Source organism: Bacteroides luti, assembly GCF_900128905.1.
GTDB classification, from domain to species: domain Bacteria; phylum Bacteroidota; class Bacteroidia; order Bacteroidales; family Bacteroidaceae; genus Bacteroides; species Bacteroides luti.
Genome location: NZ_FQTV01000002.1, coordinates 1 through 115343 on the forward strand (window position 1 = coordinate 1; position 115343 = coordinate 115343).

Below are 115343 nucleotides of genomic sequence, written 5' to 3' on the forward strand. Positions count from 1 at the left end.
GTAAATGATATGAAATTCTTTCTTTACAGAGTGGCTAAAATTTACGCATAAACTGATGAAACTTTTAACATTCCCACAAAATTATTGACTGATCCCTTATATCCGTTTAATGGATGGTAGCGAAATATGCAGAACCTATTCTTTATCAAAATAGTAATTTGATTTTCGCTAAATGAAGAAAGCCGGCGGCATACGGCATAATACCCATGGTTCATGTTTTTTTGAATAATCCATTATGCCCTTTAATAATTTGTGTGCATAAGATTCTGTAAAGTCAGTAAGTAAAATGAGTCGGATACATTGCCGTTTTTATTTAATCTAAAGTTAAAAAACAGCTGCAATTTACAAAGAAGGAATTTTATATGCAAATAGTAAGATTAATATGTAGAAAGAGACTGTATCTTTTTTTGATACAGTCCCTTTTTGAATTTAAGAGAAACTATTTTCCGCTATAAATTAAAATTATTCATAGAATATATTATTTGTTTCATCTTTACTACATATAGTTTAAATCTGGTTTTGTAACAAACAAAAGCCTTATTTAGAAGTAATAATACTTATTCTGTTCCAGTTATTGTTATCTGGATAAGGCTGTTGTTTATCGCCATTGTTTTCTACAGTGAATCTGTTTTCGGCAATACCATATTTTTCTTTCAAGATTTTGGCTACTGCTTCCGAACGCTTTTCACTTAATTTTTGATTAAATTCAGCTGTACCGGTATTTTTATCTGCAAAACTTGAGATAACAACTTTTGCATCCGGATTCTGTTTCAGATATTGTGCTGCATTATATACGTAAACCTCTTGGCTAGGATCAATTGTAGCTTTGCCGATACGGAAAGAAACCACTGAATTTAGTGAAGCACTTTTTGTAGATGGAACTTCTTTAATAATTGTCTTTGGTTCTTCAGATTTCTTTTCACAACAAGCTTTATATTCTTCAATCTGACCTCTTTGTGAATTGATCTGGTCATTTAAAGATTGTATTAATGCCGGATCGGCAGCTTCTACTGTAGCAAAACCTCTTCTTCCGAAACGATAGGTTACGCCTGCTAAAACATTCAAAGTTCCGTCATATGAACATCCGAACTTTTCTTGTCCGTTAAAGTCATCACGCAATAAGTTTCCGTTTGCTTCAAGGTTTATGCTCCATGTATTACTTAAACGGAAATCAGCTTGTAAACCAATACGTGGAGCAACACTGTTTGTAGCATGTAAATTCTCATCAGAATTTCTAAATCCATGTACATAACCTGCACCCAAGATTCCAATCAGATTAAATACTCTATTTTCTTTATAAGAAAGGAAGATGTTTGTTAGGTTGAACAATGCGTCTATGTTACCATTCAAGTATTTAACATCATAAGTACTACCGTTCAGGTAATTACTTGAAGTCCATCCACCAAGTTGAATACGAGCACCTACTTCCGGAGAAAAGAATTTTCCAACACCTAAGGCTGCGGTTGGACTAAGTTTGTCACCGAAAGAAGAGGATTTGTTGCCTTCACTATAAGTACGTTGAGCACCAAATTGACCTTGAATAAACCAGTTATCCCAAAAAACATACTGTTTTAAAGCTTTTTCCTGCCCATGAGCAGTATTTTGTGCAAACAGTCCTAGCGGAGCTATTGCAAATAATAAAATTAAAACTTTCTTTTTCATAATTTAATGATAATTTAAATATAGAGAATTATTCCTTTATTAAAACCTGATGCAAAAGTATTTCCTTAGGGCTGATTTGCGTTTATATAATGTTGCCTAATTTTTATATATTATTATTTTACTAGCTCTTTTTCAAATAAAAGATGAATATCTGTTTTTAAATATGAATTTTAAATGTTTATTTTGTGCTTAGAAATTATTTTTATCTTACCTGCTGATTTATTAATCAGGAAATAGGAAGACATATAATATAACTATACGAACTAAAAATGGCACGAATAAACATACTGTATTTTCTGTTATGCATATTAATGTTTGGTATATCTTTCCATTCTGAAGCTCAGAGTCGCAGTTGCGTTTCAAAGAATGAAAAAACGCTGACAGAAGTTCTTCAAATGATAAGCAAAAAAAAAGCAGTATATATTAATTTTAATCCGAAGGTAACTAACCGTATATATATAAAAGATGTATCATCTGATAAGAATGAAATAAAATCTCTTAATAATTTACTTGTTGACTATGATTTGGAAATAAAAAGTGCTGGCCTAAATTTTCTATATATTTCTCCGATCCAAAAGATCCTTATAAAAGGATGTTTGAAGGAAAAAGGCTTGAATAAAAGACTTTCTGATATTGTTGTAACTTTAGATGGAAAATATACCGCTCGTACAGATATGAATGGAAATTTTAGTTTTTCAATACTCAAAGGTAATCACAAACTCACAATAAGAGATAAAGCTTATTATCCTGTAACAATGAGCCTATCTAAAATAAATCCAAAAAATATCTTAATAAAACTAGATAAGAAAAAAGTCAAAGTATTGCCCCCGGTTATCTCTGATGTTCAAACAGAGAAAGAAAAAATGCAAATTCCTCTCATAAATAATGTTGTATCAGATTCTTCATTAGTTCAGAAACCTGATATACCGGATGCTTTGCCTAATTATTATAAAAGTAACTCAACATATATTCTTCCATTGCCTGCTATTTCACCTATGTATGTATTGAAAAGTAATTTAGTTATGTGGGAACAGATAAATCCCAATATTGCATTTGAATATAAACTTAGTGAAAATGTAACAGCTGAAATTTCTGTGGGATTAAAGATCGGAAATAACAAAAATAACGGTAAATCTATATCATATCTCATACAACCGGAAATTCGTTATTGGCTTTCCAACAGTTTTAATGGCTTCTTTATTGGATTTCATATGTATTATGCTCAATTTAGCAAAAATAATATGGTTTATCTATTTCAAAGAAGAGGTACTTCTAATTACGATAGAGAAGGATATTTGTACGGAATGGGTGCTTCATGTGGCTATCAATTTTCTATAAATAAGCATTGGCGTATTGAAGCTACAGCCGGGGCTGGCAATATACACCTTGCTTATGATAAAATGACTTGGAATAATTCATTTAATAACAAAAAAAGTTTAGATTATAATTATTTTGGTCTTACAAAAGCTGCAATTAATTTAGTTTATGCTTTTTGACTATCAATCAGTAAATAAGTGACTTATAAATGTTTTTAAAGTACTCGTATAAAGCTATTAACTAATTATTTTATTAAAAATATATTTTTTTTCTTTTCAGAACCAGTATAAATGAAGGTCTGTCTTGTCTAGAAATAAAAAGAAGAAGATTAATATTAAAAATGAATAATATGAATTTAGCTTTAAATGCTGCTTGTTTTTCACCGATTGATATATGCAAGCATAATTATAAAGAGATAAAAACAGGCGATAGTAGTACTATTTTATTTGTTTTATCAGGAAAAGTTTTAGTTTCATGTGTTGAATGCAACCATAAAATGCATCTTTCAGATGTTATGTTATTTTTGCCTCCGGGAACTAAATTCAAATTATTAGCAATAGAAACTTCTGTTATTGTAAAATGTGAGATGACAAAGAATTCTATTAGTCAAATTAATCAATGGTTAATTACGTTATTGGAGAATTATGCTGAATGTGAAGAGAAATGTTTAACATTACCTATTAAGTATAATTTAAAATGTTTTATCAAACTTTTTTACCAGCATTATTCTTTTTCTGGCTTTAATAATCAGGATTTTAATGAATGGAAGCATGATGGATTGTTTTTAGCTTTAAAAAATTCTTATTCTAAGAAAGAATTGGCGGCTTTTTTCTCTCCAATTCTGGGTAAGAATATTGATTTTAAAGAGTTTGTATATGCAAATTATAACTCAGTCAAAAATTTGCAGGAATTTGCAGATCTGGCAAAATGTAGTTTGAGTGTTTTTTGCAGGGAATTTAAAAAAAACTTTGGAGAGTCTGTTTATCAATGGATACTTAAACGGAAATCTCAGTATGTGTTGCAAGATATACTTTCCAGCTCTATTCCTTTTCAGGAGTTGGCTGATAAATACCAGTTTTCTTCTCAGGCACATTTTACGAAGTTCTGTAAACAGCGATACAATCTGACTCCAAATGATTTACGTAGTAGCAGTAAAACCTGTACGAGTCGTTTATTACACTAATAAATAATTATATTAATAGCATTTTATGCGAATATCTTGGGATAAATTAAAAAATAGTGATGAACAGGAATGGAAAAGTCTGTTTCGGCAACATGCTGAATTCCTTTATGCTTATGGAATGAAGTTTGCCCATAATGAAGATTTGGTAAAAGATCTTATTCAAGAACTCTTTATAACAATTTATGAGAAACGAAATTCTTTGAGCGAGCCAACTTCTATGAGAGCTTATCTTTGTATGTCGCTTAGAAACAGATTAATAAATGAATTCAAAAAAGAGGTGACAGTACCTCTGGAAGAGGGCGATTGTTCGTTTTCATTATATATTGATGATGAGAGTGCGGATGAAGAAGAAAAGCAGTATAAAAAAATACAGAATTTGCTGAATAAGTTGACTAACAGGCAGCGTGAGGTTGTTTACCTGAAGTATTTTAAAGGGCTTTCCAATGAAGAAATAGCTTTAACACTTGATATAAACAAACAATCTGTAGCCAATCTTCTATCGGAAGCTATCCGACAAATGAAAAAGGATGCTTCTTTTATATTATTTCTGTTACTTATTTTACGGAGAATTTTAGGGCTATGAAAGAAGTAGAACTTATAAATATATTAGAAAAAATCTCATCTGATGAAAGGTATACTTTGTCTTTTGAGGAAGAAATGCATCTGAAAGAAGCTTTCTCTCATATTCCATTGTTGGATGAAAAGCCAGGAGAAAATGTTCTGGATGAAATGGAAGAAAGGTTGTTTAGCAAGAGCATAATCTTCGAAAAATCAGAGAAAAGAATAATTCATTGGAGACGATACCTTTCTGTTGCTGCATTAATAGCTGTACTATTTGGATGTGGTTTATGGATAAAGAGTATGGATATGAAGTTTGTAACAGGAAACAATGAACAATTGGCTTTTGTTTTACCTGATAAATCCGAAGTGAAACTTAACGAAAACAGTTCGGTTGAATATAACAAATTCCTTTTCTACTTTAACAGGAATATTGAGATGAAGGGGGAAGCCTATTATGTTGTAACTAAAGGACGAAAGTTTACAGTTGAAACTCCAACGCATCTGATATCGGTGTTAGGAACCCGCTTTATGGTTTCTGAAACAGACAGGTTTGATGTTTTTTGCTATGAAGGTAAGGTTTTAGTGGAAAGCCTGGATAAAAGAGAAAAGAAAATTCTAACAAAGGGAAGAAGCTTCGGCTCAGATAAGGTAATGCAAGAAAATCAGCCTAACTGGGTGAGTCATAAATATGTCTTTAATAGTGCGCCTCTTGTAGATGTGCTTGAAGCTCTTGAAGAAGAATATAAAGTATCAATAGAAAATAAAAATTATTATAAGGAGTTTGTTTTTACAGGAACATTTCCAACTAATGATATAAGTTTAGCTTTAAATATAATTTTGGCTCCTTATAATATGAGTTGGGAGCAAGTGCAGTCTAATAAATATAGGATAAAAAATAATTGAATAATATAAAGGTTTGTTAAAAGTCAACCTCACGCTTGATAATTCAAAAAACTTTTTCAAGCTAGACAATTAGTCTTATTGCAAACTTTTGTAAAATTTTACAAGATATGCTTTAACGTATAGTAACGAAGATAAAATAAACTTGTTTATATTATGTGCCTTTTTAAAAAATAGGACACATTCTTATTTATTTATATCGTTGAGGATTCTGTGAAGTTAAACTATTTTGATATAAAAAAATGAGTTGTTTAAGTTGATTTTTTTTTAATGCAATCAGATCGTTTTTGTTATATTGTTGTATATGCAGAATATGGGTGTATTGTTTTAACTATCTGAATAATAATTGTATAAGCTTTAGTTTATTTTGAATTTTTAATTTGGTTGATAAGATTATGATACTTAATTATAGTTAGTTAGTGTAATAAAATAATAATGATTTTATTTGTCTATTATTGTATGTTTTATAATTTCCGGAGATAAATATAAATTAATTCTATCTTTTTTTATTTAAACAATATAAAATAAAAAAGATATTTCATTGAAATTTAAAGAATGTCCTTTATCGTATAAAAAATGTCTTTTTTTTGTAATAATGTTCTAAAAAAGCTAAGTACATTTGCACTATATTAATTCTTATTAGTAGACTTTAAAGTATTTATATAACTAAACTTAGAAGAGCGTGATAAAGTATATATGTTGAATATTTTATATTTCTACTCTTTAGAAAATAGAATTACGATTGGTGCAAACGATTTTAAAGAAAGAGATTTTACTTTTTAATAATTTTACAGCTAAACTCGAGTATGAATTTTAGTAATAAGTTAAAAAAGTCCAGTATCACTTTGCTGGTTTTTATATGCTTTTATCCAGATGTAAATAGTCAGGAGGTTGCAGTAAAAACCAACTTGGCTTATTGGGCTACCACAACTCCTAATATAGGAATGGAACTTGCTGTAAGCAAGAAAAGTACACTGGACATTGGGGGTGGGCTCAATGTTTTTGAATTCTCAGATAATGTGCGGTTTAAACACTGGCTTGTTCAACCTGAATACCGTTGGTGGTTTTGTGAAGCCTATAATGGTCATTTTCTTGGAGTACATGCACATGGTGCACAATTCAATGCAGGTGGACTAGATATCCCTATTGGTCGGCTAGATGCATTGAAAGACAAACGTTATGAAGGTTACCTCTACGGAGGTGGCGTTAGTTATGGTTATCAATGGGTGTTAAACAACCGTTGGAACTTGGAATTTAATATAGGAGGTGGGTATGCTCGTATTCATTACAATCAATATCCATGCAAAAATTGTGGTACCAAACAGAGCGAGGGTAATTATAATTACTGGGGTCTAACAAGACTCGGAATTTCATTTGTTTACTTTTTAAAATAGAATATGATGAACAGTAATGTATTAAAAACAGTATTGATAGTACTACTTCTTGGTTTAATAATACCAATCCGTTCGCAAACGCAAATTAGTAATTATAAAGTTACTTCAAAACATGTTGTGAAAAGAAGTAACAATATTTATGTTTCAATTGATTTCAATTTAGATGAAATGAACTTAAAAAAAAATGATATGGTCATTTTAACACCAGTTTTGAAATCAAATGATCTTAATGGAGAATCACTGTCTCTTCCACCTGTAGCTATAACCGGTGGGGTGCGTAACAAAATAGTTAATCGCAATGAGAAACTTGGAAATCAGGGATTGCTTCCTTTTAAAATGAAGCCGCAGACTATATTGAAAAGAAAAAATAAAACTTCTCAATCTTTAGCATACAATTCTTCTGTTTCATACAGACCATGGATGGACGATGCTTCTCTTTCAATCGAGGAATCTATGTCGGGATGTGCCAACTGTTACGACAAAACCGGGGATCAATTAATTGTGCAGAATATTCTGCCAAAGCAGACTCCAGCGTCTTATAAACTGACATATATTAAGCCGAATGTGGAACCTGTAAAAGCACGTAGTGACCGCCACACAGCAAGCTTTAACTATATTGTTGACAGGGATGAACTATTGAGAGATTATAAAAATAATAAGCCTCAATTTGACGAAGTGGACAGGATTATCGGGGAAATAAGAGACAATAAGGATCTGGAAATAACCGAATTTACCATTGTGGGATATGCTTCTCCTGAAAGTGGGTTTGAACATAATAGAATACTAGCTGAAAATAGGGCTAATTCCTTTGCCCATTATCTGATTACTAAATTTGGTATATCACGCAATAAATTTACTGTTGAAGGAAAGGGCGAAGATTGGGCTGGTTTACGTAAAGCTGTTTCGGAATCGAATCTGGATGACAAACGGAGCATTCTTTCTATTATTAATAAGGTTCAAAATCCCGATGCACGTGATGCTGAACTAATGAAACTTTCAAATGGAAAAACTTACAAAACGCTTTTAAATAGTTTTTATCCGCGACTGCGCCGCACCGAGTATGCTGTAGCTTATGTTGTACGTGCATTTAATGTGGAAGAAGCAATACTGATTATAAAGAAAAATCCAAAGCTACTCAGTTTAAATGAAATGTATCTGGTAGCTGAAAGCTACCCTTCAAACAGCAAAGAATTCCGTGAAGTTTTTGATATTGCGGTGAGGCTGTATCCAGATAGTGAAATAGCGATTATTAATTCGGCAGCGGCAGATATTGAAAATAATAATTATACTGCGGCTATTGAACGCTTAAAAAAAATAGAGAATAAACCGTCTGCTTGGAATAATCTAGGTGTGGCTTATATACTTAAAGGTGATATAGAGAAGGCTACAGAATATTTCAAGAAATCAGCAGAAAATGGTGATGCAGATGCAAAGGTAAATTGGGAAATTATACAAGAGAGTGGTAAATTGAATTAATCACAATCAAAAGAATTTTAATTGTAAAAAAAGAATAAATCAATAGCTATTTAATTTTTAAATGTAAATTAATGAAAACAAACAAATTTTTTTTGAGTGCTGCAATAGTCTTAGGTTTAGGGCTGACAGCATGTAGTAGTGATGATGATATATCATCCGGGAGAATAGAAAAGGCTAACACGAATGTGACTGTAACATTGAAGTTGTCAGCTAGTTCATTAACCAAAGCTCTACCTGATGATTATAACAAAATCGGGGAATGGGCAGGAAAAGACCTGATAAATAAGGTTGCTGTTTACATTATCGACGGATCGTCTGTTACATCAAAATCTCTTGAAGTGGGATCAGGTAAAGATTACGAGATTACAACAAGCGGAAATGATATTACTTTAGTTCCTAAAACATCAAATGCAGCAATCAAGACTACTGCCGGAGATAAAAAAGTATATGTTCTTGTAAATGGAACTACTGAAGTTGTGGCTGATTTGGCTAAAACACCAGTAGCTGAATTTGAGAATGCGTATACTCAAGCAGCATTGTATCTGTCTAACTCAGGAGCAGGCACATTTACCAATACTTCTGCTGATAAACTTGCTGTGAAGAATGGAGTAACAAGCGAAACAATCGTAATGACAAATGTTGAGCCTAAAACAATAACTGTAGCAGCTAATGTTACAGAAGCTCAAACACTGGCTGCTACTCCTCAAAATCGTGTAAGGTTGCAAGTCGAAAGAGCTGTAGCACGTGTAATGGTTACAACAGAAAAAGATACCTATACAGTTCCTTCCACAATAAGTGGAGTTTCTGCATTAGGTACTATATCCGATATTAACTGGGTATTAGCACAAGGTGAAAGCTCGTTATTTATTCAACGTAAAGCAGATTGGTCTACTCCTAATTACGGATGGGTACCAACAACAGATGCTGCTTATTGGGGAACTGAGATAACTGGATCTACTTCTAAATACGATTACTCTGGTTTGTTTGAAAACTATAACACAGCTACACAGTTCGGAGGAACTCCTGTTGCTACAATGGCCGACTATGCTACTGGTACAGTAGGTAAAGTAACAGATGAGTTGAATACAAAACTATCGGGTAAATTCATATTGCCGAATACGCATGCTTCTGGCACTGGTGCTGCCTCTAGCTACAAAAAAGGAAATACAGCTTATGTGCTTATCCGTGCAAAATTCACACCGTCTGCAGCTGCTTTTGCTGATGGAGCAACATATACTGCAGGAAATGATTTTTATGTAGGTGCTAACGGTAAGTTCTACACTTCAGCGGAAAATGCTGTAGATGCAACTAAAGGTGGTGTAGTTGGACAATCCGTTGCTAAATATGTAAATGGTAAGGTGTTGTATTATGCATGGGTAAATCCTGATAATGTACCTACATGGTATAATTCTCCGGTATTGAGAAACAATATTTATCATATTCACATTACAGGATTTAAGAACCTTGGAACAAACTGGAATAGATTATTCCCAGAAGATCCTGCTCATCCAAAAGGACCAGAAGATTCTGCTCATCCTGGTACTAAATTACCATTGAATCCAGATCCAAAACCAATTGTGCCTGGATTTACTGAACCGGTAAATCCAATTGACCCTTCTGATCCGTTGACTACTCCTGAAACATGGATGAGTGTGGATGTGAAAGTTCTTCCATGGACGCTTCATTCTTACGCGGTAGATCTAGGAATTTAATTCTTAATATATATAAAGTAGTACAGCCGGAGGAAGATAAAAATTCCTCTGGTTATTCAATTAAATAGCAATTAATAAAAATAGTAACCGATGAAGTATTTGCGAATCAGGATTATAACGGTATTGTGTGTGATAGGGACTCTTTTGTGGAGTTGTGATTCCCTTATATACAGTGACCTGAAAAATTGCCCACAAGGTGTATATGTAAAATTCTATTCCAAAACTCCATGTGCTGACGATTCCTTATTTATCGGAAGTACTCCATCACTATCAGTGTTTGCGTTTAATCAGGAAGGTAAACTTGAAACTTCAGTAAATCAGCAGAACGTAAATTTAAGCAGAGATTATGAAGTACTAGTTCCGGTATCCAACGGAAATTATTCGTTCATTGCGTGGGCTGGGATTAACGATAAATTTATAAAAAAAACATTAACTCCGGGGGTAACTACCAAACAGGATTTGATGATGGTTATTAATTCAAATAACAATATAGCAGCTAAGCTGGATTCTACAGATAAAATATGGAATGGAGAGAGCCCTATAGTTTATCTTCCAGATCCAAAAGAATATGGCTCGCTGTATGAACACACTGCTGTGAATTTAAAAGAGTTGACTAATAGGGTCAAAATTATTGTAGAATTTGATAAGACAACTATGAAGGAATATGATCCTTCAAAACTAAATGTGGCAGTTTATTCGGCAAATGGTTCGGTAAGGATAGATGGAACTATGCCATTGAATAATTCTGTATTGACTTATCCTGCGCTCGAAACAAAATTAGAAGATAATATTGGTAGCTGGTACTATTCAATGCCTGCATTGAAAACTGGTTACAGTAATATATTAAAAATTACATATACAGGAAAGGATAAGGAAGAAACCGTATTTAATGGGGACTTGATTGCCAGTATTCTTTTAAGGGCTATTGATAAAGGTGTTAATATGGATTGTGAAAATGACTTTACGGTCAGATTTCTTATCAAGGATTATTGTGCTGAGTGTTGGACTCATTTCAGTTGTGCAGTCTATGTAAACAACTGGCTTGTACATAGTTACAGTTCTGATTTTGAAATTTAAGCTTACGGGCTTGGATAACCCCAGATGATTATGAAATTAAAAATACTATATATCCTATTACTTTGTATACCAGTCACTTTTTTGGCTTGTGACTCCTTGATCTATGATGATAATGGAGAAAAAAATGAATTAACAAAAGAGCCGGTTGTGTACTTGTTAATCACTAAGACACAACCTGCAGGGACGGAATCACTAAATGAAGATGCTACGGATTATGAAGATCGCGTACATGATTTGGCTATGTTAGTATTTGATTCGTCGACAGGAGAAAAAGTTGGCGAATACTTTGATGAAAATATTTCCTTCACTGAAAAGGAAAACGCTTTTACAATTAAAATGACGCCAGGGCAGCGCGATTTTTATTTTGTAGCTAATATGCCGATGGCAGATCTAAAAGCCATTACTACCAAGTCTGCTATGGATGTTTATATGAATACTTTTAGAGATCTTGATACAGATTTATATCTGGCAGCCTCTGAATCCAAGGGATTTCCTATGTCCAGAATATACCTAAACCAAAATATTACAGAGGGAGGAAATATCTACTCTCCTAAACAATTTTACCCAGATGGTGAAACTGGAGTAAAACTCATAAGGGCGGTAGCTAAGCTTGAGGTAACAATAAATGGAAATTCTCTAAAATCAGGAATTAAAAATGTCTATTATAAAAATGCCTATCGTAAGTTTGCACTTACTTCTGGAATTGTACCCCCAAGTGTGAGCTACTATGATGATAAACCACTAAAAAAAGTAGGGTATTCCTATATCTATTATATGCCGGAAGCAATGATGACTGCACCAAGCTGGTTGGCTTCTGTTGATCACAAGCCTATTAATTATTTTTTAATTGAGACACTGGAAGGTACATTCTATGAAATACCGATAGTTACAGATGATCGGACAATAACAGATGCAGATTATTTAAATTTCGCAACTGGGAAAAAAAATAACGATTTACCGAATTATAATATTTTGCGAAACAGGCATTATTATTACGTCGTTAAAAATTTGCAGACAATTGAAATTAATTATACTATTAATCCATGGGCAGTGGATAAAAATGAGATTTTTATGGGTTATGGATATAATGTAAGTGTTGGAGATGATGGTAAAGTAAGGGTGAGCAATACGGTAAACGTCTGTGCTCCACATTCTGTCAAATTAAAGACAGTTTTGCCATTTACATTCACGGATGGTACTACGGAAAAAGAGTTTAGTGATCTTGCAGTAGATGCTTTTGTTGAGTATACACTGAATACTATTCCCCAAACGGGAGCAGGAGAATATCTTAAAGTATATTATAACGACAGTGGCTCTGATTTGCCAGTGAAAACATTCAGCAAATAAGTGAAAAAGATGAAAAAGAATTTGTTTATAATATGGCTTTTAAGTCAGATTTTGATTGCTTGTTCAGGTAATGAAAATTCAGCTGATAATAATTATGTAAATAATAACAAAATAGAGCTCTCTTTCCAAATAGACAATTTGGTTAAGGGATCTGTGAAATCGGTTTCTGACGATGGATCAACAGCCGAACGAACTATTGATAACCTTTATGTATTTCTTTTTCCTACAACGAGTTCGCAAACAATAAAGAAGTACTATATATCGTCACCATCTTTCACGGGCGGATCGTGGAGTAGTTCAGATAACAAAATTTTATTAAATATTACACAAACAGAAGTTGGCAGCAGGGATGTATATATTGTGGCTAACTGCACTTCAGAAATGAAAACATCTCTTGACGGAGTTACCACTATTGCTAATTTGCAATCAGTCTTGCAAACAAGTAGTACTCCGTGGTCTGCAACGCTCACAGCACCGATATTGATGTCTGGCAGTAAAACTCATGACTTTAATTCAGATTATCAGCTAAATAGCATATCATTGGTACGGGCTATAGCCAAGGTGCAAATCAATGCAACCCTGTCTGCATCGCATCAGGCAACACCTCTGTCGGCAGAGAATGTTGCTCAATATAAGTACAAGTTTATTGATTTTGACAAGAATACTTACCTCTTGCAGCAAACGTCCAAAATAGATAATTTGGTTAGTTCTGCATCATGGAACAATTGGGAGGCTGCGGGTACGGTTTCGGGGTATACAACCAATAGTGAAGGAAAAGTTATTAGTCTTTCCCTTACCACTTATTTGAACGAAAGGGATAATAGCGGTACACTAATTGAGTTTAGTTTACCTTATAGTGGTGGATTTCTGCCGCCGCCTGAGTTCGGGGACGAAATATACAAACTTCAACTGCCGGCTAGGATAGAGCGCAACCATTGGTATGTGATTGATGTGGAAATATAAAAATAATTTCAGGGCAATGACTTAAATCTTGATATAACAAGTTTTATTCAGGTATGTTTCAATTATAAAAAATATCAATAACATGAATTATATAAGCAATCGCATTTTATACTTTATTCTTCCTCTTGTAAGCCTTTTGCCATTAACTAGAGTGCATGCTGACGGATCTAAGGATCTTTATCCAAATGGGGTAAATGGTTTTAGGGCATATCTTCTTTCTAATAATAATACCGTTCCTAAAGCAATACCCTTTGCTAGCCGCGGTGCACATTATGTCTATGCAAAGGTAGGAGAAACTATCACCCTTGCATCTAGTGAATGGAGTGGCAGTGCTGCCATTAAGTTGTTTGACCCGGATAATAATGATATTACACCCACTAGAGGAACTGTCGGACGTATAGTGGATCGGAATCAAGAATTAGCCGGACCTAAATTAACAACAACCGACGCTACTACAAATAGGTATACTCCCGTTTATTATTCGGTACTGAAAGAAGGTATTTACAAAGTAGAGTTTTGGCCTAGTACCGATGTTCATACATCATTCGTAAATGCAGATAGACTTGGTCCTGCAAATGGAAAGTGGACCGATTGGAGTGGTAAAAATGCATCGAGTAGCTATATTGCAGCTTGGGATATATCCGTTATCAATAATAACAAAACAGCATTTATCGCGGGACGTGTATATGCGAATATATTAAATATGGGCATTCTTGCAAGTTCAAATACTAGTGGTGGGTATTATGGAAAAATGTATGTATTAACAAAGGATGGATATACTTATCTGGTAGACAATAATGGAAACAATGGCATCGTATTCTCATTTTTCGTAAACAATAATGGATTCGTAAAAGGAAACAATGGAGTCACTGCTGGGCCAGTCGATTATACGCCTATTTACAAAAGTTTAAATACGATTGATGCAGCTGTAACAAATAAGCAGATATGGAATCCTAATGATGCTGAAAACAACCAAAACATAACTCATAAGATGTTTTACAGACTGCCGAGTGAAGATTTACCAAAGGATGTTTTAGTAAAAGGAGATGTTCCTGGTGGAGAAACTTGGTTAAAAAATAGTATTGTTGTTCCAAGTGTTGAAAATCCTAATATTATAGGTTCAGATGGTACAGTTGGACAGATTAGTAGAAAAGGAGGATACGTTCAGTTCAATACTAAATCTCAAGGTTCTTATATTGTAGAAATATCGAGTTCTGAAACACCTGCGACCTTCCCAACCAGATTTCTGAAAGGAATAGCTGTTACAGGTATAAATCGAGTATTATGGGACGGAAAGGATGGGGCGGGAAATCCCCTACCCATAGGCCTTTTTCCTGCGAAAGTCACCGTCGAGCTGCAAGGAGCAGAGGTACATTTTCCTTACTTCGATATGGAGAACAATATTAATGGAATTAAACTACAATTATTAGACAATGAAAAATTACCGGGTCAAATAGTAGTCAAATCGGATATTGTCTATTGGAATGATGCAGATCTGACTAGTACAGGGATTGGTTCTGACTCTAATCCTAAAAACAATAGTCATTTACCTCCATCTTTAGGAGGAAAAAGTAGTACAGGTCAAAGAAGTGATGGAGATGGAGCCAATGGACATAAATGGGGCGGTAATGATATCACTGGTACATTTGGAGATCTGAGGTCTATGGATACATGGACATTTATTAAGGGAGAGAAGAAAACTGTTGACGGTACATTTACTACAAATGTAGCTGATCTTAAAGTAACATCAGTAACAACGGATAAAGAGAATAACCTACATATAAAGGATGTTGTAACTTATACTGTTAAAGTGAAAAACGGCGAGCTGGGAGATAATGGATCCGATGTTACAAATGCCCCATTCACTTTTACCTTACCTCCGGGCTTCGAAGAAGCTGCTACTCCTGTGTTCTCTGGAAATAGTTGTGGAACTCAGTCGGTTGCAATATATTATGATGCGACAACGCATAAATATTCGTCTTCACTCAATTTACCTAACGGATGCGAAGTTACATACGTTTTTAAAGCAAGCATTACTGCGGCATCGACACCAAATGATACCGAAGCGGTTGCAACTATTCTGCGTCCAAATGATGTTACAGATCCTGATGCGACCAATACCAGCAATCCTGATAAAATCTTAGTTCCTGATCCTAGTAAACCTTTTGATTATGAAGCGAACTTCGGAGACTACTACTTTCCTCCGACAAATCCGTTCTTTGAACGTAAATATAACGGATTGAACGGAGTATGTAATAATATAAATACTAAAGTAGTTTCTCTGATTCGCCAGAGTGATTTGGCAATCGATAAATCTGTAGACGATTCCAGTCCTGAAGTTGGGAACGAAGTTACCTTTAACTTAAAAATAACGAACCATGGTCCTCATGATGCAGCGAATATTATCATCACTGATGTTGTTCCTGATGGATATACTATAAAAACAATAAATAATGGAGGTACACTAGTAAATAATACAATTACTTGGATAATTAATAGTCTAACTAAGGAAACTGATGTTTCGGTAAGTTTTACAGCAATAGTTTTAAATGAAGGGAATTATCTAAATACATCAACTGTAACAGGTGATGGTGAAGATTCTGATTTGACTAACAATACGGATACAGAAATAGTAAGTCCTTGTAAAGAGGAAAACATATTTACAGAAGATTTTGGAATAAGTTCGTCTCCAAACAGCTCTAATAATTTCGGAAGATCCACCTCTATCTACATGCCATCGAGTAGTTTTAAGTTTGGAACATCTTATCCTAATTCAACAGATTATAATGAATACGCAATCGATAACAACCATTATGCAGTAGTAGCTCCCGGATATATAAAACTAGGGCATAAACAGTACGATTATTATTTCTGGACACCTTCTTTTAATGAGTCAAATACGGTACAGGATCGTTCCGGAACAGAAAATGGAGCTGTTATGGTAGTGAATGCAGGGCAAACCTTAAATTCGTTCTATCAAAGACAGGAACTTTTGCAGGTTGGAGCCTCGTATAGGGCATCATTTTGGCTATATTTGGTTAATGGACCCTCGCAGGTAGCTATTGATGTAAAACATCCTAAAACCGGAGAAGTCTTGGCAACTATAACTTCTCCAATATTATGGGATTGGGATAGTAAAGTAAAGAACAAATGGACATATTTTGATCTCTATTTTTCAGTTCCAGTCCCTGATGATGAAAAAAATTGTACAGTAGATAACGTCGTTCTATCTTTTCGTAATAATTACGCAGAGAATCAAGGTAATGACTATTACATAGATGATATACGTTTAGATAGAGTATGTTCTGTTCCGGCAGGAACACCTATACTAAACTGTCCAGACCCAAATTACAAGAAAAATTACTGGTACGGAACAGTAAGTAATGATTGGGCCAATACAGATAACTGGACAGCCTCATTCGTTCCTACCCTTGGTGAAGACATAGAGTTTGCTACAGAAGTTAATAATGGAACTTTAGGTAACGGCAATGGTAAAGGAGCTGCAGTTCGAGATTTGTATCTCGATACAGACCGTACTATTGGCAGCCTTATAAACAATTCTGATGTGAACATGGTGGTTACAACTGGGAACCAATTAACTATTAATGGTAACATACAAGATAGCAATCCGGATAGCGGCACTATAGTTGTAAAATCAGCTATGGATAAAGCTACAGGTACCTTATTGTTCGCAGATCCGTCTGCCAATACTTCTGTAAATGCCACTGTGGAATTCTATAATAAAGCTTATGAATGTGATAACTGTGGATTTTATCGGAAACAATGGCAATATTTTGGCATTCCGGTTCAGAGTTCAGGTTTCCCATATCAGACTCCTTCTATTGAAACTGTAAATCAATGGATAGAACCTTATAATGGAGATAAATGGCGTCCGGCACCGTATGCTCCCGATGAGATGCTTAAGGCATTCAAGGGATATGAAATTACAAACAGTTCAAATGCATTGCCAACAAATATTTATAGCTTCCCAGGGGTGCTGAATGTTGGAAATGCTAGTGTTCCCGTTACTAAAACTCTTAATATAAATTATTCGGGAATGAACCTGGTTGCTAATTCGTTTGCAGCTGCAATACCAATAACTTCCGAGGCTATAGGTCTTGGCAGTGTAGAGTTGGAGTCTAATACAGCCTATTTGTTTAATATGGGTAGTCGGGATCAATGGCGTAAGCTTAATGGTGGAGGTATTACCGGAGTTGCAGCAGGGCAATATCAGGCTGTTCCGTTCAACCTGTCTGGACAAGCAGGTATACCTGACAGGATTTTATCAATGCATACGTTTATGCTGGATGTGAAAACACCAGGTAATATTACATTGCAGTATGATAAATTGACGAAAAATGAATTAAATCAATCGACAACAGTTGCCTGGAAATCAGTGACGCCTGAAAGTAGCGTAACTGAGTTACCTCATATTGTGATGGATGTTATAGGAAATGAATCAGCCGACCGTGTATGGCTCTTTGAACATGCCGGTGCTACCATCGGATTTGACAATGGTTGGGACGGTTACAAAATTAAAGAAGGAGATCTTATTCAGACATATGTTTCGGGAAGTGATCAATCTGACTATCAGATAGCTACTCTGTCTGATATAAATGGAGCAATCATTGGTGTTAAATCAGAGCCTGATGAAAATTTTGAAATTAATCTATCGGTAACATCTGATTTGGAAAGACGTAACCTGTATTTGCATGATTTGGTTACAGGAAATAACTATCCAATTATCAATAATGCCGAATATGTAATTGCCGGAACTAACACTTCTAATACTAATAGGTTCAAAGTTGTGGCATCATCATCCGGTTTAATCTTAGAAGATACGGAGTCTTCTTTGATAAATGTCGATGTAAGGGATAATACTATTTTTGTGGAAAATCAGACTAAAGAAGATTGTGTGGCTAATATCTATGATATAACAGGAAGACTGGTAATAAATAAACAAGTTCCCAAGAATCAGATAGTTAAATTCACAGAGCTTTCTCAAGGTAGAGCCGCAATTTATATTGTGAGGGTTATCTCAGGAAATAAATCGATCAATAAAACAGATAGAGTTCTATTGAAATAGAAAATCAAAATTGAACCGATTGGATGTCTGTAATTGTGTCGTTTTTTAAATTTTTAAAGAGGGTGTCCCAAAAGGATGCCTTCTTCTTTTAGGTGGTGTGCCGTGCATGATTAATAGCTTGTTGATGAAAACCTGTTAATCAATAAATAAAATGTTCAGCGAAAAGGAACTCAATAAAATAAATTATTGATTGAAAATTAATAACTTTGTATCAACTGAAAAAACATAAAAATACAGAATAAATGAAATCTAATATTCTTTTATTTTATTTAGTTTGCTTTGTTTTAATAATCGGATGCAAAAAGAGTAATAAAGAACAATTACCAAAAAATCAAAATAAACTAGTATTTCGCTTGCCTGAAATACCAGTTATGATTGATTCTCCTAAAGAACGTGAGGAATATTTTGTGAAGCATTATTGGGATAATTTTGAATTTACTGACTCTTCTTTGATTTATAAACAAAATAAAATCGAGCCTATTTTTATGGACTTTGCTGGTGCATTATCTCATACCACTTATTCAAATGCGTGTATAGCTATAAAGACTTTGATGAAAAAAGCAGAAACAAATATTAAAGTATATACTTTTATTTCAGAATTGTCTAAGAAATATTTTTATGATTCTAACTCGCCTATACGTAATGAAGAGTATTATATTCCTTTTCTGGAGTCGATTACAGAATCCGATGTTCTTGATAATACACATAAAATCCGCTTTAAACATCAATTGAGTTTGGCTCTTAAAAACAGACAAGGAAGTACAGCCACAAATTTTACATATACTTTAGCTTCCGGAATAAGTGGTCAACTTAAGGATATTGAAAGTGAATATATATTGCTTTATTTTAATAATCCAGATTGTGAAGAGTGCATGGAAGTGAAGAATCAAATTGTAGCATCGCCTTTGTTTACAACACTTCAGAACCAAAAAGAAAATAATAAAAGAAAGCTAACAATACTTTCTATTTATGCAGATGAAGAACTGGAAAACTGGATGAAATATTTATCAGAGTACCCATCTAACTGGATCTGTGGATATGATAAGCAACAAAAAATACGCAAAAATGAGTTATATGATCTGAAGGCTATGCCCTCTATATACCTTCTTGATAGTAAGAAGAAAATTTTACTCAAAGATACTTCAATAGAAATTATTGATATGTATTTACGGAATAAATAAGAATCTGTATTAATATTTAATATAGATTTTTTTTACAATATCTTATTAAACTTGTTGTTGAAGCAAAGCCAAACTCGTCAGCAATTTCTTGTATTGGCACACCTTGAGCTAAGCTAGTCTTAATGAATCTGTTTTTTTGTTCCATTAGCCACTGGTAAGGTGTAGTATTGAATTGTTCTTTAAATCTGCGTGTAAATGTTTTGGTTGTCATGTTGCACATAGATGCCAGTTGCTCTACATTACAGGTCTTCGTGTATCGGGAAAAAACTGTTTTTCTAAATTCCCCCATATTATTTATTATTGGTGAGAAAAAACGAATAGTCTCTTTTTTCTCATAATATGCTTGAATAAGATATAGAAATTCATATTTTTTTAACTGATACATTTGTTTGTCGTGAACATTATATTTAAAATATATAATTATTCCTTCCAGAAAACAAAGAATTGGTTGACGTATCTCAAGAGCCTCAAATTTAATAATATTTTCCAGGCAATAAGATTTAATTTCTTTTGATGAATAGTCTTTATAAAATGTTATAGAGTTGCCAATATTTAAGATTACAATTACTGTTCTTTCCAACACAGTACCTTTAATTGTAGAATCTGTGTTTGAAATAAGGAACATAGTTTCTTTTTCAAGGACTTTATCTTCTGAATTTGTTGTAGATAATTTTACTTTTCCGTTTAAAATGAATAATACATGATTTGTTTTTTCTTTTTCAATGAAAAAATCAGTATAATTATCAAGTGTGAAAAAACTGAATATATCATTGCAATTAGATATATTATATGCGCAGTTTTTATTTTGATGTAATGATGATTTATGTTCTCTATTTTTACTCATTGTCCTTTTTTTTATTAATTAATAGATTTAAATCTTATATGCCGCTTCTTAATTATAATAAAAACGCTTAGACATAATTAATTTATTAAAAGATTACAATCATAAATCAATTAATAATTTAACTGTTAATTATTGCTCTGTGAAAAAACATCTATATTAGTAAAAGGCTTGTGTGTTAAATAAGATATCACCAATAAACAGTTGTTTTAAATATATTAATTTAATACTTGTTTTACTGTAAAATGTATTTTATTTTTTTTAATTCTTAATTTGATATAGAGAGATTAATTTTATGATTTGTTTTTTATCTTTTGAACAAATATTATATAATTAATTTTAATTCCACAAATTTAATCATATAAACTTAAATGAATTTATATATAATAGGCAAATATTTATATATTACATACAACAATCGTTTGTTATAAAGTTGGTTAACTTTAAAAATGCATTATGCTGCAATAGTTTTAAACTCAATTAGTTATTTGATAATATTGACATTTAAGCTCTTGCTTTTTTTCTTTTGCCAGACAGTGCTAAAAATTTTTGAAGCAAGAAAGCATTTTGTCTTAAAGTAAAGCAAAATGAGAGTAAACTACCTGTGGCTTTAAATTAAATTATTGACTTTCTCCAGAAACTCTAACTTTATGCTGAGTTTGAAATTGATTAGCAAACAGACGAATATTTATACATTACGTATTAAAAACATTATAATTTATAGATGTAATGTGTGTTTTGAGTTTATTTATTTATCTTTGTTGTAAGGTGTTGGGATTGTAAAACTAAACTAAGAATTTATAAGCCCTCGATTAAATGCCGATAAGTCTTTGGCTGAGAACCTATAAGCACTCAACCGAGGGCTTATGGGTTCTCAGCCGAGGGCTTACCTGATTTATTTGTGAAAAGTATATATTTATTCAAATATTTTGCTTTATTTTGTTGCGAGTGAGGTTTGTGTCTATAATATTTTTTAGTAGCAGATGACAGTTATTAGTAGCAGATGAAATAGTACGTATTTTTTATCTGCCACCACCTCAAAGGACTATATACAGGCACTTTTGCTTAATTTAAGTGGCAGGTGGCAGTAACTTTTTGTTTTTTATCAATAATGTTTGTGGGTGAAAGATTCTTTAACAGCATGAATCCTAATTAATGAGGATTGATTTTACTCTTTTAAAGTTGTACTTTTGCAGAAAATTAATTGTAGAGTCAAATATGTATAAATCAGCGCTTTTATTCTCTCTTCTTTTTCTTTGCCAGAATGCAAAATCAAATCCTATTGAGAATGATACACTAAGAAAACCTCATGTGGTATTAAATGAAGTAGTGGTTACTTCTTACAAAGAGAAAAAAAATATTCATGAAGTTCCGGCCTCTGTCTCTTTTGTCCCTTTGACTGAAATAAAGAATAAGAATATTGTGAGCATGAAAGATATTAGTTCGTATATTCCAAATCTTTTTATTCCGGATTATGGCTCAAAGCTGACTTCACCTGTTTATATCCGTGGTATTGGCTCTAAAATTAATGCTCCTTCCGTGGGATTATATGTGGATGGAGTTCCATTCTTTGAGAAATCTGTTTTTGATATTGATATTAATGAAGTAGAACGCATTGAAGTACTTCGCGGGCCACAAGGAACTCTTTACGGACGTAATACGATGGGGGGAACTATCAACGTTTATACAAAAAATCCATTGTCATACGAGGGAGGAACATTGAGCGCTACTGCTGCCAATTATGGTCAGGAACAAGTTTCGGGATCATATTATGGAAAATTAAATGATGACTTTGGATATTCTTTCTCCGGAAACTACAAACATGCTGATGGATTCTTCACTAATGAATATAACGGAAAAAAGGCTGATAACTTGAATGCTGCTTCCGGGAAAATGAAATTATACTGGGAAAAAAGTAATCGCTTTAATGCCGGATTGCTTGTAAACTATGAATATTCAGATCAGGGTGGTTATCCTTATGCTCCGATGGATGTTACAACCGGAAAGATTGGAAATGTGAACTACAATGAATACAGTTCTTATCGTCGGGGTGTATTGACAAGTGGTTTGACACTGAATTACTCTTTTGATAAATTCCTGCTGAAATCGGTAACCGGTTATCAGTATTCAGATGATAGACAAGCAATTGATCAGGACTTTACTCCTGCAAGCAAATATTTTGTAACTCAGTCAATGCGTCAGCACATGCTTTCCGAAGAATTGGAAATGAGATCGTCCAAAGATCAACGCTATACCTGGCTTAATGGTTTCTTTGCATTTTATCAGGCATCCAAAAGTACTGTGAAGAATCTGCCTGTAGTGAAAGATTATGATGCGCCGACCAATGGCTTTGCATTTTATCATCAGTCAACATTGAAGGATTTGTTTTTTGAGAAACTTTCAGCAACTGTTGGATTAAGATTCGATTATGAAAATGCGAGTCAGGATTATGATTACGGAAAGATTGTTTCGGGCGTTAGACAACAAGTGCAGTTACTTAATACAGATCTTAGCTTTACCCAGCTTACTCCGAAGTTCTCATTGCAGTATCAGTTTAATCCTCTTAATATGACTTATGCAACTGTGACCAGAGGTTATAAAACCGGAGGATTCAATACTAGCTTTGATACAGATACCGACCAGACTTTCAAACCCGAATATAGCTGGAATTACGAAGTGGGGAATAAGTTCTCTTTCTTTGGTAACAAGTTGAAAGGCGATCTCTCTTTGTTCTATATAGATTGGAGAAATCAGCAAATCTCACAGCCCTTGCTCAGCGGCAAAGGTTCTTTACTGAAGAATGCAGGTAAGTCTTATAGCAAAGGTGTGGAATTGTCAATGCAGGGAGAAGTTACAAAAGCTTTAAACTTGCAAATGAGTTATGGCTTTACGGAAGCAAAGTTCCGCGAATATGTTGGTGAAGCTAATAGTTATAATGCAGGCTTTGATTATTCAGGTAATTATATTCCTTATATTCCCCGTCAGACAGTGATGGTAGGAGGTGACTATACCTGGAATCTCCGTTCAGGATTTATTAACCGACTTATATTTTCAGCACAATATGTTGGTACCGGCAAACTTTACTGGAACGATAAAAATTCAGTCAATCAGCATTATTACGGACTTGTCAATGGTAAAGTGTCTGCTCGTATGAAGAGTCTGACAGTTGATCTCTGGATTAAGAATGCCACATCTAAGGATTATACTGCATTCTATCTGGAATCACTCGGAAATTCTTTCGGACAAAAGGGTAAACCAATGACATTTGGTGCTACAGTTTCTTATTCTTTTAATTAAAAGTAGAATGAACTCAAAACGAACAAATAAGCTACTTACATTTTTCTCATTATACATAGCTCAGTCCGTGCCGATGAGCTTGTTTAGTACTCTACTCCCTGTACTTATGCGACAGGGAAATTTTTCGTTAAGTACTATTGGTTTGCTTCAGCTAATTAAACTTCCCTGGATTCTGAAAGTATTCTGGGCACCTTTTGTCGATAAACGTACTTCCGATCTAGGTTCATATAAAAGATGGATCTTTTCATCTGAGATGGTTTACGCCGTATTAATCTTTTGGGTTGCCTTTTTAGATCTGAGCACAAACTTTACCAATATATTTATCCTTATTATACTGTCGTTTATAGCCTCTGCCACACAAGATATTGCTACCGATGCGCTTACGGCTCTTTCATTTAACCACAGAGAGAAAAGTTTGGGAAACAGTATGCAAAGTATGGGCAGCTTTACCGGTTCATTGGTTGGCGGTGGTTTATTGCTATTGCACTATAAACTGATAGGATGGAATGCTTTATTGATTAGTGTTTCTTTGTTTGTTGTGCTGGCATTAATTCCTCTTTTTATATATAAAGACAACAAATTTACTCCAAAACAAGGTAAAACACCTATATGTATGAAAGACCTTTATCTGTTCTTTCATCAGAAAGGAGTGGCTAAACAATTAATTTTCCTGGTTCTTTGTTATTCCGGTATAATTGGAATTTTAGCAATGGTTAAGCCTTTTATGGTAGATTTAGGATATAAAACCGGAGAAATTGGATTTATGTTTGGTATCTTTGGATCGTTATGTGGCTGCCTCTTCTCCTATATTGGTGGATACGTTATCCGTTCAATAGGAAGATTTTACTCTCGTATCATTTTTGCCTGTGCAGTATTTGCGACTACGATCTTTTTCTATTTTATGTCTCTCACCACTCCGGGTACTATAGCTCTATATGTAGCAATATTCTGTTTGTGGGCAAGTTATGGACTATCTGCGGTGCTGGTTAATACTGTAGCCATGGATTTTTTGAGAGACGGTAGGGAAGGTACAGATTTTACCTTGCAAACGGTGATCACTCATTTAAGCAGCATGCTTATTGCTGTATGCAGTGGCAAAGTTGCTGATGTTTTGGGTTACAGCGGACTATTTCTGGTAGAAACCGGACTTGCCGTAATATCGCTAGTTTATATACTTGTATTCTTTAAAAAGCCTGTTCGTCATGAATGAAGATTTAATAGCAAAATATAATGTACCAACGCCCCGGTATACAAGTTATCCGCCGGCAAATTATTTCCATGATAAATTTACCAATGAGGATTATGAAAAAGTGGTAATTGCCTCTAACGAGACCACACCTCAGAATATTTCTTTCTATATCCACATTCCTTTCTGTCGCCATCTTTGTCATTACTGCGGATGCAACTCATATCCCATGGCAAAGCCCGAAATTATTGAAGCTTATGTGGAAGCGCTAAAGAAAGAGATCAGGAAAGTGATTCCGTTGATAAGCAAAGACCGGAAAATATCTCAGATACATTATGGTGGTGGAAGCCCGAGTAGCATTCCACTTCATTATATTCAGGAAATTAATGAATTACTTCTTTCTCAGTTCGAATGTATAGATTCGCCTGAGATTGCAATAGAATGCCATCCCGGTTACTTGGATGAAAATGGTTGGATGCAGTTAATTAAAGCTGGTTTTAACCGTTGCAGTATTGGTGTTCAGGATTTTAATCCGAAGGTTCTGAAAGGTGTTAACAGAAGACCATCATTGCTTGAAATGGAAACCATTTTCGGATTGTTGAGAGCATTCAATGTTTCCATAAACATGGACTTTATTTACGGATTGCCTTATCAATCTGTTCAAAGCTTTGAAGAAACCCTTCAAAAAGCTACTGCGCTAAAACCTGACAGATTGGTTACTTTCTCTTATGCGCATGTGCCTTGGGTGAATAAAGCTATGATGATATTGGAGAAGAATGGTTTGCCTTCACCTCAGGAAAAGAGTGCAATGTATAATGCTGCAAAACGAATTATTTCATCGAAGGGGTATCAGCCAATCGGCCTCGACCATTTTGTTTTGCCGGATGATGATTTAAGTATTGCTCTTCAGTCGGGACAATTGCATCGTAACTTTCAGGGATATTGTACAAGGAAAACTACCGGTCAGGTATATGCTTTCGGTGTAACTGGCATTAGTCAGCTTTCCATGGCTTATAGTCAGAATACAAAGAGTATTCCTGAATATATTCAGAAAATGAACGATGGCGAATTTGCCATTATTAAAGGATATACCCTTAACAGAGAAGAACAGATTGCCAAAGAGGTTATAACAACACTGATGTGTAACGACAGACTTAACTGGAAAGAGCTTTCCGCTCATATTGGTGTGGGCGAAAGTGATATTAAAAATGCAATCTCGTATGATGAGAATAAACTGGCTGATTTCGAAAAAGATGGAATTATAACTTATTCTCCGGAAGAAATAAAAATAACGCAGGAAGGAGCTATCTTTGTGCGAAATGTTGCTGCAGCGTTTGATCCGCTGATGAAAGATAACACAAAAATGTATTCGAAACCGGTTTAAAAATATAGGTTACTTAATGGATAAGAACAAGGATGTAGATGTTGTAGTTATTGGTGCCGGAGTCACAGGACTTGTCACTGCTTTTTTATTGACTAGAAAAGGATTGAAGGTACTTCTTCTGGAGAAGAGCAACAGAGTGGGAGGACAGATGAGATCTATCCGTGAAGATGGATTTGTTTTTGAATCGGGCCCTAATACGGGAGTTGTTTCTAATCCTGAAGTTGTAGAGCTATTCCAAATGTTGCAAGGTTGTTGCTCTATTGAGAATGCTCGTAAAGAAGCGAAAGTTCGACTTATTTGGAAGAATGGAGCTTTTCATCCGCTTCCTTCAAGTTTGTCTACGGCTGTTTCTACTCCTTTGTTTACCTGGAACGATAAAATCCGGATTCTCTTTGAACCTTTCCGCAAGAAGGGTGACAATCCGTTCGAAAGTATTGGTGAGCTTACTCGCAGAAGACTTGGGCAGTCATTCCTTGACTATGCCGTCGATCCATTTATTTCAGGAATTTATGCAGGAGATCCAAGTAAACTTGTAACCCGCTTTGCGCTGCCTAAACTTTATAATCTGGAACAAAACTACGGTAGCTTTATTCGTGGTGCAATTAAAAAAGCCGGTGAACCTAAATCGGATCGGGATAAATTACCAACCAAAGAAGTATTCTCTGTACCGGGAGGATTCGAATCACTAGCTACTGCTCTTGCGAAAGAAATTAAGGAAGAGAATATTCGTCTGTCTCAGGAAGGCATTTCCGTTCAACCGGTTGCTGATGGGTGGGAAACTGTTTTGTCTGCCAGTGAAGAAAGAATCCACTCCCGTTATGTAGTTTCTACAGCTGCGGCTTACGATTTACCTTCTATATTACCTTTCATAGAGGATAAGGATATGAAACCAATTAGTTCTCTTCATTATGCTCCGGTTATTCAGGTTGGGGTAGGAGTGGTTAAAGCAGATGGGCATGTGCCAAATGCCTTTGGTGGTTTGGTCCCTTCTCGTGAAAAGCAGCAGATGCTTGGAATTTTGTTCCCTTCTTCATGTTTCTCTGATCGTTGCCCGGAAGGTGGAGGTAATCTTTCCTTCTTTATTGGAGGAAGCAAACATCCCGAATATCTTTCTTATACAGATGAGCAATTAGAGAGTCTGGTTAAAAAATCACTATCTAAAATGTTAGGATTCCCAGCTAATTATACTCCCGATAAAATAAAAATCTTCAGACACGAACGAGCTATTCCTCAATACGAAGCTGATACAGAAGCAAGATTAGCAAGTATTGCTGGTTTGGAAAAACAATATTCAGGTTTGTTCCTTGCAGGAGGTATTAGAGATGGTATTGGTATGGCTGATCGTATTAAGCAAGCAACCCGGATTGCTGAAGAAATAGCGAACTTAAACTGATGTTATTCTGTTTATATAAAAAGAAAAAGCAATAATTATGGACTATACAATTAAACACAATGAAAATGATTTCCGGTTTGAAACGGAGGTTGATGGTTACCTGGCCTATGTTGAATATACTCCTTTGGACAAGGAGCTGGATTTAATTCACACTTGGGTTCCAAAAGAAATTGGTGGTAAAGGAATTGCCGCGACATTAGTTAAGTTTGCAATGGACTATGCAATGGAAAATCATTTTAAAGTTGTCCCTACATGTCCGTATGTGAAAGCTTTTTTAATAAGACATGAGGAATATAAAGAGTGTCTCTACGATTAATAATTTTGCTGCAGATAGGATTGAATTTCGTGTTTTAGATTAAGTTAAACTTGTCTTGTACTGATTTTAAGAATGACCTTGATATTATAAGATCTTGTTTTTCCTCATAAGGAGGATATAAAACACATTTCTTTCCTTCTATCATTGCCAGATAGTCGATGTTTATAATTTGTTGCTGATTTATCTGAGCAAAAGATTTTGATAGTTTTATTATATCTTCTGCTTTAGTATTCCTTTTTAATTGAATGCTTTTTCCATTTTGCAAGGTTACATACCAATGCTTATTTTCTTTTGCATACTCAAAATATCCGATTTGTTCCTGACGAAGAGTTATATATCCGGTAATAGTAGCAATTAAGAATGTACGGTTTTCTGGTATTAGTTGAGATAGCGAATCAATAAAAGACGATAATTTATCTTCTTTGTCAACCGAATCAAAGAAGCGATTCATCACAGTTTGGAACTCATTCTCCTTGTATGGCTTTAATAAGTAGTCGAATGCAGATTCTCTTAATGCTTCAAGCATATACTTTTCGTATGCAGTATAAAAGACTACCTGCATTTGCCAGTTTATTAGATTCTTTATATCATGAAGCAATTCCAAGCCACTAGTTTCCGGCATCTCAACATCCAAAAAAAGAAGATCAGGTTTCTTCTCTAAGATCAGGTTTTTTCCTGTTTGTGCTGACTGTGTAGTTCCGGCTATTGATATTTCATTAAAGTTTGATAATGATTGACTTAAATTGGATATTCCAATCTCTTCATCATCTATTATTACAACATTATATTGTTTATTCATAATCATTCAAATTTGTACTTGTCAGGAATGAAAATGTGAACCTCTGCACCGCAGATATCTTCATTGTTCTTGCGAATATTCTGAATGTTAAGAGATATCTTATTTATATTTTTTGAATTCAAAAGTTGAATAGTCTGAAATAAAATTCTCAGTCCGTTTCCTGTTCCTTTTGTCTGACTCTCTTGTTGAGGGAAATATCCGGCTCCATTGTCTCTGATAAATACATTAAGACCTTCTTGTTCCTTTTCTAGACTAATACTAAGTATTTTGTCTCCTTCTTTAGGACGTAAAGCATGCTTTATTGCATTTTCGACAGGGATCTGTATAGACATTGGAAGAATAAACATTTCTTTTAAATCTATTTCGTTATCAAGATTCCACTCAATACGAAAATCTTCTCCCAAATTCCTTTTTTCTAATTCTATGTATAGTTTTACAAAGTCTAACTCTTCTTCCAGCGACACTTTTGTGTTTTCTGATATTTCCAGATTTTTTCGCATTAATGTTGCCAGGTTATATAAATTTTTGCGCTCGTTTTCGCCTGATGAACTAATTTCATTATTGATTATATTAAATATAAAATGAGGAGATACCCGGTTACGTATATTTTCCATCCTAAGCTTAATTAGCTTATCCATGTACTTTATCTGTTGCAGATCTTTCTTTTTTTTCAGGCAGATGAAAATATAGACAAATGTTGAAAGAATTATCAAGCAGATTAGTATCCAGATGAAAGAAATATATCTTAGGCTTTTCATCTGAGAAGCTTGCTTTTGAATAACAAGTTTATTGTTTACTAATGTTGTGTCTTGCTTATAACGCATATCAATTTCGGAAATTCTTTTTTCTGCTTTATCATTACGAATAGAATCATCGATAGCTATATTTTTTGCCTGGTAATAGTATGCCTGTTTAAAGTCTCCTATTTGGGCATAGTACTTTTGTAGATATTTGTTTCTTATTGATAGTATGTTGGCTTCTACTCCCGACGAATCTTTGGTTTCTTCTAATAATTTTCGAGCAAGTTGAGTGTTTTTTTGTTTTAGAGCCAGTCCTGCTCTTATAGTTGAGATGTAATATAAGGCTGTTTTGTTTTTTATAGTAGAAAAGTATGAATAACTCTTGTCCAGACAATCTGGGACAGAATCTAGTTTATTCAGATTTAGATAAATATCTCCAAGATTCAGTTCGCATAGATTGACGTAAAACTGATAATCTCCTTTGGATACTAATTTTTTTGCTTTTTGAAACCAGGGTAGTGCCTTGTCATATTCTTCTTTATAATAATAAAAATTCCCCCGATTATTGCAAAACGTAAATTTCTCAGCAAGTGTTCTATTGTCGTAGAATTTTTCTGCAAGACGATAATAAGTGTCCGAAAGCTCAAAATCGCGCACTTCCATATAAATTTGCCCTAAACCAAAATATATTGGGAATCCCATTTTATCTGTTATTTTTAAAGAATCACTTTTTGATAGAGCCTTTCTGTAATAATATGCACTCATGGCAAAATCGCCCTTTCTTGAGTACATATCAGCCAGATTGATGTACATATCAGGAATACGGTTTGTGTTATTTGCCAATTCGTATTGTTTTAATGCTTCTTTAAAATAATAAAGTGCAGAGTCCGGTACACTCATTTGTCCGTAGTAAACTCCAATATTGTTATTTGATGAGGCTAATAACTCATATATACGAGGTGATAATTCCTGGCGCTTGCAGAAGTTAATTACTTGATGAGACAAAAGAAGTGAAGAATCGTACTGATTTATAGCCGAATAAGTTAAAGCATAAGTGCTGTATGCTTTATAGTACATTACGCTATCGGGAGCTATTTTCATTGCTTTCTTTAGTAAATCCTTCGATAACGTAATGTTGTTGTATAATGAATCCTGAGCTTGTTGTATAAAAGAATCTATTAATTGATTATTACTAAACCTGACAGAACTTGTTTTTTTGCATGAATATATACTTGTAAAAATAAGAATAGCAAGTATGTTTGTAAGAATGCGTATGCTTGTATTATTTTTAATTATCATACTGATATTTAGATTATAATGGTTACTGCAAAAATATGAATAATTATTTATAATTAGTTTGCTGTATTGAATAAAAATATCAATATATTTATATTTTAAATATGTTGATATTTAAGCAGGTTTGTTTTTATTTGTATTTAATAATTATTGAATATTTAGCTATATAATTGCATGTATTTTCAGGTTGTTCATGAAATGTAATATTTTCATAAAGGCAGTTTTAGTAGACTTTAGTTTGTCGTTTTTAAATGTTGGGCTAATAATGTTTTGTACATCCGGATGTACAGATGCAGTACACCCGGGTGTATAGTTTGCTTAGATCCGGGTGTAAAACATATTTAGACCCGGGTCTAAATAAAAATATTACGATAATAATTTTAAAAAATAGGATATAATTGTGGAGGATATCTTTAATGATTCTAAATTGACCTCTGATTGATGCTTTCAGAGGAATAAAATCTGTAAAAGTTTAAAATAAATGTATCTTTGTTCTCTTATTATTGCAATATTATAAAAGTAATTATTCAATGAAGGAAGATTTAATCAAACAAAAAGTTCAGGGGTGGATTGTTTCTATGTCCTTGCTCATTCTAATTGGAAAGTTCATAGCTTTCTTTCTGACCAATTCTGTTGGAATATTGACCGATGCTATGGAAAGCATAGTGAATGTAATAGCTGGACTAATAAGTTTTCTTAGTTTGAGATATGCAGCCAAACCTAAAGATAAAGAGCATCCTTTTGGACATGGTAAGATTGAATTAATTTCAGCATCTATAGAAGGCTTGCTGATTATGATTGCAGGTGGTATGATTATCTATGAAGGAATCAGAAGACTTTTTGAACCTGCCACTATTGGTAAACTGGATATTGGTATTGCTGTGGTTGCAGTTGCTGGACTAATTAATTATGTAATGGGTTGGTATAGTATTAAAATGGGGAAAAAGTATGATTCAATAGCATTGGTTGCTGGAGGAAAACATTTGCAGTCGGATACATATTCTACTATTGGTCTTGTAACTGGTCTTTCCCTGCTTTATTTTACTGGTCTTGGATGGATTGATAGTGCATTGGCTCTGATTTTTGGTTCAATTATTGTAGTAACGGGTATTCTTATTCTTCGTAAAACAATAGCTAATTTAATGGATAAAGCTGATGGGGAAGTGCTTCGTAAAATGTTAGGAGTAATATCAGCTGTAAGAAAGCCGGAATGGATAGATGTTCATAATATGAAAGTCATTAAATATGGTAGCTATCTATTTGTGGATTGTGATTTAACTTTGCCCTGGTTTTATAATATAGAGGAAGGACATAATGCTTGCGAGGAATTAAGAAGTCTTTTATCTGCTAAATATTCTGATCGTTTATTGGTTACTATTCATTCTGACCCTTGTCTTGAAAAACATTGTGAGCATTGCCTGATGGCAGATTGCAAGTATAGGAAGACTCAATATATTGCAGCATTGAACCTTACTTTAGAAGAACTTACTGCCAGCGATGAAGAACATAACGAAAAACATAGTTGAATATAAATAATTTCTTTTCATATTTTGTTTTTATTGAAAAAAGTGTTATAATTATACCATCTTAACTATCGAACTGTTTATTATCTGTTATTGGTGATAAATACCTGGAGTTTTGAGCGCAAGCGGAAACAATTTTTTGTATATTGTTTTACTTAACTCAATGTTATGAAAAGAATATTTATACATATCATCTTCTTTTTATTAACGTCAAGCCAATTATGTGCTCAGCAAGCTGATTCTTTATTTGCTTTCAATGATTCTACCCGTATGATAAAACGTCCATGGCGTGCCGCTTTTCAAACTGCCGGACTGAATATTGGTGTATGGGCGTTTGATCGTTTTGTTATGAATGAAGATTATGCAAAGGTTACTCTCCATTCTATTGGCAAGAATATAACAAATGGTCTTGTTTGGGATAATGATAAGTTCTCTACCAATCTGTTTGCTCATCCTTATCATGGTAATCTATATTTTAATACAGCTCGAAGCAACGGACTGGGCTTCTGGAAATCGGTTCCTTATAGTTTTGCCGGAAGCTTGATGTGGGAAATGTGTGCTGAGGTAGAGCCACCGGCTATTAATGACTTTCTGGCTACTTCTATCGGTGGAGTTGCTTTAGGAGAAGTAACTTATCGGCTTTCTTCCTTAGTACTTGATGATTCTAAATCCGGTTCAAGCAGATTTTTCCGCGAGTTACTTGGTACGCTAATTTCGCCTTCCAGAGGATTAAACCGTTTGGTAACCGGAGATGCCTGGAGAGTGCGACATAAATTCTATAAATATCATGATTATGAGAAGCTACCGGTTAAGTTCTCTGCAACATTAGGAGAACGTTATTTGGCGGATAATGAACATTTCTTTAAAGGTAGCAACAGCCCTTATATAGAATTTAAGGTTTTGTATGGAGATCCGTTACAAGAAACAACAAAGCAACCGTTTGACTATTTTAATTTTAGATCAACCATTAACTTGATAGGTAATCAACCGCTGATTGGATCTGTTAATCTTATTGCTAAATTATACGGAAAGCATTTGGAACCCGTACCAGGACATAAAATATTAGTAGGACTCTTTCAGCACTTTGATTATTATGACTCTGAGCGTGTAATTACAGGATCTAAAAATATCCCTTATAAAATATCCGAAGCAGCTGCGTTTGGCGTTGGAATGGTTTATCAGTTTCCGGCAAGGAAAGCAAACATTCGCCAAAGTTCATTTATTAATGCAATTCTTCTGGGAGGAAGTCTGACAGATTACTATAATTCTATAGACCGCAATTATAATATGGGAAGCGGATTTAGCATTAAAAGTAATACCTCTATTGAGTTTAAAAAATACGGTAACTTTGAATTAAACCTGCAATATTACCGCATCTTTACGTGGAAAGGTTATGATGGCATAAATCTGGATGATCTAACTAACGAGGAAAAATTGTATCTGAATGCTCAAGGCGATAAAGGCAATGTGCAGCTTGCTGTAATTAATCCTATGATGGATATTGATTTAGGGTACAAAATAAAAATTAGTGCGGGTTTATATTATTACTTAAGGAATACTCACTATTCCAGTAAACCCGATTTTCTTTTTCATACAATCGAAACCCGTTTAGGACTGAAGTATACTTTCTAGCATATATCCGCCGGTGTTGTCAGAAAAACAATTATCGCTTTTGAAGCTGCTTTTATAGAGATTTAATATTAAAGTTGTGCATAAGCGATAATATAAATTAGTAGTTAGTTTTTATCAGAATTTATATATCTCACTATTGCACAACTTTTTTATATCAACTATAATTTTATAAATTATCAAACGGATTTTAATGATAAACTTTAGAAAAAAGCTCTCATTATCAGATTAATTATTTCTTTTTTTGTGTGATCTTCTTTATGGGTATCATTTCTCCAACTAAACTGTTCAGGTAAACCTCCAAAGCTGTATAACCACTTTTCATTTTTATATTCCTGTCTTCTCTATTAGTTGGATCAAATCCATTGGCTCTTTCCCAGGCATCATCCATACCATCGTGATCATTGTCTGTGATTTTATTTTTGGTAACGTATGAAGGATAACCTCCTACGGCAGATGGCTCATCAATAATACCCAATTTTAATCCGTAATATTGATTATATACCCAGGTTGTGTCCTTTCCGGATATAGAAGAAATGTATCTTTTTACAGTTCCCTTACCCGATGCTGTTCCGCTACTCACTTCATTAATAATTCGCAAATCAACAGCGTCACGAGGAAATGCTCCTGCACCAGCCAGCACACTCTTATATGCATTCTTAGCTGTTTCTGTTTTTACGGCATAAACAGGATCAATATGAAAAGGAGTATTAACAATCATTGTATCTCTGCTGGCAGCAGGATTCACACTAAGATCTATTCCTGAGTTATTGTTGGCTGTCATAGCGGCATCTCCTTCCATTACATTTCCAGATAAGTACCAGTTAGATACTTTATCAGTCTTACCATACGATGCCTGAACAAAATAGGATTTTTCGCCCGAAGGTCTTGCCGGACCGGGTTTATAGTAATTACCTACCATATTAATGTGGTTGTATGAATTATTATTTATATCACCACCATAGCAAGAGTTTATTCTTCCCCAGTTATAGTTTACATTGTTTACGTAGTCGGTTAGTATATTTATATCATTATGTCCTCTGGCACCATTAAATCGAGGGGTGCGGTTCTTGTTATTAGCTAACAGATTGTGATGGAAAGTAGAAAATTGGCCTCCCCATTGACTGCCATAGCTGCGTTCTCCTTTTCCATGACCTGAGGTATAAAGACCTTCATGAATTAAACACCACTGAACTGTTGTTCTTTGATTATCGTAAATAGTCATGTTTTCTTCTGCCGACCAACCAAATGTACTATGATCAATAATAAAATCAGAAGAGTTTTCAATACCTATTGACCCACCTGGAATAAAGACTTTCGAATCTGTCATACCTCCAATGCGAGAACGAATATGACGAATTATTAAATTCTTTGATCCTCCAAAATTCAGTTTGCCACCACGAAAACAAATACCATCTCCCGGAGCTGTTTGTCCGGCTATTGTCAGACCATTTCTTTTACAACGTACATCAGATTTTAATTGTATCACGCCCGAAATGCGAAACACAATAGTTACAGGAGTATTGGGATACTGTGACAAAGCCCATCTGAAAGAACCTTCTCCACTATCATTTAGATTAGTTACTTCAACAACTTCGCCACCACGTCCGCCGGTTGCAAATTTGCCAAATCCTTCGGCAGTTGGAAAAGCCAGAGTTTGAGCCGATAGTTGGTTCGGAGCAATTGTTGTAGCCAACAAAAGGCCAGCACAAAAGAATGACTGCAATAAATTCATGATATTTGTTTTATATATGTTATTTTTTAATACGTTTTATTGAGCTTGTAATGGATGCTGATGCACTCAGATTCCCGTTAATGCTTACTGATTTAACCGAGTATGTATACTTTTTGTTTATCTGAGCAGTATCGTCAGTATAAGAAGTCTTAGTCGTTGTGGCTAAGAATAATCCGTTTCGTAAGATTAAATATCCAATAACTCCATTAACAGTTTTCCAGGATATTGTATTTCCATTTCTACTAAGCTTGGCTGGTGCAGAAAGAGCAGTACACATAGCTTGCGGATTATAAGGAACTGAACTTATTTTTGAATAAACCTGTTTCATCCCTAAATAGGTGTCAACTTCGTCTTTCGTTAGCTGAATGCTCCAGTTTACCCTTTTATTTGTATCTACGGGAGTTCTTTTCATATTCATACTATTATACTCTGCAAAACAAGCTGATAAATGATTCGTACTTTTCCAGGTAGACCAACCTTCTGGTTTTATATGTTTTCCCATCCTGCAATTCAAATAAATAGAACCACATTCCATATTCCAGGGTCTACCTAAATAATAAGAATTATCAGCAACATCTGCTTCTGCTGTTATATCACAATTTCTGAAAATAAATCCATAACGAAGAGTCTTTCCTGAAGTTGTTTTTTCGTAATATGAAATATCTTCAGGAGCAGAAATGTAACTTCCGCCTTTAACACAATTAATTGTACAATCATCGAAAAAGACTGTTCCGCCGCCATAAATAAAATCAGTTGCTCCCTGAATAAAACAATCTTTGAAATAGAACCTACGTCCTTTCCTTGAGCGATAAGTATCCTGAAATCCTAATAAACGGCAGTTCTTAAAAGCCTGTCGGTCCTCCTCTGTATCTAACGCTAAAGCCTGTCCTTTGTTTCCGGCTGAATTCTGAAAAGTGATGTTTTCCGCATAAAAGTCATTAGCATAAATAGCAAAGGTTGTTGCACCATAAACGTTGGTTGCTCCATTCCCAATTGCATCTGGAGAAGTTATTATTACATCATTTACGCTTTCGCCTATCAGACTAATTTGCTTCAGAGATTTTGATGCTCGAGTTCCAATGGATACTTTTTCTTCGTAAGTTCCATTCTTAACAAAAATGAGACTACGCTCATTATCCGGACAATCATTTATTGCTTTTTGAATTGAAGTATGAGTTCCGCTGCCATCTTTAGCCACTATAAAACGAAATGGTTGTGCATTGGTTATTTGACAAATGAAAAGTAAGTAAAAAACAAAAAATAAGTATTTATAATCCATTATTATTTTTTTTATAAAGTATCTGAACGATATTGTTTGATCTGTAATAAGTATTATGACGCTTAAATTCTATCTATGTAATCGCCTGACTTGTAAAATGTGAGATATAATAAGGTTTTGATATAACAAATATACAACCAGAAACTATTTATATGCTATAATACTAATTAAGTTGTTGAAATTTGTTTTGATTTGAGGTCTCATTTCTAAAACTAAAAAAGATTGCGTAAAGTTAAAACTATTTTTCTATTTATATTGTTATTAACATTGTTCAAAGACCTTAAAAGTAACCTTTATAAACAAGTATAATGAAAAGATTAATAGTGGCTATATTGATGATTCTATCAATTGTTTTGCTTAATGCACAAAACAAGATTCATCCCATTAACTTTTCTATATGGAATCCTGTAGCAATAGCTTCCTACGACTCGCTTTGTACAATAAATTTTAGTATTGGATTATATTCTAAGACTTATCGATTAAATGGAATTGGGTTAAATATTTTAGCTCATAAAAATCAGGAAAATATAAATGGATTAACATTCTCTGGAGTGGGAGAATATGTAAATGGAAATATGAAAGGATTGCAAATCTCAGGATTGTTTAATATGGTAAAGGGACATATGCATGGAATTCAGATTGCAACGATTCAGAATACCAATGTAATGCATACAAAAGGTATTATGATTGCAGGAATTACAAACTTTTCAATAGGAAACTCAAGAGGACTACAGTTAGCTGGAGCTGCAAATATGGCCGGATCTAATTTTAGTGGTTTGCAGGCTTCTTTAGGAGTAAATATAGCTTCATCTTCTTCAAATCTTTTTCAAATATCAGCTTTATCAAATGTTTGTGCTGATAGAATTCATGGAGTTCAGATAGGTGCAGGTAATTATGCCGCAGGAGTGAAAGGATTTCAGCTTGGATTATTAAATTTTAGTACAGGAGAGGTACGTGGACTACAGATAGGGATTATAAATTATAGCGAAGACACCTCAGCTGTAAAGCTTGGATTGGTTAATATAAGTCCCAGAACACGAATTCAATTAATGGCATATGAAAGTAATATAGTTCAGAATAATTTGGCAGTTCGTTTCAGAAATGGTTATTCCTATACAATTATAGGTATAGGTACTAATTATAAAACATTTGATAATAAAACCTCAGGTGCCATTATTTATAGATTTGGGCTTGGAGTAAATGTCTTTAGAGTATTTTATATCAGTGCTGATGCTGGTTATAATCACATCGAGAATCTTAATGATGGCAATAAAACAGATTTTCCTAATCGTTTATATTCATTGCAGGCAAGATGCAATCTTGAGTTTCACCCATTTCACCGATTTGGAATTTTTGCATCAGGAGGGTATTCCCATACAAGGCATTACGATTCTAAGGAAACCTTTGAAAATAAACCAATTGTAGAGTTTGGTATAGTACTATTTTAAATGGATACAAAGATGAAAAGATTACTTGCATATATAATTCTTTCTATATTGACGATGGGTGAGATTTGTTCTCAGCAGGCAGATTCTTTGTTTGTTTACAATGATTCTGTTCGAATGAGAAAACATCCATGGAGGGCTGCTTTTGAGAATGTAATGATAAATGCAGCGATCTGGGCCGACAATCGTTTTGAGAGAAAAGCAGATTATGCAAAGATCAGTATTAATACTATTCGTACAAATATTAAAAGAGGTTTTGTATGGGATAACGATCTTTTTGCTTCCAATCAGTTGCTTCATCCTATTCATGGTAGTTTGTTTTTTAGTGCAGCTCGTAGTAATGGCCTCAATTACTGGGAATCCCTTCCTTATTCTTTTATGGGAAGCTTTTCGTGGGAATTATGTGCTGAAACAACTCCGCCGTCCATTAACGACTTACTAAGTACCAGCTTTGGAGGTGCAGCTCTTGGAGAGGTCTCTTATCGACTTTCGACTTTAGTACTTGACGACTCAAAAACGGGGGCTGCTCGTTTATGGCGTGAATTTGTAGGTACTGTTGTTTCTCCGGTAAGAGGACTCAACCGTATTATTACTGGTAAAGCCTGGAAAGTGAGACATAAATATTATAAATATATTGATTATGAAAAAATACCTGTGAATATATCTGTAAGTTTAGGTGATCGTTACATGGCTGATGATAATCGTTTTTTTAGACAAAACAATAATGCATATTTGGAATATCAGATGAATTATGGAGACATATTGAGCAATGAAACTACTAAGCCTTATGATTTCTTTAAATTTAATGTACTTTTTAACTTGGGTGGAACTCAACCTATTGTTAGCAATGTTAGTTTGGTGGCTAAACTTGCAGCAAAATGCTATGAACCTTTGCCCGGACATAAAGCATTAATAGGTCTTTTTCAACACTTTGATTATTATAATTAAGAAATTGTACTTAAAGATTCAAAAAGTATTCCTTTTAAACTTGCAGAAGGAGCTACATTTGGTTTAGGAATGGCATATTTATTCCCTGCAACAAAGAAAGTATCCATTTGGCACAGAACTTATTTGAATTTAGTTTTGCTTGGAGGTACTTTAACTGACTACTATAGATTAGGTCGTAATTATAACCTTGGAAGTGGATATAGTATAAAAAATTATACATCTATAGAATCCCGGAAATATGGAAGTCTTGATCTAAATCTTTTTTATTATAATTTGTTTACATGGAAAGGATATAGCGACGCAGAGATTAAAAGTACAGAAGATCCATATTTATATCTAAATACTCAGGGAGATAAAGGAAATACAGCCTTTTTTATTCTTAATCCCGTTATGAATCTTAATCTGTCTTCTTGTTGGAAAGCGACTTTTGGTTCTTTCCTATATTTCAGGAAATCACATTATGATTACCATGAAGATGTAACTTCTAGTACGTTTGAAATTCGTTTAGGCTTAAAATATACTTTTGGTTTAAAGTAGTAATTTAATTTAAGACGTTCGTGCGTCTATAGATTATAAGAACAATACAATAATAACTTTAGGAAGTTAATTTTATATATAATTTTGCTTAATAGTTGTAACATTTATGTCTGTTTAGCTATATATTTGCGTTTAACAACATAAATGGAGGTTATTTATGAAATACGTTGACTTACACGCAAAGCTTAAAGAATTGCTAAATTATGAGGACGACGAAATTATAATAGATGATAATGTAATTGTCCGAAACTTTGATTTTGATTCTAAATCCAGAGATATTCTACCTGGTGGAGCTTATAATCATGATACATACGAGTATTGTTCTTCGGAGGATCCCGATTATGAACCGGATATTATTCAGGATATGCTTAATATGAGTGACGCAGAGATTCCTGAAAACATTCATTTCCGTTACCATATGTTTCGCCCTGCCGGAAACCAGAAGGTTAAAGAAGTTATTCTCATGTTTCATGGTTTCAATGAAAAGCATTGGGCTAAATATTCTACATGGGCAAAGACTTTGGTCGATAAAACCGGAAAGGCTGTTTTGTTATTCCCTATTGCTTTCCATATGAATCGTGCACCTCTTAGCTGGAGTGATTCACATCAGATGTATGCTATTAGTCAGCAAAGAAAGAGTAGACATCCCGAAGTTATTTGTTCTACATTATCCAATGTTGCTATCAGCACTCGTCTTCATAATAAGCCGCAACGTTTTATATGGTCCGGTTTACAAACTTATTATGATGTAATATCATTAATGAAAGATATCAAAGCAAATCAGCATCCGGATATTGAGGCTGATGCTTCAATTGATTTCTTTGCATATTCCATTGGTGGCTTTTTGGCGCAAATATTGATGATGACTAATTATGAAGGATATTTCTCAAAGTCTAAACTGTGTTTATTTTGTGGAGGGGCTGTATTTAACCGGCTTTCTCCTGTTTCTAAGTTTATATTAGACAGCGAAGCAAATGTAAGCCTTTACTCATTTGTGGTAGAACATCTGGAAAGTCATATGAAACGTGATAAGATGTTGCGAACATACTTAGGTGATTCTCATCCCGAAGGAGTTAATTTCCGCAGTATGCTGAATTATAAAACATTCACCAGCTTCAGAGAAAATAGATTCCGCGAAATGCATAATCGTGTATTAGCTGTTACTCTGGAAAAAGATACGGTGGTTCCTCCTTATGAGGTGATTAATACATTACAGGGAATAAAAAGAGATATACCTATTGAAGTAGATATTCTGGATTTTAGCTATCCTTATAAGCATGAAGATCCCTTCCCGGCACTTACCTCTATTGCTGATGCAGTAGATAAGGAATTCAATAAAGCATTTGAAAGAATATGCAACTTCTATTTGTAGAAGTTGCATATTGATTGAATTTTATTTTTTCAAAGAGAGAACATATTTCTTCCAATCCGGAGTTTTGTTCATCTTTTGAGAAAGCATAATAACTTTGTCATTTTCAACTTGATAATAACTGATTTCGCTATTCTTCTCAGGAGTAAGTTCCCAAACGATAGCGTTTTTATCAGCTTTTGTTCCATGGATAGTTTTTACAGTACCATTCTGAGCGTATGTAAGGTCTTTACCTTCATATCCTTCAATGTAAGTTTTTAGCAATTCATATGTGCCGTTGTCACTCTTTTCCTGAATCTTCACAGTAAGAGTGTAACGCAATCCTTTGCCCTGAGCAGGAAGAACACCTTCGAACGTTTTTGTTTGCAGTGCACCCAATGCCGGATCCAGTTTTGCTTCGGTACTGTCCTTTGCTGCCCCTTCTGCAGTTGCATCTTTCGTTTTCTGCTGGCAAGACACCATAGCTGCCAAAGCTAATAAAAATAGTAATTTTTTCATGATAATAATTGATTTATGTGAGTGGAAAATAGTTCTTTTATTTAATAATTACCAAGAGTTTATCAACTCTTCCATTATCCATATCCATTACTTCGAATTGCAGGTTCTGATATGTGAATATATCCCCGGCTTTGGGAATACGTCCGATATAAAACATAGCTAATCCACCAAGTGTAGTAAAATCTTCGCCTTCGAGATCATCGTAGAACAAAATGCCCATTTCTTCCATAAAATCTCCAAGATTCATGGATGCATCTACCAGGTAAGAGCCATCTTTTCGCTTTACAATAGGATCTTCGGCCACTTCGTTCTCCTCAAGTATATCACCAAATATACTTTCTGTGAGATCGTGCAAAGTGATAATACCTTCTATTCCGCCATACTCGTTAACTACAACGCCAAACTTGTTTTTGTTCTTCTTGAACAGTTCCAGAACTTTTTTGGCATAAAGACTTTCCGGTATGAAGAGTGGGGGCTGGGCAATGCTTTTCAGATCGAATGTTCCGTCATAGCCAATCATTGTTATGATATTCTTTACGGATACCACACCAATAATTTCATCCTGAGAACTATCTGTTAGTAAGTATTTGCTAAAGTGTTTTTTATCAATGATGTCCAAAACCTCTTTCTGAGTGTAATCCGTGTGAAGAAAAACCACATCTGTGCGGTGAGTCATCAATTCATTAGCCCGCTTGTCGGCAAAACGGAACACATCCCTCAGCATGTTCGTTTCATCTTTATCAATAACTCCCTGTTCTGAGCTTTGATGAAGAATAACTTTCAATTCTTCCTGTGTAATAGTACGTTCATGTCCTTTAATTCCAAGAATCCTATTTAATAGTTTGGTAGATACGCTTAGCAGGTATACAAAAGGATAAGTAATTTTTGTTATTACCGACATGAAAGGAGAAAGTGTAATTGCAATTTTTTCGGGGTTGGACAGACCGATGGATTTAGGTACCAGCTCGCCTATAATAAGAGATAAGTAAGTAATAAAAGCAACTGTTATAATCAGTGCCATGTCTGCTGCATAGGGCTCGGTGGCTGGAATCATTTTAAAAAGCGGTTCCACATTATGAGCAACGGCAACTCCACCGAAAGCTCCGGATACAATTCCAATAAGAGTAATTCCAATCTGAATGGTAGAGAGAAATTTATCTGGTTCTTCTAACTGCTTAAGTACATTTTTGGCAGATTGATTTCCTTTACTGGCCAATGTCTCCAGTCTCGCTTTACTTGATGAAATTAATGCGATTTCGTACATAGAGAAGATTCCGTTGAGAACCAAGAGAAGCAATATAATTGCAAATTCCATCGTGCTTGTTTAATGATTATATGCGAATTTATATGTTTATTTCGTTTCTTGCAACAATTAAGAACTTTTGTTATATACTTTTCTATAATATAACCAGAGTTTAGCAAATCACTGATGAATAAATGGATTAAAGACCTACTCTTTTTAATAAAAAGGAGTAGTCTAATATATAATAAGGTGTAGACCTTAAATGAATAAAGTCTACTTATTATTAAAAGTGTTATTCTTTATTTGTCCTTAGCTAATCCGATGGATTAACTAAATGTTCTTTTTGTTGCAGTATCCTATGCTTTTTCAATTAACAAAGAAGTCATAGCAAGCGAACCTGCCACCGTTTTGTCATTGAAATAGTTCTGCAGATATAAAGAATTATGACCTTTGATTTTCAAATCAAAGGTCATAAATAGTGATAAATATAAAATTGTTTTTAGAATTGATTAGAGCTTTGTATGTGCTCCATCACAATAGGGTGGATTTTTACTCTTCTTGCATCCACATAAAAAAGCCTTTCCTGATTCTTTAGGGGTGAAAGCCAGTGGAGTAAACTCCGTACAAGCGTGAGAACCATCGCAAAATGGCTGGTTCTTACTTTGACCGCAAGTACACCAGTTGTATTCCTTTCCAGCTTCCAACTCTACTGCAAATGGGCCTTTCTTGGCCATTTTAGGTTCCATTCTTTCCTCCTTCTCTCTTGATTAATTGTTTTTTTAATTGTTGAGTAAATCAATTATTCCTTTGTTCGACAATTGTCATAAGGCAATATTCGACAAAAAACATGGTATATGCAAGCAAAAGGATGAAAAGTTTGAAAAGATTTTAGCAATCAAGATTCTTCTTCAATTTTAAAAAAGTTTTTGTGTGCTACACGCCAGTGAGTCCAGAAAAAAATAATGCATAGCAAAATTAAACTACTGCTTACAATGATCGATTTATTTGATTGAAAAACAACCCGGTTTATTTTTTCTTACCTTATATCATTATAGATATTCCGAAGTTGAGCATCACTAGGTAATTCTTTCTTTATTTCAGGGTCTTTCGTATTGAAAGACTTCATCTGCTCAAGCTTATAAACTTCGAATGTGGCTAGTTGTTGGGAGTCATAAGTTGAATGAAGAGGATCTGTTTTATCAATTACTGCATTAATTATAGAGGTCACGCAGGTAAGAAATACAATTATAGATACAAGGCAAACCAAGTATCCGTAAATCTGAGTTAAGTTTTTTGTTTTTCCCATATATGATTAATTTTCAGGTTAATAAATCAGATTAAGAGTAAATATCTGATTGATATAATTTATCAACAATGCAAAAAATGATTTGTTCATGTTAAGTCTGTGCATGCCAGTTGAAGTCTTATTAACTAATGTAGATGATAATAATGTTTACTACTTAAAATTAAGGCTAAAATCCTTGTTTATGTCAAAACAATAAGCTATTTTTAGGTGTTTCATTAATTGAAAGACCTAAAGTTGGGTCGCAACAAATTGTTCCTGATTTATTAACCTCTAAATAAATACTACTATGGGAAAATATAGATTTTGGGAATGCTACGACGAAACTATCGATCAAAATGTTTTTGTGAAACTCGACCCCAAAGATATATTCGTTGAGAAGTTAACCGATGAATCAGAAGATGAGGTTGAATTCTTTATAGATAAAGACTGCAACAAGCATTATCTGGGTAAAATATGGGAAGAATTGCAATTTGAGACCGAAGAAAAAGGTGATTTATATTATAAAAAGAAAGGTTCTACAGAATTACAGGTTACGGATATAGATAGTCAGGAAGCTTTGAGACGGAACATTGTGGTAGAAGATCCATTCCATTTATAAATACCTGATTTTTGCTTTGTTATTTCACCTTTTGCATTTTAGGATTGTTCTGCATTTTGTATGAAGTAAAAATAATAAGCCTGCCTAAAATCTTTTTAGACAGGCTTTATCTCATTTCTTAAGTCTGTTTTAATAGTACTTCCCAAAATCTTTCAGGCAGACAGATGTTTTCAGCAGATACGGCATCACGAAACAATGGAGCTATATCAGCTGGTGTGAAACCAGCTATGCCACAACCAATTTCGGTAACTAAAAAACGCATATCGGAATTTGCTTTAGCAAAGCGTATAAACTCATCAACAAACGGAACAATGGATGCAACAGATCCCGACATTGTAGGAATTGCATAAGTCTGTCCCTGCATACCTACTCCTTGTCCCATTATTGCTCCCCATCGGCATGCCGTTCTGGCTGCTCCGCCATAGTGCATACCTTCCAGGTTAGATCCAAAAACAAAAATCTCATCCTCCATGAGTTGTGTAATGCAAGGATTAGTAATTCTACCTCTTGGAATCTGATTCATAATAATGCGGATTTATTGATTAATTAATATATAAATGTAACTAGTACATTTGCATATTGTTCATCAGGAATGAATTAAATATCTGAAATTTAACTCATTCCTGGTTAATGCTGCTACTTTATTGTTTTTAGTTTATACAAACCGCAGGCATGACTATTAAATGATTGTGAGAATTCTTTAGAGAAAGTTCCAACTTTCTTACCACTCCACATATCAGTTACTATACATTTACCTTTAATACCTAAGTCTGCCAGATTTACACTAACTTTCTGGGCAGCTTTGTCATCAGATAAGTTAAACAGAGCCAGATATGTTTCACCGGTTTTTGAATCTTTAGAAGTGATGGCTACTTTCTTGTCTTTTTGATAAAGCTGGCGAACATCTTTACTTTCGCGATGCATTTTCAATACAGCTTTATTGGTAAGCAGAGATAAGGTAAATGCATCATTGCTAGGAAGATCGCCACCGAAGATCAGTGGAGAGCGGAAAATGGTGAACAAAGTCATCAATGTATATTGTTCGTCTTTGGTTAAACGAGTCATACGATCGTTTCCTCTTTCACCACGAACAGAAATACGTCCCAATGGAATCATGTCGCAATCAGGCCATGTTCCCGGAGCAATATATGGATACCATTTCTGGCAAATATCAAAAAGATGAGTAACATGTCCCCAAGTATCCCATACATCATCTACCATACGCCACATATTTGCATGAGTACGAACGTGATCAGCATTCTCTATTGGAGTCTCTCCCGGAGAAGTACTTAGCACAATCTTACGTCCGCAATGATCAATAGCATTACGTATAAGATCAATCTCTCCCAGATGGTAAGGACGAGATAAATCGTCAATCTTAATAAAGTCTACTCCCCAGGAAGCATAAAGCTCGAATATAGAATTATAATATTCCTGAGCACCCGGTTTGTCGGCTACAATAGTATAGTTATCGTGCAGCCATTGGCATTGAAGTTCTGTAGAATAAATCTGATCAGCAGTAATACCGTTAGTCCCTTTAATAGGTAGCTTTTTCTCGACAGCCACTTTAGGAATACCGCGCATAATGTGAATACCAAATTTCAACCCTTTGGAATGAACATAATCAGCAAGTGCCTTGAAACCTTTGCCATCTTTTGCCGAAGGGAAACGATTCAGAGCCGGCATATATCTACCATATTGATCCATTACATAAATTGGATCCTTTTCATTATATCCTCCCGCCTTGTCGTTTTCAACAAACCAGCGAATATCAACAACAATATATTCCCATCCGTAGCTTTTAAGATTGGCAGCCATATAATCTGCATTGGCTTTAACTTCACTTTCTGTCACAGTAGGTCCGTAGCAATCCCAGCTATTCCATCCTATAGGTGGAGTCTGTGCCCATTGTTTAAATTCTCCTTTTTTAAATGATTTTGTTTGTGCTGATAATTGGGGTGAAGATACACTCAGCAATGCTGCTGCTGCAAAAAGTAGTAATTTGTTTTTCATAAGTTCAAAAGTTAGTTCTATTCTTTTGCCCAAAGATACAACTAAAATTTATGTTGAAAAGAAAAGATAAAGCCATAAATGGTCGAATTTTGATCATTTATGACTCTATTACATTGCTTTCCAGTTTTATGAACTTCATCCATAACAGGCTTATTTTTTATATTTTCCACCTGTAATGCTTCGGTACCATAATAAAGAACCTTTTTCAAGATCTCCTATATACGAGGTATTTCAACTACTTTGCATTTTCTAGCACAGTTGTAATCATCTCTTTGGTATAGAGACTTTCCGCTCCCCACATACTGGCAACAGCAGATAGTTTTTCAACTAATGCAGGAATATCTTCTTCCGGAATATTACCTTCTTTTAATGTTACAGGAGTTCCAATTTTTGAATACCATTGTTTTAAAGCCTCAATTCCTGCATCTGCTCCTTCAATATTGAATATGTTTTTAGCAAACTGCTCGAAGCGCTCAGGAAGATTGTTCTTTTGCCATTTCATCCATGCAGGAACAATAATAGACAGCCCGGCACCGTGAGCAATATTATACTCAGCTGATAATGTATGTTCGATAAAATGTGTATCGAAACGGTTATTTTCTACTCCGCAGAAAGTAGTGAAATTCAAAGCTTGTGTAGCAGCCCACGCAAATTCACCTCTTGCTTCAAGATTGTTTTCGTCAACCAATAGAATTTCAGTGGTACGCATTACAGTTTTAAGTATATTTTCAACGTGTCCGGCAATGAATTCAGGCAAATAAGTAGCTGATAAATACATGTCTAAACTATGAGCAAAAATATCTGCTGCCGAATAAACCAAATACTCTTTTGTAACAGAAGTCTGCAGCTCAGGGTTTATTACCGAAACGGTAGGGTATGTAGCAGCACCCGCAAGACTAAGCTTTTGTTTTGTCTCGTCTTTTGTAACAACAGCATAGTTGTTCATTTCGCTACCTGTAGCAGCAAGCGTCATAATATCGAAAATCTTTAATGCTCGGTCGGGCACAGCTTTATAAGTAAAGAAATCCCAAACATCACCTTCGTATGCAGCTCCTGCAGCAATAGCTTTTGATGAATCCAGTACAGAACCACCACCAACAGCAAGTACAGCTTCGAGGTCTTTCGTTTTAGCCAGCTGAATACCTTCATATACCTTGCTCAATAACGGATTACTCTGCACACCGCCTAATTGCTCAAAGTTTATTCCATTATCAGATAAAGATTTTGCAATTGTATCAAACAAACCACTCTTTTTTATTCGTTCTGAACCATAAACGATTAATACTTTTGATACACCATATTCAGCAATATATTTTCCTATGTTTTTCTCTTTGCCCATTCCGAATTCTATGCGGGTAGGATTGTAGTATGTGAAATCTTTCATTTTAATTATTGTTTAAATTGTTTTTATTTAGTTTAAAATCTTGCGTTGCTTAACCATTTCACAATTTCAGGATCACGATGATCCAGGAAACTACTACTCTTCATATCAAGTGATATAATTGCATCCATATCTTCCTCTGCTAGCTCAAAATCGAAAATATTGAAGTTCTCAATGATTCTTTCCTTGTGAATCGATTTTGGAATAACCACAATTCCTCTTTGAGTTAACCAGCGAAGAATAATCTGTGCAACACTCTTTTCGTATTTCTGTGCAATCGAAATCAGTAATTCATTTTTGAAGATATTATTTCTGCCTTCAGCAAATGGTCCCCATGATTCAATCTGAACATTATTCTCTTTCAGGAATTTTGCAGTCTCAATTTGCTGACAGAACGGATGAGTCTCAATCTGATTCACTGCAGGAACTATCTCATTATGAAGAATCAAATCTATTAAACGGTCCGGCTGAAAGTTGCTGACACCTATTGCTTTGATTTTGCCTTCGTGATAAAGTTCTTCCATAGCTCGCCAAGAACCATAAACATCTCCAATGGGTTGGTGAATCAAATACAGATCCAGATAATCTAACTGTAAATTGTTTAATGACTTCTCAAAAGCTTTCTTTGTATTCTCGTAACCGGCATCCTGAATCCAAAGCTTTGTGGTGATAAACAACTCTTCTCTTGCTACACCACTTCTTTTGATAGCTTTACCCACAGCTTCCTCGTTTCCATAAGCAGCGGCAGTATCAATTGACCGATAACCGGCAACTATAGCATCATAAACACTTCTTTCACATTCTTCGGCATCAGTAACCTGATAAACGCCAAATCCAAGGATTGGCATTTCAACGCCATTATTTAATACTACTTTTTGCATAATTATCTTTCTATAATTTATTGTATCCTAGTTTTTTATTCACGATGCAAATTTATCCTCTATTTTTTAAGTGATTGTTATACAAATTACTGATATGCATACCATTATTACAGATACATTTTATTTAAGTTTTTTCCACCATTGAGAAAACTGCTGAGTAGTCTCTTTTAAGTTTACCGGTTCGCCAATCATCGGAGTTAGTACCGGAATTTTGTAATGGTTGGCATCCTTTACCTGTTTATTCAATGGCTCATCCCATTGATGTGCTGCCAAAGCAAACTTTGAATTATGAACAGGTAATAGACTCTTAGCTTTCAAATCAAGAGCAACCTGAAAAACCTGTTCGGGCAGTAAATGAATGTATTTCCATCGCTGGTCATATTGACCTTGTTCCAGTATAGCTAAATCTATGGGACCAAACTTATTTCCTATCTCTTTAAAATGCTTATCATATCCGCCATCGCCTCCAATAAATATTTTCATGGATGGAGTTTGAAGTACAAAAGAAGCCCAAAGAGTTTTATTTCTCTTTAAACCGCGACCGGAAAAATGGCGTGCAGGAGTGGCGGTAGCTATCCAGTTTTTATCTAAATCAGTGTGCTCATACCAATCCAATTCAGTAATTGAAGCCGGATTATATCCCCAATATTCAAAATAAGATCCAACTCCCAATCCGCAAATTACTTTTTTTACATGCGGTTTAATCTTTATCACAGTTTCATAATCCAGATGATCCCAGTGATCGTGCGTGATAAAAAGATAATCAATATCCGGAATATTTTCTGCTTTATAAGCATCAGAGCCTTTGAAAGCTTTAATCATCCATGAAAAAGGAGATGCATGATCATCCAGAACCGGGTCGACCAAGATTCTTTTTCCATCAATTTGAATAAAATAAGATGAATGTCCCAGCCATACCAATACATCTTTCTGAGGATCGAGGCTGGCTAGATTTGTTTTGATAACCGGAATGGAATCGAGGGGAGTAACCCGTTCTTTCTTTCCGAAAAGGAATTTGTATATAGCTGTCAGCTGACTATCCTGACCGGTAAATGTTGGCGTAACAGACTGATTCTGAAATTCACCGTTCCTGTAATTAGGAGATTGTTTGATTCTTTCCAATCTTTCTCCTTTAGGAAGTTTTCCAAAATTTGTTCTGCCCAGGACTATATAAGATACTAGAGATAAAAAGAATAATGTTGTAAATGAGATATACATAATACGTTTCATAAATTAACTCTATTAAAAGAGGCTGCCTGTTATGAGGCAGGTTCTTTCTACTTTTATTTTTTAACGAAATAAACTGAAGAACAATTTATTTATTCAGGAATAACTTCGTTTAAGCATTTTAATGCATTCAGCGTGCGAGGATATCCAATATATGGTAAAAGCTGTGTAGTTACACTCAACAATGTTTCTTTGTTATTACCCACATTTACATTACCAAGAATATGTCCTTTTACCTGTGATTCAGTGCCACCCATGCTGATGAGCATGGAGAAAGTTAAAAGTTCTCTTGTCTTTGTATCTAAACCGGTACGGGTTTGATAATCACCGAAACAGTTTGCCGATAAGTACTTTTGTATATGCAGCTGATTCTTTGGTGATTGTTCGTACATCTTGTCAATAATATCTCCAAAAATCTCTTTCTGAAGAGCCAATCCTTTCTCCAAACGGTTTTCGGGTGTAGTGGTTGATTGTCTTTTTACCGGTAATTCAATTCCCCTTTCCTTTAGTATTTCGTTGGCAGCATAAATAAAATCTATCACTTTGGCTACTCCAACATAAGCAACCGATTGATACAGAATTTCCTTAATTTCAACCGGTGTAACGCCCACATTGAGAGCCCCATTTACAAACATTTTATATTCCGTAAGTGCACCCTGAGCAATGGTAGAACCCATAATCATCATCACCCGGGTTTTTGTGTCAATGTTACCATAGCTAATAACCTCGTCAAAAGCCCAGTTATCGAATATCTCAATCAATTCTGGATCTGTTTTAGCTGCTTTTGATTCATAACCGGGCCATAGCTCTTCATGATTCTTAATCGCTGCTTTAGTTAGGTTAATCTCCTTACTGCTTGAAGCAGCAGTTGCTTTTTTATATTGTTCATCATTCACAGCCTCTAACCATGTATTTTTGTTAGTCTGAGGATTTGTTTCAATTGCCAGATGCGAGAACCAACTATCAGGAGCAGCTCCATGCCAATGAATCAGATTAGCCGGAATCTCAACCACATCGCCTGGTAAAAGCAAACGTGCCGGTTCACCTTTTGCCTGATAATATCCTTTTCCACCTACCACAACAAGAATCTGACCACCAGTATGGCTATGCCAATTGTTGCGACAACCCGGTTCAAATGTTACATTAGCTATAGGACAATTCAGATCTTTATTTTTTGTCAGCGAAGCCAGATAAGCCTGTCCTATAAAGTATTTAGAATACATTTCTGGCAATTTGTCTCCCACAGGAAAATTACTTATTTTGGGAATTTCTTCTTTCATATTTTGTGCATTTAATTGATTGTTTTGACTGAAGAATAAAATTGCAGCAACCATTATTGTGACTAAGTTCTTCATCTTTATTTCATAATTATATAAATTACTTCAAAGTATTCATATCAATAGCATTTTAAATTATACTAATCATTATCAACCATCTTTTGGCTGCTTTCAGGATATCGATGTCCAATAATCTTAATTTCTGCTAATGCAGTTTCAATCTGAGTTAAATCATCCTTATTTAATTCAAGATTTGCAGCTCCTACATTTTCTTCAAGTCGGTGTATTTTTGTTGTTCCAGGAATTGACACAATCCATTCTTTTTGAGCGTGAATCCATGCTAATGCAACTTGTGCAGGTGTAGCCTCTTTTTCCTGAGCAATTTGGGTAATCAACTCAACCAATGCTTGATTCGCTTTTCGGTTTTCAGTATCAAATCTAGGTACTCCGTTACGAAAGTCTTTGGAATCGAATTCTGTATTTACATCAATTTTACCTGTTAAAAACCCTTTGCCAAGAGGACTGAAAGGTACAAAGCCAATTCCTAGTTCCTCAAGAGTTTCAAAAGTCTTTGTTTCAGGTTCCCGCCACCACATAGAGTATTCGCTTTGCAAGGCTGACACCGGCTGAATAGCATGAGCTTTACGAATATTGGTAGCTCCAGCTTCAGACATACCAAAGTATTTTACTTTACCTTCCTGAATTAAATCTTTAACTGTACCGGCAACATCCTCAATAGGAACATTCGGGTCAATTCGATGCTGATATAGCAAATCTATGACTTCTACATTTAATCTTTTTAAAGAACCTTCTACAGCCTGACGGATGTACTCTGGTTTACTGTTTAAACCAACAGGCTGACCATTCTTAAAGTTAAAACCAAATTTGGTAGCAACTACAATTTCGTTTCTAAATGGAGCAATCGCCTCGCCAACAACTTCTTCATTGGTAAAAGGGCCATATATTTCGGCAGTATCAAAAAATGTTACACCTAATTCGTAAGCTCTTCTAATTAATTTGATAGCCTCTTGCTTATCTGTAGCAGGGCCATAACCAAAACTTAAACCCATGCACCCTAATCCTAGTGCAGATACTTCTAATCCCTGAGTACCTAATTTACGCTGTTTCATATATATTAATGTTTAAATTTGAAAAAATAGTCTTATTTCAGCTTCGAAATAATCACGTTGCAAAATTATGTCGGATTTCCGGGGTGAATGTTATACATTTTACTGATATGCATACCATTATTACAGATACCAGCAGTCTTATGAATTAAATAACAAAAAAAGTTCTACTTTTGTCTTGCAACTAATATATAAATGCTTATGAATGAGATTATAAAAATAGATAATATATGTGATTATAATGCCTTTCTCGGACTGGAAACATTGCACCCATTAGTTAGTGTTGTTGATATGTCAAAGTCTAACAAGATAACACATATGCGTCATAATTTTGGCTTTTATGCCATATATCTGAAAGATGTAAAATGCGGAGATCTGATTTATGGACGTAACTATTATGACTATCAGGAAGGAACGTTGGTGTGCATTGCACCGGGGCAGGTTCTTGGTGTTGAAGACAACGGCGAGTACTACCAGCCAAAAGGCTGGGCATTGTTGTTCCATCCGGACTTGATTCGTGGAACTTCTCTTGGACGAAATATGAAAGAGTACACATTCTTTTCTTATGAGGTCAATGAGGCTCTTCACTTGTCAGAGCAGGAGAGGGTTGTTGTTATTGATTGCCTGCATAAAATAGAACTGGAATTAAATCATTCAATTGATAAACACAGCAAGACATTAATAACATCGAATATAGAACTGCTACTTAATTATTGCAAGCGTTTTTATGATCGCCAGTTTATCACTCGTGAACATATAAATAAAGATGTAATTGTCCGGTTTGAGAATCTGCTCGGAGATTATTTTTCGTCAGACAGACCACAGAACATTGGTCTGCCTACCGTAGGATACTGTGCCGATAAGCTCAATCTATCAGCAAACTATCTGGGCGATTTGATAAAGAAAGAAACCGGAAAATCGGCTCTGGAGCATATACAGCTAAAGTTAATCGAAACCGCAAAAGATATGGTTTATGACACAAGTAAATCGGTTAGCGAGATAGCTTATGAGCTGGGCTTTAAATACCCTCAGCATTTTAGCCGTCTGTTTAAGAAACGTGTTGGTGTTTCACCAAATGAATATAGAGTGCAGCATTAAATTTGTAATAAATACATGGAAGGAGAAAATTACCCCTTCCATGTATTATTTAATTAAAGCGGTCTAACCGGAATACAGATATCCAGAATAAATTTCTTTTCCGGGTGCTCATTATGATCATTGTAATATAACTCATAAGTACTGCCATCCCCCGGCTGGTATCCATTTTCTGTAAACCACAAACACATCGTATTCCAGGCTTGTTCGAATTCATTTACTGTAATTTCAAAATGTCCTACAGCGTATTTTCCCCCTTCAACAATCATTTTACCAATCTCTCCGTCTACTTTAACATCTTCATTAACGGTGATACAAGCATCCTGACGTACATTTTCAATATCGGTAATTGAAGGATCGTCATGATAAACGGTCAGCGATTTAGTTTCCGGAAAGTTCAGTAAACCTCTTGGTCCTGCCCATTTCATTAATTTGTCATACGCATAGCAGATGTCTTTGAAAGCACCTTTGTGACGACAATAAACAACTCTCATCTCCGGCATTTCTTTAATTTCAATCTTTGTGTTCATAATAATTAATTGTTTTAAATTGATGCTGCAAAGTTGCAAATCAATACTGTGATGTTGTTGATTATTCTTGCTGAACACTTTACCATCCTTGCTATAATAAGAACCATTAATGAGAAGAAAAGCTTTTTCTCTGTTTCTGAAATCCGTAGCCGATGTATTGAAATACTTTCTGAAAGTTCTGCTAAAGATAGACACACTGCTGAATCCGCAGTTATAGGCAATTTCACTGATAGGAATATCTTTATATTCCCTGATTAATGAAGCCGCTTTTTCAATTCTTATTCGTTGAATGAAAGCTGATAAACTCTCGCCAGAGAATAAAGTAAATATCCGATGGAAATGATATGGAGACAGATTGGCCACACCCGCTACCGTTCCTAAGGATAGAGGCTCGTTTATATGGTTGTCTATGTAATCCATTACCTTATTAATCCTTGCAATATATTCCTGTTTGCTTTGCTCTTTAACGCTCATATCTTTGTTTTTCAGTGAAATAGCAAAGGTAATTCAATTCCCGGTTTTCTGTTTTACTTATCTTGCTCTTTTGTTTCCCTTGATAATTATTGTTTTGAATAAATTGTCGAGAATCCACAGGTATGAGTTGGTTATATATTTTTTATCTTCCAGTCTTTTACTTATTACGTAATATTAGAATCAAAAAAGTTAGAATAAGCATAATAAACTGAATAATAAATACGGGATATAAAGGGCCGGATTCTGCAAATCTATATATAAAACTAAAGAAATTGATCGGTATAGTAATTAGAGAAAATGGAAATACCCAGTCCCCATTAAATCTGTCTTCTGGATAAACTGAACAAATCGTTAGAGTTCCAATTCCATTATATATTAATGCAATCCAAAATTCTAATTTATTTGTTTTATATAGTTCTATTAATTTATTCATTTGATGTATCTCTTTTTTTTATAAAAGTTAGAATAATTCCTATTAAATTTATTAACCAATGTAATCCAATTGCAAACATTAAATATACGAGCCAAACAAGACTTGAACCTCCAGCACTATTAAATGCCAGATTGTAGAAAAAGAATCCACTATATAATCCTAAAACAGTTAGGTTAATGATACATGATTTTAGTCTCTCTTTACTTCTTAAAATCAAGGTAAGAAGTGTTAAAGCATAAATAGCAAAGCAACATAGTAAGATTAAATTGTCTTCTGTCATGGTCTTTTTTTTAATACTATCTTTTTTATTCGATAATCCAAAGTTTATCACTTATAACAAACTGAAAAATTACAATTCTGTCTATAAGTTTTTATTTCTGGTTTCAATCTCTTACCTCTATTTTTACCTTGATTAACGAGTTGATAAATTCGACAATTGCGATTGTCAAGGTAAGCATTATAATTGTAGTAATACTCGTTTGGATGAATACGTTTTTTTATAGCGGTAAAATTCTTTTGTAGCCTTGCAATGCAGCTATCTGAATCTTCTATTGGCTCATTTGAATTATATGTAGGCCAAAGAGCTTTGAATATAGGTCCATCAGTTTCTCTTATAACCTGACAATGAAGCAAAGATATAATTGTTTCATCAAGAACCTTTGCACCAGTATCTATAGTATCGTTGAGATTTAAAATATTGATAGCCTTGGTGATTTCTTTTTCAAATGTAGTATTTATTCTCTTTATTCCTTCAATCGGTTTGTCAAATTCAAAATTCCAATAATCACGATATGTGTTTGAAAAGAGTGGAATTGCATAATAATCTCCTTTTGGATTTATTAGAATCATAATTTGTTGTTGATCTTCAATGCTGTCGGGAGTAGAATACAATTGAAGTTGAAATTTATTCTTATCGTATATTACGGTCCTTACCAACTTATAAAAATCTAACTGATTAGATTTTCCTCTAGGCAATTGAGGGAACTTATTAGTCAAATCAGAAATTGCCTTTTCGATATTTGCTTCTGCTGTTCTTGGCTTACAACTCGAAAAAGTTATCAGTATTAATAACTGAAGAAGAGATATTTTAAACAAAGGTGATTTCATGATAAATTCTTTTTTGTTTTAGAGTTACTACTAATGACTGAAGTTTTTGGGCTGTATTTCCTTTTATTCGCAATATTTCTTTATAGCGTCAGTTATCATTTGTTTCGTATCTCCAAGTTCGTAACCCTTTTTCTATCTTTTCTTGTCCGTAGACTATGGTAGACATTAATGCCAATAAGTTAAAGATAAGTTGTCTCATAAGTTATTTATTTTTATTAAAAGCACAATCGTCACCTTTTACTCTCTTGTTCTTTATATCTGGAAATCAAAGTTAGAAAGTTTTATTTAATTTACCTAATTATTTTCCTAGTTATTTACAATTAGGTTACTTGCGAATTGAAATCTGATACCCAAAGCACTTTTGCCAGTTGTTTAAGAAACGTGTTGGCGTTTCACAAAATGAATATTGAACATGGAACTAAATTTAGTTATGTGAAAAGTACTTCAAGGTTACTCTATAACTCCAATAGATTTTTTTCAAATTTTTTTTTGCTTATCTGCTACTAATTTAGACTAATAATTTGATAATGAATATTTTATCTAGTGGTAGATAGAAATAATTACCATTTATCTCCCACTAGTAAATTTCTAAGTTGTTGATTGTCAGGATGCGTTTTAGTGGCAGATGATTTTAGTTTAATAGCAGATAGAAATCATCTGCCACTAACTCGAAATAACAGCCCTTCCAGCATTCAATAAATATCCGGCGAGCCTTCTTAAATCTCTTTTGTGAGATTTTATTTTTCAGGCGAGATGTTTATGTAATCTTGTACAAAACAAAACATTCTTCTGTACAAAAGAATTAATTGTTTTGTACAGAAGAATGCATTCTTTTGTACAAGGGTGCACAAATGTGTCTAGTAGTTTTATAAAAAGCAGACCGGAGTTATACAAAACTCCGGTCTGCTTTATCAAAAGTCTCAGTTCTTATAAATTGCTGAGCAATCCATTTAAATAACTTTACTGATATTCAAAAACAAGTTTAGTTGTCTTTGAATTGATAATAATAAAATGAATAGTTGTTTTCAGAATCTATTTTTGTAGCAGATGATTTGGTCTAGTGGAAGATGATTTTTTATCTGCCACCACCTGAAAGGCTTTATGGTAAGTTGTTTTAGTGAGTTTGGTGGGAGATAGGTAGATGATTTTGTGTTTTATTATTTGTTTTGTGTGATGAATTGTCTAGTTGCTTTGCAAAAGGTGTATATGATTAACAAATTTCTATAAATTAATATTGTTTCAGTTCTTTGAAAAATGATCTATATTATTGTATGTATTTTGAGAAATATTTTTATCTTTGTAACTGTATGCATGATATTGAATGCTCTTGTATATATAACAAATAACTCTTAAATCTATGAACACAGAAATAAACAAAATAAAGCAATTAATAAAGCAAGGCGAAGGTATAGAAATAGAATTTAAAGAATCTAACGGTTCGCTTACTCGTTCTGTGTTCGAAACTATTTGTGCATTCCTCAACCGTAAAGGAGGAACAATCTTGCTGGGGGTAGCCGATGATGGAAAAATTATCGGAGTAAATGAAGATACACTTCAGGCTCAGCTTGATACGTTGGCACGTGATATGAATAATCCTCAGATTATTTCTCCCACTTTCTTTCTCTCCACAGATGTGGTGGATATTGACGGGAAAAAAGTAATAAGCATCTTTGTGCCCGAAAGTTCGCAACCACATGCATACAAAGGAGCTTATTATGACAGGAATGAAGATGGTGATTTTAAATTGACTAACCAGCAGCTTATAACAAATTTGTTTCTTCGCAAACAGGATGGATATACAGAAAATAAGGTGTTCCCATATCTTGAAATGGAGGACTTTGAAACAGAACTCTTTGATACTGTACGCAATTTAGTGCGATTAACAAGAGCCGACCATCCTTGGATTAATATGAGCAATGAGGAAATTCTGGTTTCTGCACGGATGAGATTAAGAGATTCTTATACGGGAAAAGAGGGCTATACGCTTGCCGCAGCTTTGGTGTTTGGAAAGGAGAATACAATTGCGAGTGTGCTTCCTCATTTTAAAACGGATGCTCTTTGTAGAAAGGAAGATGTAGAGAGGTATGATGATAGAGATGATATTCGCTGTAATCTTATGAGGTCTTATTCTCGTCTGTTGGCTTTTATTCGCAAATATTTGCCCGATAGGTTTTATCTGGAAGGAAATCAGAGAATGAGCATACGTGAGCTGATATTTCGTGAAATGGTGGCAAATCTTTTAGTGCATAGGGAATTCTCAAACGCTTATCCGGCTACAATGACTATTTATAAGTATGAGGTAGTTGCCGAGAACTGGAATCGTCCGTATATGATGGGGCGTATCAATCTGGAAAACTTAAAACCGCATCCAAAGAATCCTACTATTGCTAATTTCTTTAAACAGATAGGCTGGGTAGAGGAATTAGGTTCAGGAGTAAGGAAGATGTATAAGTATTGTCCTATTTATGTAAATGACGCACTACCTGTTATTGAAGAAGGGGATGTGTTTAAAATCACAATCAAATATGAAGCAGGTGAACCTGTAAATGATATAGTAAATGGACCTATAAATAAGCCTATCAATGAGCCTTTAAGAACTAATGACCTTGTAAATGGACCTATAAATGGACCTATAAATGATAGAGTAAATGATAGAGTAAATGATAGAGTAAATGATAGAGTAAATGAGCTTGTAAGTAAACCATTAAATGATAATGAAATATCAATTATATCTCTCTTAAAAATAACGCCAGGATTAAATGCAAATGAAATATCAGAGCATATTAAAAAAAGCATACCATCAGTGGCACGTTATATAAGCTCTTTAAAGAAAAGAGAATTGATTGAATTTAGAGGAGCAACTAAAACCGGAGGATATTACATTATAACAGAAAAGAAAGAAGAGAAATAGCTATATAAACAATGTTGACATTAAATACGAACAGACGGCGAAAGCTCAAATACCAATATATTGTGAATGCACCAAACGCAGGCTATGTTTTATGAAACACGCACACAAAAATACTAGCTAATTAAGGCTCCGCAAAAGGTGGTTCTGTTGTATGTTTATTACTATTTAGAAGTTGCTGTGGATGCATTTTTACGACGGAACCTTATTAGTTCATGAAAGAGGAAAAGAACCTGTTTATATCTTTTAAACCGCCAAAATAACTAAATAATATTTTTATGAGTGATGTTAAAGAAAAAGATATTAATGAAAAGATAGTATATATTTTAAAAAGAAATAAGAATACTAATTTATTTGAAACTGATTTTGTGACAATAGAAGATACTTTTCCTGATTTTAATGAAAAGTTTCTTGATAATTATAAAGATAAAGATGACTTAATTGATTTAGTAGAAAAAGTAGATGTATGCTATTTTATAAATAAATCGATAGGTATTTGTATAAATATCGAACTTCCTTTTCAAGGTGTTAGAACTAAAGAAGAATTGAAGAGTTGTTCTTTACAATCTATAAAACGTTATTTATTACTAAGAAAGCGTGCCTTCTTATTAAAGCAAACTTTAAGTAAATGTAGAAATAATGATGTTCTTATATACTCCCACAGATATAGAGGTTGGTCTAGTCCAGTTATTACATTGAATAATGATTTTAGTGCAACAATAGCAACAAATTTTGGATTTGGTTATTCAAGCTATTTTTGTAATATATTAATTTATAAGAATATACCGATAATACCATTTTCTCATTATGTTCTATATCGGGGTATTGATTCTCATCAAATGATACGTTGTACTTGTGACTATCCAGTTGATGATATTTACTGGAAATATGCATTAGATAATATCCGAGATTTCTGTAATAATTATATTTCTGGGGATTATGATTTTGTGAAAAGATATTTTATAGAACAGTGCAACAAGATGATTGATGGACTAAATGATTTTTTGCGTTACAATATATTCAATCTCTATACAGACTTAGATATAGGGCCTAGATTGAAAAATGATAGATGTAAAGATAAGGAATGTGTTAATTTTTGCGGACATACACTTGTTGAATTTCGTGGTGAGAAAATAGCCGGTGCTTTGCTTTTTATAGATTCTTTAAAGGTTTTAAATGAACTTATTGAAACGCAAACTTATATTGATAAAATTATCTTGTATTGCAATAAAGTACTGCCGATGTTAAAAGAAGATCTTAAGATATTACTAAAAGAGCTTGATTCACAAAACAATGATTTAACAAATATTGAACCAGAATATGATATTGCATTAAAAGAAAAACTAAAGAGTAATGAAGAATTCTATGAATGGCGAAAAATATATAATCAAGTTGAGAATGAATTCAAAAAAAAGTATATAGAAGAGAAAATAATAAATGGGTTCAAAGATATAAAGCAGGAACAGCTTCCAAAAGAAAAATATATATCTTGGAATGAATATATTTTATTTGATAAAATAAAGCAAGAAGAAGTACAAAGATGTCTTTTTTTCTATCTCTATAGAGGATCAGTGGAAGAGCAATTTAAAGAATCCTTTGATAAAAATAATCCGGAATATGCTCCCTTCTTAGATGAAAGAGAAAGAATAGATAATAAATTCAAAGAAATAAGTCTCAGGTATAATAATTTAAAAGATGAAATTCGTAAAAATGAAAACTTTAGATTTAATATAGGAAAATACATACATACTATTGAAGACTATTTTAATAAAGATCGTTTTAATAATTAATGTTTTAATAATAATTATATGAAAATAAGAGGGGTACTCATATTAACATTACTAATGTTGTTTGCTGCTTGTAGAAACATACAGACATCTAACCTAAATAAAGACGGTAAACAGACAAGCAAAAAACTTTCAGATACTGTTAATACGAGGAATGATTCTGACTTTTCTGAAAGAAATAAAGAATTTAAAGAGCTGGAATCGCATATTCCCCGATTCTATATTAAGTATAAGCAACCTATAAACGGGTATTCTGTAAAAGTGATGGTTGAATCTGTTGATGAACCATCACGTGCTATATTGGAATTCTCGAAAGATGGAAAAGTAGCATTTACTTTAGAAAACAGATATTTTTATGAATCTGCTTTAGAAGGTGATAAAAAGAAAATATTTAAAAAAGGTGTGTATTATGTTGATTATAAAATTAGAAAGAATGAAAGATTTTCGGGAGATTTAGATAAAGGTGTTCCTTTTTTCTTTCAGGATGTGAATTTTGATAATACAAAGGAGCTGGTATTTTCTTTATGGGGGCAAGGGCAAAGACATACAAGTATGTATAAGGTCTATTCTGTTAATGACAATGCAGAAGATATACTGTATCAGATTACTGACAATGAGCCATTTAATAAATTAGATGATTTTACTAAATTTGATCAAAAAAATAAAACAATAACTCTTTTTTGCGATGGTGGTGCTTCCAATTATACAGAATTTATTTATAAACTGAATAATGATGGGGATGACTTTGTACCTTTAAAGAAAATTGTTGATACAGTCGATGGAGAAGAAATAGAATATAAAATTAAAGTTATAACTAGCAAAAAGGGATGATGGTACATCTTAAATATTTTTATTCGAATTTAAAAAACGATATATGTGAAAAGAAGAAAACATTTATTATTTGGTTTATGATAATATATGTTGTACTTACGCTTATTCCAATTCTATTGGAATACCTCTCATTTGAACGAAATAATATCAATCCCTGCTGCTCTCCATATAATGCAAATTATATATATTTCCCATTATGGCTATATTTGTTGGGATCGATCTTTGCTTCAACTACGATGGTTTCAATAAATAGTAATTCAAAACAAAATATTTCTTTAAATGTACAAGTAACAGCTTTGGAAAAATATGTCACACATCTATTCATTATTATAATACTATTTCCTGTAGCATTTTTAGTAGCGTTTAAATTTGCCGATTATACTAGAGTCGCATTCTTTAATATATATTATTCTGCAAATTGTTATCCAATATCTTTAGTTAATGCGATAAGACACTGCTATAATCCTGTACTGGAATTCTCAGCAGGATTATTTGTACAATCAATTTTTATATTAGGAAGTACAATCTGGCGCAGAAAATCATTCATAAAAACTGTAGCAATAGTATTTTCTTTGTATATAACTCTGGTTATACTAGAGACTCAATTTGGAGGTTTTATATCAAGTATATTTAATAATATGAATTGGCTGATAGAAATTTTGGTATTCTTATCACTTTCACTTATAAACTGGAGACTTGGTTATTTGAATTTAAGAATAAACAGTAATAAAATGAAGTAATAATTCTCTCTAGCAATAGAGAATATGACAGATTGTGCAGCGGAAGATGCAGCAAGAAATGAAGATAGACCTGTAAACGGACCTGTAAATAGGCTTGAAAAATTAAGGCCCATATAAAAGAATCAATCAGATGAGGGAATAAATGAGGGAGCAAAATAAACCTCTAAATGATAATAAAGTATCTATAATTCCCGAGGCTACTACATCATAACAGAAAAGAAAGAAGAGAAATAGTACTGAAAATTCTTGCTGATATAAGTTTGGGTTGAAAGGCTAACTAAGATTATATAAAAAATTGACTATAAAGATTATAAGTCAAAAAAGTAAGTCATAAAATCAAAAAAGGAAGTGATATTGTCATTCTAAAAATATATCTTTATGACTCATTGTTAATCTTTAAAAAACAGCCTATGAAAAATCTAAAAATGTTTATCAATGGGAAATTTGTAGAAAATGCTTCCGACAAATGGATTAATGTTCTGAACCCTTCGACTGAAGAAGTTATCTCACTTATGCCGGACGGTACTGCCGATGATGTAAAAGCAGCAATTGATGCTGCAGAAAAAGCTCAGCCAGCATGGGAGAAGATTCCGGCAGTGGAAAGAGCTAAATATCTTAGAATTATTGCAAATGGTATCAGAAAAAGAGAAGCTGAACTGACTGATATTATTGTGAGAGAAGGAGGCAAAACGCAGGCATTGGCTAATGTTGAGGTTTTATTTACCGCTGATTATTTGGATTACATGGCCGAATGGGCCCGCCGTTATGAAGGCGAAATTATTCAAAGTGACAGACCAAAAGAAAATATATTCCTGTTTAAGAAACCTATTGGTGTTACTACAGGAATCCTTCCCTGGAATTTTCCGTTTTTCTTAATTGCCAGAAAAGCTGCTCCTGCATTGGTTACTGGTAATACGATTGTAATTAAACCAAGTCAGCTGACTCCTGAGAATGCTTATGTATTTGCTCAGGTTGTTGAAGAATCAGGCTTGCCTGCTGGCGTGTTCAATATAGTATTTGGTAAAGGTTCGGTAGTGGGTCATGAACTGGCAGCTAATCCAAAAGTGGGAATGGTTAGTCTCACTGGAAGTGTGGATGCAGGTCGACAGACTATGGCTGCTGCCTGTACTAATATCACTAAGGTATCTCTGGAACTAGGCGGAAAAGCTCCTGCTATTGTAATGAATGATGCAGACATTGATTTGGCTGTAAAATGCATTATTGCATCCCGGGTTATTAATACCGGACAGGTTTGCAACTGTTGCGAACGTGTTTATGTGCATAAAGATGTAAAGGATGAATTCCAGAAAAAGGTGATTGAAGGAATGAAGAAGGTTACTTTTGGTGATCCTAGCAAAATTAAAGAACTGGATATGGGGCCGCTGATTGATGCTAATTCGCTGAAATCTGTTCAGGATAAAGTGGATAAAGCCGTTAAGCAAGGAGCTAAGATTGCGTGTGGCGGTAAGAAGATAGATCAGAAAGGTTATTTCTTTGAACCTACTGTTCTTACTGATGTAACCCATGATATGGATATTGCACACGAAGAAACCTTTGGTCCGGTTCTGCCAATCATCGAATTTACTGATTTAGATAAGGCTATTGAATGGGCTAACGATTGCGAATACGGACTTACCTCATCTGTATATACAAAGAACCTGAATACTGCGTTGAAGTTGGTACGTAGTCTGAAGTTCGGTGAAACGTATGTGAACAGAGAGAACTTTGAGGCTATGCAGGGATTCCATGCCGGATGGCGTAAATCGGGTATTGGTGGTGCTGATGGTAAACACGGCCTGGAAGAGTATTTGCAAACTCATGTTGTTTATATTGAAACACAAGATTAATGGATAAATCACTTAAAATAGGATTGTTTATTCCTTGTTATGTAAATGCGGTTTATCCGGAAGTGGGTATCGCTACTTATAAATTGCTGAAATACTTTGGATTAAATATTGACTATCCTATGAATCAGACCTGCTGCGGCCAGCCTATGGCCAATGCAGGTTTTGAAGAAAAAGGTCTGGCTACGATAAAAAAGTTCGGAGATATATTCAAAGACTATGATTATGTGGTGGGACCTTCGGCTAGTTGTGTGGCTTTTGTGAAAGAAAACCATCCGCAGATTCTGGCAGCTCATGGACATGCTTGCCAGACTGAAGGTAAGATTTACGATGTGTGCGAGTTTTTGCATGACATTGTTAAGCCGGATAATCTTCCGGGTGAATTTCCTCATAAGGTAAGTGTGCACAATAGCTGTCACGGAGTACGGGAATTAAATCTTTCTTCGGCAAGCGAACTGAATATTCCTATGTATTCCAAGATAAAGGATCTCCTTTCTTTAAAGAAGGGAATTGAAATTGAAGAACCGGAAAGAGTGGATGAATGCTGCGGATTCGGGGGAATGTTTGCCGTCGAGGAAGAGGCGGTGTCCTGTGCTATGGGAAGGGATAAGCTGCAGAATCACATGAATACCGGTGCCGAGTATATTACCGGTGCCGACAGTTCGTGCCTGATGCACATGCAAGGAATAGCCCGAAGGGATAAATTACCTGTTAAGTTCATTCATGCTGTCGAAATATTAGCTAGTGGATTATGAATAAAAATCATGTTACAGCTGCAGAGGCTTTCCTTAGTAATAAAGAGGGAGCGCAGTGGCATAACGAAACTCTTTGGGGTACACGCGTAAAAAGAGATAATCTGGCGAAGGGTATTCCTGAATGGGAGGAGTTGCGCGAACTGGCAAGTAAGATAAAGATGCACTCCATTACTCATCTGGATCATTATCTTCTGCAATTTGCTGAGGCTGCTGAAAAAAATGGTGCAACCGTACACTGGGCTAAAGATGATACGGAGCACAACGATATTGTTCTGGAAATTCTTCGTAAAAACAATGCGGAGAAGGTTGTGAAAAGTAAGTCGATGCTGACGGAGGAATGTCATTTGGATGATTTCCTGATTGAAAACGGCATTGATGTTATTGAAAGCGATTTGGGTGAACGGATTCTTCAGTTATTGAAGCAGCCGCCCAGTCACATTGTAATGCCGGCCATTCACCTGAAAAGGCAGATTATAGGGGAGCTTTTTGAAGAAAAGCTGAATACCGAAAAAAGAAATTCCGATCCCACTTATCTTACCGGTTGCATGCGTGAGAATCTCCGGAAAGAGTTCCTTTCTGCAAAAGTGGCGATGACCGGAGCTAATTTCGGTGTAGCCGAGACGGGTGATATAGTTGTCTGTACAAACGAAGGTAATGCTGATATGGGAACATCTCAGGCCGATATTCATATTGTATCAATTGGGATTGAAAAGGTGATTCCTAATCGTGAGTCATTAGGTGTTTTCACTCGTCTGTTGGCAAGATCGGCAACCGGACAACCAATAACTTCTTATACTTCTCATTATTGTAAACCCCGCAAGGGAGGTGAATTGCATATTATTTTAGTGGATAATGGAAGAAGTGATATTTTAGGAAACAAGGATCACTTGCAAACATTGAAATGTATCCGTTGCGGAGCTTGTATGAATACTTGTCCTGTTTACCGGAGAAGTGGTGGCTATTCTTATTCGTATTTCATTCCCGGTCCTATTGGTATTAATCTGGGAATGCTGAATGCACCGCAGGTATATTATACTAACTTACCGGCTTGTACTCTCTGCTTCTCATGTAACAATGTCTGTCCGGTAAAAATAGATCTAGGTAATCAGATTTATAAATGGAGGCAGGGGCTTGATGCAATTGGCAAAGCAAATCCTGCTAAAAAAGTACTGTCTGGCGGAATGAGTTTTCTTTTTAATCATCCCGGGCTTTTTCACAGTGCGTTGAAAATGGCACCGATAGTTAATAAAATACCGCGTTCGCTGAAATATAATAAGTTCAATGAATGGGGCATTGGAAGAGAATTGCCGGAGTTTGCCCCTGAATCATTTACCTCCTGGTGGAAGAAAAACGTTAAGCGATGAATAGCAAAGAACAGATTTTAAATAATATCAGGCAGCATAATCTGGAACAGTATGATATGCCTGTGATTGAACTGGATGCCATACAGTTTCCTGATAAAATTAACCAGTTTATTGAGGTCAGTAAAGCTGTGGGTGGCAATGCCGTTTTATTGAAGGAAGGTGAGGATATAAATCAATTAATAGCCGAACTGTATCCGGATGCTAAAACAATTGCATCTAATGTACCCGATATTAATTCGACTATGGATCCGGATTCTGTCAATAATCCTCGAGAACTGAACGGTGTTAATCTGGGAATAGTTGAAGGGGCGTTTGGTGTAGCAGAAAACGGAACTGTGTGGATTCCTCAGCATGTAAAAGAGAGAGCTCTCTATTTTATTGCGGATAGTTTGGTAATCCTTCTCGATAAAGAGAGTCTGGTAGATACTATGCATGAGGCATATAAAAGACAGCAATTTAACGATTACGGATTTGGAGTTTTTATATCCGGCCCTTCTAAAACTGCAGATATTGAGCAGGCTTTAGTTAAAGGTGCTCATGGTGCTAAGGAGGTGACGGTTATTCTGAAATAAACAATTTTTGTTTAATCTTTAAATAGGGTAAATAATTTTTGTTTTATAATTAAAGTTAGCAATGGATGTTCACCGAAACGAAAGACTTTTAAAGTTGAAATTATAAAGGTCCGGGTTTCGGTGAACATTGTTTTTATGAAAGGTCTATTTGCTAAAACTCAAAGGTTATGCCCAAAGTAGGAATCACTGTACCACTATTCTGACTGATATATTTCATTTTATACCGTTGCTGATTTGCAGGAGCGGAAGGATTTTCAATTACTCCGGTACTCATTAAGGCATCGGCTTGCTTAATCTGACTACCTGTTATATTCTGTAAATCAATGTAGAAACCAAGCATGTATTTCTTAATATAGAAAGTTTTATCAACTCTCAGGTCAATGCGGGTATAGGCAGATAAACGTTCGGTGTTGTATTCGGAATAGTCGTAATAAGCCCTGCCTTGCGCATCCCATGCCGTTACCAGTGATGATTTTTCTACATCATAAGGAGTGTAAGGCGCACCACCTATACTGCTTATTTTTGCTCCGAAACTCCAGTTCTTTTCAAAGTTGTACGTACCTCCCAGATTGAAGATGTATTTGTTATCCCACGAAGAGGCGATATATGGACTTATCTCATTTTTTCGGTATTCACTTTTAAAGAGGGTGAGGGCGGAGGATAGATTTAGCTTTTTCACGATAATCCACTTAGCCATCAACTCAATACCATACGAACGCCCCTGAGCAGTGGGTGTAAGTTCCTCATTTCCTACCACACCATAATCGGCTCCTTTATCTGCCAACGGGATATTATCATTTATGGAAAAAGGAATATTATCGTACTTTTTGTAGAATCCTTCGGCAGTAATCTGAAGGTTCTCGCTATGCTTGTAAGTTAGTCCGGCACTGTATTGATCGACAGTTATATATCCAAGATTTTTATTGACATAAATACCATTGTTATCTTTATAACCAAGAGCGGTATAAGCCGGTAACTGATAATACCGTCCTACATTGCCACTGAAATAAACATCGCCTATAATCTGGTAGGAGAGAGACAACCTTGGTGAAAGTTGATTATTGAGCTTATTCATCTGTGAGGTATAATTGCAGGCATCACCTCTTACGCCCAGTGAGACAGTCATTCGTTCATCCGGTGATTCATAATTCATGGTTCCGAAGAATCCCCAGCGCAGCATATCCAGAAAGGTGTGATACTTATATGTCTTAGATTGATCTGTGTATGCCTTTTGAAATGTGTTATTGCTATATTGTGTGTGATCCAGATTTGCTCCGAAACTCACTTTTACAGCCCCAAAGGTAGAAACATTTTCTACACGCAGTTTAGTTTCCTGCTCAAGCGAACCATATTTCAATGTCAGATTATCAGGGCTGCTTTCATCATTTCTCAGATATTTTGTGAGGTGATTATTCAGATAACTGTGACTCAAAACTACTGTCTGGATATGTGCGCCTGCATAATGTTTGTATACCGAACCAAGAGTGAATGTTTCCTGCTTAACAGTGGGCAGATAGCTGAGTATATATTCTGCCTTTTCGCCCGTAAGATTTGTATTGAGTTTCATATTGTCAATACCTGTAAGTCCAAGGAATGTAATTTCATTATGCTGGGAAAGTCGTGTTTTTGTTTTAAACTGTGCATCGGTATATGTAGGCAGGAAAGGCAATCCCAAAGCTTTGAAAAGGAATTGCAGGTATGACTGACGAACAGAAGCCAGATAAGTTGTCTTTTTACTTAGTTTACCATTAGAGGTTAAAGAAAACTCGGATGCTCCGAGAGTAGCTTTCATGGAGTTCTTTTCCATATTTCCGTCACGCAACTTGAAATCGAGCACGGAGCTCAGTGCATTTCCTTTGCTTGCGGGAAAAGCCCCGGTATAAAAACTAACTTCACGGATGAGGTCGGCATTAATAATTCCAACCGGTCCGCCGGATGCTCCCTGCGTACTGAAGTGATTAATATTGGGAATCTCCACTCCATCCATATAGAAACGGTTTTCTGAAGGACCGCCTCCCCGGACAATCAGGTCGTTACGGTATCCCACAGGTGAGTATCCCACGCCTGCATAGTTTTGCACAATGCGTGAAATGTCGCGGTTAGCTCCCGGACTTTTCTCTATTTCCTGCAACCCTATCAGGCGAAGCCCAACAGGACTTTCGGGATTTCTTCTGAACATAGAAGCTGTAACGCTTACTTCGCCCAGTTGAGTAACGCTTTCTTCAAGTTCTACCGTTATAAAGAGATCTTTTGTGGAGATAATATATTCGGGGGTGAGCACTGTGTTGTATCCTACTGCTGAAATCTGTAGTCTATATATTCCCGGTACTACATTCTGAATGTTGAATTTTCCCACAGAATCTGTCACTGCTCCTTGTCCGGTTCCATTAATACCTATACTTGCAAAGGATATTGGTTCTCGTTTTCCTTTGTCGATTACTATTCCTTTTATGGAATGTTTTTGTTGTGCCACGGTGGTCAGAGCGACCAACACAAAAATAATCAGGGATATTATCTTTTTCATAAATTGTCGTATTTTTTACTAATAACAAAAATCGGAATAAAAATGTTATAATCCTTTTTCTTTTTATTTAATTTTGTAGAATTCTAAAATTTAGAACAATATAAGTATTAATAATTAATGAACATGAAAAACCGTATTATTTCTTTATCTGTTTTTTTGCTTTTTCTTGCAGTGAGTCTGCATGCAGCAAAGGTAGATACATTGTTAGTGAAAAGCCCGTCTATGAATAAAGACGTACAGGTGGTTGTAATTTCTCCTGAAGCGACTAAGGCCTCAAAGAGTGCAACCTATCCGGTACTTTATCTTTTGCATGGCTATAGTGGTAATGCCAAAAGCTGGATACAGTTGAAACCAAATTTACCTGAAATTGCTGATCAGAATAAGATGATCATAGTATGTCCTGATGGTAAAAACAGTTGGTATTGGGATAGTCCAAAGGATTCTTCCTATCGTTACGAAACATTTGTATCAGATGAATTAGTGAAGTATATTGATAATCATTATAAAACTGTTGCAGAAAAGAAAGGTCGTGCTATTACTGGTTTAAGTATGGGTGGTCACGGAGCGTTGTGGCTTGCTTTCCGTCACAAAGATATTTTTGGTGCAGCAGGAAGTACCAGTGGTGGAGTAGACATTCGTCCTTTTCCAACTAACTGGGAAATGAGTAAACAGCTGGGTGAGTTTGCTTACAATAAGAAATCATGGGATGAACATACTGTAATTAATCAGATTGATAAAATTGAAAACGGCGACCTTGCTATTATTATTGATTGCGGAGAAGGTGATTTCTTTCTTAATGTGAATAAAGATCTCCACGAACGGTTATTGGGACGGAAAATCAATCATGATTTCATTACCCGTCCCGGAGGTCATAGCGGTCAATATTGGAATAATTCCATTGACTATCAGTTGTTGTTCTTTAAAAAGTTCTTTGAAAGATAACCGCTTGTTATTTCTTTATAGGAGCTAACCATGCTCCGTTTGTCTTTTTTCTATCCAGTGAACTTTGTTTGGCGTTCAACACAGTAGATATAGATTTGGTGCGAATGCTCTTTGTGAGGCTCGCACCATTTATTAATGCAAGTGCTTTGCTCAACATCATTTCATTTTCATCTCCCAGTTCTTTATATGTGCTGTAATCTGAAAATTCATCCAGTTCGTAATCGGGAGTAAAACCACTACCGTAATCAGACTCATTTTTTGAATTGTACAGTTTCCCTATAATAGGTTGAATCATCCAGTTTGATTCTTCGTGCTGAATAGAGACAGATCCCAGATTCTTTCCTTCGGTAGTTGTACCAATTAATGTTACATTCATAAATGGTTTTAGTCCGTTGATCAATAGCTCTGATGATGAGGCTGTGTATTTGCTTACCAAAACATACAGACGAGACAGATTAAGATTAGCTCCTCCTTTAATAGAATCACTGTCGAAGCTATAGATGTTTTGTGACGGACTCATTTTATCATTGTACTTTATTACGCAAAATGTTTTGCCCAACGCTGAACTTGGAGCAAGCATTGTACTAAGTAACTGGCTGTTGCTGATATATCCTCCAGGATTGTAACGAAGGTCGAGAACGAATTCTGTTACATTCTGACTTTTGAATGATGCAAAGAGCTGGCGCAATTCATTTTGATAAGTGTAATCGTTGGCATTATCATTTGGACCGGTGGCAAAGTGAGTGTACATCAGATAGCCGATCTTGCTTCCCGATGTACTTGTTAATACTTTATTTACCAGAATAGGGTCATTATTCACAGCTTTGGCGGCACCTAAAGTTAGTGTACCTTTTTCTGCAAATGGGTTAGTTGAATTTCCTGTATAGGTAGCTAAAGTTAGCTTTACTCCACTGCCGGTAAGCAATTGGGTATAATTGGTACTTGTTATTTTATTACCGTCAAAGGCTATAATCCAGTCACCACGTTTCAGTCCGGCAGTGCTGGCAGGACTTCCTGGCAAAACATAAAGCACGCGAACATATACAGAACTATTTTTTTCGTCTGTATAACTCATAAACTCGAATCCGTAAGAAGAGCTGTCATCAATACTTTTAGTAGTAACCTCTTTTTGCTCTATCCATGAATAATAGTTCCCGTTTTTCTTTTCTTTGCTTGATAGTAAAGTATAGAAGAAGGTATCCGGGTTTGCATAAAAGTTTAGTTTGCTTTCAGCTGGAATTTCATCATACCATAAATAAACGTCTTTCATCTCACCATAAATCCAGTCGTTAACACCTTTAGTATCCTTGTATTCCAACCGGCGATCTTCTCCTTGACAGGAAGATAATAATGTGGCAAATGTTGCTCCAAGGAGCAGTAAAAACAAATATGTATATTTCTTCATTTTCTGTGATTTTCTTCGTTTAAGATTACAAAACTAGTAATTCCTATTGATTTATACCACAATTGTGGTACGAAAATGACTAAATTACGTGATTGTGTACCCCTTAATCACACCCTATCTTTGCAATATAAGAAAACAATTAAAAACTATAGCATTATGGCAAAGATCGCAAAACAATTAACAGACTTAATAGGAAATACTCCTTTATTAGAACTTTCTCATTTTAATGCAGTTAAGGATCTCAAAGCAACAGTAATTGCAAAGCTTGAATATTTTAATCCTGCTGGTAGCGTAAAAGATCGTGCTGCGTTTGCAATGATTCAGGATGCTGAAGAGAAAGGACTTCTTAAATCGGGAAGTGTGATAGTAGAACCAACAAGCGGAAACATGGGAGTAGGACTTGCATTTGTTGCCGCAGTAAAAAAATATAAGCTAATTTTGACAATGCCAGATACCATGAGCGTTGAACGTAGAAATCTTCTTAAAGCTCTTGGTGCGAATCTAGTTCTGACTCCTGGTGCCGAAGGTATGAAAGGGGCAATTGCTAAAGCATTTGCAATTAAAGAAGAAACTCCGGATGCAGTTATTCTTCAACAATTTGAAAATTCTGCTAATCCTGAAATTCATAGCAAAACTACAGCAGAAGAAGTATGGAGAGATACAGATGGTAAGGTTGACATCTTTGTAGCAGGCGTTGGTACTGGTGGTACTGTATCTGGAGTAGGAAAGACTTTAAAAAATTATAATCCTAATATTAAGATTGTAGCTGTTGAACCTTTCGATTCTCCAGTATTGTCCGGTGGTAAATCTGGTCCACATAAAATTCAGGGTATAGGTGCAGGGTTTGTTCCTAATAACTTTAACAGCAGTGTGGTAGATGAAATTATTCAGGTGAGCAATGATGATGCAATCCGCACAGGTCGTGAACTTGCTTCACAGGAAGGCTTACTGGTTGGCATTTCATCAGGAGCCGCTACTTTTGCTGCTTCAGAATTGGCTAAGAGGCCTGAAAACGCAGGAAAGAAGATTGTAGTATTACTTCCTGACACTGGCGAACGCTACCTTTCTACTTTGCTTTATGCTTTCGACGAATATCCTTTATAGGAGCGGGAGCTGAATTTATCCTGATTTAATTAATAGAATAAGAAATTTAAAATATTACGAATATGGCTATTGATACAAATAAACTAAAGTTTGAAACATTGCAGGTGCATGCAGGACAGGAAGTTGATAAAACAACACATTCACGTGCAGTACCTATCTACCTGACAAGTTCTTATGTTTTTGAAGATGCACAGGATGGTGCTGATCTGTTTGGATTACGTAAGTTTGGCAATATATATACACGATTAATGAATCCTACTACCGATGTGTTTGAAAAAAGAGTGGCAGCCCTTGAGGGCGGACTTTCCGCCTTGGCTACCTCTTCCGGACAATCGGCTCAGTTCATTGCATTGAATAACATTGTTGAGGCTGGTGATAACTTTGTTTCTACTTCTCACTTGTATGGTGGAACATATAATCAGTTTAAGAATCAGTTTAAAAGACTGGGAGTAACTGTTCATTTTACTCCGAATGATTCTCCTGAAGAGTTTGAGAAACTGATTGATGATAAGACTAAAGCGCTTTATCTGGAAACTATTGGTAATCCGGATTTGAATATTCCTGATTTCGAGGCGATTGCTGCTGTTGCCGATAAGCATGGTATTCCATTGATCGTTGATAATACCTTTGGTGCTGGTGGAGCCATATTCCGTCCGTTGGAACATGGTGCTAGTGTTGTTGTGGAAAGTGCTACAAAATGGATTGGTGGACATGGAACTGCTTTGGGTGGTGTTATTGTAGATAGCGGTAAGTTTAACTGGGGTAATGGTAAATTCCCAGCTTTTACAGAACCTAGCGAAAGTTATCATGGATTGGTGTTCTGGGATGTGTTTGGTGCAAATGGCCCATTCGGAAATATAGCATTTACTATTCGTGCACGTACAGAAGGATTGCGCGATTGGGGTAATACAATCTCTCCATTCAACTCTTTCTTATTGTTGCAAGGACTTGAATCGTTGTCTCTTCGCGTAGAACGTCATGTTTCTAATGCTTTGGCTTTGGCACAGTGGCTGGAAGCTCGTCCGGAAGTGGAATATGTAAACTATCCGGGATTGAAAAGCAGTCCATATCATGATTTGGCTGTGAAATATCTGAAAAGAGGTTTTGGTGGTGTTCTTTCCTTTAAACTTAAAGGTGGAAGCAAAGATGCCGACAATTTGATTAATAATCTGCAGCTTATAAGCCATTTGGCTAATGTTGGTGATGCTAAAACCTTGATTATTCATCCAGCTGCAACTACACACGAACAGCTTTCGGAAGAAGCAAAAATTGCTTCGGGTGCGGTTCCCGGATTGCTTCGCCTTTCTGCTGGTATTGAGAATATTGACGATATCAAAGCAGATTTGGAGCAGGCACTTGCTAAGTTATAATTATGGGTGAGCTGAGAATAGAATTATATCAGCCGTCCTATCAATCAGATTTTGTTCGGCTTAATTCAGAATGGATAAAGACTTTCTTCCATCTGGAGAGTTCTGACCGAGTTGTATTTAACGACCCAGAAGGTTACATTCTGAATAAAGGCGGACAAATTTTCTTTGTAGTCAATAAATATGGAAAGCCTGTTGGATGTTGTGCACTTATGTCTCATCCGGAAAAAGGAATATATGAATTGGCAAAGATGGCTGTAACTCCTGGCTATCAAGGTAAAGGAGCTGGGAGCCTGTTGGGAGAAGCAGCTTTGGCTTATGCCCGAAGTAACGGTTATAAAAAGATATTTCTGGAAGGGAATACAAGAATGGAAGCATCCATAGCGCTTTATAAGAAACTTGGATTTAAATCAGTTCCTAAACGTGGTGCTTCATATAAACGTTGCAATATTATGATGGAATTATATTTATGAAGCCCACAGCGGTGGTTTCATAATCTACTCTCGTTCTTTATTGTTGTTGTTTTTAAGTGGTGGCTAGCCGGAGCATTTTAATTTTGTGAAAATTAAAAGGTTCCGGCTATACATTTATCTATCCTTGCAAAGGATTTCTCCACTTCCTACGCAAATGTTTGCATCTTTATCATATACCACTCCAAACTGTCCGGGTGCTATACCTTGCAGCTTTTTGGAAGATTCTATTCTGTAAATGTTTCCATCGTGTGTAAGCTTTCCAGGAATAAATTCCGGAGTATGGCGAATCTTGAAAGTGACATCAATAGAATCTTTTACTGATTCCCATGGATTGTCTGTGATGAAATGGAAATCGTGCATGCTGAATTCCTGTCCATATTGTGTTTCAACTTCGTAACCGCGGGAAACATAGATTATGTTTTGTTCCAGATCTTTTTTAATAACAAACCAAGGACCACCACCTAAGCCTAGTCCTTTTCGTTGACCGATTGTGTGGAACCAATATCCATTGTGGGTACCTAGAATCTTTCCTGTTTCCAGCTCCACAATTTTTCCTTTCTTCTCGCCTAAATAGCGACGAATGAAGTCGTTATAGTTAATCTTTCCCAGGAAGCAAATGCCCTGACTATCTTTTCTTTTGGCAGTAGGAAGTGCTGCGCGGAGAGCGGCATCCCTAACTTCGCTCTTCATCATTCTGCCAAGAGGGAACATCAGCTTTGATACCTGCAAGTAATCAATCTGAGCCAAGAAGTCGGTCTGATCTTTCACCGGGTCAATAGCTGTAGATAGATAAACCTTTCCATCTATTTCTGTAGTAGAAGCATAATGTCCTGTAGCAGTCTTATCAAAATCTTTTCCGCATTTCTGTTCAAAGCAACCAAACTTAATTAGTTTATTGCACATTACGTCTGGATTGGGAGTGAATCCTTTACGCACTTTATCAATGGTATAAGACACCACATTGTCCCAATATTCCTTCTGTAAATCAATAATTTCAAAACGACAACCGTATTTTTTCGCAATATAAGTTGCCATTTCAATATCTTCTTCAGCTGTACATGAAAGATCCTCATCGTCATCCATTCCGATCTTGATATAAAACAAAGCCGGATCATATCCTTGTTCTTTTAGAAGATGTACAACAACTGAGCTGTCTACACCTCCTGAGAGTAATGTTGCTATTTCCATAAAAAATAAATGTTATATATAATATTCCGCCATGTCAACAATCCCTGCTCTCATGGCGTATTTTGTTGCTTCGTGAACGTTGTTTACTTCCAGTTTCCGGAAGATGTTTTTTCTATGTGAGTTAATTGTGTGAAAACTCAGATTCCGTTCGGCGGCAATTTCTTTAGTAGTTTTACCTAATGCTATCTCTTTTAAAATAATCTTTTCTGTATTGGTAAGTATATTTTCGATAGGAGCCTGAGTTTGTTTGCCAATCAGCATGTTACTTACATGATTACAGATAAACCTTTCTTTGCGCATGGCGCACTGTAAAGCAGATGTAATTTCTTCTTTTGAATTATCTTTCATCACGAAGCTGAACGACTGACTACTGTATAGTACCCGCTTAACAAACTCTTCACTAAGTTCATCGGAAAAGAGTATCCAGCTAATTTTAGGGAAGCGTTCATTGAGAATAAGTAATTCATCGGCTCCGGCAAAGTCAAACAGCGTATAGTCCAGAATAACGATTGCTTCTGGTGAGGTACGCAATTCTTTGATAAGCTCAGCACGGTTATTAGCCTCTGTGATATTGCCTACATCTTTCAGTCCCCCTAGCAAGAATAATATCCCTGCTTTGGTAATATCCTGATTGTCTGCAATAACATAATCTCTCATAATTCTTTAGCCTTCTGCTGTTTTGTCTTAATTCGGGTGCAAATTTACGGAAAATAATGGAAATATTCTTCTTGATTTTTTTGAAAAGAATGATTTTTATATTTATTATTATTTTTAATTTATAAAAGCTTGATTAAAAGAAAATATAATTAATTCATTGTGTATTTATAGATAGTTTATAACTTTGGGTGCTATTAGTCTTGTTTAGATACTATGATTTAATTCTTTAAGTAAGATTTATTATAATTCCTTCTTCGTAATCAAAGCTTGAAATCTAAGTTTATGAATATTAAAGATATTGACGAAAAGAAAATTGCCAATTTATAATATAAATAAAATGAATTTAATATTCAAGAGAAGAAGTTCTACACCTTTATAGCAGAATTCAAATCTCTGAACCTTGAACAAATTAAGATCAATAATATGAATAAAAATTTATTTAGTTTGCTAGGTCTAGGTACTACACTAGTTACACCTGCAATTTCAATATATGCTCAGCAAACGAAATCTCCAAATTTTATTTTTATCCTGGCCGATGATATTGGTTATGGTGACTTAAGTTGCTATGGCGAAAAAACAATTCATACTCCAAATGTAGATAAACTGGCTTCTCGTGGAATCCGTTTTACAGATGCACATGCTGTTGCTGCAACAAGTACACCTTCCCGTTATTCTTTACTTACCGGTCACTATGCTTGGAGACGCAATGATACCGGAATTGCTACAGGTGATGCCGGAATGATTATCCGTCCTGAACAGACAACGATTGCAGATATGTTTAAAACATGTGGATATACAACAGGTGCAGTAGGTAAGTGGCATTTAGGACTAGGAGATAAAGCCCGAACACAGGATTGGAATGGATATATTACTCCGGGATTATCAGATATTGGTTTTGATTATTCGTATATTATGGCTGCAACGGGCGACCGTGTACCATGTGTTTTTGTAGATAATCAACGGGTTGTAAATCTTGATCCCAATGATCCTATACAGGTAAGTTATGAGAAACCTTTCCCTGGTGAACCTTTGGGAAAAGATCATCCAGAATTACTTACCACTTTGAAGCCAAGTGTAAATCATGGTCACGATCAGGCTATTGTGAATGGAATTTCTCGAATTGGATACATGAAAGGGGGAAAACAAGCTCTTTGGAAAGATGAGAATATAGCCGATAGTATTACAAATAAAGCGGTCAATTTTATTAGAGACAACAAAGATCATCCGTTCTTTCTTTATTTTGCAACGAATGATGCTCACGTTCCCCGCGTTCCACATCCTCGGTTTGTTGGTAAAAGCGGAATGGGAGCCCGTGGCGATGCATTATTAGAGTTCGATTGGAGTGTAGGTGAGATAATAAAGACGCTCGATAAACTGGGCTTGACTGAAAATACGCTTATTGTTTTAACCAGCGATAATGGTCCGGTTGTTGATGACGGATATCAGGATAGAGCAGTGGAATTATTAGGAAAACATCGTCCATGGGGACCTTTCCGTGGAGGTAAGTACAGCATTTTTGAAGCAGGAACACGAATTCCATTTTTAATTAGTTGGCCAGCCAAGGTTAAATCGGGTGTTTCCAATGCTTTGGTTTCTCAGGTCGATTTATTTGCATCTTTATCAGCCTTGATGGGTAAAGAGATAAAAAAAGGAGATGCTCCCGATAGTAAGAACTACCTGTCGGCTTTTTTAGGAGAGACAAAGAAAGGGCGTAAGTACATTATAGAACAAGCCGGTACATTGTCTGTATCCACTAGTAAATGGAAATATATTGCTCCAGGTAATGGCCCTGCATACAATAAGCTAACTAATACGGAACTAGGCAATAGTAAGGAACCTCAGCTTTATAACCTGAAGAAAGATAGAGGAGAGAAAGAGAATGTTGCTTCTAAACATGCAATGGAGATTGAAACACTTAAGGCTATTCTTGAAAAAGAAAAGGCTTTAAATCCTCAATATGTGCCGATTACCCATTAATGTTTGTAATATTGGAGAGCAAACAATAAATTTGAAGCTTACAAAAGTAATAATTTAGATAACAAATAACAGAACTGACTTGTTTGTATAGAATTGATAATTAATAAAATACTAGCTAATGAAACGAAACAGAACAAACATCCTTATTCTATTGATAGTTTTTTTATGCAGTGGTGGCAAACTGGCCGCTCAGCTTCATATTACACCAAAACCGTTGGTTGAAGAGTTGCAGAAAGGAACCTTTATACTTAATAAAAAGACGGTGCTCTATACAAATCTTAAAGATGAAGAGCGTAATAATATGCTCAACTTCTTAAAAGAATCTCCTCTAAAACTTTCTAAAATAGGGAAATCGGGTAAGAAAAATTCAGTGAACCTTCTTTTGGTTGAAAAAACAGCCGATTATCCATCAGCTGAAAGTTATCAGCTATCAATAACTCCTAAGCAAATAACTATATCTGCTACAGATGGAGCTGGATTATTTTATGGGGTTCAGTCGCTTTTACAGTTAGTGAATCAGAATGAAGGTTTGAAAACAAAAGTGCTTCCAGCTGTACTTATTAAGGATACTCCCAGATTTTCTTACCGAGGACTTCATCTGGATGTATCCCGTCATTTCTTTACTAAGAATTTCATCAAGATGCAGCTTGATATGATGGCTTATTACAAGCTTAACCGCTTTCATTGGCACCTGACTGACGGTGCAGGTTGGCGTATTGAAATTAAAAAATATCCTTTACTCACTGATAGTGCTGCATGGAGACCTTATAAAACCTGGAAAGAATGGCATAGAAATGGCCGGAAATATTGTACTATAAATAATCCGAAAGCAGAAGGCGGATATTATACTCAGGAAGATATCAAAGAGGTGGTAGCTTATGCACAGTCGCGCTTCATCACTGTTATTCCGGAAATAGAGATGCCGGGACACTCTGAAGAAGTTCTGGCTGTTTACCCGGAATTATCTTGCTCGGGAAAACCTTATGTGGATTCAGACTTCTGTATTGGAAATGACAGTACTTTTACATTTCTTGAAAACGTATTGACCGAGGTTATGGCTCTTTTCCCTTCTAAATATATTCATATAGGAGGAGACGAAGCAAGCAAGAAGGGATGGAAAACCTGTACTAAATGTCAGGCACGTATGACCAATGAGAATTTAAAGAATGTGGATGAGCTACAGAGTTATATGATTCACAGAATAGAAAAGTTCCTTAATGCTAACGGAAGAAAACTGCTGGGTTGGGATGAAATACTTCAGGGTGGTTTGGCACCCGATGCTACTGTGATGTCATGGCGAGGTGAACAAGGTGGAATAGCTGCAGCAAAAGCTGGTCATCAGGCTATAATGACTCCTGGAGAGTTTTGTTATTTTGATGCTTTTCAAGATGATCCTTCCACTCAACCCGAAGCAATTGGAGGATTTTTGCCTTTGCAGAAAGTATATTCTTATAATCCTGTTCCCGATTCACTGACTGTTGATCAGAAAAAACTAATTCTTGGTGTGCAGGCTAACTTATGGACTGAATACGTTCCAACGCCCGAACATGCAGAATACATGATTTATCCAAGATTACTGGCTTTGGCTGAAGTTGCATGGACAGCTCCTGAACTTAAGTCGTACCTGGATTTTCATGCACGTGCATTGAAAGCTGTCAATTTCCTCGAAAGTCGTGGATATCATCCTTTTCAGCTGAAGAATGAAGTGGGAGAGAGACCAGTAAGTTTGCACAAAGTGAACCATCTTGCTGTTGGAAAGAAAATAACCTATAACTCAAAAAAGAAGTACTACTATAATTACACGGCTGGAGGAGACTCTGCTTTGGTAGATGGATTCAGAGGGGGATGGTCGTACGGCGATCACCGTTGGCAAGGTATTATTGGTACAGACTTGGATGTAACGATTGACCTTGGTGCATCAATGCCTATTCATTCAATAGGTGCCGACTTTATGCAACTCATCGGACCTGGTGTGTGGATGCCTCATGACGTGGAAATCAGAATCTCTGAAGATGGTGTGAATTTTACTTCTCTTCGCAAAATAGAGAACGAGCTTCCAGAGGATTATGAACGGTTAGCCTTCCGCGAATTTGGCTGGCAAGGTGAACAAACAGCACGCTACATTCAATACATTGCCCGTCCTAACAGTAAAGGAGGTTTTATGTTTGTTGATGAGATTGTTGTGAAGTAAAATAATGCTAGGGAAATAATAGAGTGGATTAACTCTATTATTTCTCTACTTCTGCATCAACATTTAAGGCTAGTTTTACTGGTGCTTTTTTCCATTTTCCCTGACTTGTTTTTCTGTAATAGGATGTGGATCCTATTCATCCCCGATGCCAGGTACAATTGTCCTTTACCTAAATCCTTAATAAACTCCATTGTAACAAGTGTATTTCCTTCAACAACAATATTATCCAGTTTATTATCTGTTAATTTAGAACTCAAAGTAAATGAACCTTTAGGCGCTTTACTGTAAATATATATTGGATCGCGCAGCACATTAACAAAATTATTTTTGCCTGCCTCTTTATAAACATTCAGACGAAAACAAAGACTGTCGTAAGTGCATTTGGTTACTTTTATAGAAACGTTATGTAAGATAGCCCGTTTCTTAATCTTTAATAGAACTCCCATTTCATATCCTTTTTTATTATCCATGAAACCGGCTTGAAAAAATACCTTGAAATTATTACCTAACTTCTTTTCTTTTACACGAATTGGTTTTATTACTACTTCACTCAGGTTAAAGACTTGTGGCTTAAGACTGATAAGATGAGGTTGCTTTTTAAAATCGGCCATCTTAATGGAAACTGGGGTATATCCTGTATAGGAAAAACGGATAGAATCGTTATCAAATTCTGAACCAACATTTATATTGTAGTGCCCATTTACATCTGAAACCGTACCTATATCTTTCCCTACGATACCAATGTTTACGAATTCCAAAGGCTCTTTTTTCTCATTAAGAACATTTCCAGAATATGTTTGGGCAAATGTGATAATGGGGAAAATAATTAAGATAATCAGGTTGATAGATCTTTTCATTTAGAGTTATTCATTTGTTTATGTAGTGTTTTATTTTAATCATTTAATTTGATAGTGTAAATGTATATCTTTTTTAAAGCTGTGTACAAATATGTTTCGAAAATTTAATTTATTTGTTAATTTTTTATCTCTAAATAACAAATTAAATAGTTTTTATTAATCAAAACCTAAAGTACGATTAGCAAAAAAACATCTATCTTTGGACTTCAAATACCAGTTATCGAATTATGAATCAATTGAAATTTGTAGAAATAGAAGAGGAAGATCTTACTTTCGTAAAGGAAATGTATGATTACTACACGCTTAATACTACTGTTGTTTATTCTATAGATCCTGTTCCGATGGAGGATATAAGGAGTTTTGTTCCTGTAAAAGATCCTCTTTACCGTTCCTTTATGCTTTTAACTCCCGAGGGAGAAAAATGTGGCTTCTGTTATTTTAATAAGTTCAAGCCACGAGCTGCATTTAGTGTATCAGTTGAAATTACAATTTACCTTAAACCCGGGTTCGAAGGCAGAGGATATGGAACAGAAGCTTTACTGAGACTTGAAGACTATGTACGCGAAGGAGGGTTTACAAATATTGTTGCACTGATTTCCGGCGATAACATGGTTAGCCGCCATTTGTTTGAGAAGTGTGGTTATACCTGCAGTGGGAATTTGAAGAACGTGGCCCGTAAATTTGACCAATACCTGGATTTAATGTTTTATCAGAAAGAGGTCTAGTCCTCATTTTATCAGATACCTGAAATAAAGCATATAAATAACAATCTTTGCTTAGTTATGGAAATAAGAGTAATAAATAATTGTGATGGCATCGACTTCTCTGAAGTAGTAGAAATATTAAAAGCTGTAGGTATGAGATATCATGCCCCTGAAGTTCAGGAAAAAGCTTTTCGAAATAGTGCCTCAACAGTTTTTATATTCCACAAAGAGACATTGGTTGGATTCGCACGAGCTATCAGTGATGGTGTTTTACAGGCTGCGGTATATGATGTAGCTATTCATCCATCCTATCAAGGTAAAGGATTGGGCAAAATACTTATTGAAAATTTAAAGGAACAACTTTCTGGTTACAATCTCATTTTATATGCTTCTCCAGGCAAAGAAGAATTTTATAAAAGAAGTGGTTTCAGTAAAATGCTTACAGGCATGGCTTATTTCCAGGATGCTGATAGCAAAAGAGAAAAAGGCTTTATTGAATAAAAGTGATCTTTTGAAAATACTAATTGTGTTTTTGATTAAAGAATAAAAGATATGGGGCTGTCCAAAAATTATATGCTCCCGAAAATTAGACAAAAAAACTTTCGGGATCATTTCAAAAGTAGAATTGCCATGTTTTCAAAGTATGAGAAGCTGCTAAAATATAGAAATTTGTTATAGTATTACCAGGCCTTTTATATGTAATCTATTCTTAACTTTAGTTCTAATATTTTACATATTTAATTTATTGTTCTAAATGGTTATATATGAAGTGGATACTTTTAATAGATTAATGGTATAAATAGCTTTTTTTACTTTGTGAGAGCATTTTATTGGATTTGTTTGTAATATTATATAAAAATGCTCGAATTTTAGTTCTTTTTTATCCCTCTATATAGTGCTTAAAATCAACCATGAAACACTTTTTAACTCGTTCTTCCTATTTATCAGGGAAACTATAAAGGAAGTTTTCTGACAATCCGTTTTACTTTTTAAGCTAATTACTTGATTATAAGCTGCGGGCTTTTTTATTTCACCCCCTATAAATACAGAAAAAAGAAGAATAATTCCGCGCATATAAAAGAGGGTACCCTTTTGGGATACCCTCATACCTTTGCAAATTTATTTTTTCTTTAGTCTTTACTAAATTCAAGATCGGCTACGATTTTTACATTATCACTGATCATTGCATTACCAAACTTAGAACCTAAGTTGTAATTTGAACGTTTTACAACTCCGGTAACTTTGAAGCCATAAACTTTCTTTTGGTTCATGGGGTTAGTTACTTCACCAAAATAAACTACATCCAGAGTTATGAATTTAGTAATACCGTGCATGGTTAGGTTTCCCATTAATTTGAATTTATTATTCGTGATCTTTTTATGTGATGTACTAACAAAAGTAAGTGTGGGATACTTTTCTGCATCAAAGAAATCTGCACTTTTTAGGTGTTTATCTCTTGCTTCAATGTCGGTATTGATACTTCCTATTTGAGCTGTTACATCAATTTTCAAATCACTCAAGTCGGTTTTTTCAGATTTAACTTTAACGCTGAAATCAGTAAAGCGGCCGCTGACTTCGGATATGGTCATATGCTTAACCGTGAAGCCTAAACGAGAATGTGCAGGATCGTTACTCCATGATTGCTGTGCATAACTTGCTACACAGAAGACTAACATCATTGCTAATGATAGAAATAACTTTTTCATAACTTCTGTTTTTAATAATTTAATACCAAATATAACGCACTAGATGTTAGATTGTTCATTCTCACTAAATTAGATTAAGATTAAATCATAAGGTAATTGCTTATAGAACCTTTCGTGGACAGAATAAATAAAAGCAGCAGTTAAGAGTATAATAAGTGTTATAACAAAAAGCCCTCTATACTTCAAAGTATAGAGGGCTTTCATTTTATTTATTACAAGAAGAGTTATTTTACTCTTCGATTTTGCTGGTTATTAGCCTTTGCGGGTCTGGATTTACCAATTCTTTTTCCTGTTGGCGCTACTTTCTTGCCATTCTTTCTTGGAACGGCAGGAGCTGGTTTTTCAGGTGTTGTTTTCATTTTTATCTATTGTTTGAGAAATTCTCAGTCGGCAATATAGGCAATCTTCACAACGATCTTTCTACCGGTAGTTTCTTTTCCGGAAGTCCAGATAGAAGCTTTGTGTAACTCGCCCGGGAAAAGAAGGAAGAACTTCTTGCCTGTTAGTTTATAATATTTAATCTTATCTCCGGTGTAGTGAACATTATCTTTTTTCTCATTATAAGGTACTTCTTCTTTTGCATCCTTTAAAGAGATTAATCCCATCAGTTCAGCATTGTTAACCATGTACTGCAAATCAATGTATTTTTTGTGTGCTTCGATAAGAACTTTGTCAGGTGATTTAGATTTTGAATCGGATACATTAACAAAGCAACGGTTGCCGTCAATTTCATATCTTCCTACAGGCATGTTAGCCAAATCTTTTTCTTTCAGGAATTTGAAAATCTTTTCCCACATAGCTTTATCTTTGTGGTACTGAGTAGCAAATTTCACGTAGTCTGTAGTTTTATCAGGGACGATGTCCAGACCGTTAGCCCATTCTCTTGCATTTACCCATTTCTTAGCACTTTTTTTAGTCCATTCAGTTTGTGCTGAAACTGTGGAAACCATGGCCAGACAAAGCATTGCAATAGCTGCTATTCTGGTAAAAATACTTTTTCTCATATTTATTGTTTCTAATATTATTTTGCTGACAAAGATAAATTAAAAAAATAGTGCACCTTGATTTTACTAATATTAATTCTGCTCTTTTATTCTTCTCTGTAATATGATTCCAGGAAAAGGCGGGCTATAAAGTCCCAATTCTCATGAAGCAGTTTCTTTCCATGTTCCTGACCAAGTTCGCTCTTTATCTGAGCATCGGGTAAACGACCGCTGTTCTCCAGATATTTCAGCAAATCCACAGGGCATTGTTCTTGTACTGTAAATAAGTCGAGTGCTCCTTCGATAGCTTTTTCTTCATTATACATTGGATTACGTTCGTCTTTCACATATTCGGCAATATCCGGAGCTATAAGCATTCCTTTTGGATTGGCATAGAGTATAAAGTTTTGGAATGCCTTTAGATCGGGCATCATGTTATCATCATTGTCTTCCCATTTCAATCCATTGATGAAAAACTCTTTCAGATCATCGTAAGATGAAAAGTACATTAGCGGCTCGCCTTGACTGGCTTCGGTAAAGATGGTGTAAACCGGATCTACTGCTTTTATCTCTTTCACATCTGAAGCTGCCGGGCGTATATCTTCGTCGTCATTCAACTTACGAATAGAGAATTTTCCGAAGAACCACCATTCATTATTGTAGTATGCACAGCTCACAGTAATAACTGTTTTCCACGGAATAAGAACCGATGAGTCGGCTATGGCCTCTTTTGTTACATCAATCTCACGGCCATTGGCTAAGGAACGAATCTTTATGTGTGAATTACTTTTCTCGATGATATAAAACTCTTCACGATCAATAAACTCGAAATGATCGAAATAATCTTTATAAGGATGATTGGAACCGGCAATAGCAGAAAACCATTCGTTAATCTGCAATGCAAGTGGCCCGCAAGGATCCGAGAACATTAGTCGGTTTACGGCATCGTGCACTATTGCGTTTCTGTCTTTATCAGATGCTTTAGGATAATGTTTGTGTACTTGATCGATAATAGTATTTATAGGCTCTTCGTTACAAGGGGCAAGTAGATAAGATTGAAAAAACAGCCATTCGGCATCATTCGCAAAAGCCGGAAATTTATGATAGTCTTTGTTTTCAAACGAAAAGAAATCGGTCATAAAAGTATTTTCCGGAGCAGTTTCGAATTCACCATCAAGCAAATTATATATTTCTTTTGCGAGTTTTATTAAAGATGGCTCTTCCGGATTTATAAACTCTTCCTTGTCATTTCCTACGTATAGCTGAATATTAAGCCATAGCAGAAAAGCTACATCTTCCAGATTAATTTCGTCTTCGTAATAATCAGACGATAGAGGGTAGAATGGAAGATATTTGCCATATATCTCTTTATGTTTTGTAATAAATGCTCTCCAAAGTCCTTCCTGTGAAATTACATCTTCAAAGTAAGCGGCAAGGTGGCAACTTATTGCCTGTTTTATGTCACTGTTCAGGCTAAAACTGGTGGCCGACTGATTAATAATTTTCAGAATATCGTTAGCAATGTCAATATAATATTGATCGGTTTCTGCCATGCGATTATAAGGATGCAGTGCAAGCCAGTCTTGCATATAAATTGTTGATGTGTTTGCTTTCATCTCTTTTTCTTTAGAATAATTGTAGTAGCCTACAAATATAATCAGATTCTGAAAGATAAATAGATATCTTTTATTTTTGTTTTTATAATTTTGCACCCTATGATTGAGTATGAAGCAAATTTGGTTTGCAAGAAGATGAATGAGGCCGGAAGAAAACGGGTTCCTTTTCTCTTTGGTGTAGATTTTGAAATGACTAAAGGTTTCTTTTTCGAGAGCCCGATGGAGCAAAATAGTGTGCTTTTTTCTTTGGAAGGACATTCTAATCACTCTGAAGCTGAGCAGAATAGCTCTGTTCTTCCCTTGTTGATAAAGAAGCCCGAAAGCTATGAAAACTATTTTTCTAAATTTCAGATAGTTCATTCTGCTCTGAAAAAAGGGAATTCTTTTCTGCTGAACCTGACAGAAAAGACTGCTATTGAGTGCAACCTTACTCTGGAAGATATTTATTTGCGGAGTCATGCGCTTTATAAGATTCTTGTTCCCGATAAATTTGTTTGTTTCTCTCCCGAGACGTTTGTGAAGATATCATCTTCGGGTGAAATATTGTCTTATCCAATGAAAGGAACAATAGATGCTTCTCTTCCCGATGCAGAGGAACAATTGCTGAATGATTATAAGGAAACCTGCGAACATAACACGATTGTTGATTTGATTCGTAATGACCTGAGTATTGTGGCAGACCATGTACAGGTACGAAAATTCAGATATGTTGATGTGTTAGAAACAAATCAGAAGAAGTTGTTGCAAACAAGCTCAGAGATTTGTGGTATGCTTTCCGGCAATTATCACGAATGGTTGGGAAGTATAATTTTTGATATGCTCCCTGCCGGCTCAATATCCGGCGCACCGAAACGATCTACGGTGAATACTATTCGTAAGGCAGAAAAGATAAATCGGGGTTACTATACCGGAGTCTTTGGATATTACGATGGCGAAACGCTGGATAGTGCCGTGATGATTCGTTATATTGAAAAAGAAAACGGGAACTATTATTTCAGGAGTGGGGGAGGAATTACTGTGAACAGTAATCCGGAAGAAGAATATCAGGAAGTACTGGATAAAATATATTTGCCATTATGAGTGAACAAGTGCAATTTTTAGAAACAGTTAAGGTGGTGAACGGAGAGTTTATTCATTCTGAATACAATCTTCAAAGGATGAAGCAAACCATGAACGACATCTTCCGAGCCTCCGTACCGGATACGTTTTTCAAGGACATTATTATTCCCGAACCAATGAAGCGCGGTGTGGTGAAATGCCGTATTCTGTATGGCAAATCTATTGATGAAGTGGAGTTTCAGCATTATACATGCCGTAAAGTTGCATCTTTAAAGCTGGTTGATGGCAAGGATATTGATTATTCCCGAAAGTATGCCGATAGAAGTTCATTGCTGGGGCTTCTTCATGAAAAAGGTGAATGTGATGATATTCTTATTGTTCAGAATGGAAAGATTACAGATACCAGTTACAGCAATGTGGTGCTGAGCGACGGAACCGGATACTATACCCCGAAGACGTATCTATTGAATGGCACCTGCCGCCAACGGCTTATGGCCGAGGGTAAAATAACTCCGATTGATATATCGGTTGATGATTTATTCTCTTTTAAAGAACTCTTTCTCATTAATGCTATGCTCGATTTAGAGGATAAAGTTACTGTCCCTGTATGCAATATTATGCGTTGAAATAGTATTGGTCTATAAAATAAAAACCATTCGCCAATAAATTTTATCCATTGGTGAATGGTTTCTTATTTATTGCCCAATAAATTGTCGGGCATTGGGCAATAAATTGAAGTTACGGCTCTTTAGCTATATTCTGTTCAAAATGAACTGTTTTACTAATAAGCGCAACTATTCTGAAAATCTTTAGGAGAAATGCCGACCATCTTTTTGAAATATTTCCCGAAAAAACTCTGGTTGGCAAAGTTGAGCGTATATGATACCTCTTTTATGCTGTTGCCCGAATTCTTGAGTAAATGTTTTGCATCAGAAATAACAGCATTGGTAATCCATTCATTAGCCGATTTTCCGGTAGACTGTTTTAAGAGAAATGTCAGATATTTGGGAGTAATGCATAGCTTGTCTGCATAAAATCCCACCTGTCTCTGCTCTCTTGAATATTCTTTCAATAAGCTGAAAAAATCTTTCGACAGCTTTGTTCTTCTTTTACTTTCTCCCGAAAATGATAATCCCGGAAACATATTTGAATTCTTTACGAATACATTGAGCAGATCAATAAACAAAATTGAAACCAGATTCGATAATTTTTCTTTTCTGAATACATGCTCCTGGTTCGATATCTCGTCTTTAATAAGCATAAAAGTCTGGTTCATGCTATAATGAGCATCATCCGACAGACTTTTCCTAACGAAGGCTTTTTCTTTGTTTATTGCCAAAGGAACCTGAAGTGATTCAATAAAAGCATTAGAGAACATCATTATATATCCCCGGAATCTGGTATCGGTCGACTTTATTTTGAAAGAGCTGTTGGGAGGCAAATAAGCCAAAGAGTATTTTGATAACGAATGAATCTGATTATCTATTTCAATATCCAGGTTTCCGGAATTAACAATGATAACTTCATAAGCATCTTTTGATTTTGGATACCTTTCTTTAGGAAAATCTCCTTGAATAAGATAAAGTGCAAAATCGTTATTCAGAGTTCCAATGGTTGATATCTTTGATGTAGAACCCGAAATACTCATTGTTGGAATTGTCATGCAATTTAGACTCATTGTTGTTGTTTTTAGAATTAATCAATAACAGAACTAATTTTGATTGCGCGCAAACATCACTCTTTTATCTCATTCCGGCAAAATAAATCGACCAAATAGAGTAAATGAAAAGCAAAGACTTTATCTTACACTATGAATGGCGTATAGCTTTTAAAATAAGATTTTCTGATATTTTAAGCTTCTTTTTATTATTACTTCTGTATTTTACAAATAAATAAAACTTATTGTATTCATTAACATAGTTACAGGTGCAGTCGTTACGACTTTTTCCTGTAACTAAGAATGGCCCATGAGTTGAAGAATACAGCAAATAGAGTTAACGCTGTAATCTGTACTCCAAGTTCTGCAAAACCACTTCCTTTCAGATATACGGCACGCATAATCTGAACAAAGTACTTCAGCGGATTAAACATTGTTACTACTTGTGCCCATTGAGGCATACTATTAATAGGAGTAAACAATCCACTTAGCAGAATAAGCACCAGCATGAAGAAGAACATTACAAACATGGCTTGCTGCATGGTTTCCGAATAGTTGGATATTACCAGACCAAAGCCGGATATTGTAAACAGATAGAGCAATGCCAGAATATATAAAGTACTTAGTTGCCCGATTGGAGTTATTCCATAAACTACAACTGCTACTCCGAAACATGATGTTAGAGCAATAAATCCTATAATCCAGTAGGGGATTACCTTTGCCAGAATAAACATAAACTTGCTTACCGGAGTAACATTTATCTGTTCAATGGTTCCTTTCTCCTTTTCGCCAACGATATTTAAAGCCGGTAGGAATCCACAGAGAATGGTAAGTACCATAACCATTAAGGCAGGAACCATAAAAACCTTGTAATCTAAATGAGGATTAAATCTGCTTTGAGTCACCATCTTTATGGCTGGAATTACAGTTGCTCCCTTTGTGGGTTGTACAATGCGATCTCTTATATCTGATGTATAGTCATAGACTATATTTGCCAGATAACTACTTCCCAGTCCTCCTTTGGTGCCGTTTACCGTATTTGCCGATATAAGCAATTCTGCATTTCCTTCTTTCACGAGATTGTGTTCAAAATCGGCAGGAATTTCCATAATAATGTCCGATTCTCCTTTCTCAACGCTTTTAAGAGCCTCGCTGTAGGAGGATGAAATATCGGTCAGTCGGAAATATCCAGATGATACAGCTTTGTTAATTAATTGTCTGGAACATTGAGTATTATTATTATCTACAATGCTAAGATTTATATTCTTTATCTCAAGATTAGCCGCCCATGGCATTATCAGCATCATAATAATAGGATAACCTATTATCAATCGTGGCAGAAAGCTATTCCGTCTAATCTGCTTGAATTCTTTTTCTATTAAATATTTTAGCATAATCTATTCTAATCTGTCGTTAAACTTCTTAAGACTTACAATCAGTAATACAAAGGCCATGAATGATAGAATTCCAATTTCTTTCAGAACAAAAAAGACATCGAGTCCTTCAATCATAATCTTTTTCACAGCAATGATATACCATTTTGCCGGAATTATATTTGATATCACTTGAAGCATTACCGGCATATTCTCGGTAGGGTAGATCATTCCGGATAGAAGCATTACCGGCATCAGCAAAACCATACCCGAAACAAGCATAGCTGCTACCTGTGTCTCTGCAATAGTAGATATAAGCAGGCCGAGCGCCAGTGATACAATAATGAACAATAACGATACGCCAAACAATAAGACCAGACTTCCGGCAATAGGAACATCGAGCACAAATACAGATAATAGTAAAATTGTGATGATGTTTATACCGGAAAGAACCATATATGGAATTGCTTTTGCCAGAATGATATAGATAGGCTTAACCGGCGAAACCAGAAGAACTTCCATTGTACCGCTCTCTTTCTCTCGTACAATAGAGATAGATGTCATCATGGCACAGATAAGCATTAATATCAATCCCATAACTCCCGGGACAAAATTATAAGCTCCCTTCATGCCCGGGTTATAGAGCAATTTTACTTTTGGAGTAATTGTTAATGGTGCTTTATATTGCCCGCTTAATTCCTGCTGAGCCGATGAAATAACATTGGATACATATCCCGTCAGCGTAGATGCCGTATTTGGGTCGGTTCCATCTGTTATAAGCTGAACAGACGCATCTCCCGTGTGGCGGAAGTTTTCTCCGAAGTGATCTCCGAAGACCAGAATTATATCGGCCTTTCCTTCTTTGAATGTAGTCTGAATATCTTGTTGATTATCTATTCTGGCAATCACATTCATATATTCATTGGCATCAATCTTATCAATAATCTTCTGAGTAACCTCGTCTTTTGATGGATCGAAAACAGCAACACGTACGTTCTTTACCTCCGTTGTGATGGCAAATCCGAATATAATAATCTGCACGATAGGCATTCCCAACAGAATAAGGATGGTACGCTTATCGCGGGATATATGATAAAATTCTTTTCTTACAAATGCTAAAAACTGCTTCATAGCTTTATTCTCCTCTTGTTGCTTTACGTGCCAGTTTATAGAATACCTCTTCCATTTCCTGAACATTAAACTGTTTTTTCAGATTGGCCGGACTGTCAAGTGCTTCAATTACTCCGTCCACCATAATAGATACCCGGTTGCAATATTCAGCTTCATCCATGTAGTGAGTAGTTACGAAAACTGTAATTCCTCTGTCGGCTGCCTGATAGATCAGTTCCCAGAATTGTCGGCGGGTGGCAGGATCAACTCCACCAGTTGGTTCATCGAGAAAAACTATTTTGGGTTCGTGAAAGATGGCCACGGAAAAAGCAAGTTTCTGTTTCCATCCCAGCGGCAGACTGGCTACCAATGTATTCCTTTCAGATTCGAAACCTAATCGGGCAAGCAGTTCTTCTGTCTTTATGGCAATTTCTTTATCTTTCATTCCATATATTCCGGCAAACAGACGAATGTTTTCCCACACTTTAAGGTCTTCGTAAAGAGAAAACTTCTGGCTCATATAACCAATGTTACGTTTTACCAATTCAGATTCTTTGCCAATATCAAAGCCTGCAACCTTGCCATGTCCTGAAGTCGGCTTGCTCAAAGCGCAAAGCATTCTCATGGCTGTGGTTTTTCCGGCTCCGTTTGCTCCGAGAAAACCAAAGATCTCACCTTCAAAAACATTGAAACTAATGTGGTCTACGGCCGTAAAATTGCCGAAACGCTTAGTCAGCTCCTTGGTTTCAATCACTATATTGTCTTTATTCATACTTGTATTCTATTTAGACTTCATTAGGCTTGGAAGCCAGTTGCATGTAACAATCCTCGATTGTTGGCGTTATCTCGTTGATTTCTATATCCCAGTGCCCTTTATCCTGCATCTGTTTTTCAAGCGCACCGATTGTTAATGACGGATCAACAGTAAGGTGATGTACCGTTCCAAAAGCAAAGCAGCTTTTTACTCCCTCACATGCCCTGAGCTCACTGAGCAACCCCGACATATTATAACTTTTAGCCGACCATAGAACTTCCTTGAAATCAGCTATAATTTCCTGCGGAGTTTCAATGCCCAAAAAACTTCCATCCTGAATCAAAGCAATTCTGTCGCAAAGCACAGCCTCGTCCATGTAAGGTGTTGATACCAGAATTGTTATTCCCTGAGTTTTTAGTCTCTTCAGCATTTCCCAGAACTCTTTTCTTGAAACCGGATCCACACCGGTGGTTGGCTCGTCAAGGAAAAGAACTGTTGGTTTATGTATCAGGGCACAGCTTAATGCCAATTTCTGTTTCATACCTCCCGACAGTTTTCCAGCACGACGGTCCTTAAAGGGCTCTATTTGTTGATAGATATCTTTAATCAGATAGTAGTTCTCCTCAATCGTAGTATTGAATACCGTAGCGAAAAATTTCAGATTTTCTTCAACCGTCATATCCTGATAAAGAGAGAAGCGTCCCGGCATATATCCCACACGCTTGCGTATTTCCTTGTAATCCTTCACAATATCAAGTCCGTCAACAGTGGCATTCCCGCTGTTAGGTCTGATTAATGTGGTGAGAATGCGGAACATTGTAGTCTTTCCGGAACCATCCGGACCAATCAGCCCGAACATCTCTCCCGGATTAACTGAGAATGAAACATTCTTCAGCGCTTCTACTTCACCATATTTTTTAGAGATTCCCTCTACTTCAATTGCTGCCATTACTTTGTAAAGCTAACTTCCCCGTACATTCCAATTTTTATATCCCCGCTATTCTTCACAGCAACTTTTACAGCATAAACAAGATTAGCACGCTCATCTTTGGTTAGAATTCCTTTTGGTGTAAATTCCGATTTGTTTGAAATCCAGGTTACTGTTCCCGGGAATTCTTTTACATTCTCGCCTCCGTAATCGGCAAACACTTTAACTTTCTGACCAATCTTTATCTTAGATAGTTGGTCGGAAGTAATGTAGGCACGTAAAAACATATTTTCTATATCTGCAACTTTGAAAAGAGCTTTCCCTGGAGTGGCCAGTTCGCCTTTTTCCGCATATTTGCTTAACACAGTACCGTTTATTGGACTGATGATATGGCATTTACTTAGTTGATCATTCAGTTGAGCAACCTGTATTTCGAGTGATGAGCTCTCTCCGTTTACTCCTGCATTGTTGTTTTCCAAAGTAGAAGTTTGTGCTATAAGCTGTTTCTGCAGGTAAGCAATTTGTGAGTTAATATCATCCAACTGCTTCTGATTGCCGGCATTGCTCTTTACTAGATTCTCCCAACGTTTCTTTTCACGTTCCTGAGTTACAATTTGTTGTTTAATTGCAGCAATCTGTTTGCCTATATCCTGTCTGCGACTTTTTACTGTAGTAGTATTTGCCTGCAACTGAAGTTTTTTCAAGTAAAGTTGTACTGTATCAACATATCCCACTTCTTTTCCTTGCTGAAGCTGGTCGCCTTCAGTAACATTAAAATCCATAAGTTTGCCCGATGCCTCAGAAGAAACAATCACTTCGGTTGCCTCAAATGTTCCTGTTGCATCATATTTACCATTTTTATCTCCACAAGCTGATAGTAATGCTGTGGCAAGTGTGCCGTATAATATACCTTTTATGAGTTTCATATTGTAAGAATTTTAATTGTTAGTACTGTTTTTATAATTGTAGATTGATATTAGTAGCTGAATCTCGTGAAGCACTTTGCTCTGCTTTGCCTGATCTTCCGAATTTATATCACGAAGCAAGTCGGTAACACTTAATGTTCCGTGTTCAACCTTTACCTCCGATGCCTTTTTTATATTAGTACGCAGGCGGATAATTTCATCATCATCCCGCATCAGTTGCTTTATCTTATCAATCTCATTACTTTGCTGCGTCATTTTCAGGTTCGTGTTGAATAAGAAGGTCTCTTTCTGTATGGCTACATTCTGCAAGTTATTATCCAGTAATTTCTTATCATTCTTCTTGGTGTAAAGACTTCCAAAATTCCACGAGAGACGAGCACCGGCAACATAATAAGGAGTAAATTCATTCTTCAGCATATTCAATCCCGGATTACCATAACCACCCTGAACAAATACTCCCAGTTTAGGCAGGTTTTTAGCATCAACCATGCTCTTCTGCGTTTCAAATAGATTGCTTTGTGCCTCGAATAGTCGAAGCTCCGGTCGGTTTACTGTTGATGACAAAGAAGCTTCTTCTGCGAATGAAGGTTTAACAAGTGAAGTTCCTTCTTTTATTTCTTCTCCAATCAAGGCCGATAGCATTTCTCTATATGCTTTTCGGGTAGCATCCAATTCTACTTTGCGCTGTGCAGTACTTAGCTGATTTACTTTAACCGCATCCAAATCTGCCTGATTTGCAATCCCGTTTGTTATATAGGCAGATATTTGATTGTAATTGCGTTTAAGTTCATCCTGTAATAGCAAATTTTGCTTTATCTGCTCATCAATTAACAGGATTCCAAAGAAAAGTTGGTTCACTCTGTCATTGATTGCATACATATCTACATCAAGTTTTTGCTTATCTACAGCAGAGCTTGCTTCGGTTATTTTCTTCTGATTGCGGATAACTCCACCATCCCAAATACTTTGATTAACTTCAACAACCGATTGGTATTGATCTTTGTTTAATCCTTCAATAGTTACATTAGGTAATGTAATAGGAAGTTTCGTTACAGCCGACTGGTAAGTCGCTTTTGCAGAAAAAGAAACTTGAGGCAGGTATCCTTTGTTTGCATTAGATATATTGAACTCTTTAGACTGTTCAATCAACCCATACTGTTTTACCTGTGGGTAGTTAGCCTGTGCTTTCTTGTAACAATCATCAATGGATAATTGTCCGTAAATCGGGGCATGTAAGCAAATGAAAGCAAGGGTGATAATGAATGCCACTTTTTTCATAAATATATTCTTTAATTTTGATAAACTAATATGTTTAACAACTCTGTTAATTTAACTGCAAAAAAATTATGGACGTAACCTTCTCAAAATTATTTCCACGTTTTCAATCCTTTTTTCAGCCAGTAAAGAATAGTATTCTTTTCCAAAAGAACCAGCAACGCGTTCAATAATCGGATGAGCCAAAAAGGCAAAAACATTTAATGAGACAATATCCAATAAAAGATGGACCGGATCGACAACGCAAATTTCTTTTTTCTTTATTGCTTCTTCCATTTCAGAGTTTAGCTTTTCAAGGAGAATTCTTATTGCAGGCCCGGCAATAGTTGAAAATCTATCCAATCTTTCTTTATTGGTAAGGAACTCATTTAAAACAAAAAAAGGTAGCTTTGGGTTTGATGCCAGAAAATCAAAGTGAGCTTTAACTATATATTCCACTTTTTCAATAAATGGCATTTTTTCTTCAACCTTTGGCATAAACGAATTAGCTAAAAGAGCAACTTTCTTCTGGAATACCTTTTCGAAAAGATTGTCTTTTGTGCGGAAATAGTAATGAAGCATAGCATGGTTTACACCAGCTATTCTGGCAATTTCAGTTGTCTTAGTCAGGGTGTAACCTTTGTCTAAAAACTCCTTCTCAGCAGCTTCCATTATTGCCTGTTCTGTATTAACGTCTTCTTTCTCTTTCATAATAACACATTTGTTTAACAGCGTTGTTAATTGCGGCAAATGTAATATGATTTTAATTAATACCAAAGATTTATTTAATATTTTACATAGTTTAACGGTGACATTTAATTTGCTATAATTTAGAATTAAAACGAAAATATACTGCCATATTATTGCCTTACTCGGTGGTTTTAATTACTTTTGGTCGTCTAAATGAATCTAAAGATGTGTTTTTGATAATTAAAATATAAATTTATGATAAATAAAATCGTCACATTTGGAGAAGTGCTTTTACGCTTAACTCCTCCCAACTATTTAAAATTCTCTCAGGCAAAAGAGTTTGTTGCAACATATGGTGGTAGTGAAGCAAATGTAGCTGTTTCTTTAGCTCAATTTGGTTTGAATAGTAAATTTGTAACTCGTCTACCTCAAAATGATATTGCCGATGCTTGCATAAAGGAGTTACGCTCACATAATGTTTCTACAGATTGTATAGCAAGAGGAGGAGACCGGGTAGGTATATATTTCCTAGAAAATGGAGCTGTAGCCCGTCAGTCAAAAGTAGTATATGATCGTGCCGGTTCATCATTTTGTACGCTTCAACCAGGGATGATTGATTGGAAAGAAGTACTTAAAGATGCTCAATGGTTTCATTGGTCGGGTGTAGCTGCTGCTGTATCACAAGGTGCTGCAGATGCGTGCATGGAAGGTATAAAGGTGGCTGATAGTATGGGACTTACTATTTCATGTGACTTGAATTATCGCAAAAATTTGTGGAATTATGGTAAGACTCCTGATGATGTAATGCTTCCTATGGTGCAATACAGCGATGTGATTTTTGGAAGTGAGCCTGAATACGAAAAAGTGCTTGGGATATCTAAAGTTGGTTTTAAGGCTATTTCTGTAAATGAACAACTGAATGAAGACGGTTTCAGAGCTGTTGGCGAACAAGTTGTGGCTAAGGTTCCTCGTTGCAAAAAGATGTTCCTTGAGCTTCGTAATTCAATTAATGCCAATCATAATACTATTGCCGGAGTTGTTTATTCAGATAATACTTTGAAATGCTCTAAGATTTATGATATCACACACAATGTAGACCGTGTTGGAGTAGGAGATGCTTTCTGTGGCGGTATGATTTACGGTCTTGTTGCCTATCCGGGTGATGATCAGAAAGCACTTGATTTTGCAATGGCGGCCTCTTGTCTTAAGAATACAATCTACGGAGACTTTAACCTGGTAAATACTGCCGAGGTTGAAAATCTTATGGGAGGTGATGGCTCGGGGCGTGTTTCCCGATAAAACAATAAAAAGTGTAAGTGAATAACTGATAAACTTACTTCTTATTAATATGAATGGCTTTTATGGACGGAATGTTTATAAAGGCCATTCTTCTTTTTTAGCAAGTAAATGACTGTCTTTGTTTGAATGAAAAAACTCTGCCGATATTATGAACTGGTTCTCAAATCGGCAGAGTGTAAAACGCTTATCTTCCCAGGTAAAACTAAGATAAAATGAGACTAAGCCTATAAGTCAATTAAAACTCAATTCCTACTTTTAAATTAACTCCTCCAACTGTTTCTCTTGAAATACCATAGTATCCCCAATCAACATCTACTTTTTGCATTGAATACCCCATTGAAATATTTAAAGCTTTTAAAGTTTTACTGTCTAAAGCAAATCTTACACCGGCATTAGGATTAAGATAAAAACCTTGAAGATCAAAAGGGGAATATCCAATTTTTATACCGACAAATGGTGTGATAGAACTTTTTATAAAATTAGCTCTTAAGTCAGCATATATAGGAAGGGCTACTTTACTTGAGTCAAAGTAGAAATGAACACCTGTTCCTGCTCCTAAAAAAAAGTAAGGGTTGAATTGGTAACCATATGTACCATTAATTTCCAACTCGTCTTCGCCAAAATCCCCTGTTCCGAAAGTGTAACCTAATTCTAAAAAGCCTTTGTATCCATTCGTTTCTTTATATTGAAAATTCGAATTATTTTTTTTGTGGTTTCTGTTGTAATATGGCTCTTTTGTAATTTTATCAACTTCATCAATGTTGTATACAAAAACATTTCCATCGTTAGTTTGTATTTTTATAAGCTTGTTAGGTTGCTGTTCAATGATAATACCTCTGATAATGCTACCGTTTTTTAAATAAACAACTTCCTGAAGGTCGCCCTGAGCATAAGTAAAGCTTACAAAATAAAAAAATGAAACTAGTAATAAAAGGATTTTTTTCATGATTCTTATTTTTATATCTCAGGTTCCTGCTGAGATGATTTGAAATATATAATAGTACGAGGAACCAGCATCTTGAATGATGTCGCACTTTTTTATATTAAAGTAGTATAATTTGTTTCTTAAATATTTTATTTTTATTCATAGTTTATTGATTATGAATGTTTTCTGAATAATGACAATGGATTAAATTTATGGAGTTTTATATTTAAATATATTTGTAATTATTATTTTCTGCAAATATAATTAATATATATTATTATAAAAGTAAGAATCATATATTTTGTATATAAAGATTAATCTTGTGTTAATGAATAATATAATTTTTATTCTAATTTGTGGTTGGAGAAATATAAACGAAAGCTAAGACTTGAATCAAAACATGGACTTATTTTAGGCTTTTTCCTGTGTTTAAGATTTTGTGATAAATGCTAACTAAAATAATTTTTCAAACAATCATCTGCTACATCTACCACCAGATTTGCATAGATCTCTCTGTTTATAGTACTTTGAGCTTGTGGAAGATAAAAAATAGTTATAAATAAAATCAGTTTATCTGCTACAAATTGAGTTGTTCTACCACTAATTTTAGCTTATTTCTTATTCTTACCAATGTTAAAATAGACTTTATAGATAAGAATACTGAAGTTTTTTACTTCTCTTGTCTGGAAAATTTATAGTAGAAGATTAATTTTATTTGCTACTAATTAATGTGTTTATAATTAGTTGATTATGGTAATATTGGTGGAAGATGGGTTGTCTGTTATATTTATCTTCCACCAAGTTAATATCTTTATTTCCTGTGATTTAATTTGAATTTGGTGGCAGATAGATGAAACTAAGTAAAAAAACTTTTTTTCAGGTAGAGTGTGCTATAGCATAAACTGCAAACCCGATCCAGAAAAGATCAAGTCCCGCCAGCTTTCAAAAAAAGCTGGCGGGACTTATTTAACTATTCACCAATGGTTTTAATTTATTTGAATTTGGATCTAAAGTGGTGATTGTATAGGTGGCGACTCGAAAAAATATCAGGTTAGCACACACTAAAGGGGGTGGTAATTGACGCACCCTCTTTATTACAAATTCACACGCTATTTATTAAAAGAAACTCTGGAGATTTCATTTCCTGTTGGATATGAAGCATCTCCTTGATCCTCCGTTGTTATAAATATTTCAACTACCTTAAAAGGAGTTGTTGTTTTTAGTACGGCTTTTTTAGCATTCTTATTTATTAGTTGCCCTATGTTTTTTGTTTCATTCTTTTCAGTCACCATCCAAACGCTGTAATTATTTTTAGGAGGACTAAGTCTGTCGGGACTTGCCAAATTTTTAGCTATAATTTCAATCGCATAATTCTTATTTTTGTCTTGCTTCATTTTTGCAACAATCTCTGCAGCTGGTACTATACTAGATGTCGGAAATTTAGTCGTTGTAGCACAAGATGTTAAAATAAAAATAAGAGTTATGAATAATACATTTTTTCCTGTTTTCATAATAATTCATTATTTAATTTTATACCTGCTTTTATGGCATTTTCTACGAACTTATATAAAAACAAATCAACGCTGTTATTGTTCTATTCAAATAGCTAAAAGAGCTTCACTAAAATTATTAACTCATTATTATAATGCAGTTTTATAAGTCTTACCGGCAACTCTGATTACATAAATCTGATTATCAGGAACATCTATTCTAATTCTATCTTCTGTAGCTTTTACTGCTTTCATTAAAGTGCCAAGTGTTGTATAAACTGAAACTTCATCTCCTAAGTTTGCTCCTTCGATTACAATAGAATTTTGTTCGGCATACACTTTTAGACCATTAGCCTCAGTTCCATTGATGGCAGTATTTATATCTTTAAAACTGACTACAATGCTGAGATCTTCGCTCACTTCATTTATGGTATATGCATTATTTGTAATGTCTGAAATAATGTCTTTTCCGTTTAAAGATACTGAGGCGATTTTGTATCCTTCAGTAGGTGTAAAGTTTAGAGTCAAAGGTTTATTAACCTCTACCTTAATTGTATCGGTAATAGCTTTTTCGTTGAAGAGCACTTTACCTTCGCCTTCTGATTTGACTGCTAGGGTATAATGAGTTCTGATAAAACTTACCTGCATTGCCTGAGCAGCAGATATAGAATCAATCTTGTAGCTGTTATTTTTAAGGCTGGCGGTGATATCTTTATCATTCAGAGTTACTTTTTCAATGGCGAAATTATCATTCGGAACAACGTTAAATCTAACAGAATCGTTTTCAATTATAGAAATGTTCTTGCCGTTGGCAATAATAGAGTCGTTGATGATAACTTTACCACCTTCGTTATATGCTGCACTCATTTGATAATATGGAATAATAGCAAAGGTAACATCAAACGTGATATCGGCATTAACAGGAGTTTCTTCGTAGGTATTATTTACAACTTTTGAAAGAATATCATTTCCGTTCAGTGAGGCAGTTTTAATTTTATATCCTTTGTCGGGATTGATAGTAAAGATCGCCGATCCTCCTTCTTTTACAAACATGCTGTTTTTAGTTACTTTACCACCTTCGTTGGCAGATGTCTTGATTAGATAAACCGGGCCTTCTATTATATTCGTAAAATCGCCCCATTCTGCTGCAAGCCAATAAACAGAATAAGTATTCTTGGGAATATAAAGTTTACAGGTAGTTTTATCAATTCCATTGAAAGCATCAGTTCCGATGGTTGGAGGAGTCGCTCTTTTACTATAGATCTCTTTCAATCCTTTGCAACCAGAAAAGGCTTCATTACTAATAGAAGTAACGCTGGCTGGAATATAAACAGAAGCTAATTTTGTACAACCACGAAAAGCATCGGCACTTACGGTTACAATATTGTCACCTAAAATAGCCGAAGTTAACCCCGAGCAATAATTAAATATGTAAGTACCTATATTAGTTACACTGTTTGGTATAGTAACAGAGGTTAAACCTGTGCAATTTGAAAAAGCAGAATCGCCAATTTTTGTTACGCTGTTCGGAATAGAAACAGATGTTAGTTTTATACAGTCGCTGAATGCGCTGTTACCTATTGTTGTAACACTGTTTGGAATTGTATAACTAGTATTGGTTTTTGCATTTGGAAATGCTATCAGTGTGGTATTATCTTTATTGAATAAAACACTTTCAATAGTATTATAACCAGGATTTTCACTCGAAACAATAATTTCACTTAATGCGGAGCAACCTTTAAAAACTTCATTACCAATAGAGGAAACACCTTTTGGAATAGATATTGAAGTTAATCCTGTGCAATAGTGAAATGCCTGATAACCAATTTTAGTAACACTCTCGGGTATAGTAAAAGAGGTTAAGCCTGTGCAATTATGAAATACAAGATCCCCAACTGAAGTAACACTGTTTGGAAGAGTGATTGAGGTCAACTTGTTCAGGTTATAAAACATACAGTTCGATATCACATTATTCGTTGTGTAGCAATTGTTGTGATCACTAGAATGATCGTCGAAATAGTAATAATCGCCCCCGCTTACTATTTTTGCATCATTCAAATTAAGTTTGTTAAGTTTTCCATCAGTATTATTATCCAGATAATCGCGCCCTGCCATATCACGGATAAATCTTATATCACTACCATTAAGATTCCCCGATAGAGTGAGGTCTGTAATTAGATATTTCTTTGAAGCAGGAATTATAGAACTTAATGTTCCGGCAGTTTCTACGTTAATACTGATAGGTAGTACGTTTTGTCCTTGCAAGTTAAAACCGAAGGATAAGCATAAAATTGCCAATAATGATTTTAGAGTAAAATGCTGTTTCATAATCTACCATAATTTTAGTTTAACATTCAAATAAAAAAAAGCAAATAATTATAGTTTGTCTATATTTTATTAATAACTATACGAATGCTTAATATTATAGTAGGTGAGCTCTGAATATAGCTAATCTAAATGGTATTTATTATGTTATTTTTTCATTGATGCAAATCTATAGATTATTATTTGTTTATAAAAATAAATGCAAAATAATCTTAATTGGAATCATTCCTGAAAATTTTAAATGCTTCCTATTAAATAAAAACTTGTTATAAAACATTCTTTATTTATCAATAAGCCGATTCAAAATCAACAAATAAAAGTTATATTTATGCAATCTTTAATTTCTGGATTTAAAAATGAAAATGAAAGTTGGACTAATAGGATTTGGAAAAGCTGGGAAAGCTGTTGCCAATGTTATACTTCAAAGCAATGAATATTCTTTGGAGTGGGTGTTAAGGCAAAGTACTATTTTGGAGCATAGACATGTACCAGAGTTTCTTGGAATTGATTCGAAAGAGCCAGGATTAATTTTTTCAACATCCAGCATTGAGATAGAAGAATTGCTGAGCAAACATCCAGTAGATATAATTATTGATTTTTCTTCCAGTAATGGAATTTATAGTTATGGAAAGGCTGCAGCTTCAAGGAAAATCATTATTATTTCGGCTATATCTCATTATGATGAGGATGAAAAGCAATTCTTGTCAGAACTTTCTTCAAAGACCATTGTTTTCTGGAGCCCCAACATTTCATTGGGAGTTAATTATTTAATGTTTGCGGCAAAACTTCTGAAAAAAATAGCGCCATGGGTGGACATTGAAATTATAGAAGAACATTTTAAAGGAAAGCCTGGTGTGTCGGGCACTGCAATCAAGTTAGCTAAAGAATTAGATTTGGAAGAAACCGAAATCAGCTCCATAAGGGCAGGGGGGATAGTAAGTAAACATGAAATTATTTTTGGTTTTCCATATCAAACGGTAAGATTAATACATGAAGCTATCTCCAGAGAAGCGTTTGGAAATGGTGTATTGTTTGTAGCCGATAACCTAGCCGATAAGAAAGAAGGATTTTATACTTTCGAAGATTTGCTGTCTCCCTATTTTACTAATTAAAAAGCTGTTAGTTTTTCTTTTCTTAAATAGAAGCGTTTATTTCTATAGAATAGAAACAACTGGTTTTATGGTTGTTGTTTATTTATCATTCATCAGAAAATGATTGGTGAATAGATGAAAGTTTATTGGGCAATGAATAAAAATGATTCACCAATAAATAAAAACCATTGGGCAATAAAAATCTCCTGAAACCGCTAAGGTTACAGGAGATTCTATGATTAGTTTTTATCAAGCCCTATGGCAAGTTATTACTTTAGCTCAAATTTATCTTTCAAAAGGATTTTGTTGCTTGCAGCACCAACCATTACTGTGAAAGTTCCTGGTTCGGCTACAAACTCCATTCGTTGATTATAAAGAGACAGATCCTCACGGTTAAGAGTAAATTCTACTTTTTTAGTTTCACCTTTTTCCAGATGAATTCTGCTGAACTTCTTTAACTGGATTTCCGGAGTAGAAACAGAGGCTACATTATCTCTGAGATAAAGCTGAACCACTTCATCACCTTCACGGTTACCGCTGTTTTTTACTTCGCAAGAAACGTTGAATGTGTCTTTGCCCGATTGCTCAATTTTCAGATTAGAGTATTCGAAAGTTGTGTAACTCAAACCATATCCAAAACTATAGAGTGGGGTACTTGGACCTTCAACGTATGAATTCTGTTCACCAAGTGAATAGTATACTGGTAACTGGCCAACCGATCTTGGAATAGATACCGGAAGTCGTCCGGCTGGATTGTAATCGCCGAATAGAACTTCTGCAATTGCAGTTCCACCTTCCTGACCAGGATACCATGCAGTGAGCAAAGCACCTGCTTTTTCCGAAGCAGTATTCATATTCAGAGGACGTCCTTCAATGTAAACCACAACAAGAGGTTTTCCGGTTTCGATCATTGCCTGAAGCAGCTTTTCCTGATCTCCTAGCAAATCCAGTGAAGAGCGGTCGTATCCTTCGCCACACTCCATGTCCGACAGCACTTCTTTCTTTTTATCAGAAACAGTAGCGGCTCCGGTTTCCTTATATTCAGTAGAAAAATCGCGGGCACTTGAGCCTCCAAGTACCAGAACAACTACTTCCGATTTCTTTGCAGCTTCTACAGCCGATGCAATATCACTTTCGGATGTATCGCGAATGGCACATCCTTTAGCATAATTTACTTGAGTGTTTGGAGAAACAATCTTCTTTATTCCATCCAGAACCGTTTTAATATTGCTCCTTTCCTGTGGAGCTGTATAATCGCCAAGCTGATTATAGATGTTATCGGCATTAGGACCAATTACTGCTATGCTTTTAATTGATTTATCCAATGGCAAAAGCTGATTGTTTTTTAGTAGCACAATACCTTGTCTTGCAACCTCTTTAGCTACCGATTGATGCTTATCGCAACGAACAATTTTAGCTGCATCTTTTGGATTCATGTACGGATTCTCAAACAATCCTGCTTCAAATTTCAATCTCAGAACGTGACTCACCGCGCTGTCTATATCAGCCATTGAAATCAGATTTTCCTGAAGAGCTTTTTCCAGATTCTTTCCGTAAGCATTACCGCCTAGATCCATATCCGTGCCAGCCTGAAGAGATTTCGCGGCTGCTTCTTTTACATTGGCAGCAACACGATGCCCCGCAACACCTTCAATACTTCCTAAGTCGGAATATACAAAACCTTTAAATCCCCATTCGTTTCTAAGGATACCTTTCAACAGATAACTATTGGATGTACTAGGTACGCCATCTATAGAGTTATATGATGTCATCACAGTTTCGGCACCAGCTTTCACAGCCATCTTGAAAGGAGCAAGGTGTTCTGAGAACAATTCTCTTTGACCAATCTGAGCGCGTCCGCCATTATGGCCACCCTGTGGAATACCGTAGCCGGCAAAATGTTTCAGAGTAGAGTAAAACTGAGCTTTCCCATTTTGATCCTTTGCCTGCAATCCTTTAACAAAAGCACTGCCCAATACTCCGATAAGAACAGGATCTTCTCCGAAAGTCTCTTCCATTCTCGACCAGCGAGGTTCGCGTGCTAAATCAAGGATTGGTCCATAACCAATGTTTCCTCCTTGCAATCTGCATTCCATAGCAATAACCTTTCCCATTTCTTCTATTAACTCAGGATTCCATGTACTAGCCTGGCCAAGAGATGTAGAAAATACGGTTGTACCAATTCCCATGTGTCCGTGGGCGCATTCTTCTGCGAAAAGAATAGGAATACCTAGTCTGGTTTCTTTCAGTGCATATTTTTGCAAAGCATTGATAGCTTCCGCAGCCTGTTTGGGCGAAAGTCCGGTAACCAAAGTTTTTCTAGTCCATGGATCAGCTCTAAGCGTTGCCCAATAAGAACCGATAGGCTTGTTTTGCATCTGATTCTTGAAAAGATCTGAAGGGATAACACCTTTGTCTGTCTTGGTGTACATTTCCCATCCAAGCGGACAACAAAGCTGACCAATCTTTTCATTCAGCGTCATTAATGAAATTAAATTGCTGATTCTGTCCTTTACCGGCGCTTTCGGATTTTTGTATAATGGCTGTGCATAAAGCTGAGAAGCCATAAAGAGTGAGCAGCATACTGCTATGAAATGTTTTTTCATCTTATTTTTGTAGTTTAAAAGAGAAAACTAAAGGTTCTTTATTTGTTTTTAATGCGCCTGGAAGGTTTACTAGAACTTTATTTCCCTTTTGCGCCCATTTTACTTTTTTACCGGTCTTTAGTAATACCATTGCACTGCTTTTTACCGGAATGTTGTTTTCCCATTCAATGCTTTTAGGTAAACCTTCTTTTTCATTAGGAACATAAAGTGCATAAAGCTTATTGCCATCCTTGCTTGCTGTGAACCAAACATTGTTGCTATTGTAGTTTGGAGTGATACGTGTGCCGTAGATACCCTCTCCATTAACTTTCAGCCATTGACCAATTTCTTTCAGAATAGCTACCACTTCTGGTTGGATAACACCTTTTGGGGTAGGACCAACACCTAATAAAAGGTTACCGCCTTTAGCCACCACTTCAATCAGATCAGCAATAACAGTATTTGCTGATTTGAACTTGGCATTTGGAGTCCATCCCCAATCCGGACTTAAAGGAATACAACTTTCCCATGGATAGTTAAGCTGTTTTTCCGGAATGGAACGTTCCGGTGTTTGGTAGTTTTCATACTTGCCATGAATAGTTCTGTCTACAATCAGTATATCAGATTGGTGAGAACGAGCCATTTTGGCTATAGAGTCCATCTTTATATCTTGTCTTGGAGCAGCTACCCAACCGCCATCTAACCAAAGAATATTTAATTTGCCATAATTGCTCATTAGCTCTTCAATCTGGTTGTAGGTGAATTTCTGGAAAGATTCCCAACGATCAGGATGTCTGTTTATGTTGTAATTAACGTTTCTGGTAGGAGTAGCGTATCTTGGCCACCAATAATATTCGCAATGCCAGTCGGGTTTTGAGAAATAAGCACCCACCATAAAGTCTTTCTGGCGGAAAGCCTCGAATACATACTTGGCAACATCAGCTTTTGGATTGTTTTTGAAAGCACTGTTCGTGATTGAAAAATCTGTTTGCTTTGTATTAAACAGATTAAAGCCATCGTGATGCTTAGTTGTGAAAAGCATATATTTCATGCCGGCAACCTTAGTTACATCTGCCCATTGATCAGGGTTAAAATCAGTAGGATTAAATTTCTCTATCAGCTTATAATAACTCTTTTTGTAATCTTCGTAAGCAATGGTACTGTCTCTAGGAATCCAGTCAACATCTTCCGAGCAGATAGACCAGGATTCTACAATGCCAGGAATAGAGTATAAACCCCAATGAAAAAGAACTCCGAATTTCAGGTCCTGCCATTGGTCTAATTTTTCTAAAACTCCTTTTTCTTCCGGCCACTGATATTCTGTGGAACGTTGATGAACGAAACCTTGCTGGGCTTGTATTTCAATAGGAAGGGCTGTTAGCAGCAATCCTATGATAATAGAGCCCGATTGTTTAATAAATGCTATTTTTTTTTTCATTTCTAAATTATTATAGGCTTAGACAATAATCAATTAGGGTAAGCATATCAGATGCCTTATTACAATCTAACTTTTGCTCATTGATATAGGTGTTGATTGCTTCTTTTTTATCTTTGAATAAATTCAGCATACTTTTCTTGTTTTTACAGGAAACCATTTTTCCGTTAAGCAGGAATTGATACTCGTTCTCATTAACGAGTGCAATAACTTCTGTATATTGATCTTTATATTCTCCTCTTTGCCAGTATGAAGTATTAATATTATCAACTTTGGTTTGAGTAGTTTGTCCGTATATTCCTTTGTATCCACGAGATACATTCTTTAGTGACCAGTTAATGTAGACAATACCATTTTTTAATGGAACACATTCTAAAAAGCTCTGTTTTGCGTAGATGAATTTGTGAGGTCCTATATAGATTGTATCAACTTGTTCATTGTTTGTAAGAATCATTTCATCTTTCCCCTGTGTAAACATCATAGCTTTATTTGCCGTGTCGTAGTTAAGAGGAACTTTTATCTTAGTCTTATTTAATAGTAATACAGTCCCCGGAGTGTATTCTTCGAAGAGCAAAATTCTCTTCTTTTGAGAAAATGCAGCTATTGAAATAGTTGTAAAAAAAGTAATAAGTATAAGTCTTTTCATTTTTTCACAGTGTTTTTTGTTTTGCTTGTAAATATACAAAAAACATAAGAGGCTGCTATCAAAAATATCTTTTGAAACAGCCTCTTAATTTATTTTAAAGGTTTTAGTTCATGCTATATAAAACTATTAGTTAGCACCTGCACCCGATCCAAATTGTGGAGCACCCTTATCTTGCCATACTCTTTCACTGTTAAGTAAAGCTCCATCCTGGTTTGAACCTGGAGTAAAGCCCTGAGCAGCGTAAGCATCAGTTAAGATTTTATACATCAAATCTGTAGGGGAAGGAGAACTAACTTCGAAACGACGTGGTATTTCACTGTTTTGAATTTTTGGTGAGAAATTTTCCCATTTAATTAATGCTGAACCTTCTTTAGGAAAACCAGAACGACGTACTGTTACAAACTGATCACATGGGAATAAAGTAAAGTGAAGAAGTTCTTGTAGATAAACTTTTTCTAAGTCACTTGATTTATTACCTGTTAACTGATAATCTGCGTTTGCCATCATTGCTGCAATTTCACCGTCTTTCAAATCAATTGCTTTTTCGTTTGGATCATATTTGTAAGTAGTCCCGTAATAAGGAATCTTATTCAAATTAGCTAAACGATCATATTCTTCAACTGATGTCTGAAGTGCTTTATTGAAATAAGAAGCAGCGCTGTTTGGAAGAGATGCACCTAATAATTTGAATTCAGCTAAGTATAAGTTTACTTCTGCGGTAGACATATACATACCGTACCAAGGACGATCTTCTGTGTCTTGAATTACATCATCACCAGGTACTGTTGGCAATGTAAAGTCATATCGGCCAATAATCATTTCTTGCTGGAACATAGAATATGGCATGTAGGCTGCACGTTCGTTAGTTAGTTTAAAACGGTTTGAATAATCAAAATAATCAGCATTTTGTGAATTGTATGATGCTTCCATTTCTACAGGAAGACCATAATAGCGTACCCATGGTTCGCCTAAACCTTTCCATTTAACAAATGTCTTCTTACCATTAGCTTCTGTGTATTCAATATTGTTCAATACATAAGCTGGCACAGCTTTACCTGCATCAAAGAATGCCTGAACAACCTTTGAATTCCATTGGTTTTTCTGATAGAAGAATCTTACACGTGGGTCTTGATTCTTGATCATGAAATCCATAACTCTTTTGCTTGCGGCTGTACTTTGCATAAATCCATTGTTCCAGTGATATACTTTATCACCATCGTTAGCAGTTACAGAAGTCGCTTTATTGAATAAAAAGTCATCATCTTTTCCATCCAATACTCCACAAGAAGCATTAGCTACTGCAGAAGCAATTTCTAAAGCTTTTGCTTTGTTTTGAACCAATAAACGAACCGCGATTTTTAATTTCAAAGAGTTTGCCAATTTAGCCCATTTAGCTGCATTACCATTGTAAGCAACATCTTGTGTAGTTGGGAAAGTCTGATTTGTTGATGTGGTTAATGTAGTAATTGACTCATTCAGCATATTTAACCAAAGAGTGTAAAGGTCCTCAATTTTATCATATTTCGGAGTTAATGTACCTCCGTAACGAGCCATACAAGCTTCTGTGAAAGGTCTGTCGCCATACATATCACTATCGAAGATTCCTAAATATACAGTTAATACATCTAAACATGCTGCCATGTTTGCGTATTTGGCAGATTCTTCAGCTGTCATAATAGAGCGAACATACTTAAGGTCATTAGCGTATTTCAATACTTCCAAATATTTTCCACCCTGATCACCGGTAGCAGTCGTTACAGTATAATTTGAAGTGAATCCAGATGTTGGAACTCCCATTTGTCCCCATTTGTATGTCATAGCAGCATTGTAGAACCAGTAAGTATAGCCTGACGGCTCAAAGTTTATAACTGCTTGTGCAAACAGATAAGATGGTTCTGCTTTAGTTACATCAGATGGATTGGAATTAATATCAGCAAAATCTTCACGGCATCCGCTGAAAACTAGAAGAGATCCAACTAGACCTGACATTAATATTGATTTATATTTTTTCATTTTGTTCATCTTATTATTATTAAACATTCGTTTAAGGTATCAATTTAGAAACTTGCATTGATAGTGAACATGTAGTTTGCAGTATAGCCAGAGAATGTACGTACACGGAACTCTGTAGCAGAAGTACCACGAACTGATTCTGGATTTTCTCCGTTAGGCATGTTGTTCAATAAATAACCTAAGTTACGGCCTGTAAGTGTAAGGTTGACTGAGTTCGCACCTAACTTATGGCAGAATAACTGTGGAACGCGGTAATTTAATGAAACTTCACGTAAAGCAATGTAGTTTAGTTTTGAAACCCAGCTGTCGTTAACAACACCTTGTCCCCAACTATTTACAAAGTAATTGAATGTTGAAGCATGAGATGGTTCTATTACACCTTTTTTGTATAGGTCATTATATGTTTCGCCGTTTGCAGCAACAACATACATAGTTCCGTCTGGTTGTGATATTTTAGTGCCAGCCAAAAATATACCTTCCGGAATAACTCCATCACTATAACTCAAGTTGTCGAACTTGGATGTCCATTTAGAACCTCCGTATTTTTGTGCAGAATATTTTAATGAAGCTTTTGTATATCCATAAGCAGTACCATAACGAGAACCGTAAGATGCCACCATGCCACCAAATCTCATATCGAATGAAGCATTTAAACTCCAGTTTTTATAAGTAAGACCTGTAGACAATGAACCAAGGAAGTCAGGAACCAAAGAACCAACCTCTTCTACTTTTCCACTTCTCTGATAATATGCAGAACGATAGCCATTAGTCCACTTTAATATTGGTAAGCCTGTTGCTTGATCAATAGCTTTTTTAGAGTCAGACATCAAAATACCATAAGATGCACCAACTTTTGCAACAGAACCGATACGGTAGTTACCATAATCAGGTGTACCATCCAATGTAATATAATTGGCTACATTCTTGTGAAGTGCTATGATCTTATTATTATTCTTTGTATATGTAAAGTTTACATTCCATTTCCAGTCTTTATTTTCAAACGGAATAGTATTCAATGCTATTTCAATACCTTGATTTTGAATGTTACCAGCATTAATTTTTTGTGCACTGATACCAGAAACATAAGGAACAGCAATAGTCATGATCTGATCCTTTGTGTTTTCTTTATAGTAAGTAGCATCGATTCCAATGCGGTTTCCAAAGAAACGCCAGTCAAGACCAACTTCCCATGCGTTTTTACGTTCAGGCTTCAAATTGTTTGAATACACAGTTGTTGGTAAAGATAATGAGTATACACGGTTGTTTCCTACAGCAGATGTACCTAATGAATAAGCTGTGTTAATGATATATGGATCTGTATCATTACCAACTTGTGCCCATGAAGCACGAACTTTAGCAAACGAAATTACTTTTGGTAAATCGAATGTTTCGTGAATCAACCAAGAACCAGAAACAGATGGATAGAAATAAGAGTAGTTACCGTGTTTGTCAGCATAAACAAGTGCTGAAGACCAGTCGTTACGTCCAGTAATATCTAAATAAACCTGATCCTTCCAGCTAATACTTCCCTGGAATGCAGCAGATAACATTCTCTTTTCACCTTCGATTGCTCCATTGTAACTTACGTTGTTTATTGAATTACCGATGAAATATTGTCCAGGAGCAATCAAGCCACCAGTTGTGTTCATAGAAGATGATTGTTCGAAGTTGTTGTAATATTCACCACGAATAAAACCGCCAACATTCCAATCGCCGAGCTTCTTATCAAAATTGAAGGCAGCATTCAGGTTAGTTTGCTCTTTTGTAAACTGGCTCATACCATAATAACCTGATTTTGTATTAGCATAACCAGCACCTAATTGTTTATTTTCAGAACGAGTGTAGTAGTAATTGTAGTTACCTTCAGCTCTGAATTTAACCCAATCAGCTAATTTTACATTTAAGATAAGTGCAGGACGAACAGAAGTTTCTTTCTGAGTATATTCGTTTTCATAAATACTCCACCATAAATCGCGTCCTGGAACTGTTCCGTATTCATCTCCAAAACTGCTGTCTGCAAGCCCACCATGTAAACCTTTGTATTTATGTCTGAAGTAATCAGGATCGTATGCACGAGACCATGTACCATTAATGAAGTTTTCACCAATGTTTGGCTGAGCATTTTTAGGGTTAGAGTTTGCAAATGAAACTGTAGCTTCAAGGTTTACTCTTTTAGTAATGTCATGTGAGATTTTAGCCATTGCAGAAAATCGATCAAAACTATTTTCTGGTAACGTTCCTGTATTATGTTTATAAGAAAAAGATGTATAAATCGTTGTTTTATCATTTCCACCGCTTATTGCAACATTGGTGTTGGTGTTAAAACCTAAGTTATACGCATCTTTAAAGTTATTTTTCTGTGCTTTGTATGCTCTGTATGTATGGTCGTAATATTCAATTTGTGAACCATCGAATGCCGGACCAAATCCCATGGATTGACCATAGCCCATTAAGGTATTCTTCCCGTCTGTGTTTTGCATAAATTGGCGTTGATTATCAAAAAGATAATAATCGCCATTAGAGTTGGTTTTGCCATAATATATATCACCTGCAATTGAACCATCTCCATATACATTCTGCAAATCTGGTTGACCGTATACATAATCAACACCAAAAGTCTGAGAGAATTGAACTCCGAGACCTTTGTTCTTTGTTCCACTCTTTGTTGTGATAACAACAGCTCCATTAAGACCACGAGAACCATAAAGTGCAGTTGCTGCAGCACCTTTCAATACTGAAACTGTAGCAAAGTCATCAGGGTTCAGGTTCTTTAGTTCATTACCATAATCGCCTGCAGCCTGGCTCCAGTCTGCATCACCTGAGTTAGATATAGCATTATCAAGAATAACGCCATCAACTACATAGATTGGCTGATTGTTTTTACCTAGGGTAGAAGCACCACGAATCAAAATTTTAGTAGAACCGAACATACCACCATCTGATTGTGCAATTTCAACACCGGCAACCTTACCTTGCAAAGCTGCAACAGGGTTAATTGTATTGGCATTTAGTTCGTCGCCCTTTAATTCTGTAACAGCGTATCCCAAAGCTTTTGTTTCACGCTTGATACCTAATGCAGTTACAACTACTTCTTTTAACACTTCTGCATCGTCAACCAGAACAACATTGATAACAGTTTTGCCTTTAACATCAACAAATTGCTTTTTCATGCCAATGTAGGAAAAAGATAGTTGTGCATTTGGAGCAACCTTTGTTAATGAATAATTACCATCAAGGTCAGTAACTGTTCCATTTGTTGTACCTTGTACTAAAACGCTCGCGCCAATAACAGCTTCACCTTTAGAGTCAGTAACCTTACCTTTTACAGTAATGTTCTGTGCCATAGCTGCTAAAGAAATAAATGAGAGTACGAGTACGAGTACGATTCCTTTCTTAAATTGAAGGAAACTTAGAAGCTTACTTTTTTTCATTCCATTTTTTCTTTAAAATTAAACATATGATTATTTAGAGTCATTAAGTGAGATTTTCGTTTTTTAGAGATTTATTGTGAATATTCATTTATTATAGTTAATTATTTCACAAATATAAAAATAAGATTAAATATAAAAAACATAATTTGAAATTTTTTTCATTAAATAAGTCGTAAAATCGTGTATAAAATATTATTATACTTATTGCTTAGTAATTATTTTAATTTAAAATCTATTTATCTTTCAGATTATAACTTTTTAGGCTAGATTTATGCTTGTTTAGTATATTACGAAAAATGTTATTTTTATAATTTTACTATAACAGACTTTTTATTAACAAATTATAAATCAATTTGTTTGATTTCAATTATACTCAATGGTTTTAATCTTAATATTTAAGAAGATATTAAGAATTGAAGTATTACTAATCGATTTTTTAATAATTTGAATTATTTATTCCGAGCTGAATTATCCGATAATCTTTGGGTTGTATGAAAGGATTTAATTGCAGGTATGTGGAAATTAGTATCTAATGTTTAGATTGCTAAGTTTATGGCTTATTTAAATAATACCCGATAGGCATTATATATAAAGGTTCTTCATCAGAACTTAGTTGCATTGTTTTTTTAACCGAATCATCATTGAATGCACCTATAGCGCAGGTTCCCAAATGAAGCGCTTCTACCTGAAGATATACATTTTGGGCGGAATGCCCCAGATCCATGCAAACATATCTTTCACGACCACGATTTCCATATCTTTCAGTACACCTATTATATATAGCACTATAAAATAAAACAGCCGGAGCTTTACTTATCATTTCCTGATTTAGTGCAGCTGCACACAGCTCTTTTCTTAAATCCCTATTAATGGTCATTACAATCTTGTGATTTTTTGCAATGTATTTGTAAATGCCCGGCTTTATGTTTTTTACTTTACCTACCAATACATAAATTTCGAGTGGATACAATGCACCTGCCGAAGGTGCTGTTCTCAAGCCGCCTCTCATTGCAGAGTTTTCAGCTCTAGGAGATGTAATACCATAGCATGCCCATAAAATTTGTGATAATTGCTTCTCGGAGATCTCTTTA

Annotated in this window: 90 protein-coding genes and 2 pseudogenes (1 of these 92 running past the window's edge); 45 read left to right on the forward strand and 47 right to left on the reverse strand. The window is 35.3% G+C overall.

What is annotated here, in order from left to right; translation table 11 throughout:
• Window positions 1-177 precede the first annotated feature (177 nt).
• Together BUC21_RS16550 and BUC21_RS01840 are read right to left on the reverse strand one after the other, a co-directional pair.
• A pseudogene (locus tag BUC21_RS16550) lies at window positions 178-297 on the reverse strand (transcriptional regulator); the annotation flags it as partial.
• Window positions 298-537: 240 nt separating this feature from the next.
• Window positions 538-1662 (reverse strand): OmpA family protein, encoded by a 1125-nt coding sequence (locus tag BUC21_RS01840; RefSeq protein ID WP_073398829.1) that lies wholly within the window; start codon window positions 1660-1662, stop codon window positions 538-540.
• Window positions 1663-1973: 311 nt separating this feature from the next.
• Between BUC21_RS01840 and BUC21_RS01845 the strand changes: the two genes are divergently transcribed.
• From BUC21_RS01845 to BUC21_RS01900, 12 genes are all read left to right on the forward strand, one after another.
• Window positions 1974-3158 carry a DUF3575 domain-containing protein gene (locus BUC21_RS01845; RefSeq protein ID WP_073398830.1) on the forward strand — a complete coding sequence of 395 codons (1185 nt, stop codon included), beginning with the start codon at window positions 1974-1976 and terminating at the stop codon, window positions 3156-3158.
• A gap of 170 nt (window positions 3159-3328) precedes the next feature.
• Window positions 3329-4162 carry a helix-turn-helix transcriptional regulator gene (locus tag BUC21_RS01850; RefSeq protein ID WP_175550460.1) on the forward strand — a complete coding sequence of 278 codons (834 nt, stop codon included), beginning with the start codon at window positions 3329-3331 and terminating at the stop codon, window positions 4160-4162.
• 25 nt (window positions 4163-4187) lie between these two features.
• A complete protein-coding gene (locus BUC21_RS01855; RefSeq protein WP_073398832.1) occupies window positions 4188-4745 on the forward strand; it encodes an RNA polymerase sigma factor in 558 nt (185 codons plus the stop codon).
• A complete protein-coding gene (locus tag BUC21_RS01860) occupies window positions 4742-5626 on the forward strand; it encodes a FecR family protein (protein WP_073398833.1) in 885 nt (294 codons plus the stop codon). Before BUC21_RS01855 ends, BUC21_RS01860 begins: the two co-directional genes overlap by 4 nt.
• A gap of 803 nt (window positions 5627-6429) precedes the next feature.
• Complete coding sequence (locus tag BUC21_RS01865; RefSeq protein ID WP_073398834.1) at window positions 6430-7017, forward strand: DUF3575 domain-containing protein; 588 nt, start codon at window positions 6430-6432, stop codon at window positions 7015-7017.
• A 6-nt stretch (window positions 7018-7023) separates the two neighbouring features.
• Window positions 7024-8493, forward strand: coding sequence for a DUF3868 domain-containing protein (locus BUC21_RS01870; RefSeq protein ID WP_245797052.1), 1470 nt, complete (start codon window positions 7024-7026; stop codon window positions 8491-8493).
• A gap of 71 nt (window positions 8494-8564) precedes the next feature.
• Window positions 8565-10205: an Mfa1 family fimbria major subunit gene (locus tag BUC21_RS01875; protein ID WP_073398836.1), complete on the forward strand. Its 1641-nt coding sequence runs from the start codon at window positions 8565-8567 to the stop codon at window positions 10203-10205.
• 90 nt (window positions 10206-10295) lie between these two features.
• Window positions 10296-11282, forward strand: coding sequence for a FimB/Mfa2 family fimbrial subunit (locus BUC21_RS01880; RefSeq protein ID WP_073398837.1), 987 nt, complete (start codon window positions 10296-10298; stop codon window positions 11280-11282).
• A 30-nt stretch (window positions 11283-11312) separates the two neighbouring features.
• On the forward strand, window positions 11313-12629 hold the full coding sequence (locus tag BUC21_RS01885; RefSeq protein WP_175550461.1) for a fimbrial protein: 1317 nt from the start codon (window positions 11313-11315) through the stop codon (window positions 12627-12629).
• Window positions 12630-12638: 9 nt separating this feature from the next.
• Complete coding sequence (locus tag BUC21_RS01890) at window positions 12639-13592, forward strand: fimbrial protein (protein ID WP_073398838.1); 954 nt, start codon at window positions 12639-12641, stop codon at window positions 13590-13592.
• A gap of 82 nt (window positions 13593-13674) precedes the next feature.
• On the forward strand, window positions 13675-18678 hold the full coding sequence (locus tag BUC21_RS01895; RefSeq protein ID WP_073398839.1) for a T9SS type A sorting domain-containing protein: 5004 nt from the start codon (window positions 13675-13677) through the stop codon (window positions 18676-18678).
• Between the two features lie 242 nt (window positions 18679-18920).
• Window positions 18921-19859, forward strand: a complete 939-nt coding sequence (locus BUC21_RS01900; protein WP_073398840.1) for a DUF5106 domain-containing protein — start codon at window positions 18921-18923, stop codon at window positions 19857-19859.
• Window positions 19860-19875: 16 nt separating this feature from the next.
• Here BUC21_RS01900 and BUC21_RS01905 read toward each other — a convergent pair whose 3' ends face one another.
• Window positions 19876-20703, reverse strand: coding sequence for a helix-turn-helix domain-containing protein (locus BUC21_RS01905; protein ID WP_073398841.1), 828 nt, complete (start codon window positions 20701-20703; stop codon window positions 19876-19878).
• Between the two features lie 1215 nt (window positions 20704-21918).
• Here BUC21_RS01905 and BUC21_RS01910 point away from each other — a divergent pair.
• Genes BUC21_RS01910 through BUC21_RS01930 form a run of 5 tightly spaced genes read left to right on the forward strand, consistent with a single transcriptional unit; the run spans window position 21919 to window position 28276 of the window.
• Window positions 21919-23997, forward strand: a complete 2079-nt coding sequence (locus tag BUC21_RS01910; RefSeq protein WP_073398842.1) for a TonB-dependent receptor — start codon at window positions 21919-21921, stop codon at window positions 23995-23997.
• Between the two features lie 7 nt (window positions 23998-24004).
• The gene (locus BUC21_RS01915; RefSeq protein WP_073398843.1) at window positions 24005-25207 is read left to right on the forward strand and encodes an MFS transporter; all 1203 of its coding nucleotides are present in this window, start codon (window positions 24005-24007) and stop codon (window positions 25205-25207) included.
• A complete protein-coding gene (gene hemN / locus BUC21_RS01920; protein WP_073398844.1) occupies window positions 25200-26567 on the forward strand; it encodes an oxygen-independent coproporphyrinogen III oxidase in 1368 nt (455 codons plus the stop codon). Before BUC21_RS01915 ends, hemN begins: the two co-directional genes overlap by 8 nt.
• Before the next feature lie 16 nt (window positions 26568-26583).
• A complete protein-coding gene (hemG, locus tag BUC21_RS01925; RefSeq protein ID WP_073398845.1) occupies window positions 26584-27960 on the forward strand; it encodes a protoporphyrinogen oxidase in 1377 nt (458 codons plus the stop codon).
• A 37-nt stretch (window positions 27961-27997) separates the two neighbouring features.
• Window positions 27998-28276, forward strand: a complete 279-nt coding sequence (locus tag BUC21_RS01930; protein WP_073398846.1) for a GNAT family N-acetyltransferase — start codon at window positions 27998-28000, stop codon at window positions 28274-28276.
• 34 nt (window positions 28277-28310) lie between these two features.
• Here the strand turns inward: BUC21_RS01930 and BUC21_RS01935 are convergent, their stop codons facing one another.
• Together BUC21_RS01935 and BUC21_RS01940 are read right to left on the reverse strand one after the other, a co-directional pair.
• A complete protein-coding gene (locus tag BUC21_RS01935) occupies window positions 28311-29075 on the reverse strand; it encodes a LytR/AlgR family response regulator transcription factor (protein ID WP_245797046.1) in 765 nt (254 codons plus the stop codon).
• Between the two features lie 2 nt (window positions 29076-29077).
• Entirely contained in the window at window positions 29078-31114 is a 2037-nt protein-coding gene (locus tag BUC21_RS01940) for a histidine kinase (protein ID WP_083547552.1), read from the reverse strand.
• A 527-nt stretch (window positions 31115-31641) separates the two neighbouring features.
• On the opposite strand from BUC21_RS01940, the gene BUC21_RS01945 reads away from it, so the two are divergent.
• Entirely contained in the window at window positions 31642-32637 is a 996-nt protein-coding gene (locus tag BUC21_RS01945) for a cation diffusion facilitator family transporter (RefSeq protein ID WP_073398848.1), read from the forward strand.
• A 165-nt stretch (window positions 32638-32802) separates the two neighbouring features.
• On the forward strand, window positions 32803-34266 hold the full coding sequence (locus BUC21_RS01950; protein ID WP_073398849.1) for a DUF3943 domain-containing protein: 1464 nt from the start codon (window positions 32803-32805) through the stop codon (window positions 34264-34266).
• Window positions 34267-34495: 229 nt separating this feature from the next.
• Here the strand turns inward: BUC21_RS01950 and BUC21_RS01955 are convergent, their stop codons facing one another.
• Complete coding sequence (locus BUC21_RS01955; protein ID WP_073398850.1) at window positions 34496-35998, reverse strand: pectate lyase family protein; 1503 nt, start codon at window positions 35996-35998, stop codon at window positions 34496-34498.
• A gap of 19 nt (window positions 35999-36017) precedes the next feature.
• Window positions 36018-37277: a pectinesterase family protein gene (locus BUC21_RS01960; protein ID WP_073398851.1), complete on the reverse strand. Its 1260-nt coding sequence runs from the start codon at window positions 37275-37277 to the stop codon at window positions 36018-36020.
• 308 nt (window positions 37278-37585) lie between these two features.
• Here BUC21_RS01960 and BUC21_RS01965 point away from each other — a divergent pair, with 308 nt between their 5' ends.
• The 4 genes from BUC21_RS01965 to BUC21_RS01975 all read left to right on the forward strand — a co-directional run bounded on the left by BUC21_RS01965 (window position 37586) and on the right by BUC21_RS01975 (window position 41579).
• Window positions 37586-38725 (forward strand): LA_2272 family surface repeat-containing protein, encoded by a 1140-nt coding sequence (locus BUC21_RS01965; protein ID WP_073398852.1) that lies wholly within the window; start codon window positions 37586-37588, stop codon window positions 38723-38725.
• 12 nt (window positions 38726-38737) lie between these two features.
• Complete coding sequence (locus BUC21_RS16555) at window positions 38738-39670, forward strand: DUF3943 domain-containing protein (protein ID WP_245797047.1); 933 nt, start codon at window positions 38738-38740, stop codon at window positions 39668-39670.
• Between the two features lie 69 nt (window positions 39671-39739).
• Window positions 39740-40207: a hypothetical protein gene (locus BUC21_RS16560; RefSeq protein WP_245797048.1), complete on the forward strand. Its 468-nt coding sequence runs from the start codon at window positions 39740-39742 to the stop codon at window positions 40205-40207.
• A 157-nt stretch (window positions 40208-40364) separates the two neighbouring features.
• Window positions 40365-41579 (forward strand): DUF6051 family protein, encoded by a 1215-nt coding sequence (locus tag BUC21_RS01975; protein ID WP_073398853.1) that lies wholly within the window; start codon window positions 40365-40367, stop codon window positions 41577-41579.
• A 21-nt stretch (window positions 41580-41600) separates the two neighbouring features.
• Here BUC21_RS01975 and BUC21_RS01980 read toward each other — a convergent pair whose 3' ends face one another.
• The 4 genes from BUC21_RS01980 to BUC21_RS01995 all read right to left on the reverse strand — a co-directional run bounded on the left by BUC21_RS01980 (window position 41601) and on the right by BUC21_RS01995 (window position 44623).
• Window positions 41601-42074 (reverse strand): copper resistance protein NlpE N-terminal domain-containing protein, encoded by a 474-nt coding sequence (locus BUC21_RS01980; RefSeq protein ID WP_073398854.1) that lies wholly within the window; start codon window positions 42072-42074, stop codon window positions 41601-41603.
• Window positions 42075-42111: 37 nt separating this feature from the next.
• On the reverse strand, window positions 42112-43389 hold the full coding sequence (locus BUC21_RS01985) for a hemolysin family protein (protein WP_073398855.1): 1278 nt from the start codon (window positions 43387-43389) through the stop codon (window positions 42112-42114).
• Window positions 43390-43826: 437 nt separating this feature from the next.
• A complete protein-coding gene (locus BUC21_RS01990) occupies window positions 43827-44063 on the reverse strand; it encodes a CDGSH iron-sulfur domain-containing protein (RefSeq protein ID WP_073398856.1) in 237 nt (78 codons plus the stop codon).
• A gap of 290 nt (window positions 44064-44353) precedes the next feature.
• The gene (locus BUC21_RS01995) at window positions 44354-44623 is read right to left on the reverse strand and encodes a hypothetical protein (RefSeq protein ID WP_073398857.1); all 270 of its coding nucleotides are present in this window, start codon (window positions 44621-44623) and stop codon (window positions 44354-44356) included.
• Window positions 44624-44909: 286 nt separating this feature from the next.
• Between BUC21_RS01995 and BUC21_RS02000 the strand changes: the two genes are divergently transcribed.
• Entirely contained in the window at window positions 44910-45221 is a 312-nt protein-coding gene (locus BUC21_RS02000; protein ID WP_073398858.1) for a hypothetical protein, read from the forward strand.
• 118 nt (window positions 45222-45339) lie between these two features.
• Here the strand turns inward: BUC21_RS02000 and BUC21_RS02005 are convergent, their stop codons facing one another.
• The 7 genes from BUC21_RS02005 to BUC21_RS02035 form a co-directional block, all read right to left on the reverse strand.
• On the reverse strand, window positions 45340-45744 hold the full coding sequence (locus tag BUC21_RS02005) for an A1S_2505 family phage non-structural protein (RefSeq protein WP_073398859.1): 405 nt from the start codon (window positions 45742-45744) through the stop codon (window positions 45340-45342).
• Between the two features lie 113 nt (window positions 45745-45857).
• Window positions 45858-47234, reverse strand: coding sequence for a glycoside hydrolase family 27 protein (locus tag BUC21_RS02010; protein WP_073398860.1), 1377 nt, complete (start codon window positions 47232-47234; stop codon window positions 45858-45860).
• A gap of 235 nt (window positions 47235-47469) precedes the next feature.
• Window positions 47470-48618 carry an iron-containing alcohol dehydrogenase gene (locus tag BUC21_RS02015; RefSeq protein ID WP_073398861.1) on the reverse strand — a complete coding sequence of 383 codons (1149 nt, stop codon included), beginning with the start codon at window positions 48616-48618 and terminating at the stop codon, window positions 47470-47472.
• Window positions 48619-48650: 32 nt separating this feature from the next.
• Complete coding sequence (locus tag BUC21_RS02020) at window positions 48651-49496, reverse strand: aldo/keto reductase (protein ID WP_073398862.1); 846 nt, start codon at window positions 49494-49496, stop codon at window positions 48651-48653.
• Between the two features lie 120 nt (window positions 49497-49616).
• Complete coding sequence (locus tag BUC21_RS02025; RefSeq protein ID WP_217653499.1) at window positions 49617-50726, reverse strand: MBL fold metallo-hydrolase; 1110 nt, start codon at window positions 50724-50726, stop codon at window positions 49617-49619.
• Window positions 50727-50815: 89 nt separating this feature from the next.
• Window positions 50816-52078 carry a cupin domain-containing carboxymuconolactone decarboxylase family protein gene (locus BUC21_RS02030; RefSeq protein WP_083547554.1) on the reverse strand — a complete coding sequence of 421 codons (1263 nt, stop codon included), beginning with the start codon at window positions 52076-52078 and terminating at the stop codon, window positions 50816-50818.
• Window positions 52079-52140: 62 nt separating this feature from the next.
• Complete coding sequence (locus tag BUC21_RS02035; protein WP_073398864.1) at window positions 52141-53130, reverse strand: aldo/keto reductase; 990 nt, start codon at window positions 53128-53130, stop codon at window positions 52141-52143.
• A 198-nt stretch (window positions 53131-53328) separates the two neighbouring features.
• Between BUC21_RS02035 and BUC21_RS02040 the strand changes: the two genes are divergently transcribed.
• Window positions 53329-54225, forward strand: coding sequence for a helix-turn-helix domain-containing protein (locus tag BUC21_RS02040; protein WP_073399167.1), 897 nt, complete (start codon window positions 53329-53331; stop codon window positions 54223-54225).
• Between the two features lie 53 nt (window positions 54226-54278).
• Here BUC21_RS02040 and BUC21_RS02045 read toward each other — a convergent pair whose 3' ends face one another.
• The 3 genes from BUC21_RS02045 to BUC21_RS02060 all read right to left on the reverse strand — a co-directional run bounded on the left by BUC21_RS02045 (window position 54279) and on the right by BUC21_RS02060 (window position 56766).
• Entirely contained in the window at window positions 54279-55226 is a 948-nt protein-coding gene (locus BUC21_RS02045) for an AraC family transcriptional regulator (protein WP_073398865.1), read from the reverse strand.
• A gap of 425 nt (window positions 55227-55651) precedes the next feature.
• Entirely contained in the window at window positions 55652-55939 is a 288-nt protein-coding gene (locus tag BUC21_RS02055) for a hypothetical protein (RefSeq protein ID WP_139261197.1), read from the reverse strand.
• 47 nt (window positions 55940-55986) lie between these two features.
• Complete coding sequence (locus BUC21_RS02060; protein ID WP_073398868.1) at window positions 55987-56766, reverse strand: hypothetical protein; 780 nt, start codon at window positions 56764-56766, stop codon at window positions 55987-55989.
• Window positions 56767-58123: 1357 nt separating this feature from the next.
• Here BUC21_RS02060 and BUC21_RS02065 point away from each other — a divergent pair.
• The 8 genes from BUC21_RS02065 to BUC21_RS02100 all read left to right on the forward strand — a co-directional run bounded on the left by BUC21_RS02065 (window position 58124) and on the right by BUC21_RS02100 (window position 67567).
• Window positions 58124-59677, forward strand: a complete 1554-nt coding sequence (locus BUC21_RS02065; protein WP_083547556.1) for an RNA-binding domain-containing protein — start codon at window positions 58124-58126, stop codon at window positions 59675-59677.
• Between the two features lie 275 nt (window positions 59678-59952).
• The gene (locus BUC21_RS02070) at window positions 59953-61464 is read left to right on the forward strand and encodes a hypothetical protein (protein ID WP_073398869.1); all 1512 of its coding nucleotides are present in this window, start codon (window positions 59953-59955) and stop codon (window positions 61462-61464) included.
• A gap of 18 nt (window positions 61465-61482) precedes the next feature.
• On the forward strand, window positions 61483-62292 hold the full coding sequence (locus BUC21_RS02075) for a hypothetical protein (RefSeq protein ID WP_139261199.1): 810 nt from the start codon (window positions 61483-61485) through the stop codon (window positions 62290-62292).
• A 77-nt stretch (window positions 62293-62369) separates the two neighbouring features.
• Window positions 62370-63032, forward strand: a complete 663-nt coding sequence (locus BUC21_RS02080; RefSeq protein WP_139261201.1) for a hypothetical protein — start codon at window positions 62370-62372, stop codon at window positions 63030-63032.
• 410 nt (window positions 63033-63442) lie between these two features.
• Window positions 63443-64879 carry an aldehyde dehydrogenase gene (aldA, locus tag BUC21_RS02085; RefSeq protein WP_073398872.1) on the forward strand — a complete coding sequence of 479 codons (1437 nt, stop codon included), beginning with the start codon at window positions 63443-63445 and terminating at the stop codon, window positions 64877-64879.
• The gene (locus tag BUC21_RS02090; RefSeq protein ID WP_073398873.1) at window positions 64879-65631 is read left to right on the forward strand and encodes a (Fe-S)-binding protein; all 753 of its coding nucleotides are present in this window, start codon (window positions 64879-64881) and stop codon (window positions 65629-65631) included. Before aldA ends, BUC21_RS02090 begins: the two co-directional genes overlap by 1 nt.
• Window positions 65628-66995: a lactate utilization protein B gene (locus BUC21_RS02095; protein WP_073398874.1), complete on the forward strand. Its 1368-nt coding sequence runs from the start codon at window positions 65628-65630 to the stop codon at window positions 66993-66995. Before BUC21_RS02090 ends, BUC21_RS02095 begins: the two co-directional genes overlap by 4 nt.
• On the forward strand, window positions 66992-67567 hold the full coding sequence (locus BUC21_RS02100) for a LutC/YkgG family protein (RefSeq protein ID WP_073398875.1): 576 nt from the start codon (window positions 66992-66994) through the stop codon (window positions 67565-67567). Before BUC21_RS02095 ends, BUC21_RS02100 begins: the two co-directional genes overlap by 4 nt.
• Window positions 67568-67718: 151 nt before the next feature.
• On the opposite strand, the gene BUC21_RS02105 is transcribed toward BUC21_RS02100, so the two are convergent.
• Window positions 67719-70091, reverse strand: a complete 2373-nt coding sequence (locus BUC21_RS02105) for a TonB-dependent receptor (RefSeq protein WP_073398876.1) — start codon at window positions 70089-70091, stop codon at window positions 67719-67721.
• 123 nt (window positions 70092-70214) lie between these two features.
• Here BUC21_RS02105 and BUC21_RS02110 point away from each other — a divergent pair, with 123 nt between their 5' ends.
• Window positions 70215-71033, forward strand: a complete 819-nt coding sequence (locus BUC21_RS02110) for an alpha/beta hydrolase (RefSeq protein ID WP_073399171.1) — start codon at window positions 70215-70217, stop codon at window positions 71031-71033.
• 7 nt (window positions 71034-71040) lie between these two features.
• On the opposite strand, the gene BUC21_RS02115 is transcribed toward BUC21_RS02110, so the two are convergent.
• Window positions 71041-72438, reverse strand: coding sequence for a S41 family peptidase (locus BUC21_RS02115; protein WP_073398877.1), 1398 nt, complete (start codon window positions 72436-72438; stop codon window positions 71041-71043).
• A 156-nt stretch (window positions 72439-72594) separates the two neighbouring features.
• Between BUC21_RS02115 and cysK the strand changes: the two genes are divergently transcribed.
• From cysK to BUC21_RS02130, 3 genes are all read left to right on the forward strand, one after another.
• Window positions 72595-73542: a cysteine synthase A gene (gene cysK, locus BUC21_RS02120; protein ID WP_073398878.1), complete on the forward strand. Its 948-nt coding sequence runs from the start codon at window positions 72595-72597 to the stop codon at window positions 73540-73542.
• 62 nt (window positions 73543-73604) lie between these two features.
• Window positions 73605-74912 carry an O-acetylhomoserine aminocarboxypropyltransferase/cysteine synthase family protein gene (locus tag BUC21_RS02125; RefSeq protein ID WP_073398879.1) on the forward strand — a complete coding sequence of 436 codons (1308 nt, stop codon included), beginning with the start codon at window positions 73605-73607 and terminating at the stop codon, window positions 74910-74912.
• A gap of 2 nt (window positions 74913-74914) precedes the next feature.
• A complete protein-coding gene (locus tag BUC21_RS02130; RefSeq protein ID WP_073398880.1) occupies window positions 74915-75382 on the forward strand; it encodes a GNAT family N-acetyltransferase in 468 nt (155 codons plus the stop codon).
• A 114-nt stretch (window positions 75383-75496) separates the two neighbouring features.
• Here BUC21_RS02130 and mnmA read toward each other — a convergent pair whose 3' ends face one another.
• Both mnmA and BUC21_RS02140 read right to left on the reverse strand, forming a co-directional pair.
• Entirely contained in the window at window positions 75497-76570 is a 1074-nt protein-coding gene (mnmA, locus tag BUC21_RS02135; RefSeq protein ID WP_073398881.1) for a tRNA 2-thiouridine(34) synthase MnmA, read from the reverse strand.
• Window positions 76571-76582: 12 nt separating this feature from the next.
• Entirely contained in the window at window positions 76583-77227 is a 645-nt protein-coding gene (locus BUC21_RS02140) for a response regulator transcription factor (RefSeq protein WP_073398882.1), read from the reverse strand.
• 423 nt (window positions 77228-77650) lie between these two features.
• On the opposite strand from BUC21_RS02140, the gene BUC21_RS02145 reads away from it, so the two are divergent.
• Complete coding sequence (locus BUC21_RS02145; RefSeq protein WP_073398883.1) at window positions 77651-79204, forward strand: sulfatase family protein; 1554 nt, start codon at window positions 77651-77653, stop codon at window positions 79202-79204.
• A gap of 118 nt (window positions 79205-79322) precedes the next feature.
• Window positions 79323-81395, forward strand: a complete 2073-nt coding sequence (locus BUC21_RS02150) for a glycoside hydrolase family 20 protein (protein WP_073398884.1) — start codon at window positions 79323-79325, stop codon at window positions 81393-81395.
• Between the two features lie 56 nt (window positions 81396-81451).
• On the opposite strand, the gene BUC21_RS02155 is transcribed toward BUC21_RS02150, so the two are convergent.
• Window positions 81452-82252, reverse strand: coding sequence for a carboxypeptidase-like regulatory domain-containing protein (locus tag BUC21_RS02155; protein WP_073398885.1), 801 nt, complete (start codon window positions 82250-82252; stop codon window positions 81452-81454).
• 227 nt (window positions 82253-82479) lie between these two features.
• Here BUC21_RS02155 and BUC21_RS02160 point away from each other — a divergent pair, with 227 nt between their 5' ends.
• Both BUC21_RS02160 and BUC21_RS02165 read left to right on the forward strand, forming a co-directional pair.
• Window positions 82480-82977, forward strand: a complete 498-nt coding sequence (locus BUC21_RS02160; protein ID WP_073398886.1) for a GNAT family N-acetyltransferase — start codon at window positions 82480-82482, stop codon at window positions 82975-82977.
• A 57-nt stretch (window positions 82978-83034) separates the two neighbouring features.
• Entirely contained in the window at window positions 83035-83457 is a 423-nt protein-coding gene (locus BUC21_RS02165; RefSeq protein WP_073398887.1) for a GNAT family N-acetyltransferase, read from the forward strand.
• Between the two features lie 629 nt (window positions 83458-84086).
• Here the strand turns inward: BUC21_RS02165 and BUC21_RS02175 are convergent.
• The 4 genes from BUC21_RS02175 to BUC21_RS02185 all read right to left on the reverse strand — a co-directional run bounded on the left by BUC21_RS02175 (window position 84087) and on the right by BUC21_RS02185 (window position 87261).
• Complete coding sequence (locus tag BUC21_RS02175) at window positions 84087-84662, reverse strand: YceI family protein (RefSeq protein WP_073398889.1); 576 nt, start codon at window positions 84660-84662, stop codon at window positions 84087-84089.
• Between the two features lie 224 nt (window positions 84663-84886).
• Window positions 84887-85021, reverse strand: coding sequence for a hypothetical protein (locus BUC21_RS16685; RefSeq protein WP_262483224.1), 135 nt, complete (start codon window positions 85019-85021; stop codon window positions 84887-84889).
• Between the two features lie 24 nt (window positions 85022-85045).
• Entirely contained in the window at window positions 85046-85666 is a 621-nt protein-coding gene (locus BUC21_RS02180; protein WP_083547559.1) for a NanQ anomerase/TabA/YiaL family protein, read from the reverse strand.
• A gap of 86 nt (window positions 85667-85752) precedes the next feature.
• Entirely contained in the window at window positions 85753-87261 is a 1509-nt protein-coding gene (locus BUC21_RS02185) for a DUF3843 family protein (RefSeq protein WP_139261203.1), read from the reverse strand.
• A gap of 99 nt (window positions 87262-87360) precedes the next feature.
• Here BUC21_RS02185 and BUC21_RS02190 point away from each other — a divergent pair, with 99 nt between their 5' ends.
• Window positions 87361-88341 carry an aminodeoxychorismate synthase component I gene (locus BUC21_RS02190; RefSeq protein WP_073398891.1) on the forward strand — a complete coding sequence of 327 codons (981 nt, stop codon included), beginning with the start codon at window positions 87361-87363 and terminating at the stop codon, window positions 88339-88341.
• Window positions 88338-88946, forward strand: coding sequence for an aminotransferase class IV (locus tag BUC21_RS02195; RefSeq protein WP_073398892.1), 609 nt, complete (start codon window positions 88338-88340; stop codon window positions 88944-88946). The genes BUC21_RS02190 and BUC21_RS02195 overlap by 4 nt, the downstream gene beginning before the upstream one ends.
• A 155-nt stretch (window positions 88947-89101) precedes the next feature.
• On the opposite strand, the gene BUC21_RS02200 is transcribed toward BUC21_RS02195, so the two are convergent.
• From BUC21_RS02200 to BUC21_RS02235, 8 genes and pseudogenes are all read right to left on the reverse strand, one after another.
• On the reverse strand, window positions 89102-89998 hold the full coding sequence (locus BUC21_RS02200) for a helix-turn-helix domain-containing protein (protein ID WP_083547560.1): 897 nt from the start codon (window positions 89996-89998) through the stop codon (window positions 89102-89104).
• Window positions 89999-90255: 257 nt separating this feature from the next.
• On the reverse strand, window positions 90256-91371 hold the full coding sequence (locus BUC21_RS02205) for an ABC transporter permease (protein WP_073398894.1): 1116 nt from the start codon (window positions 91369-91371) through the stop codon (window positions 90256-90258).
• Between the two features lie 3 nt (window positions 91372-91374).
• Complete coding sequence (locus BUC21_RS02210) at window positions 91375-92481, reverse strand: ABC transporter permease (RefSeq protein WP_073399175.1); 1107 nt, start codon at window positions 92479-92481, stop codon at window positions 91375-91377.
• Between the two features lie 4 nt (window positions 92482-92485).
• A pseudogene (locus BUC21_RS02215) lies at window positions 92486-93214 on the reverse strand (ABC transporter ATP-binding protein); the annotation flags it as partial.
• 31 nt (window positions 93215-93245) lie between these two features.
• Complete coding sequence (locus tag BUC21_RS02220; RefSeq protein WP_073398896.1) at window positions 93246-94163, reverse strand: ABC transporter ATP-binding protein; 918 nt, start codon at window positions 94161-94163, stop codon at window positions 93246-93248.
• Entirely contained in the window at window positions 94163-95068 is a 906-nt protein-coding gene (locus BUC21_RS02225) for an HlyD family secretion protein (RefSeq protein ID WP_073398897.1), read from the reverse strand. The genes BUC21_RS02220 and BUC21_RS02225 overlap by 1 nt, the downstream gene beginning before the upstream one ends.
• Before the next feature lie 12 nt (window positions 95069-95080).
• Window positions 95081-96346 (reverse strand): TolC family protein, encoded by a 1266-nt coding sequence (locus BUC21_RS02230; protein ID WP_073398898.1) that lies wholly within the window; start codon window positions 96344-96346, stop codon window positions 95081-95083.
• A gap of 66 nt (window positions 96347-96412) precedes the next feature.
• Window positions 96413-97033 carry a TetR/AcrR family transcriptional regulator gene (locus BUC21_RS02235; protein ID WP_073398899.1) on the reverse strand — a complete coding sequence of 207 codons (621 nt, stop codon included), beginning with the start codon at window positions 97031-97033 and terminating at the stop codon, window positions 96413-96415.
• A gap of 234 nt (window positions 97034-97267) precedes the next feature.
• Between BUC21_RS02235 and BUC21_RS02240 the strand changes: the two genes are divergently transcribed.
• Window positions 97268-98311, forward strand: coding sequence for a sugar kinase (locus BUC21_RS02240; protein ID WP_073398900.1), 1044 nt, complete (start codon window positions 97268-97270; stop codon window positions 98309-98311).
• A 235-nt stretch (window positions 98312-98546) separates the two neighbouring features.
• Here BUC21_RS02240 and BUC21_RS02245 read toward each other — a convergent pair whose 3' ends face one another.
• The 3 genes from BUC21_RS02245 to BUC21_RS02255 all read right to left on the reverse strand — a co-directional run bounded on the left by BUC21_RS02245 (window position 98547) and on the right by BUC21_RS02255 (window position 103054).
• A complete protein-coding gene (locus BUC21_RS02245) occupies window positions 98547-99257 on the reverse strand; it encodes a tudor domain-containing protein (protein ID WP_073398901.1) in 711 nt (236 codons plus the stop codon).
• Between the two features lie 1088 nt (window positions 99258-100345).
• A complete protein-coding gene (locus BUC21_RS02250) occupies window positions 100346-100747 on the reverse strand; it encodes a hypothetical protein (protein WP_073398902.1) in 402 nt (133 codons plus the stop codon).
• 129 nt (window positions 100748-100876) lie between these two features.
• Entirely contained in the window at window positions 100877-103054 is a 2178-nt protein-coding gene (locus BUC21_RS02255) for a leucine-rich repeat domain-containing protein (RefSeq protein ID WP_073398903.1), read from the reverse strand.
• A gap of 353 nt (window positions 103055-103407) precedes the next feature.
• On the opposite strand from BUC21_RS02255, the gene BUC21_RS02260 reads away from it, so the two are divergent.
• A complete protein-coding gene (locus tag BUC21_RS02260) occupies window positions 103408-104163 on the forward strand; it encodes a 4-hydroxy-tetrahydrodipicolinate reductase (RefSeq protein ID WP_217653500.1) in 756 nt (251 codons plus the stop codon).
• A 248-nt stretch (window positions 104164-104411) separates the two neighbouring features.
• Here BUC21_RS02260 and BUC21_RS02265 read toward each other — a convergent pair whose 3' ends face one another.
• The 6 genes from BUC21_RS02265 to BUC21_RS02290 all read right to left on the reverse strand — a co-directional run.
• Window positions 104412-106748: a glycoside hydrolase family 3 N-terminal domain-containing protein gene (locus BUC21_RS02265; protein ID WP_073398904.1), complete on the reverse strand. Its 2337-nt coding sequence runs from the start codon at window positions 106746-106748 to the stop codon at window positions 104412-104414.
• Between the two features lies 1 nt (window position 106749).
• The gene (locus BUC21_RS02270) at window positions 106750-108144 is read right to left on the reverse strand and encodes an alpha-L-fucosidase (protein ID WP_394332745.1); all 1395 of its coding nucleotides are present in this window, start codon (window positions 108142-108144) and stop codon (window positions 106750-106752) included.
• A gap of 31 nt (window positions 108145-108175) precedes the next feature.
• Complete coding sequence (locus BUC21_RS02275; protein WP_073398905.1) at window positions 108176-108808, reverse strand: hypothetical protein; 633 nt, start codon at window positions 108806-108808, stop codon at window positions 108176-108178.
• A gap of 126 nt (window positions 108809-108934) precedes the next feature.
• Window positions 108935-110821: a SusD/RagB family nutrient-binding outer membrane lipoprotein gene (locus tag BUC21_RS02280; RefSeq protein ID WP_073399181.1), complete on the reverse strand. Its 1887-nt coding sequence runs from the start codon at window positions 110819-110821 to the stop codon at window positions 108935-108937.
• Window positions 110822-110865: 44 nt separating this feature from the next.
• Window positions 110866-114252: a SusC/RagA family TonB-linked outer membrane protein gene (locus BUC21_RS02285; RefSeq protein WP_073398906.1), complete on the reverse strand. Its 3387-nt coding sequence runs from the start codon at window positions 114250-114252 to the stop codon at window positions 110866-110868.
• 550 nt (window positions 114253-114802) lie between these two features.
• A protein-coding gene (locus tag BUC21_RS02290) for a SagB/ThcOx family dehydrogenase (RefSeq protein ID WP_083547562.1) crosses the window boundary here: on the reverse strand, window positions 114803-115343 show its 3' portion. 140 nt of this gene lie beyond the right edge of the window; only the last 541 of its 681 coding nucleotides appear in the window; its start codon lies beyond the right edge, outside the window; it ends in the stop codon at window positions 114803-114805.

What these genes read in the sequence shown, in the direction of transcription:
- BUC21_RS01955 (WP_073398850.1), bottom strand. Translation starts at nt 35,998, where the DNA reads ATGAATTTATTGCAGTCATTCTTTTGTGCTGGCCTTTTGTTGGCTACA.
- BUC21_RS02265 (WP_073398904.1), bottom strand. Translation starts at nt 106,748, where the DNA reads ATGAAAAAACATTTCATAGCAGTATGCTGCTCACTCTTTATGGCTTCT.
- BUC21_RS02150 (WP_073398884.1), top strand. Translation starts at nt 79,323, where the DNA reads ATGAAACGAAACAGAACAAACATCCTTATTCTATTGATAGTTTTTTTA.
- BUC21_RS02030 (WP_083547554.1), bottom strand. Translation starts at nt 52,078, where the DNA reads ATGAAGAACTTAGTCACAATAATGGTTGCTGCAATTTTATTCTTCAGT.
- BUC21_RS01915 (WP_073398843.1), top strand. Translation starts at nt 24,005, where the DNA reads ATGAACTCAAAACGAACAAATAAGCTACTTACATTTTTCTCATTATAC.
- BUC21_RS02105 (WP_073398876.1), bottom strand. Translation starts at nt 70,091, where the DNA reads ATGAAAAAGATAATATCCCTGATTATTTTTGTGTTGGTCGCTCTGACC.
- BUC21_RS02130 (WP_073398880.1), top strand. Translation starts at nt 74,915, where the DNA reads ATGGGTGAGCTGAGAATAGAATTATATCAGCCGTCCTATCAATCAGAT.
- BUC21_RS16685 (WP_262483224.1), bottom strand. Translation starts at nt 85,021, where the DNA reads ATGAAAACAACACCTGAAAAACCAGCTCCTGCCGTTCCAAGAAAGAAT.
- BUC21_RS02165 (WP_073398887.1), top strand. Translation starts at nt 83,035, where the DNA reads ATGGAAATAAGAGTAATAAATAATTGTGATGGCATCGACTTCTCTGAA.
- BUC21_RS02285 (WP_073398906.1), bottom strand. Translation starts at nt 114,252, where the DNA reads ATGAAAAAAAGTAAGCTTCTAAGTTTCCTTCAATTTAAGAAAGGAATC.
- BUC21_RS01855 (WP_073398832.1), top strand. Translation starts at nt 4,188, where the DNA reads ATGCGAATATCTTGGGATAAATTAAAAAATAGTGATGAACAGGAATGG.
- BUC21_RS02185 (WP_139261203.1), bottom strand. Translation starts at nt 87,261, where the DNA reads ATGAAAGCAAACACATCAACAATTTATATGCAAGACTGGCTTGCACTG.
- BUC21_RS02240 (WP_073398900.1), top strand. Translation starts at nt 97,268, where the DNA reads ATGATAAATAAAATCGTCACATTTGGAGAAGTGCTTTTACGCTTAACT.
- BUC21_RS02060 (WP_073398868.1), bottom strand. Translation starts at nt 56,766, where the DNA reads ATGAAATCACCTTTGTTTAAAATATCTCTTCTTCAGTTATTAATACTG.
- BUC21_RS02035 (WP_073398864.1), bottom strand. Translation starts at nt 53,130, where the DNA reads ATGAAACAGCGTAAATTAGGTACTCAGGGATTAGAAGTATCTGCACTA.
- BUC21_RS02180 (WP_083547559.1), bottom strand. Translation starts at nt 85,666, where the DNA reads ATGAGAAAAAGTATTTTTACCAGAATAGCAGCTATTGCAATGCTTTGT.
- BUC21_RS02075 (WP_139261199.1), top strand. Translation starts at nt 61,483, where the DNA reads ATGAAAATAAGAGGGGTACTCATATTAACATTACTAATGTTGTTTGCT.
- BUC21_RS01840 (WP_073398829.1), bottom strand. Translation starts at nt 1,662, where the DNA reads ATGAAAAAGAAAGTTTTAATTTTATTATTTGCAATAGCTCCGCTAGGA.
- BUC21_RS02110 (WP_073399171.1), top strand. Translation starts at nt 70,215, where the DNA reads ATGAAAAACCGTATTATTTCTTTATCTGTTTTTTTGCTTTTTCTTGCA.
- BUC21_RS02005 (WP_073398859.1), bottom strand. Translation starts at nt 45,744, where the DNA reads ATGAATCAGATTCCAAGAGGTAGAATTACTAATCCTTGCATTACACAA.
- BUC21_RS01980 (WP_073398854.1), bottom strand. Translation starts at nt 42,074, where the DNA reads ATGAAAAAATTACTATTTTTATTAGCTTTGGCAGCTATGGTGTCTTGC.
- BUC21_RS02260 (WP_217653500.1), top strand. Translation starts at nt 103,408, where the DNA reads ATGAAAATGAAAGTTGGACTAATAGGATTTGGAAAAGCTGGGAAAGCT.
- aldA (WP_073398872.1), top strand. Translation starts at nt 63,443, where the DNA reads ATGAAAAATCTAAAAATGTTTATCAATGGGAAATTTGTAGAAAATGCT.
- BUC21_RS02015 (WP_073398861.1), bottom strand. Translation starts at nt 48,618, where the DNA reads ATGAAAGATTTCACATACTACAATCCTACCCGCATAGAATTCGGAATG.
- BUC21_RS01975 (WP_073398853.1), top strand. Translation starts at nt 40,365, where the DNA reads ATGAAATACGTTGACTTACACGCAAAGCTTAAAGAATTGCTAAATTAT.
- BUC21_RS01905 (WP_073398841.1), bottom strand. Translation starts at nt 20,703, where the DNA reads ATGAGTAAAAATAGAGAACATAAATCATCATTACATCAAAATAAAAAC.
- BUC21_RS16560 (WP_245797048.1), top strand. Translation starts at nt 39,740, where the DNA reads ATGGCATATTTATTCCCTGCAACAAAGAAAGTATCCATTTGGCACAGA.
- BUC21_RS02210 (WP_073399175.1), bottom strand. Translation starts at nt 92,481, where the DNA reads ATGAAGCAGTTTTTAGCATTTGTAAGAAAAGAATTTTATCATATATCC.
- BUC21_RS01845 (WP_073398830.1), top strand. Translation starts at nt 1,974, where the DNA reads ATGTTTGGTATATCTTTCCATTCTGAAGCTCAGAGTCGCAGTTGCGTT.
- BUC21_RS01890 (WP_073398838.1), top strand. Translation starts at nt 12,639, where the DNA reads ATGAAAAAGAATTTGTTTATAATATGGCTTTTAAGTCAGATTTTGATT.
- BUC21_RS02140 (WP_073398882.1), bottom strand. Translation starts at nt 77,227, where the DNA reads ATGAGAGATTATGTTATTGCAGACAATCAGGATATTACCAAAGCAGGG.
- BUC21_RS01910 (WP_073398842.1), top strand. Translation starts at nt 21,919, where the DNA reads ATGTATAAATCAGCGCTTTTATTCTCTCTTCTTTTTCTTTGCCAGAAT.
- BUC21_RS02275 (WP_073398905.1), bottom strand. Translation starts at nt 108,808, where the DNA reads ATGAAAAGACTTATACTTATTACTTTTTTTACAACTATTTCAATAGCT.
- BUC21_RS01850 (WP_175550460.1), top strand. Translation starts at nt 3,329, where the DNA reads ATGAATTTAGCTTTAAATGCTGCTTGTTTTTCACCGATTGATATATGC.
- BUC21_RS01860 (WP_073398833.1), top strand. Translation starts at nt 4,742, where the DNA reads ATGAAAGAAGTAGAACTTATAAATATATTAGAAAAAATCTCATCTGAT.
- BUC21_RS01870 (WP_245797052.1), top strand. Translation starts at nt 7,024, where the DNA reads ATGAACAGTAATGTATTAAAAACAGTATTGATAGTACTACTTCTTGGT.
- BUC21_RS02160 (WP_073398886.1), top strand. Translation starts at nt 82,480, where the DNA reads ATGAATCAATTGAAATTTGTAGAAATAGAAGAGGAAGATCTTACTTTC.
- BUC21_RS02145 (WP_073398883.1), top strand. Translation starts at nt 77,651, where the DNA reads ATGAATAAAAATTTATTTAGTTTGCTAGGTCTAGGTACTACACTAGTT.
- cysK (WP_073398878.1), top strand. Translation starts at nt 72,595, where the DNA reads ATGGCAAAGATCGCAAAACAATTAACAGACTTAATAGGAAATACTCCT.
- BUC21_RS01985 (WP_073398855.1), bottom strand. Translation starts at nt 43,389, where the DNA reads ATGGAATTTGCAATTATATTGCTTCTCTTGGTTCTCAACGGAATCTTC.
- BUC21_RS01960 (WP_073398851.1), bottom strand. Translation starts at nt 37,277, where the DNA reads ATGGATTATAAATACTTATTTTTTGTTTTTTACTTACTTTTCATTTGT.
- BUC21_RS01995 (WP_073398857.1), bottom strand. Translation starts at nt 44,623, where the DNA reads ATGGGAAAAACAAAAAACTTAACTCAGATTTACGGATACTTGGTTTGC.
- hemN (WP_073398844.1), top strand. Translation starts at nt 25,200, where the DNA reads ATGAATGAAGATTTAATAGCAAAATATAATGTACCAACGCCCCGGTAT.
- BUC21_RS02255 (WP_073398903.1), bottom strand. Translation starts at nt 103,054, where the DNA reads ATGAAACAGCATTTTACTCTAAAATCATTATTGGCAATTTTATGCTTA.
- hemG (WP_073398845.1), top strand. Translation starts at nt 26,584, where the DNA reads ATGGATAAGAACAAGGATGTAGATGTTGTAGTTATTGGTGCCGGAGTC.
- BUC21_RS02225 (WP_073398897.1), bottom strand. Translation starts at nt 95,068, where the DNA reads ATGAAACTCATAAAAGGTATATTATACGGCACACTTGCCACAGCATTA.
- BUC21_RS01950 (WP_073398849.1), top strand. Translation starts at nt 32,803, where the DNA reads ATGAAAAGAATATTTATACATATCATCTTCTTTTTATTAACGTCAAGC.
- BUC21_RS02235 (WP_073398899.1), bottom strand. Translation starts at nt 97,033, where the DNA reads ATGAAAGAGAAAGAAGACGTTAATACAGAACAGGCAATAATGGAAGCT.
- BUC21_RS02175 (WP_073398889.1), bottom strand. Translation starts at nt 84,662, where the DNA reads ATGAAAAAGTTATTTCTATCATTAGCAATGATGTTAGTCTTCTGTGTA.
- BUC21_RS02040 (WP_073399167.1), top strand. Translation starts at nt 53,329, where the DNA reads ATGAATGAGATTATAAAAATAGATAATATATGTGATTATAATGCCTTT.
- BUC21_RS01865 (WP_073398834.1), top strand. Translation starts at nt 6,430, where the DNA reads ATGAATTTTAGTAATAAGTTAAAAAAGTCCAGTATCACTTTGCTGGTT.
- BUC21_RS02045 (WP_073398865.1), bottom strand. Translation starts at nt 55,226, where the DNA reads ATGAGCGTTAAAGAGCAAAGCAAACAGGAATATATTGCAAGGATTAAT.
- BUC21_RS02090 (WP_073398873.1), top strand. Translation starts at nt 64,879, where the DNA reads ATGGATAAATCACTTAAAATAGGATTGTTTATTCCTTGTTATGTAAAT.
- BUC21_RS02125 (WP_073398879.1), top strand. Translation starts at nt 73,605, where the DNA reads ATGGCTATTGATACAAATAAACTAAAGTTTGAAACATTGCAGGTGCAT.
- BUC21_RS02065 (WP_083547556.1), top strand. Translation starts at nt 58,124, where the DNA reads ATGAACACAGAAATAAACAAAATAAAGCAATTAATAAAGCAAGGCGAA.
- BUC21_RS02190 (WP_073398891.1), top strand. Translation starts at nt 87,361, where the DNA reads ATGATTGAGTATGAAGCAAATTTGGTTTGCAAGAAGATGAATGAGGCC.
- BUC21_RS01875 (WP_073398836.1), top strand. Translation starts at nt 8,565, where the DNA reads ATGAAAACAAACAAATTTTTTTTGAGTGCTGCAATAGTCTTAGGTTTA.
- BUC21_RS01940 (WP_083547552.1), bottom strand. Translation starts at nt 31,114, where the DNA reads ATGATAATTAAAAATAATACAAGCATACGCATTCTTACAAACATACTT.
- BUC21_RS01885 (WP_175550461.1), top strand. Translation starts at nt 11,313, where the DNA reads ATGAAATTAAAAATACTATATATCCTATTACTTTGTATACCAGTCACT.
- BUC21_RS02280 (WP_073399181.1), bottom strand. Translation starts at nt 110,821, where the DNA reads ATGAAAAAATATAAATCAATATTAATGTCAGGTCTAGTTGGATCTCTT.
- BUC21_RS02195 (WP_073398892.1), top strand. Translation starts at nt 88,338, where the DNA reads ATGAGTGAACAAGTGCAATTTTTAGAAACAGTTAAGGTGGTGAACGGA.
- BUC21_RS16555 (WP_245797047.1), top strand. Translation starts at nt 38,738, where the DNA reads ATGAAAAGATTACTTGCATATATAATTCTTTCTATATTGACGATGGGT.
- BUC21_RS02100 (WP_073398875.1), top strand. Translation starts at nt 66,992, where the DNA reads ATGAATAGCAAAGAACAGATTTTAAATAATATCAGGCAGCATAATCTG.
- BUC21_RS01990 (WP_073398856.1), bottom strand. Translation starts at nt 44,063, where the DNA reads ATGGAACCTAAAATGGCCAAGAAAGGCCCATTTGCAGTAGAGTTGGAA.
- BUC21_RS02220 (WP_073398896.1), bottom strand. Translation starts at nt 94,163, where the DNA reads ATGGCAGCAATTGAAGTAGAGGGAATCTCTAAAAAATATGGTGAAGTA.
- BUC21_RS02155 (WP_073398885.1), bottom strand. Translation starts at nt 82,252, where the DNA reads ATGAAAAGATCTATCAACCTGATTATCTTAATTATTTTCCCCATTATC.
- BUC21_RS02025 (WP_217653499.1), bottom strand. Translation starts at nt 50,726, where the DNA reads ATGAAACGTATTATGTATATCTCATTTACAACATTATTCTTTTTATCT.
- BUC21_RS01945 (WP_073398848.1), top strand. Translation starts at nt 31,642, where the DNA reads ATGAAGGAAGATTTAATCAAACAAAAAGTTCAGGGGTGGATTGTTTCT.
- BUC21_RS02095 (WP_073398874.1), top strand. Translation starts at nt 65,628, where the DNA reads ATGAATAAAAATCATGTTACAGCTGCAGAGGCTTTCCTTAGTAATAAA.
- BUC21_RS02020 (WP_073398862.1), bottom strand. Translation starts at nt 49,496, where the DNA reads ATGCAAAAAGTAGTATTAAATAATGGCGTTGAAATGCCAATCCTTGGA.
- BUC21_RS02250 (WP_073398902.1), bottom strand. Translation starts at nt 100,747, where the DNA reads ATGAAAACAGGAAAAAATGTATTATTCATAACTCTTATTTTTATTTTA.
- BUC21_RS01965 (WP_073398852.1), top strand. Translation starts at nt 37,586, where the DNA reads ATGAAAAGATTAATAGTGGCTATATTGATGATTCTATCAATTGTTTTG.
- BUC21_RS02055 (WP_139261197.1), bottom strand. Translation starts at nt 55,939, where the DNA reads ATGACAGAAGACAATTTAATCTTACTATGTTGCTTTGCTATTTATGCT.
- BUC21_RS01930 (WP_073398846.1), top strand. Translation starts at nt 27,998, where the DNA reads ATGGACTATACAATTAAACACAATGAAAATGATTTCCGGTTTGAAACG.
- BUC21_RS02115 (WP_073398877.1), bottom strand. Translation starts at nt 72,438, where the DNA reads ATGAAGAAATATACATATTTGTTTTTACTGCTCCTTGGAGCAACATTT.
- mnmA (WP_073398881.1), bottom strand. Translation starts at nt 76,570, where the DNA reads ATGGAAATAGCAACATTACTCTCAGGAGGTGTAGACAGCTCAGTTGTT.
- BUC21_RS02245 (WP_073398901.1), bottom strand. Translation starts at nt 99,257, where the DNA reads ATGAAAAAAATCCTTTTATTACTAGTTTCATTTTTTTATTTTGTAAGC.
- BUC21_RS02205 (WP_073398894.1), bottom strand. Translation starts at nt 91,371, where the DNA reads ATGCTAAAATATTTAATAGAAAAAGAATTCAAGCAGATTAGACGGAAT.
- BUC21_RS01880 (WP_073398837.1), top strand. Translation starts at nt 10,296, where the DNA reads ATGAAGTATTTGCGAATCAGGATTATAACGGTATTGTGTGTGATAGGG.
- BUC21_RS01895 (WP_073398839.1), top strand. Translation starts at nt 13,675, where the DNA reads ATGAATTATATAAGCAATCGCATTTTATACTTTATTCTTCCTCTTGTA.
- BUC21_RS01935 (WP_245797046.1), bottom strand. Translation starts at nt 29,075, where the DNA reads ATGAATAAACAATATAATGTTGTAATAATAGATGATGAAGAGATTGGA.
- BUC21_RS02080 (WP_139261201.1), top strand. Translation starts at nt 62,370, where the DNA reads ATGATAATATATGTTGTACTTACGCTTATTCCAATTCTATTGGAATAC.
- BUC21_RS01900 (WP_073398840.1), top strand. Translation starts at nt 18,921, where the DNA reads ATGAAATCTAATATTCTTTTATTTTATTTAGTTTGCTTTGTTTTAATA.
- BUC21_RS02200 (WP_083547560.1), bottom strand. Translation starts at nt 89,998, where the DNA reads ATGAGTCTAAATTGCATGACAATTCCAACAATGAGTATTTCGGGTTCT.
- BUC21_RS02070 (WP_073398869.1), top strand. Translation starts at nt 59,953, where the DNA reads ATGAGTGATGTTAAAGAAAAAGATATTAATGAAAAGATAGTATATATT.
- BUC21_RS02010 (WP_073398860.1), bottom strand. Translation starts at nt 47,234, where the DNA reads ATGAAAAACAAATTACTACTTTTTGCAGCAGCAGCATTGCTGAGTGTA.
- BUC21_RS02230 (WP_073398898.1), bottom strand. Translation starts at nt 96,346, where the DNA reads ATGAAAAAAGTGGCATTCATTATCACCCTTGCTTTCATTTGCTTACAT.
- BUC21_RS02000 (WP_073398858.1), top strand. Translation starts at nt 44,910, where the DNA reads ATGGGAAAATATAGATTTTGGGAATGCTACGACGAAACTATCGATCAA.